Annotated in this window: 120 protein-coding genes and 3 pseudogenes (1 of these 123 running past the window's edge); 53 read left to right on the top strand and 70 right to left on the bottom strand. The window is 70.1% G+C overall.

From position 1 onward, the window contains the following. Nucleotides 1-125 precede the first annotated feature (125 nt). The 4 genes from GEV28_RS00480 to GEV28_RS00495 form a co-directional block, all read right to left on the bottom strand. Nucleotides 126-293: a hypothetical protein gene (locus tag GEV28_RS00480; RefSeq protein WP_291407353.1), complete on the bottom strand. Its 168-nt coding sequence runs from the start codon at nt 291-293 to the stop codon at nt 126-128. 177 nt (nt 294-470) lie between these two features. Further along, a complete protein-coding gene (locus GEV28_RS00485) occupies nt 471-2711 on the bottom strand; it encodes a heavy metal translocating P-type ATPase (RefSeq protein WP_367114996.1) in 2241 nt (746 codons plus the stop codon). 13 nt (nt 2712-2724) lie between these two features. Continuing rightward, entirely contained in the window at nt 2725-3501 is a 777-nt protein-coding gene (locus GEV28_RS00490) for a universal stress protein (protein ID WP_291407355.1), read from the bottom strand. A gap of 35 nt (nt 3502-3536) precedes the next feature. Then, on the bottom strand, nt 3537-4424 hold the full coding sequence (locus tag GEV28_RS00495; RefSeq protein WP_291407358.1) for a universal stress protein: 888 nt from the start codon (nt 4422-4424) through the stop codon (nt 3537-3539). Between the two features lie 224 nt (nt 4425-4648). Between GEV28_RS00495 and GEV28_RS00500 the strand changes: the two genes are divergently transcribed. Both GEV28_RS00500 and GEV28_RS00505 read left to right on the top strand, forming a co-directional pair. Then, a complete protein-coding gene (locus GEV28_RS00500) occupies nt 4649-4882 on the top strand; it encodes a hypothetical protein (RefSeq protein WP_291407359.1) in 234 nt (77 codons plus the stop codon). A 5-nt stretch (nt 4883-4887) separates the two neighbouring features. Next, on the top strand, nt 4888-5328 hold the full coding sequence (locus tag GEV28_RS00505) for a universal stress protein (protein WP_291407361.1): 441 nt from the start codon (nt 4888-4890) through the stop codon (nt 5326-5328). A 72-nt stretch (nt 5329-5400) separates the two neighbouring features. Here the strand turns inward: GEV28_RS00505 and GEV28_RS00510 are convergent, their stop codons facing one another. The 8 genes from GEV28_RS00510 to GEV28_RS00545 all read right to left on the bottom strand — a co-directional run bounded on the left by GEV28_RS00510 (nt 5401) and on the right by GEV28_RS00545 (nt 11598). Further along, entirely contained in the window at nt 5401-5982 is a 582-nt protein-coding gene (locus tag GEV28_RS00510; RefSeq protein ID WP_291407362.1) for a CBS domain-containing protein, read from the bottom strand. Nucleotides 5983-5997: 15 nt separating this feature from the next. Continuing rightward, on the bottom strand, nt 5998-6900 hold the full coding sequence (locus tag GEV28_RS00515) for a universal stress protein (RefSeq protein WP_291407364.1): 903 nt from the start codon (nt 6898-6900) through the stop codon (nt 5998-6000). A gap of 9 nt (nt 6901-6909) precedes the next feature. Further along, nucleotides 6910-7770, bottom strand: coding sequence for a universal stress protein (locus GEV28_RS00520; protein WP_291407366.1), 861 nt, complete (start codon nt 7768-7770; stop codon nt 6910-6912). Further along, nucleotides 7767-8699 carry a universal stress protein gene (locus GEV28_RS00525; protein ID WP_291407368.1) on the bottom strand — a complete coding sequence of 311 codons (933 nt, stop codon included), beginning with the start codon at nt 8697-8699 and terminating at the stop codon, nt 7767-7769. Before GEV28_RS00525 ends, GEV28_RS00520 begins: the two co-directional genes overlap by 4 nt. A 10-nt stretch (nt 8700-8709) precedes the next feature. Beyond that, nucleotides 8710-9624: a hypothetical protein gene (locus GEV28_RS00530; RefSeq protein ID WP_291407370.1), complete on the bottom strand. Its 915-nt coding sequence runs from the start codon at nt 9622-9624 to the stop codon at nt 8710-8712. After that, nucleotides 9621-10589 (bottom strand): nitroreductase family protein, encoded by a 969-nt coding sequence (locus GEV28_RS00535; RefSeq protein WP_291407372.1) that lies wholly within the window; start codon nt 10587-10589, stop codon nt 9621-9623. The genes GEV28_RS00530 and GEV28_RS00535 overlap by 4 nt, the downstream gene beginning before the upstream one ends. 137 nt (nt 10590-10726) lie before the next feature. Then, nucleotides 10727-11335 carry a hypothetical protein gene (locus GEV28_RS00540; protein WP_291407374.1) on the bottom strand — a complete coding sequence of 203 codons (609 nt, stop codon included), beginning with the start codon at nt 11333-11335 and terminating at the stop codon, nt 10727-10729. Beyond that, nucleotides 11332-11598, bottom strand: a complete 267-nt coding sequence (locus GEV28_RS00545; protein ID WP_291407377.1) for a DUF1918 domain-containing protein — start codon at nt 11596-11598, stop codon at nt 11332-11334. Before GEV28_RS00545 ends, GEV28_RS00540 begins: the two co-directional genes overlap by 4 nt. A gap of 190 nt (nt 11599-11788) precedes the next feature. On the opposite strand from GEV28_RS00545, the gene gap reads away from it, so the two are divergent. Beyond that, entirely contained in the window at nt 11789-12808 is a 1020-nt protein-coding gene (gene gap, locus GEV28_RS00550; protein WP_291407379.1) for a type I glyceraldehyde-3-phosphate dehydrogenase, read from the top strand. 54 nt (nt 12809-12862) lie between these two features. Here the strand turns inward: gap and GEV28_RS00555 are convergent, their stop codons facing one another. Then, the gene (locus GEV28_RS00555) at nt 12863-13531 is read right to left on the bottom strand and encodes a CBS domain-containing protein (protein WP_291407381.1); all 669 of its coding nucleotides are present in this window, start codon (nt 13529-13531) and stop codon (nt 12863-12865) included. A 14-nt stretch (nt 13532-13545) separates the two neighbouring features. After that, nucleotides 13546-14217 carry a CBS domain-containing protein gene (locus GEV28_RS00560; protein ID WP_291407384.1) on the bottom strand — a complete coding sequence of 224 codons (672 nt, stop codon included), beginning with the start codon at nt 14215-14217 and terminating at the stop codon, nt 13546-13548. A gap of 199 nt (nt 14218-14416) precedes the next feature. Here GEV28_RS00560 and GEV28_RS00565 point away from each other — a divergent pair, with 199 nt between their 5' ends. Continuing rightward, nucleotides 14417-14686 (top strand): DUF1876 domain-containing protein, encoded by a 270-nt coding sequence (locus tag GEV28_RS00565; protein ID WP_291407386.1) that lies wholly within the window; start codon nt 14417-14419, stop codon nt 14684-14686. A gap of 80 nt (nt 14687-14766) precedes the next feature. Here the strand turns inward: GEV28_RS00565 and GEV28_RS00570 are convergent, their stop codons facing one another. Both GEV28_RS00570 and GEV28_RS00575 read right to left on the bottom strand, forming a co-directional pair. Continuing rightward, the gene (locus GEV28_RS00570) at nt 14767-15093 is read right to left on the bottom strand and encodes a hypothetical protein (RefSeq protein ID WP_291407388.1); all 327 of its coding nucleotides are present in this window, start codon (nt 15091-15093) and stop codon (nt 14767-14769) included. Between the two features lie 28 nt (nt 15094-15121). Further along, nucleotides 15122-15259 carry a hypothetical protein gene (locus GEV28_RS00575; RefSeq protein WP_291407390.1) on the bottom strand — a complete coding sequence of 46 codons (138 nt, stop codon included), beginning with the start codon at nt 15257-15259 and terminating at the stop codon, nt 15122-15124. A 106-nt stretch (nt 15260-15365) separates the two neighbouring features. Between GEV28_RS00575 and GEV28_RS00580 the strand changes: the two genes are divergently transcribed. Beyond that, nucleotides 15366-15650, top strand: a complete 285-nt coding sequence (locus GEV28_RS00580; protein WP_291407392.1) for a hypothetical protein — start codon at nt 15366-15368, stop codon at nt 15648-15650. Here GEV28_RS00580 and GEV28_RS00585 read toward each other — a convergent pair. Then, nucleotides 15616-17070 carry a bifunctional aminoglycoside phosphotransferase/ATP-binding protein gene (locus GEV28_RS00585; RefSeq protein ID WP_291407394.1) on the bottom strand — a complete coding sequence of 485 codons (1455 nt, stop codon included), beginning with the start codon at nt 17068-17070 and terminating at the stop codon, nt 15616-15618. The genes GEV28_RS00580 and GEV28_RS00585 overlap by 35 nt on opposite strands. A 133-nt stretch (nt 17071-17203) precedes the next feature. Between GEV28_RS00585 and GEV28_RS00590 the strand changes: the two genes are divergently transcribed. The 4 genes from GEV28_RS00590 to GEV28_RS00605 all read left to right on the top strand — a co-directional run bounded on the left by GEV28_RS00590 (nt 17204) and on the right by GEV28_RS00605 (nt 22134). Then, nucleotides 17204-17806, top strand: a complete 603-nt coding sequence (locus GEV28_RS00590; protein WP_291407396.1) for a hypothetical protein — start codon at nt 17204-17206, stop codon at nt 17804-17806. Between the two features lie 135 nt (nt 17807-17941). Next, nucleotides 17942-20311: a phosphoketolase gene (locus GEV28_RS00595; RefSeq protein WP_291407599.1), complete on the top strand. Its 2370-nt coding sequence runs from the start codon at nt 17942-17944 to the stop codon at nt 20309-20311. Further along, complete coding sequence (locus GEV28_RS00600) at nt 20311-21387, top strand: acetate/propionate family kinase (protein ID WP_291407397.1); 1077 nt, start codon at nt 20311-20313, stop codon at nt 21385-21387. The genes GEV28_RS00595 and GEV28_RS00600 overlap by 1 nt, the downstream gene beginning before the upstream one ends. A gap of 105 nt (nt 21388-21492) precedes the next feature. After that, a complete protein-coding gene (locus GEV28_RS00605) occupies nt 21493-22134 on the top strand; it encodes a response regulator transcription factor (RefSeq protein WP_291407601.1) in 642 nt (213 codons plus the stop codon). Here the strand turns inward: GEV28_RS00605 and GEV28_RS00610 are convergent. The 7 genes and pseudogenes from GEV28_RS00610 to GEV28_RS00640 form a co-directional block, all read right to left on the bottom strand. Next, entirely contained in the window at nt 22125-23828 is a 1704-nt protein-coding gene (locus tag GEV28_RS00610; protein WP_291407400.1) for a GAF domain-containing protein, read from the bottom strand. The genes GEV28_RS00605 and GEV28_RS00610 overlap by 10 nt on opposite strands. Nucleotides 23829-23908: 80 nt before the next feature. Further along, nucleotides 23909-24817 carry a universal stress protein gene (locus GEV28_RS00615; RefSeq protein ID WP_291407402.1) on the bottom strand — a complete coding sequence of 303 codons (909 nt, stop codon included), beginning with the start codon at nt 24815-24817 and terminating at the stop codon, nt 23909-23911. Continuing rightward, on the bottom strand, nt 24814-25449 hold the full coding sequence (locus GEV28_RS00620; protein ID WP_291407404.1) for a CBS domain-containing protein: 636 nt from the start codon (nt 25447-25449) through the stop codon (nt 24814-24816). Before GEV28_RS00620 ends, GEV28_RS00615 begins: the two co-directional genes overlap by 4 nt. A gap of 24 nt (nt 25450-25473) precedes the next feature. Then, complete coding sequence (locus GEV28_RS00625) at nt 25474-28140, bottom strand: bifunctional GNAT family N-acetyltransferase/acetate--CoA ligase family protein (protein WP_291407406.1); 2667 nt, start codon at nt 28138-28140, stop codon at nt 25474-25476. Continuing rightward, complete coding sequence (locus GEV28_RS00630; RefSeq protein ID WP_291407408.1) at nt 28137-28745, bottom strand: CBS domain-containing protein; 609 nt, start codon at nt 28743-28745, stop codon at nt 28137-28139. Before GEV28_RS00630 ends, GEV28_RS00625 begins: the two co-directional genes overlap by 4 nt. Beyond that, nucleotides 28742-29359, bottom strand: coding sequence for an alcohol dehydrogenase catalytic domain-containing protein (locus GEV28_RS00635; RefSeq protein WP_367115006.1), 618 nt, complete (start codon nt 29357-29359; stop codon nt 28742-28744). Before GEV28_RS00635 ends, GEV28_RS00630 begins: the two co-directional genes overlap by 4 nt. 57 nt (nt 29360-29416) lie before the next feature. Next, nucleotides 29417-29751: pseudogene (locus tag GEV28_RS00640) on the bottom strand (alcohol dehydrogenase catalytic domain-containing protein); the annotation flags it as partial. A gap of 405 nt (nt 29752-30156) precedes the next feature. Between GEV28_RS00640 and GEV28_RS00645 the strand changes: the two are divergent. After that, a complete protein-coding gene (locus GEV28_RS00645) occupies nt 30157-30879 on the top strand; it encodes a CBS domain-containing protein (RefSeq protein WP_291407414.1) in 723 nt (240 codons plus the stop codon). On the opposite strand, the gene GEV28_RS00650 is transcribed toward GEV28_RS00645, so the two are convergent. Next, nucleotides 30854-31165, bottom strand: coding sequence for a hypothetical protein (locus tag GEV28_RS00650; protein ID WP_291407416.1), 312 nt, complete (start codon nt 31163-31165; stop codon nt 30854-30856). The genes GEV28_RS00645 and GEV28_RS00650 overlap by 26 nt on opposite strands. A 156-nt stretch (nt 31166-31321) precedes the next feature. Between GEV28_RS00650 and GEV28_RS00655 the strand changes: the two genes are divergently transcribed. Beyond that, nucleotides 31322-31909, top strand: coding sequence for a GNAT family N-acetyltransferase (locus tag GEV28_RS00655; RefSeq protein WP_291407418.1), 588 nt, complete (start codon nt 31322-31324; stop codon nt 31907-31909). On the opposite strand, the gene GEV28_RS00660 is transcribed toward GEV28_RS00655, so the two are convergent. After that, on the bottom strand, nt 31900-33060 hold the full coding sequence (locus GEV28_RS00660; RefSeq protein ID WP_291407420.1) for a site-2 protease family protein: 1161 nt from the start codon (nt 33058-33060) through the stop codon (nt 31900-31902). The genes GEV28_RS00655 and GEV28_RS00660 overlap by 10 nt on opposite strands. Before the next feature lie 187 nt (nt 33061-33247). On the opposite strand from GEV28_RS00660, the gene GEV28_RS00665 reads away from it, so the two are divergent. From GEV28_RS00665 to GEV28_RS00720, 12 genes are read left to right on the top strand one after another with little or no spacing between them, the layout of a single operon-like run. Beyond that, nucleotides 33248-33694 carry a hypothetical protein gene (locus tag GEV28_RS00665; protein ID WP_291407422.1) on the top strand — a complete coding sequence of 149 codons (447 nt, stop codon included), beginning with the start codon at nt 33248-33250 and terminating at the stop codon, nt 33692-33694. Continuing rightward, on the top strand, nt 33691-34617 hold the full coding sequence (locus tag GEV28_RS00670) for a hypothetical protein (RefSeq protein ID WP_291407424.1): 927 nt from the start codon (nt 33691-33693) through the stop codon (nt 34615-34617). Before GEV28_RS00665 ends, GEV28_RS00670 begins: the two co-directional genes overlap by 4 nt. A 10-nt stretch (nt 34618-34627) precedes the next feature. After that, a complete protein-coding gene (locus GEV28_RS00675; protein ID WP_291407426.1) occupies nt 34628-35989 on the top strand; it encodes a V-type ATPase 116kDa subunit family protein in 1362 nt (453 codons plus the stop codon). Further along, complete coding sequence (locus tag GEV28_RS00680) at nt 35986-36405, top strand: ATP synthase subunit C (RefSeq protein ID WP_291407428.1); 420 nt, start codon at nt 35986-35988, stop codon at nt 36403-36405. The genes GEV28_RS00675 and GEV28_RS00680 overlap by 4 nt, the downstream gene beginning before the upstream one ends. Then, nucleotides 36405-36623: a V-type ATP synthase subunit F gene (locus GEV28_RS00685; RefSeq protein WP_291407430.1), complete on the top strand. Its 219-nt coding sequence runs from the start codon at nt 36405-36407 to the stop codon at nt 36621-36623. Before GEV28_RS00680 ends, GEV28_RS00685 begins: the two co-directional genes overlap by 1 nt. After that, nucleotides 36620-37132 (top strand): hypothetical protein, encoded by a 513-nt coding sequence (locus GEV28_RS00690; protein WP_291407432.1) that lies wholly within the window; start codon nt 36620-36622, stop codon nt 37130-37132. Before GEV28_RS00685 ends, GEV28_RS00690 begins: the two co-directional genes overlap by 4 nt. Further along, complete coding sequence (locus GEV28_RS00695; protein WP_291407434.1) at nt 37129-37446, top strand: hypothetical protein; 318 nt, start codon at nt 37129-37131, stop codon at nt 37444-37446. Before GEV28_RS00690 ends, GEV28_RS00695 begins: the two co-directional genes overlap by 4 nt. A 28-nt stretch (nt 37447-37474) precedes the next feature. After that, nucleotides 37475-38482 (top strand): hypothetical protein, encoded by a 1008-nt coding sequence (locus GEV28_RS00700; RefSeq protein ID WP_291407435.1) that lies wholly within the window; start codon nt 37475-37477, stop codon nt 38480-38482. Next, a complete protein-coding gene (locus GEV28_RS00705) occupies nt 38466-38834 on the top strand; it encodes a hypothetical protein (protein ID WP_291407437.1) in 369 nt (122 codons plus the stop codon). The genes GEV28_RS00700 and GEV28_RS00705 overlap by 17 nt, the downstream gene beginning before the upstream one ends. Then, the gene (locus GEV28_RS00710; protein ID WP_291407439.1) at nt 38831-40195 is read left to right on the top strand and encodes a V-type ATP synthase subunit B; all 1365 of its coding nucleotides are present in this window, start codon (nt 38831-38833) and stop codon (nt 40193-40195) included. The genes GEV28_RS00705 and GEV28_RS00710 overlap by 4 nt, the downstream gene beginning before the upstream one ends. Then, nucleotides 40192-40809, top strand: a complete 618-nt coding sequence (locus GEV28_RS00715) for a V-type ATP synthase subunit D (protein WP_291407442.1) — start codon at nt 40192-40194, stop codon at nt 40807-40809. Before GEV28_RS00710 ends, GEV28_RS00715 begins: the two co-directional genes overlap by 4 nt. An 11-nt stretch (nt 40810-40820) precedes the next feature. Then, nucleotides 40821-41276: a universal stress protein gene (locus GEV28_RS00720; protein ID WP_291407603.1), complete on the top strand. Its 456-nt coding sequence runs from the start codon at nt 40821-40823 to the stop codon at nt 41274-41276. 203 nt (nt 41277-41479) lie between these two features. Here GEV28_RS00720 and GEV28_RS00725 read toward each other — a convergent pair whose 3' ends face one another. Beyond that, complete coding sequence (locus GEV28_RS00725) at nt 41480-42373, bottom strand: prolyl oligopeptidase family serine peptidase (protein ID WP_291407605.1); 894 nt, start codon at nt 42371-42373, stop codon at nt 41480-41482. Nucleotides 42374-42696: 323 nt separating this feature from the next. On the opposite strand from GEV28_RS00725, the gene GEV28_RS00730 reads away from it, so the two are divergent. Continuing rightward, nucleotides 42697-43794 carry a glutamate--cysteine ligase gene (locus GEV28_RS00730; protein ID WP_291407444.1) on the top strand — a complete coding sequence of 366 codons (1098 nt, stop codon included), beginning with the start codon at nt 42697-42699 and terminating at the stop codon, nt 43792-43794. Here GEV28_RS00730 and GEV28_RS00735 read toward each other — a convergent pair. From GEV28_RS00735 to GEV28_RS00745, 4 genes are read right to left on the bottom strand one after another with little or no spacing between them, the layout of a single operon-like run. Further along, nucleotides 43784-44014 carry a PLD nuclease N-terminal domain-containing protein gene (locus GEV28_RS00735; RefSeq protein WP_291407446.1) on the bottom strand — a complete coding sequence of 77 codons (231 nt, stop codon included), beginning with the start codon at nt 44012-44014 and terminating at the stop codon, nt 43784-43786. The genes GEV28_RS00730 and GEV28_RS00735 overlap by 11 nt on opposite strands. A 42-nt stretch (nt 44015-44056) precedes the next feature. Further along, nucleotides 44057-44662, bottom strand: coding sequence for a hypothetical protein (locus tag GEV28_RS00740; protein WP_291407449.1), 606 nt, complete (start codon nt 44660-44662; stop codon nt 44057-44059). Further along, a complete protein-coding gene (locus tag GEV28_RS42045) occupies nt 44659-44928 on the bottom strand; it encodes a DUF1918 domain-containing protein (protein WP_367114998.1) in 270 nt (89 codons plus the stop codon). The genes GEV28_RS00740 and GEV28_RS42045 overlap by 4 nt, the downstream gene beginning before the upstream one ends. 41 nt (nt 44929-44969) lie before the next feature. Further along, complete coding sequence (locus GEV28_RS00745) at nt 44970-45851, bottom strand: hypothetical protein (RefSeq protein WP_291407450.1); 882 nt, start codon at nt 45849-45851, stop codon at nt 44970-44972. A 220-nt stretch (nt 45852-46071) separates the two neighbouring features. Here GEV28_RS00745 and GEV28_RS00750 point away from each other — a divergent pair, with 220 nt between their 5' ends. Next, nucleotides 46072-46701, top strand: a complete 630-nt coding sequence (locus GEV28_RS00750) for a TetR family transcriptional regulator (protein ID WP_291407453.1) — start codon at nt 46072-46074, stop codon at nt 46699-46701. Nucleotides 46702-46721: 20 nt separating this feature from the next. Here the strand turns inward: GEV28_RS00750 and GEV28_RS00755 are convergent, their stop codons facing one another. Continuing rightward, nucleotides 46722-48017 (bottom strand): phosphoribosyltransferase family protein, encoded by a 1296-nt coding sequence (locus tag GEV28_RS00755; RefSeq protein ID WP_291407455.1) that lies wholly within the window; start codon nt 48015-48017, stop codon nt 46722-46724. Between the two features lie 606 nt (nt 48018-48623). On the opposite strand from GEV28_RS00755, the gene GEV28_RS00760 reads away from it, so the two are divergent. Together GEV28_RS00760 and GEV28_RS00765 are read left to right on the top strand one after the other, a co-directional pair. After that, the gene (locus GEV28_RS00760; protein ID WP_291407457.1) at nt 48624-49382 is read left to right on the top strand and encodes a thioredoxin domain-containing protein; all 759 of its coding nucleotides are present in this window, start codon (nt 48624-48626) and stop codon (nt 49380-49382) included. 32 nt (nt 49383-49414) lie between these two features. After that, the gene (locus tag GEV28_RS00765; RefSeq protein ID WP_291407459.1) at nt 49415-50140 is read left to right on the top strand and encodes a site-2 protease family protein; all 726 of its coding nucleotides are present in this window, start codon (nt 49415-49417) and stop codon (nt 50138-50140) included. A 21-nt stretch (nt 50141-50161) separates the two neighbouring features. Here GEV28_RS00765 and GEV28_RS00770 read toward each other — a convergent pair whose 3' ends face one another. The 3 genes from GEV28_RS00770 to GEV28_RS00780 all read right to left on the bottom strand — a co-directional run bounded on the left by GEV28_RS00770 (nt 50162) and on the right by GEV28_RS00780 (nt 52492). Further along, nucleotides 50162-51064 carry a sigma-70 family RNA polymerase sigma factor gene (locus GEV28_RS00770; RefSeq protein WP_291407461.1) on the bottom strand — a complete coding sequence of 301 codons (903 nt, stop codon included), beginning with the start codon at nt 51062-51064 and terminating at the stop codon, nt 50162-50164. Between the two features lie 109 nt (nt 51065-51173). Beyond that, nucleotides 51174-52001: a nitroreductase gene (locus GEV28_RS00775; RefSeq protein WP_291407462.1), complete on the bottom strand. Its 828-nt coding sequence runs from the start codon at nt 51999-52001 to the stop codon at nt 51174-51176. A 143-nt stretch (nt 52002-52144) separates the two neighbouring features. Beyond that, the gene (locus GEV28_RS00780; RefSeq protein ID WP_291407464.1) at nt 52145-52492 is read right to left on the bottom strand and encodes a hypothetical protein; all 348 of its coding nucleotides are present in this window, start codon (nt 52490-52492) and stop codon (nt 52145-52147) included. Between the two features lie 620 nt (nt 52493-53112). Here GEV28_RS00780 and GEV28_RS00785 point away from each other — a divergent pair. Beyond that, complete coding sequence (locus GEV28_RS00785) at nt 53113-53826, top strand: response regulator transcription factor (RefSeq protein ID WP_291407466.1); 714 nt, start codon at nt 53113-53115, stop codon at nt 53824-53826. Further along, complete coding sequence (locus GEV28_RS00790) at nt 53768-54469, top strand: response regulator transcription factor (RefSeq protein ID WP_291407468.1); 702 nt, start codon at nt 53768-53770, stop codon at nt 54467-54469. Before GEV28_RS00785 ends, GEV28_RS00790 begins: the two co-directional genes overlap by 59 nt. Here GEV28_RS00790 and GEV28_RS00795 read toward each other — a convergent pair. Beyond that, entirely contained in the window at nt 54451-56265 is a 1815-nt protein-coding gene (locus GEV28_RS00795; RefSeq protein ID WP_291407470.1) for a long-chain fatty acid--CoA ligase, read from the bottom strand. The two genes, GEV28_RS00790 and GEV28_RS00795, sit on opposite strands and share 19 nt — an antisense overlap. 152 nt (nt 56266-56417) lie before the next feature. On the opposite strand from GEV28_RS00795, the pseudogene GEV28_RS42050 reads away from it, so the two are divergent. After that, nucleotides 56418-56579, top strand: a pseudogene (locus GEV28_RS42050) (hypothetical protein); the annotation flags it as partial. 163 nt (nt 56580-56742) lie between these two features. Here the strand turns inward: GEV28_RS42050 and GEV28_RS42055 are convergent. The 10 genes from GEV28_RS42055 to GEV28_RS00840 form a co-directional block, all read right to left on the bottom strand. Then, nucleotides 56743-57072, bottom strand: coding sequence for a universal stress protein (locus GEV28_RS42055; protein WP_367114999.1), 330 nt, complete (start codon nt 57070-57072; stop codon nt 56743-56745). Continuing rightward, the gene (locus GEV28_RS42060; RefSeq protein WP_367115007.1) at nt 57021-57593 is read right to left on the bottom strand and encodes a universal stress protein; all 573 of its coding nucleotides are present in this window, start codon (nt 57591-57593) and stop codon (nt 57021-57023) included. Before GEV28_RS42060 ends, GEV28_RS42055 begins: the two co-directional genes overlap by 52 nt. 312 nt (nt 57594-57905) lie before the next feature. Then, the gene (locus GEV28_RS00805) at nt 57906-58463 is read right to left on the bottom strand and encodes an NAD(P)-binding protein (protein WP_291407472.1); all 558 of its coding nucleotides are present in this window, start codon (nt 58461-58463) and stop codon (nt 57906-57908) included. A 2-nt stretch (nt 58464-58465) separates the two neighbouring features. Then, on the bottom strand, nt 58466-59581 hold the full coding sequence (locus GEV28_RS00810; protein ID WP_291407474.1) for a cation:proton antiporter: 1116 nt from the start codon (nt 59579-59581) through the stop codon (nt 58466-58468). A gap of 2 nt (nt 59582-59583) precedes the next feature. Next, a complete protein-coding gene (locus GEV28_RS00815; protein WP_291407476.1) occupies nt 59584-59886 on the bottom strand; it encodes a universal stress protein in 303 nt (100 codons plus the stop codon). Further along, the gene (locus GEV28_RS00820) at nt 59846-60406 is read right to left on the bottom strand and encodes a universal stress protein (RefSeq protein WP_291407478.1); all 561 of its coding nucleotides are present in this window, start codon (nt 60404-60406) and stop codon (nt 59846-59848) included. The genes GEV28_RS00815 and GEV28_RS00820 overlap by 41 nt, the downstream gene beginning before the upstream one ends. Before the next feature lie 5 nt (nt 60407-60411). Then, nucleotides 60412-62910: a glycosyl hydrolase family 65 protein gene (locus GEV28_RS00825; RefSeq protein WP_291407480.1), complete on the bottom strand. Its 2499-nt coding sequence runs from the start codon at nt 62908-62910 to the stop codon at nt 60412-60414. Beyond that, entirely contained in the window at nt 62907-65651 is a 2745-nt protein-coding gene (locus GEV28_RS00830; RefSeq protein ID WP_291407482.1) for a cation-transporting P-type ATPase, read from the bottom strand. Before GEV28_RS00830 ends, GEV28_RS00825 begins: the two co-directional genes overlap by 4 nt. Then, nucleotides 65651-66514 carry a universal stress protein gene (locus tag GEV28_RS00835; RefSeq protein ID WP_291407484.1) on the bottom strand — a complete coding sequence of 288 codons (864 nt, stop codon included), beginning with the start codon at nt 66512-66514 and terminating at the stop codon, nt 65651-65653. Before GEV28_RS00835 ends, GEV28_RS00830 begins: the two co-directional genes overlap by 1 nt. Before the next feature lie 123 nt (nt 66515-66637). Continuing rightward, nucleotides 66638-66985 carry a hypothetical protein gene (locus GEV28_RS00840; RefSeq protein WP_291407618.1) on the bottom strand — a complete coding sequence of 116 codons (348 nt, stop codon included), beginning with the start codon at nt 66983-66985 and terminating at the stop codon, nt 66638-66640. Between GEV28_RS00840 and GEV28_RS00845 the strand changes: the two genes are divergently transcribed. Further along, a complete protein-coding gene (locus GEV28_RS00845; RefSeq protein WP_291407607.1) occupies nt 66893-67489 on the top strand; it encodes a CBS domain-containing protein in 597 nt (198 codons plus the stop codon). The genes GEV28_RS00840 and GEV28_RS00845 overlap by 93 nt on opposite strands. On the opposite strand, the gene GEV28_RS00850 is transcribed toward GEV28_RS00845, so the two are convergent. From GEV28_RS00850 to GEV28_RS00875, 6 genes are all read right to left on the bottom strand, one after another. Further along, entirely contained in the window at nt 67417-68121 is a 705-nt protein-coding gene (locus GEV28_RS00850; protein ID WP_291407486.1) for a CBS domain-containing protein, read from the bottom strand. The genes GEV28_RS00845 and GEV28_RS00850 overlap by 73 nt on opposite strands. A gap of 178 nt (nt 68122-68299) precedes the next feature. Continuing rightward, on the bottom strand, nt 68300-68590 hold the full coding sequence (locus GEV28_RS00855) for a hypothetical protein (protein WP_291407488.1): 291 nt from the start codon (nt 68588-68590) through the stop codon (nt 68300-68302). Between the two features lie 7 nt (nt 68591-68597). After that, the gene (locus GEV28_RS00860; protein WP_291407491.1) at nt 68598-69089 is read right to left on the bottom strand and encodes a ferritin-like domain-containing protein; all 492 of its coding nucleotides are present in this window, start codon (nt 69087-69089) and stop codon (nt 68598-68600) included. Between the two features lie 17 nt (nt 69090-69106). Continuing rightward, the gene (locus tag GEV28_RS00865; RefSeq protein ID WP_367115000.1) at nt 69107-69685 is read right to left on the bottom strand and encodes a Fur family transcriptional regulator; all 579 of its coding nucleotides are present in this window, start codon (nt 69683-69685) and stop codon (nt 69107-69109) included. Between the two features lie 69 nt (nt 69686-69754). Then, complete coding sequence (gene nagA / locus GEV28_RS00870; protein WP_291407493.1) at nt 69755-70876, bottom strand: N-acetylglucosamine-6-phosphate deacetylase; 1122 nt, start codon at nt 70874-70876, stop codon at nt 69755-69757. Continuing rightward, nucleotides 70873-71238 carry a carboxymuconolactone decarboxylase family protein gene (locus tag GEV28_RS00875; RefSeq protein WP_291407495.1) on the bottom strand — a complete coding sequence of 122 codons (366 nt, stop codon included), beginning with the start codon at nt 71236-71238 and terminating at the stop codon, nt 70873-70875. The genes nagA and GEV28_RS00875 overlap by 4 nt, the downstream gene beginning before the upstream one ends. 262 nt (nt 71239-71500) lie before the next feature. On the opposite strand from GEV28_RS00875, the gene GEV28_RS42065 reads away from it, so the two are divergent. The 3 genes from GEV28_RS42065 to GEV28_RS42070 all read left to right on the top strand — a co-directional run bounded on the left by GEV28_RS42065 (nt 71501) and on the right by GEV28_RS42070 (nt 74267). Continuing rightward, complete coding sequence (locus GEV28_RS42065; protein ID WP_367115001.1) at nt 71501-71728, top strand: ferrous iron transport protein A; 228 nt, start codon at nt 71501-71503, stop codon at nt 71726-71728. A gap of 71 nt (nt 71729-71799) precedes the next feature. Beyond that, entirely contained in the window at nt 71800-73866 is a 2067-nt protein-coding gene (gene feoB, locus GEV28_RS00880) for a ferrous iron transport protein B (protein WP_291407497.1), read from the top strand. Between the two features lie 14 nt (nt 73867-73880). Next, complete coding sequence (locus GEV28_RS42070; RefSeq protein WP_367115008.1) at nt 73881-74267, top strand: FeoC-like transcriptional regulator; 387 nt, start codon at nt 73881-73883, stop codon at nt 74265-74267. Between the two features lie 386 nt (nt 74268-74653). Here GEV28_RS42070 and GEV28_RS00885 read toward each other — a convergent pair whose 3' ends face one another. Further along, the gene (locus GEV28_RS00885; RefSeq protein WP_291407499.1) at nt 74654-75778 is read right to left on the bottom strand and encodes an acyltransferase; all 1125 of its coding nucleotides are present in this window, start codon (nt 75776-75778) and stop codon (nt 74654-74656) included. Nucleotides 75779-75930: 152 nt separating this feature from the next. Between GEV28_RS00885 and GEV28_RS00890 the strand changes: the two genes are divergently transcribed. Continuing rightward, a complete protein-coding gene (locus GEV28_RS00890) occupies nt 75931-76239 on the top strand; it encodes a hypothetical protein (protein WP_291407500.1) in 309 nt (102 codons plus the stop codon). A 7-nt stretch (nt 76240-76246) separates the two neighbouring features. On the opposite strand, the gene GEV28_RS00895 is transcribed toward GEV28_RS00890, so the two are convergent. The 4 genes and pseudogenes from GEV28_RS00895 to GEV28_RS00910 form a co-directional block, all read right to left on the bottom strand. Further along, on the bottom strand, nt 76247-76978 hold the full coding sequence (locus GEV28_RS00895; protein WP_291407502.1) for an ABC transporter permease: 732 nt from the start codon (nt 76976-76978) through the stop codon (nt 76247-76249). Then, nucleotides 76975-77637: an ABC transporter ATP-binding protein gene (locus GEV28_RS00900; RefSeq protein WP_291407504.1), complete on the bottom strand. Its 663-nt coding sequence runs from the start codon at nt 77635-77637 to the stop codon at nt 76975-76977. Before GEV28_RS00900 ends, GEV28_RS00895 begins: the two co-directional genes overlap by 4 nt. Before the next feature lie 205 nt (nt 77638-77842). Next, nucleotides 77843-77962: pseudogene (locus GEV28_RS00905) on the bottom strand (sigma 54 modulation/S30EA ribosomal C-terminal domain-containing protein); the annotation flags it as partial. Between the two features lie 543 nt (nt 77963-78505). Next, nucleotides 78506-78715 carry a hypothetical protein gene (locus GEV28_RS00910; protein ID WP_291407506.1) on the bottom strand — a complete coding sequence of 70 codons (210 nt, stop codon included), beginning with the start codon at nt 78713-78715 and terminating at the stop codon, nt 78506-78508. Between the two features lie 306 nt (nt 78716-79021). Between GEV28_RS00910 and GEV28_RS00915 the strand changes: the two genes are divergently transcribed. After that, a complete protein-coding gene (locus tag GEV28_RS00915; RefSeq protein WP_291407508.1) occupies nt 79022-80179 on the top strand; it encodes an NADH:flavin oxidoreductase in 1158 nt (385 codons plus the stop codon). A gap of 109 nt (nt 80180-80288) precedes the next feature. Further along, nucleotides 80289-81848, top strand: a complete 1560-nt coding sequence (locus GEV28_RS00920; protein ID WP_291407509.1) for a radical SAM protein — start codon at nt 80289-80291, stop codon at nt 81846-81848. Nucleotides 81849-82338: 490 nt separating this feature from the next. Here the strand turns inward: GEV28_RS00920 and GEV28_RS00925 are convergent, their stop codons facing one another. Continuing rightward, nucleotides 82339-83304, bottom strand: a complete 966-nt coding sequence (locus GEV28_RS00925; protein ID WP_291407511.1) for a nitroreductase — start codon at nt 83302-83304, stop codon at nt 82339-82341. Nucleotides 83305-83530: 226 nt separating this feature from the next. On the opposite strand from GEV28_RS00925, the gene GEV28_RS00930 reads away from it, so the two are divergent. The 10 genes from GEV28_RS00930 to GEV28_RS00975 all read left to right on the top strand — a co-directional run bounded on the left by GEV28_RS00930 (nt 83531) and on the right by GEV28_RS00975 (nt 92808). Beyond that, nucleotides 83531-84175, top strand: coding sequence for a response regulator transcription factor (locus tag GEV28_RS00930; protein WP_291407513.1), 645 nt, complete (start codon nt 83531-83533; stop codon nt 84173-84175). 116 nt (nt 84176-84291) lie between these two features. Beyond that, nucleotides 84292-84624, top strand: a complete 333-nt coding sequence (locus GEV28_RS00935) for a hypothetical protein (protein ID WP_291407515.1) — start codon at nt 84292-84294, stop codon at nt 84622-84624. After that, nucleotides 84621-85637 carry an NAD(P)H nitroreductase gene (locus tag GEV28_RS00940; protein WP_291407517.1) on the top strand — a complete coding sequence of 339 codons (1017 nt, stop codon included), beginning with the start codon at nt 84621-84623 and terminating at the stop codon, nt 85635-85637. Before GEV28_RS00935 ends, GEV28_RS00940 begins: the two co-directional genes overlap by 4 nt. Before the next feature lie 293 nt (nt 85638-85930). Then, nucleotides 85931-86863 carry a galactose-1-phosphate uridylyltransferase gene (locus GEV28_RS00945; protein WP_291407519.1) on the top strand — a complete coding sequence of 311 codons (933 nt, stop codon included), beginning with the start codon at nt 85931-85933 and terminating at the stop codon, nt 86861-86863. A gap of 16 nt (nt 86864-86879) precedes the next feature. Beyond that, nucleotides 86880-87116 (top strand): SHOCT domain-containing protein, encoded by a 237-nt coding sequence (locus GEV28_RS00950; RefSeq protein WP_291407522.1) that lies wholly within the window; start codon nt 86880-86882, stop codon nt 87114-87116. Nucleotides 87117-87234: 118 nt separating this feature from the next. Further along, nucleotides 87235-87660, top strand: a complete 426-nt coding sequence (locus tag GEV28_RS00955) for a hypothetical protein (RefSeq protein WP_291407524.1) — start codon at nt 87235-87237, stop codon at nt 87658-87660. Nucleotides 87661-87723: 63 nt separating this feature from the next. After that, on the top strand, nt 87724-88680 hold the full coding sequence (locus GEV28_RS00960) for a sigma-70 family RNA polymerase sigma factor (RefSeq protein WP_291407609.1): 957 nt from the start codon (nt 87724-87726) through the stop codon (nt 88678-88680). 50 nt (nt 88681-88730) lie between these two features. Further along, on the top strand, nt 88731-91499 hold the full coding sequence (locus GEV28_RS00965; RefSeq protein WP_291407526.1) for a cation-transporting P-type ATPase: 2769 nt from the start codon (nt 88731-88733) through the stop codon (nt 91497-91499). Continuing rightward, the gene (locus tag GEV28_RS00970) at nt 91496-92155 is read left to right on the top strand and encodes a TrkA family potassium uptake protein (RefSeq protein WP_291407528.1); all 660 of its coding nucleotides are present in this window, start codon (nt 91496-91498) and stop codon (nt 92153-92155) included. The genes GEV28_RS00965 and GEV28_RS00970 overlap by 4 nt, the downstream gene beginning before the upstream one ends. Continuing rightward, entirely contained in the window at nt 92152-92808 is a 657-nt protein-coding gene (locus tag GEV28_RS00975) for a TrkA family potassium uptake protein (RefSeq protein ID WP_291407530.1), read from the top strand. The genes GEV28_RS00970 and GEV28_RS00975 overlap by 4 nt, the downstream gene beginning before the upstream one ends. A gap of 8 nt (nt 92809-92816) precedes the next feature. Here the strand turns inward: GEV28_RS00975 and GEV28_RS00980 are convergent, their stop codons facing one another. From GEV28_RS00980 to GEV28_RS01020, 9 genes are all read right to left on the bottom strand, one after another. Next, the gene (locus GEV28_RS00980; RefSeq protein ID WP_291407532.1) at nt 92817-93716 is read right to left on the bottom strand and encodes a sigma-70 family RNA polymerase sigma factor; all 900 of its coding nucleotides are present in this window, start codon (nt 93714-93716) and stop codon (nt 92817-92819) included. A 580-nt stretch (nt 93717-94296) separates the two neighbouring features. After that, on the bottom strand, nt 94297-94944 hold the full coding sequence (locus tag GEV28_RS00985) for a DUF4232 domain-containing protein (RefSeq protein WP_291407534.1): 648 nt from the start codon (nt 94942-94944) through the stop codon (nt 94297-94299). A 5-nt stretch (nt 94945-94949) separates the two neighbouring features. Further along, nucleotides 94950-96566: an NAD(P)-binding protein gene (locus GEV28_RS00990; RefSeq protein ID WP_291407537.1), complete on the bottom strand. Its 1617-nt coding sequence runs from the start codon at nt 96564-96566 to the stop codon at nt 94950-94952. Next, nucleotides 96563-97558 (bottom strand): thiamine pyrophosphate-dependent enzyme, encoded by a 996-nt coding sequence (locus tag GEV28_RS00995; protein WP_291407539.1) that lies wholly within the window; start codon nt 97556-97558, stop codon nt 96563-96565. Before GEV28_RS00995 ends, GEV28_RS00990 begins: the two co-directional genes overlap by 4 nt. An 8-nt stretch (nt 97559-97566) precedes the next feature. Further along, nucleotides 97567-98799 carry a transketolase C-terminal domain-containing protein gene (locus GEV28_RS01000; RefSeq protein WP_291407541.1) on the bottom strand — a complete coding sequence of 411 codons (1233 nt, stop codon included), beginning with the start codon at nt 98797-98799 and terminating at the stop codon, nt 97567-97569. Beyond that, a complete protein-coding gene (locus GEV28_RS01005; RefSeq protein ID WP_291407610.1) occupies nt 98792-99343 on the bottom strand; it encodes a 2-oxoacid:acceptor oxidoreductase family protein in 552 nt (183 codons plus the stop codon). The genes GEV28_RS01000 and GEV28_RS01005 overlap by 8 nt, the downstream gene beginning before the upstream one ends. 106 nt (nt 99344-99449) lie before the next feature. Continuing rightward, nucleotides 99450-100346 (bottom strand): fructose-bisphosphate aldolase, encoded by an 897-nt coding sequence (locus GEV28_RS01010; RefSeq protein WP_291407544.1) that lies wholly within the window; start codon nt 100344-100346, stop codon nt 99450-99452. A gap of 74 nt (nt 100347-100420) precedes the next feature. Next, a complete protein-coding gene (locus GEV28_RS01015) occupies nt 100421-101737 on the bottom strand; it encodes a HAMP domain-containing sensor histidine kinase (protein ID WP_291407546.1) in 1317 nt (438 codons plus the stop codon). A gap of 10 nt (nt 101738-101747) precedes the next feature. After that, nucleotides 101748-102428: a response regulator transcription factor gene (locus GEV28_RS01020; protein WP_291407547.1), complete on the bottom strand. Its 681-nt coding sequence runs from the start codon at nt 102426-102428 to the stop codon at nt 101748-101750. Between the two features lie 140 nt (nt 102429-102568). Between GEV28_RS01020 and GEV28_RS01025 the strand changes: the two genes are divergently transcribed. From GEV28_RS01025 to GEV28_RS01040, 4 genes are all read left to right on the top strand, one after another. Continuing rightward, the gene (locus tag GEV28_RS01025) at nt 102569-103213 is read left to right on the top strand and encodes a DUF2202 domain-containing protein (protein ID WP_291407549.1); all 645 of its coding nucleotides are present in this window, start codon (nt 102569-102571) and stop codon (nt 103211-103213) included. Between the two features lie 88 nt (nt 103214-103301). Beyond that, nucleotides 103302-104675 carry an MBL fold metallo-hydrolase gene (locus GEV28_RS01030; protein WP_291407551.1) on the top strand — a complete coding sequence of 458 codons (1374 nt, stop codon included), beginning with the start codon at nt 103302-103304 and terminating at the stop codon, nt 104673-104675. After that, a complete protein-coding gene (locus tag GEV28_RS01035; protein ID WP_291407553.1) occupies nt 104672-105238 on the top strand; it encodes a rhodanese-like domain-containing protein in 567 nt (188 codons plus the stop codon). Before GEV28_RS01030 ends, GEV28_RS01035 begins: the two co-directional genes overlap by 4 nt. A gap of 5 nt (nt 105239-105243) precedes the next feature. Then, complete coding sequence (locus GEV28_RS01040) at nt 105244-106065, top strand: sulfite exporter TauE/SafE family protein (protein ID WP_291407555.1); 822 nt, start codon at nt 105244-105246, stop codon at nt 106063-106065. Here the strand turns inward: GEV28_RS01040 and GEV28_RS01045 are convergent. The 3 genes from GEV28_RS01045 to trxA are packed head-to-tail and all read right to left on the bottom strand — an operon-like array spanning nt 106040 to nt 107792. Further along, a complete protein-coding gene (locus GEV28_RS01045) occupies nt 106040-107137 on the bottom strand; it encodes a cysteine--tRNA ligase (RefSeq protein WP_291407557.1) in 1098 nt (365 codons plus the stop codon). The two genes, GEV28_RS01040 and GEV28_RS01045, sit on opposite strands and share 26 nt — an antisense overlap. Beyond that, a complete protein-coding gene (locus GEV28_RS01050) occupies nt 107134-107397 on the bottom strand; it encodes a metal-sensitive transcriptional regulator (RefSeq protein ID WP_291407612.1) in 264 nt (87 codons plus the stop codon). The genes GEV28_RS01045 and GEV28_RS01050 overlap by 4 nt, the downstream gene beginning before the upstream one ends. Before the next feature lie 35 nt (nt 107398-107432). After that, complete coding sequence (gene trxA, locus GEV28_RS01055) at nt 107433-107792, bottom strand: thioredoxin (RefSeq protein ID WP_291407559.1); 360 nt, start codon at nt 107790-107792, stop codon at nt 107433-107435. 215 nt (nt 107793-108007) lie between these two features. On the opposite strand from trxA, the gene GEV28_RS01060 reads away from it, so the two are divergent. Together GEV28_RS01060 and hypF are read left to right on the top strand one after the other, a co-directional pair. After that, complete coding sequence (locus tag GEV28_RS01060; protein ID WP_291407614.1) at nt 108008-108280, top strand: acylphosphatase; 273 nt, start codon at nt 108008-108010, stop codon at nt 108278-108280. Then, nucleotides 108189-109562: the 5' portion of a carbamoyltransferase HypF gene (gene hypF / locus GEV28_RS01065; RefSeq protein ID WP_291407616.1), read on the top strand. 687 nt of this gene lie beyond the right edge of the window; 1374 of the gene's 2061 nt are visible here — the first part of the coding sequence; the start codon lies at nt 108189-108191; the stop codon falls past the right edge of the window. Before GEV28_RS01060 ends, hypF begins: the two co-directional genes overlap by 92 nt.

The raw sequence follows: 109562 nt of genomic DNA on the forward strand, positions 1-109562 counted from the left end.
CAACCCGCGACACGATAACCACAGCCACGCCAGCCTGACCACCAACAGCCCCGCCCGGCCAGGCCGAGCGGGGCTACTTCACACCCAAACCAACCTCATCGGGAACGTCGCAACCATGTGCAAGATCAACGACGCGCAATATCCGGGTCCATGCCGGGCAGTTCGGCACGCAGGACGTACTTCCCGTCCTCGCGGTAGTCCTCGATCCGCACCGCGTGGTGGTCACCGAACGGCCAACCCTCCAGCAGCCGGACGACGTCCGGGAAGAACGAACGCGGCATCAGACTTGTCATCTGTGCTCCTTTCCCTCGGGTACCACACTTCCAGCGAACCCCCGGGCAACCACCGCGCACAGAGCGACTGGTCCCTACCGAGCGGGACTTTCGACACTGCCCACACCGGACATCGGGCAGTCATGCCGCGAAGGGCACCGCCGGCAACTCGTGGTCTCTCATGGAACCGGATACGGCTCAGCGTTCGCGGTCGGCGAGCGCGAAGTAGTCCTGTTCCTCCTGTGCGAAGTGCAGCGTCAGCACGGCGTCGAGGCCGTAAAGGGTTGCCCGGAGGTCGTCGACCTGGTCGGGTGCCAGGGCGCCGGTGACGTGCCGCCCGAGCCGTGCGACCAGTAGCTCGATTTCAGCGTGGCCACGGCTCATCGGCGCGATTCCGTCCCGCCCGCCGACCATCGGCGCCACCGCCGGGTACAACTCGTGCTCCTCCGCGCGCTCGTGCGGCAGGATCCGGTCCACGAGCACCCGGTGCGCCACCCGGACCCGCGCGTCTGCCTCCGCGGTGAGCCCCGAGGACAGCGCGTCGGCGGCGCCACGCACCGCGGCACGCGCGTCGGCGAGGTCGGCATGCTCGGCGCGGAACCGGGTGATGAGCCGGCGGGCCGTCAGCGGCACGTCCGCGCGGGCGTTGCCCCGCAGCGCACGGAGGGCATTGCCGACAGCGAGCACGTCGATCAGCTCCTGCACCAGTGCCCCGGCGGCGGGCATGAGTAACCCGCCGGCCGCCGCGATCATGGCCACGACCGACAACCCGACCCCCAGCGCGGCGCTCTGCACGGCGATCCCACGCGCCCGACGCGCGGTCTCGACGGCGTCCGCGAGGCGGTCGATGCCCTCGTCGGTGAGCACCGCGTCCGCGACCTGCGAAGTCGCCGTGGCGCCCCAAGCGGCGACCGCCACACCGACATCCGCTGCCGCGAGTGCGGGCGCGTCGTTGACGCCGTCGCCGACCGCCATCGTCGGCGCTCGGCGCTGCTCGGCCCGCACCCACTCGACCTTGGTCTCCGGCCGGGCGTCCGCGACCACCTCGTCGAGGCCGAGCACGCGGGCCACGTCCTCGGCAACCTCGCGGCGGTCGCCGGTCACCAGGACGAGGCGGTCGACGCCGGCCGCACGCAGGCGGCTGAGCGTGCGCGCGGCCTCCGGCCGCAGGTCGTCGCGCACCAGCAGGGCCGCCACCGGCCGCCCGTCGACGCGCACCCACACCACGCCGGCTCCGTCGAGCCGGGCTCGACGGAGCGCCGAGCGTGCCCAGGCGGGCAGGTTGTCTGCGGCGAGTCGGCCGACGGTGACCTCCAGGCCGTCGACTACGCCCCGGGCGCCGAGCCCCGGCTCGTCACGCACTGCCGTGGCGGCGGCAACCGGCACGTGTGCGCGGCGGGCCGCGGTCACCACCGCCGTGGCGAGGACGTGCGGGGATTCGCGCTCGACGGCGGCGGCCAGTTCGAGCGCCCGGTCCGCGGTCATGCCGGGCGCGACGAGGACCTCGGTGACCGCCGGCGTGCCGAGGGTGACTGTCCCGGTCTTGTCCAGGATCGCCGTCCGCACCCGGCCGAGCCGCTCGAGCACCGCGCCGTCCTTGACCACGACACCACGCCGGGACGCCGCGGACATGCCGCTCACGATCGCGACCGGCACGGCGAGCAGCAGCGGGCACGGAGTCGCGGTCACCAGCACGGCCACCGCACGCACCGGATCCCCCGCCCACCACCAAGCGACGCCGGCCACCGCGAGCGCGACCGGCACCAGCACCACCGCGAACCGGTCGGCGAGCCGCGCCACCGGCGCGGCGCCGGCCACCGCCTGCTCCGCCAACCGCACGACACCCGCATAGGCGCTCCGCTCCGCCGTGCGCACGGCCCGCATCATCACGACCGCGCCCGCATTGCACACACCGCCGCGCACGACCGCATCCACCTCCCTGGCCACGGGCAGCGGCTCGCCCGTCAGCGTGGACTCGTCAAAGGAGCCAGGCTCGAGCAGCCGGCCGTCGACCGGCACGACCTCGCCGGAACGCACCACCACGACGTCCCCGACGGCGACCTCGCCGACAGGCACCGCGATCACCGAGCCGGCACGGCGCACCCGGGCGGTACGCGGCGCACGGGCAAGCAACGCATCCAGGTCGCGGTGCGCGCGCCGCTGCGCATAGCCCTCCAACGCCTGACCGGTCCCCAGCATCAACGCGATCAACGCCCCGGCAAGATACTCCCCCACCACGAGTGTGCCGGCCAGGCTGACGGTGGCCAGCACGTCGGTGCCGAACCGGCGCGCCCGCAGATCGGCCACCACCATCGACACCGAGTAGCCGAGCCCGGCGACAGTGGCGGCGAGCCAAGCCCACGGTGCGACGGGACCCACCAGCGTCGCGACCGCCAGCGCGGCCACGACCGCCACCCGCCACGGCAACTTTCTGTCCACAGTAGATTCCCGGCTAGTCGCCGTGGTCACTACGCACCACGGCGACCGGGCACGGCGCCCGGTCGAGCAGGTACTGACCCGTGGAACGCAGGACGAGACCGCGATACCCGACGCGTCGACGGCTGCCCACAACGACCAGTTGGGCGCCCGACGCGCGATCCAGCAGCACCCTGCCGGGGGTGTCCGGCACGACTTCGCGGGTCACGGGAACCTCTGGGTAACGCTCACGCCAGCCCGTGAGCCTCGCGGCAACGACCTCCGCCACGTCGTCTGCCCGGTCGTAGCCGAGCGCGGCGGTGCCGTAGGAAACGGGTGGCGTCCAGCCATGCACGGCGAGCAGGTCCGTCCCGCGGAGCGCAGCCTCACGGAAGGCGAAGGCGACCGCCGCGTCACTGGTCTGCGTGCCGTCGACCCCAACGACCACCGGCCCCGCCGCGGGCTCGTCAGTGCCGCCCAGGACCACCATCGGGCACCGGCCCCGGGCAGCGAGCGTGGTCACGGTGGCGCCAATCATCCGGCCGGAGAAGCCACCATGCCCGCGCGTGCCCAGCACCACCAGCGACGCACCGGCCGACTCGCGCACCAGCAACTCGGCAGCGGAGACCACATCCGTCGCCACCGTCACGGGCATACCGGCGACGGCCTCGGCCGCCCGCAAAGCCTCTGCCTCCCCATCCCCATCTGTCCCGACGGCATGCACCAGCCGCAGGCCGGTGCCGCGACGGCCGGCCTGCGTGGCCGCCCACCGGACGGCCCTGAGCGCGGCGGCCGTCTCGTCGACGCCCACCACGACAGGCCTGGTCTGTGTCCCGGACATCGCGTGTCCTACATGTCCGGCTCGGTCCGCACGATGGCGACGGGGCACGGCGCGTGGTGCAGGAGGTGCTGGCCGGTCGAGCCGAGCACCAGTCCACGGAACCCGCCGCGGCCGCGGGTGCCGACGACCACGAGCCGCGCACCTTCGGCGTACCGCAGCAGCGCCCGGGACGGGTGGTCCCGCACGACCTCGCGGGTGACGTGCACGTCGGGGTACTTCTCCCGCCAGCCGGCCAGCCGCTCAGCAAGGGTCTGGTAGGCGTGTTGCTGGGCGGGCTCGAAGTCGGGTGGCTCGGGGTGCCCGAGCAGCAGCGTGTCGGCCACCGGTTCGGCCCAGGTGTGCACGGCGACGAGGTCCGCGCCGTGCAGGGATGCCTCGGCGAACGCGAACTCGACAGCGGCCTCGCTGTTCGGCAGCCCGTCCACACCGACCACCACGGGACCGTGCGACCGATCGTCCTCGCCGCGGACGACGACCAGCGGGCAGTGTGCCCGCCCGGCCAGCGTCACCGCGGTCGAGCCGATCAGCAGCCCGGCGAACCCGCCGAGACCCCGGGTGCCGAGCACCAGGAGCGAGGCGGCCAGCGACTCCTTGACCAGCACCGGCACGATGTCCGCGGCCTCCAGCACGATGCCAGGACGCAGGTCGGCCGACACCTCGGCGGCAACCGCCCGCGCCTCGCTCAGCCAGCGTCGCCCCTGGGTACGCAACGCGTCGCGGACAGCGGCCGGCTCGATGATCCCCCCGGGCAGCCCGACCGGCGTGGAGTACACGTGGACCAGCTTGAGCTCCAGTCCTCGCCGCTCGGCCTCCTCTGCGGCCCAGCGGACCGCGCGGAGCGCGGACGGCGACCCGTCCACCCCGACCACGACCGGATGTCCCGTGGTGCGCGTCATGACCGATCCCCTCTCGATGTCCTTGTCCTTCAACGAAACTAGTCACAGATCGGTCGGGTGGCCGCTGGCGTAGGTCCCGTGCGCGAGGGACTTTGGTCGCTCTCGGAGACCACAGTGGACACACCGGGCCGAAGGTCCCGGACATCGGCGGCCAACGACCGTATGCGAGACACCCCTCCGCGCCGGAGAGTGATGACAGAAGCTTCCCGACAGGAGGGGCCGCCATGACCGCCACCGAGGTACGCACCGTCGCGCTGTTCACCGCGACCGACCGCTGCGACCGCTGCCCGGCCCGAGCCACCGCGCTCGTCGTCCTGCGCAGTGGTGGCGAGCTGGCGTTCTGCGACCACCACCTCCGCCGGTACCGCGCCGCGCTCGCCCCGCTGGCACTGCGGTTCGAACGGCACGTCGAACTGGACGAAGCACTCGCCTTCGTGCCGGCGCCCGCCAGGAGGTGACCGACATGACCGGCACCATCGTCGTCGGGGTCGACGGTTCCGCGGCCAGCATCACCGCGCTGCGCTGGGCGGTCGGCCGCGCCGCGGTTGAGCACCGCACGGTGACCGCGGTCGAGGTACGGCCGCAGGCCCACCTCGTCCCCGGCACGTCCTACGCGCCGGCACCGTACGGCATGACACCGCCGGAGCGGACCGGCAGCCGACTGCACGAGGCTGTGGCCGCGGTGCGGACGGCGGTGCCGAACGCACCCAAGATCGCCGAGTTGCAACGGCGGGGTGAGCCGGGTGTCGAGCTGGCTAGGGTGGCGAGAGATGCCGCCATGCTCGTGCTCGGGCACAACCCGCACGGCCGGACGACCGAGTTCCTGTTCGGCCGCGTCACGGCCGCGTGCCTGCGACATGCCCGCGTACCGGTCATCCTCGTGCCGGCGACCGCCCGCACCTGACTGACCGCGCTTCCCCACCCGTTCGGGAGCGACTGCTGGTAGGCAATGAAATCGTGCCGAGACGTGCCACTGTCAGTCGTCCCAGCCGATGCGGGCCGGCACGTCCACCCCGAGGGTGACCGCAGAGACTCCCCCGACCGTTCGGACGAGCGCGGCGACGAGCGACCTCTCGGCGGTGTCGGCGAAATCTCCCGTGACGGTCACCTGGCCGTCGGCCACGGTCACCTCCCAGTGCCTACGGCTTCCGGCGTACTGGTCGAGCAGGCCGCGGACGTTCGCGGTGATCACGTCGTCCGCGCGGATCATGGTGCGCAGCAGGTCGCGGCGGGCGACGATGCCGACCAGCAACCCCTCCTCGACGACCGGCAGTGACCGCAAGCGCTGGGCGAGCATGCGTTCGGCGATCGTCGCGATGTCCGTGTCCGGGGCGGCCACCTCGACAGAGCTGGTCATGGCGCTCGTCACCGGATCCTCGCGGCGGTGCCCCGCCCGCAGGCCGTCGGACTCGCTGAAGATCCCGACGACCCGGTCACCCTCGTCGACCACGGGCACGGCCGCGAAGCCATGCTCGGTGAGGACCGTGACGGCGTCCCGGACAGTGCTCCGTGTGTCGACGCTGACCACCGGCCGGCTCATGATGTCTCTCGCTCGCATGGCCGATTCTCCTTGCTACTCGGTGACTTCCGTGCGCACCACAGCGACGGGGCAGGTGGCGTAGTGCAGCAGTTGCTGGCTCGTGGAGCCGAGAACGAGATCGCGGAACCCGCCACGACCCCGTCGGCCGACGACCACGAGGCGTGCCGTCTGCGCACAGCGGCGCAGCGCCCGGGTCGGCCGGTCGTGCACTACCTCCCGCTCGACCCGGACCTGCGGGTACTTCTCCTGCCAGCCGGCGAGTCTTTCCCCGAGTGCCGCCTCGGCGGCCGCGCGCTGCCGTTGCCAGTCCAGCACCGCGTCGTCGCCGACGAGCGAGGTCTCGAACACCGACTCGGCATAGGCGTGCAGTGCGACCAGCGTGACGTCTTCGGCCGACGCCTCGGCAAACGCGAATGCGACGGCCGCCTCGCTGGCCTGTGTGCCGTCCACCCCGACCACGACCGGTCCGGTGCGGGGAGACCCGTCGGAGCCATTGTCAGAGCCGTTGCGTATCAGCACCACCGGGCAGTTCGCGTGGCTGGCCAGCGCGAGCGCGGTGGAGCCCACCAGGAGACCGGTGAGGGCGGTGTGCCCTCGGTTGCCGAGGAAGAGCGCCGACGCGTTCTCGGACTCGCGCAGCAACCCGGTCGTCGCGGGCATGGCAGCCAGTTCGGTGTCCACCTCGAGTCCGGGCACGACCGTGGTCGCCACGTCACGTGCCTCGCCCAGCCAGCGCCTGCCCTCGCGGCGCAGGACGTTCAGGACCGATTCCTCCTCCGTCACCCCGGACGGGAACCCGAGCGGGAGTTCGTAGGCGTGGACGATCCGCAGCGGCAGGTCGTCGCGGCTCGCGCGTCCTGCGGCCCGGTGGACCGCGTGGAGCGCGGTGGCCGAGCCGTCGACGCCGACGACGACGGGTTTGCGGTGCGATGACATGGTTTCTCCTTATGAGCACAGGGCGACAGGGGCGGGCTGGGTGCGGGCGATCACGACCGGGCAGCCGCTACGCCGAATGAGGTCGCGGCTCACCGAACCGAACAGGCTGGACGCGAGACGGCCGCGGCCTCGCGAGCCGAGCACCAGCAGCGCCGCCCGGCGGGACGCGGCGACGAGCACGTGCCGCGGGTCGCCCGGCTCGACCTCGGTCGAGACCGCGACGTCCGGGTACAGCTCGCCGAACGCGATGAGCAGCCGGGCCTGCGCGGTCGCGGCGGCCTGGTCGAAACTCCCAGCGGTGACGCAGCGCACGACGGTCAGCGGCCGGCCGGTCCTGGCCGCTGCGGCGTACCCGTAGGCGAGTGCGGCGTGCGAGATCGTGGACTCGTCGAGTGCCACCACGACGGGGGCGGACGCTGGCAGTGCCGTTGATGCTGTCCACTCCCGCCGCGGCACCACCGCGAGCGGGCAGGGCGACGTCGTCAACAGGTCACCCGGCACCGACCCGCTGATGGCTTCGGTGAAGGGGCTGGCGTCGTCCGCACCGACGACCAGCAGGTCCGCTTCCTCCGCCGCGGCACGCAGGACCGCGGCGGGCGGGCCGGTAGCCAGGTCGGTAGTGACGATGACGCCGGGCCAGCCGGTCGCCATCTCGCCCGCCAGGTCCGCGAGCAACCGCACGGCGGCGGCCCGGTGCGCGGTCGCGACGTCGTTCGGGAGGTAGCGGTCGGGGACGGCCGCCGCCGGCTGGGCGGTCACGAGCCGCAGTTCGGCGTGCCGGGCGTGTGCCTCGGCGGCCGCCCAGCGGACCACGGCCCGACCGTAAATGGTCGACACGCCAGCGACGACGATGCCTAACTCCGTGTTCATGTCTGTTCCGTTCGTGCCACGACTACGGGGCATTCGGCGTGGTGCAGCAGGGTCTGGCTGACCGAGCCGAGCCCCATGCCGGTGAAGGCGCCGCGCCCGCGGGAGCCGACGACGATCAGTTGTGCGCCGGCAGCGTGCTCGAGCAGTGCGCGCTGGGGCCGGTCCCGTTTCACTACCGCCCGGACCTCGACTTGGGGGAACTTGTCCCGCCACAGGGAGATCCGCTCGGCGAGCCGGTCCTCTTCCTGGTCCTGGAGCCAGTCCCAGTCGACTGTGCCGGGCAGCATCGTCCAGGCGCCGGCCATGTTCACGTCCTGCCAGGTGTGCACGGCGACAAGCGGGACACCTCGTGCGGCCGCGGCCTCGAACGCGAACAGGAGTGCGGCGTCGCTCAGTTCGGAACCGTCGACGCCGACCACGACCGGGCCGTCCGCGGGCGGCGCACCGTCGCGTGTGGACGAGTGCATGACCACGACCGGGCAGTGCCCGTGCGCGGACAGCGCCACCGCGACGGAACCGACGAGCAGAGATGTGAACCCTCCCAGGCCTCGGGAGCCGAGCACCATCAGCTGCGCGGTCCGCGACTCGGCGATCAACACGTCGGCGGCGATGCCGGCGTGCAGGTCGGTGATCACCGGCAGGCCGGGCACGATACGGCGCGCGGTCTCGCTCGCCTCGGTCAGCCAGTGCCGGCCCTGATCGAGGACCGCGGTCCGGTACTCCGGCGGCGGCGCGATCTGGCGTGGATGCCGGACCGGGGCCAGATGGCAGACGTGCACGAGCCGCAGCGGTGTGTTGCGGCGCTCGGCCTCGTGTGCGGCCCAGCGGACCGCGTGCAGCGCGGACTCCGAACCGTCCGCACCGACCACGACCGGATGTTCGCTCCGCAAGCTCCACTCAGAAGGTTGCATGTCTTCGTTGATGTTCATGGTCATCTCCTCATGGGTGGCCGAAGCGGAGCAGGAGCTGTGGGAACCCGCCGAGTGTCAGGGCTTCCATGAGTCCGGCGCGGACCTCGTGCAGTTGGAAGGGTTGGGTGAGCAGCGAGCCGGCGAGACCGGCGGCCACGGTGGTCAGCCACGTCTGCTCGGCGGCCATGCCGGCCCGGACGTGGTCGAGCCGGCCGTCGTCCGGGGTCTCGACCAGCAGGAGGAACTCGCGACTCAGCCGGTCGGCGAGGAACCCGATGTCGGGTATCGCCGTCGTGCGCCGGACCAGGCCGGCCCACGGCAGCGTCGAGACACGACGCGTCGCCGACGACACCCCGGCACCCGGCAGCGGTTGCCGGACCGGCGCGGTCCACGCGGCCAGCTCACGCTGATAGGCGCAGTCGGCACGCAGCACGAGCGCACTGTGGTTCAGCAGCCGGGCCAGCGCCGCGATCTCCGCCGGCTCGGACACGACACGCAGTCCGACACCGTCGATCCCGCGCACGCCGAGGAGTACTCGCCGCATGTCGCCGTCGAGGCGACGGGCCGCGAACGGCTTGCGGTGGCTGCGCCGCGCGGTGATCGCACGGTGACGATCTAACTCCACATCGGACGGTTCAGCGCGGCCCACGGCAGAGATTCGAGCGACTTCGTCCGGGTGTGTGCGGTCGTGCCGCAGCTCGACGTCCGGCACCCAGCCGAGCACCCGCATCGCGAGAAGCACGTGCTCGAGCGCGGCGCCGCAGGAGATGAGCCGGTCACGACCGAGCGGATCGTGGCGCGGCAGTGCCCGGTCCAGCCGCTCGTACAGCGACACGTACTCGTCGTGGAACTCCAGCATCCACGGCTGCGTGTTGTGCACCGACGGCGCCGCCGCCGCGGCCGCGGCGATCAGGTGCTTCTCTCCTTGCGTCCACCCGGTCATGACGGTGCTCCTGTCCGGTTCGTGGTGACGGCGCTGACCGGCCGGCGGGGTGTCTGCGACACCGGGTGGCCGTAGCCGATGCGCAGTACTGTCTGCGGCTGTCCCGGCGCGTCCAGCAACGTGCGCAGTGCTGCACGCGTGGGCGGCACCTCGACCGGCTGGGACAGGAACGACGCGCTCAACCCGATGACGGTCGCGGTCAGCAGCACCCGCTGCAATGCGAGCCCGGCACGCAGGTGGTCGCTCGGGGTGTCGCCCTGCGTCGTCAGCATGGCGACGAGGGGATCCTGCTCGAACGGACGCTCCATAGTGGACTCTGGTGGGTACTGGCGCGGGGTGAGGAGTGTTCCGCCGGTAGGCCGTGGGCCGCCCGCGGAGCGCGGCACCCCGTCCTCGCCGGGGTTGCGGTCGGTCCACTCCCGCAGCTCACGCTGGAAGTCCGGGTCCTCCTCCTGGACGTGGTCGGCGCGACGCAGCAACGTGGCGAACGTGTCGAGCATCTTGGGCGTGTCCAGCAGGACCAGGTGTGCTCTCTCGCCCTCGGCGGCACGCACCAGCGCGTTGCGGTGGGCAGGCGGGACGGCCCGGTCGGAGAACGGCCGGCGGTTGCTCGCCCAGTGCGCGATGGCGTGCACGAGCGTCGTCTGCTCCGGGGTCGCCGTCCAGGCGCCGGTCACGCGCAGCACGGCAAGGAAGTCGGGGCGGTGCGGGTCGGGTAGGAGATCGAACACCACCCCGCGACCGGAGGCCTGGATCGCGAGCCGCAGGTTGAACAGTGCGGCGCCGCAGGACATCCTGGCCTCTCGCGCCGCCGGGTCGGCCACCGGCAGCACCCGGTCCCGGTCGAGGTGCAGCTCGACGAACGGCGGTGCGACCACGAACTGCCACGGCTGCGTGTTGTGCACCGAGGGCGCCCGGATCGCCGCCCGCAACGCCTGGTCGATGACCGCATCGGTGGTGCTCATGAGATGTCTCCTGAAGGTGCGGACCCGATTCGTGGGCCAGGGATCCAGCGTGACCCGCCGGGTGCCGGTGTCGGGAGCGTCGTCGCTCCCTTGCTGGCAGGGCATTTGGTCCCGCTCTGAAGCGATGCTCGCTCCGCTCAGCGGCTCTGGTTGTGCCAGTCCTGCTCGACCCGGGCCCATTCGGTCGCCCAGGCGCTGTACCGGCGCCGGTCAAGTAGGCGGTGCAGGCCCCAGCAGCCGAGTGCGAGCAGCCCGACGGACGCGAGCCAGCCGAGCGTGGCCACCAGCACACCCGCCCCCACAACATCCATAGTGGACATAGGCGGATCCACGGGCTTGCCGGACTCGTCGAGCCAGACTGGGACCTCGGCGCCGGCCTTCAGACCGTCGTCGGCTTCGACCGGGCCGGTGTGGGTGGTCCCGTCGGGCAGCTGCCACCGGGCCGCCACCTTCGAGCTCCCGCCGACGACCTCACCGCGGCTACCGACGGTCGTCTTCGGCGCGTCCTTGGCGAGGACCGCGACTGTCTCGTGTCGTGTCTGGGCCTGCTGCTCGCCCTGTTCGGCGAGGCTCGCGTAGGTCAGCGAGCCGAGCGTCAGCATGACCGGCACCAGCAGGAGCGCGAGCATGACGAACAGGATCACGGCCGTGCTCTCGAACCGGTCGACGCCGCGAGCCAGCGGGTTCCTGCCGGGCCGCAGCAGCCGGTCCAGCCGCAGGGCCCGTGATGGGGGTGAGGTGGTCATGGCGTCCCCCGCGTGTGCGTGCGTGGCCGGAAGCCGGCAGACCGGCTGGCCATCCGCGCGTCGAGTTCGTCTAGCTCGTCCTGAGTCACGACACGGGCGTCCGGGCCGGGGAACACCAGCCCCTCACGGTCGGTGTCCAGCCACCGCACCTTGAACGGCGGCGCGCCGTCAGGAGCGTTGACCTCCTCGATCATCGCGCGCCTGGCAGCATGGTCGGTTCCGGCGATCTCGACGATCAGCCAGTCACCCGGTTTGGCATACATCGCTCGTCCTTTCCCGAAATCCGAGTGGGCAGTAACCATGCTCCGGCGCGAACGGTGGGCTCCGGGAGAGACCGAGGTCCCCGTCTGGCAGGCCCAACGTCGCTCACGGAAAGGAACTTGAGCCCTGCCGCGGCGGTGCGGAACGAACGACCGTGAGGGCATCCGCCAGGCACGGACAAGAGGTGAGATCATGACAATCCGCGTCGGCATCAACGGTTTCGGCCGCATCGGTCGGGACCTGACGCGTGCCGCCATCGACCGGCTCGACCACGGCGAGCTGGGCATCGAGATCGTCGCCGTCAACGACATCACCGATGCCGCGACGCTCGCGAACCTCCTGAAGCACGACTCCACCTACGGGACATGGCACGTCCCGGTGTACGCCGGCGACAACGCCATCTCCGTGAACGGGCAGAGCGTCCTGGTCACCAGCGAGCGTGACCCGGCCGCGCTACCGTGGCGGGACCTTGGCGTGGATCTCGTGTTCGAGTCGACCGGCAAGTTCCGTACCCGCGAGGCCGCGGGCGCCCACCTGACCGCGGGCGCCCGCAAGGTCATCATCACCGCGCCCGGCAAGAAGGTGGACGCGACCATCGTCCTGGGCGTCAACGAGGAGGCCTACGACCCGGCCACCCATCACGTGGTGTCGAACGCGTCGTGCACCACGAACTGCCTCGCCCCGATGCTCTGGGTCCTTCACCACGCGTTCGGTGTGGTGAACGGTGTCATGACCACGATCCACAGCTACACCAACGACCAGAACCTGCTCGACGGACCGCACAAGGATCCGCGCCGGGCCCGTTCCGCCGCGGTGAACCTGATCCCGACCAGCACGGGCGCGGCAGCCGCGGTCGGCGAGGTGCTGCCGGAACTGGCGGGCCGGCTCGACGGCATCGCCGTGCGGGTGCCGGTGGAGAACGGCTCACTCACCGACCTCACCGTGCAGATCGCCACCGAGGGCGTCACCCCGGACCAGGTCAACCGCGCGTTCGCCGACGCGGCGAACGGCCGGCTCAAGTCGATCCTGCGCTACACCGAGGACCCGATCGTGTCCCGCGACATCATCGGCGACCCGGCCTCGTGCATCCTCGACGCGCCTCTCACCAAGGTGGAAGGCGATGTCGTCAAGGTGTTCGGCTGGTACGACAACGAATGGGGCTACGCCAACCGCACGCTCGACCTCGCCCACCTGATGGCACGGACCATGTGACCGTCGTAACCGAAGATGCCCCGAACCCGCGGGTCCGGGGCATCTTCGTGTGCGTCACAGTGGACTGGTGACCGTGTCGTCCATCTGGTAGCGCACGTTGTTGCGCACGGCGACGACGCCCGGGATCGCCTGCGTGAGCTTGCCGGCGATCTGCGCGGTCGTCCGGCGCTCCACTGAACCGTCCACAGTGGCCACACCGTCGACGACCTCGACGGTCAGGCTGCCCGGGAACAACCACATGCCCTTCTTGAACACCCGCTCCTCGATGTCCGCCCGGATCTCAGCGTCGTCGCGGAGGAACATGCCGATCACGTCGCGGCGGGCGATGACACCGGCCAGCATGCCGTCGGCGTCGACCACGCAGAGCCGGCGGATGTTCTTCTCCGCCAGCACCCGCGCGGCCGCGGTCACGGTGGCGTCCGTGCCGATGGTGACGGCCGGGGCGGTCATCAGGTCACCGGCGGTGCGGCCTGTTGCCTTGCGCCACCGCGCACGCCGCTGGCGGCCGAACCACGGCCGGGTCTCCCCGCCGCCGCGGTGCTCCTGCTTGACGAGCGTGTCGGCCTCCGACACCACACCGACCGGCCGGCCCGCCTCGTCCACCACAGGCAGCCCGCTCACGCGGTGCTCACTCATCAGCGCGACCAACTCCTTGAACGTCGTCCCCGGTCGCGCGGTGACGACCTCCTTGGTCATCACGGACTCAACGGTGGGTTCCCACATCACGCTCTCCTTTCTCAAGGCTTGAACCCGGTCCACACCGCCTCGCCGACCGGGCGGCGGACGTTGTCGCGGACACCGACCACACCGGGCAGCGCCCGCACCAGCCGAACGGCCGCGTCGGCCAAGCCCGGCCTGACGACCTCACCGTCCACAGTGACCACCCCCGCATCGACCCGGACATCCACGGCACCAGGTGCGATACCGGCCAACAGAAGCAGCTCCGCGGTCCGGGCACGCAACTCCTCGTCGCCGCACAGGTACACCCCCAGCAGGTCGCGCCGCGACACCACGCCGATGAGCCGGCCGTCCCGGTCGGTGACGAACAGCCTCCGGATGCCGGCCTTCGCCAGCTGCCGTGCCGCGTCGCTCACCGGCTCGTCAGCGTGTACCGCCCGCACCGGGGTGGTCATCACCTCGGCCGCGTTGTGCCCCAGGGCCCGGTACCACCGATCGCGGCCGGCACGGTCGCCGTGGGGCAACTCGTCCTGGCCACCGCGGAACTCCTGTTTGGCGAGCAGATCCGCCTCGGACACCACGCCGATCGGCCGGCCATCGCCGTCGATCACCGGTAGCGCACTGACCTCGTTGTCCGCCATCGCCAAGACGAGTTCCCGGAACGGCGTGTCCGGCAAGGCGGTCACCACGTTCGTCGTCATCACCGACGCGACGGTCATCTTGTCCACCACGGCCTCCTCCTTCGGCTTCGATTCAAGGAAAGCCGGTCCGGCGGTGCCGGCACAGAGCACCAACGCCCGCGCGGGAGGGACCAAAGGCCCCCGACGTGGCCGCCGAACGTCATGGTGAGAAAGGGAAACTCGCCGGTGCCGGACAGCCACCCACTGCTTCGACGATCAGAACATCGGAGACCCGACCGAGGAGGACGACGTGACGGAAGCCAAGCACTGGACGATCGACATCCACATCGACGAGCACGAGGAACGGACCCGCGCCAGGGCCCGGCTGCACAACCGCGACGAGACCGGCCTGGTCGGCGTCGGCATCGCACGGCTGAACCCGGCGGACACAGGCGTCCCCGAGATCGGCGACGAGCTCGCCGTCGCCCGCGCACTGGCCGACCTGGCACACCAACTGCTGGAGGCAACGGCCGCCGACATCGAAGCGATCACGCACCAGCCGACCCACCTCGCCGTCTGATCCCGAGAAAGGGTGCCGCCGGACACGGATCCGGCGGCACCTCGCATGCACCATCCACACCGGACAGGGAACGGCCGTGGTCACCGGTGCCGGCGTCTCCCCCGGCGCCAGCGCCGCACGTGCGGCCGGTCGTCCATCTGCCGGATCACCCGGTCGACCGTCTCGGCCACGGCGTCGCGCGCGGTTCGGCGCGTCGCGGCCGCGTGCACCTGCCTGCCGTTGAAGTCGACGTTCACCCGCGCGGCCACCGGGCGGGTGACCGCTGGATCGGCATGCCGGTCCAGTTCGACACGAATCGCGAGCACGGGCTCGTGCGCGTGCCTTGCGATGGCCACCAGCTTATTGGCGACCAGCTCCGCCAGCCCCTCACCGAAGTCGCCCCGCACGGTCAGGATCGGTTCCGGCAACTCGACAGCCTGCTTCGCACGCATGGCGTCACGCCGTCGTGGTCTGCGCGGCCGGGTCGAGCACGTCCCTGCCCGCGAGATAGGTGACGTAGCGGCCCAGGGCCACCGCGTGGTCGGCGTACCGCTCGTAGTACCGCTCCTGGAAGAGTTCTCGCATGATCGTCATGCCGCCATGGTGCGCGCTCGGCACGCCCGCCGAAGCGGTCGAAAGGCCATGCCGGCAAGGACTTTCGTCGCTGTCCAACCCAGCCCCACCGGTCGATCGTGGAGGCATGGCAGCCGACTACGACATCACGTCGACATCGCCCGCGTGGCAGCGGCACCATGCCGCACGCACGGTCGCCGGCCACGCCCGTGACGCGAAGGATCTGGCGGAACTCCTCGACATGCTCGGTCTGACCGCGGCCGAAGGGCGCGAGCCACCCGGTGAGCCACCGGTCACCGCGGGGCCGAAGAAGCCCCCGCCGAGGCTGGACCCGCCGACCGTGTGCCGGCTCGACAACCTGCTGCGAAACGGCCGGGCTAACGCGGCCGGACCATCCGCAACGCCTCGGTGAGCGCTGCCGCCGGCGTGCCCGAGGTGTCGATGTCGACGGCCTGGGGCCAGGACGCCGCGTCTGCCGCCATGGCGTGCGCGATCGTCGGGTCGGCGTCCGACAGCGATCCGGTTCGTGTGCGCAGCCGGGTCTCGGTGACCGCAGCGGGTGCGGTGCAGCGCAGGGACACGAACGTGCTGTACGTCCGCTCCGCCACTTTCCTGGCCAGCTCGCGTTCCCCGGCACCCGACCATGACGCGTCCAGCACGACCGACTCGCCCCGCTCCAGCAGTTCACCCGCTCGCCGGAGCAGCTCGGTGTACGTGCGCTCGGTGTGCTCCCGCGCGTAAATCCCGGACCGGTAGGGGGCGGTTGCGTGCCGCTCGGGGTCGAGGCCGGCGAGTTCCTTGCGCAGCCGGTCACTGGACAGCAGCACCGCGCCGAGCTCGTCGGCGACCAGCCCGGCGATCGTGGTCTTGCCGCTGCCCGGCAGCCCGCCGACCAGCACGAGCCGGACCTCGCCACGCCGCAAGTGCCGTACCGCGATGTCGGCGTACACGCAGGCTTCCTCGGCGGCCGAGGCGTCGCCCTGGGCGTGGCGCAGGCAGGCGACCTTCACCCGGACGAACGCCCGGTAGGCGACGTAGTGCGCACGCAGTGCCGCGGGCGCCGGATCCCCGGAGTATTCCGCGTACCGGTCGAGTAGCAGCTCGCCGAGCTCCGGGGCGCCGAGCCGTTCCAGGTCCATCGCAAGAAAGGCGATGTCGTCGAGGCCGTCGAGCCGGCGCAGGCGGTCGTCGAACTCGATGCAGTCCAGCACCCTGGGCCCGTCGTCGAGCACGAAGATGTCGTCGGCGAGCAGGTCGCCGTGCCCGTCGACGATCCGGCCCTCGGCGATCCGCGACGCGAACAGCGCCTCCCGGCCGGCGAGGAACTCCCTTGTCCGCCGGACGATCTCGGCCCGCGACTCGTCGGAGACGACGCCGGCGCCCACCTCGTAGACCTGGGCGAAGCTCGCTTCCCAGCGATCGGACAGGGCCTCGCAGGTGCCTTCGGCGTCGATGTGCGGCCCGCGTTCGGCGCCGGCGTGGAACGCCGCGAGCACGCGTGCCAGCCGGATGATCTCGTCGGACAGCGGGACACCGGCCCGGACCAGCGTACTGAGCCTGCGGTCGTCGGGCATGCGCCGCATCACGACCAGCGGCTCACCGGGCGCGTCGTCCACATCGGACACAGTGGCGACGCCGAGGTAGACGTCGGGCGTGAGCCGCCGGTTCAGCTCGACCTCACGGTGGCACGCGGCGCGGCGCAGCTCCGGCGTGCTGAAGTCCAGGAATCCCAGGTTCACCGGCTTCTTCAGCTTGTACACCCGGTCCCCGACGAGGAACACCACGCCGATATGGGTTTCGCGCACAGCGGCGAACGGCCTGTTCTCGGTCACCACACCAGCGTCGCGGCGGAGCGGGCCATCAACCAGGGACCAACGCTGCTGGCACGAAGGACCTTGGACTCCAGACCGCGCGGCCACGCGCGCCGAGACTGAGACCGAACCCAAGCGGAAAAGGAGGTAAGTGATGTCCATCAAGGACCACTCGCAGGAGCACGAGAACATTCCGGTGCAACGTGACACCGGCGGGACACCGGCCACCGCGACCAGGCCGGGCGCCGCGGCACCGTTCGCGGCCGTAGTGCGGATCGTCATGGGGCTGGTGTTCGCGTGGGCGTTCCTCGACAAGACCTTCGGTTGGGGCTACGCCACCACCGCCGAGCGGGCGTGGGTCAACGGCGGCTCGCCGACCAAGGGTTTCCTCGGCAACCTCGACCACGGCCCGTTCGCCGCGATGTTCCGCGGCTGGGCCGGTGACGGCTGGGCAGACTGGCTGTTCATGCTCGGCCTGGCCGGCGTGGGCATCGCGTTGCTGTTCGGCGTCGGCCTGCGCATCGCCGCGGTGTCCGGCACGCTGATGATGCTCCTCATGTGGGCGGCCGAGTGGCCGCTGGCCCGGTTCACCGACGCCGGCGAGCCCACCATGTCCACCAACCCCATCCTCGACTACCACATCGTCTACGCCCTCGTGCTGATCTGGCTGGCCATCATCGCCGCCGGCAACATCTGGGGCTTCGGCAAAATCTGGGCGAACCTCGGCTTCGTCAAGAAGAACCCGTGGCTGCGCTGAGCACACGACCGACCCGACAAAGGTTCTGCTGGCCACCCGACAGTGGCCAGCAGAACCACGCGTAAGAACCGCCCGATCGGGCACCCCGAACCACGTGGCGAGAAAGAACTAGGGAGAAGACCAGTGACGGAAACCATGGCGGCAGCACTCGACCACCAGGAGCTGCGGGCACTGGACGCGTACTGGCGGGCGGCGAACTACCTGTCCGTCGGCCAGATCTACCTGCTGGACAACCCTCTGCTGACCGAGCCGCTGCGCCGTGAGCACATCAAGCCACGCCTGCTCGGCCACTGGGGCACCACCCCGGGCCTGAACTTCCTCTACACCCACCTCAACCGGGTGATCCGGGCCCGCGAGCTGAACATGATGTACGTGATCGGGCCCGGACACGGCGGCCCGGCCATGCTCGCGAACACCTGGCTGGAGGGCAGCTACTCGCAGGCCTACCCAGGCGTGCCCCGCGACGAGAAAGGGATGCGGGAACTGTTCCGCCAGTTCTCCTTCCCCGGCGGCGTGCCCAGCCACGTGGCCCCCGAGATCCCCGGCTCCATCCATGAAGGCGGCGAGCTGGGCTACTCCCTCGCCCACGCCTACGGCGCCGCATTCGATAATCCCGACCTCATCGTGGCCTGCGTCGTGGGCGACGGCGAAGCGGAGACCGGACCGCTCGCGACCAGCTGGCACGCCAACAAGTTCCTCAACCCCGCCACGGATGGGGCGGTGCTGCCGATCCTACATCTCAACGGCTACAAGATCGCCAACCCGGCCGTGCTGGCCCGCATCCCCCACGACGAGCTGGACGCGTTGCTGCGTGGCTACGGCTATGCGCCCCGGTATGTCACCGGCGATGACCCCGAGCAGATGCACCAGGACATGGCCGCCACGCTCGACGGCGCATTCGACGAGATCGCCGCCATCCAGCACCAGGCCAGGGCCGGTGAGCGAAAGCGGCCCCGCTGGCCGATGATCGTCCTGCGTTCCCCCAAAGGCTGGACCGGTCCGTCCTTTGTGGACGGTGTGCCCGTGACGGGCACGTGGCGCGCCCACCAGGTGCCCCTCGCCGGTGTGCGGGACAACCCGGAGCACCTCGCCCAGCTCGAGGAGTGGCTGCGCTCGTACCGGCCCGAGAAGCTGTTCGACTCCCACGGCCGGCCTGTGCCCGAACTGCTGGGTCAGGTCCCGGACGATGACCGCAGGATGGGCGCCAACCCGCACGCCAACGGCGGCCTGCTGCTGCGCCCACTCGACCTGCCCGACTTCCGCCGCCACGCCGTCGAGGTCGGCAAGCACGGCAACAGCACATCCGAACCGACCCGCGTGCTCGGCCGGTTCCTCCGGGACGTCATGCGGGAGAACGCGCAAGCGCGGAACTTCCGAATCTTCGGCCCGGACGAGACCGCCTCCAACCGGCTCGACGCCGTCTACGAGACGACCGGCAAGCAGTGGCAAGCCGAGATCCTGCCGGTCGACGAACACCTCACGAGCGACGGTCGTGTGATGGAGGTGCTGTCCGAGCACCTGTGCCAGGGCTGGCTGGAGGGCTACCTGCTCACCGGCCGGCACGGCCTGTTCTCCTGCTACGAGGCGTTCATCCACATCGTCGACTCGATGTTCAACCAGCACGCCAAATGGCTCAAGACCAGCCAGAAGCTGCCCTGGCGGCGCCCAGTCGCTTCTTTGAACTACCTGCTCACCTCACACGTGTGGCGCCAGGACCACAACGGCTTCTCCCACCAGGACCCCGGCTTCATCGACCACGTCATGAACAAGAAAGCCGAGGTCATCCGCGTCTACCTGCCACCGGACACCAACACCCTCCTGTCCGTGGCCGACCACTGCCTACGCAGCCGCGACTACGTCAACGTCATCGTCGCTGGCAAGAACGAGAGCCCGGACTGGCTGCCGATGGACGAGGCGATCCTGCACTGCACCCGCGGTGCAGGTATCTGGGACTGGGCCGGCAATGAGGACAGCGGCTCGAACACGGGCGAGCCGGACGTCGTGCTGGCCTGCGCCGGGGACGCGCCGACACTGGAGGTCATGGCCGCCGCGGCGATCCTGCGTGAGCAACTGCCCGAGCTGACGGTGCGGGTGGTGAACGTGGTCGACCTGATGCGTCTACAGCCGCACACCGAGCACCCGCACGGCATGACGGACCCCGAGTTCGACGCGATGTTCACCCCGGACCGGCCAGTGATCTTCGCCTACCACGGCTACCCCTGGCTCATCCACCGCCTCACCTACCGCCGCCGCAACCACCACAACATCCACGTCCGCGGCTACAAAGAAGAAGGCACCACCACCACACCGTTCGACATGCTGGTACTCAACGACATGGACCGGTACCGCCTCGTCATCGACGTGCTCGACCGGGTGCCAACGCTCGGCGCGCGTGCCGCGCTGGTCCGCCAGCGGATGATGGACCTGCGGACCCGCCACCACCAGTGGACCCGCACCCACGGCGAGGACCTGCCCGAGGTCCTTGACTGGGTGTGGCCGTACTGATGACCCACGTGCTGGTGGTCAACACCGGGTCGTCCAGCCTCAAGCTCGCGTTGCTGGACGGCGCCGACGAGGTGGTCGACTCGGTCATGCTCGACCGGTGGACCGGCGGGGACGAGACCGAGGACATCAAGGCGTTCGTCAACGGTCTTCCCCGTGTCGACGCCGTCGGCCACCGCATCGTGCACGGCGGTGGCACGTTCACCGGCCCGGTCCGGCTGGACGACGACGTCCGGGACCAGATCGCGAGCCTGGCCGAGCTGGCGCCACTGCACCAGCCACGCGGCGTGGCCGGCATCGACGCGGTGGGCACCGTCCTGCCGGACGTGCCGGCCGTCGCGTGTTTCGACACCGCCTTCCACCACGACCTGCCGGCCGCCGCGGCGACCTACGCGCTGCCCCGCGCGTGGAACGAGCGGTGGTCGTTGCGCCGCTACGGCTTCCACGGGCTGTCGCACGCGCACGTTGCCCGGCGGGTGGCCGAGCTGGTCGGTCCCGGCCTTCGGATCGTCAGCTGTCACCTCGGCTCCGGCGCCTCCCTCACGGCAATCCACAATGGACACTCAGTGGACACGACGATGGGCTTCACCCCGCTGGCCGGGCTGGTGATGGCCACCCGGTCCGGCGACGTCGACCCAGGGCTCCTGTTGTGGCTGCTGAACCGTGTCGACTCCAAGGAACTGTCCGACGCGCTCGAACACCGCAGCGGCCTGGCCGGACTCAGTGACGGCAGCGGAGATCTGCGTGACATCGTCGGCAGTGACGACCCGACCGCGATCCTCGCGCTGGACGTCTATCTGCACCGGCTGCGACGGGAGATCGCTGCGATGGCCGCCGCGATGAACGGGCTCGACGTGCTCGTCTTCACCGGCGGCGTCGGCGAGCACCAGCCTCCGGTGCGAGCCGCGGCCGCTGATGGCCTCGCGTTCCTCGGCGTCCGGATCTCCGCCAGCGCCAACGAAACAGCCACCAAGGCCGGCGACAGCGACATCACCGCAGCCGGCGCTCCGGTTCGGACGCTCGTCGTACCCGCCCGCGAGGACGTGGAAATTGCCCGACAAGTTCGGTCCGTCGCGTGAGGACTTTCGTCCCTGTTGATTGATGCCCAACGGGCCACGGCAGGGCGTTGCCAGAGGGCATACCGTTGGTCGTGACATGTCGAGGAGGCACCGGTGATTCGAGTTATGTTGGTCGATGACCACGAGATCGTGCGCCGGGGTATCGGCGACCTGATCGGCACCGCCGAGGACCTCGAAGTCGTCGGCGAGGCGTCCGGCGTCGCCGAGGCGCTGGCTCGCGCGCCCCAGGTCAACCCCGATGTCGCCGTGCTGGACGTGCGGATGCCCGACGGCAACGGCATCGAACTCTGCCGTGACCTCAAGTCCGCGATACCAGACCTGAACTGCCTCATGCTCACCTCCTACGCCGACGACGACGCCCTGTTCGACGCCATCATGGCCGGCGCCTCCGGCTTCGTCCTCAAACAAGTCCTCGGCCTCGACCTCCTCAACGCCATCCGCACCGTCGGCGCCGGCGGCTCCCTCCTCGACCCCAGGACCACCGCAGCGCTGATGAACCGCATCCGGCGTGAACGCGAGGACCAGAACCCGCTCAACAAGCTCACCGAGCAGGAACACCAGGTATTCGACCTCATCGGCGAAGGACTCACCAACCGCCAGATCGGCGAACGCATGTTCCTCGCCGAGAAAACCATCAAGAACTACGTCTCCCACCTACTCAACAAACTCGGCATGCAACGCAGAACCCAGGCAGCAGCACTCGCCGCCGAGTTACGGGCCCGCAAGTCGAACAACGATCAGGGCTGAGGCAACGGAACCCGCCAGACCAGGTGGGTACCGGCTTCCGGACCCGGAGCCACCGTGGTCACGCCGGCACACTCCTGAGCGCGCCGCTCGAGGTTGAGCAGCCCGCTGCGGGCGACGTCCGCGGGCATGCCGACGCCGTTGTCGGTCACGCCGATGACCAGATCTATGCCGGCCTCAACGGTGACCACGATGTCGGTGGCGCGGGCATGCCGGACGGCGTTGCTCACCCCCTCGCGGAGCACGGCCAGCGCGTGCTCGGCGATCGCGGGCGGTACCAGCGTGTCCACCGCCCCGGAGATCCGCACTGCGGGTGACATGTCCGTGTTCGCGCTGGCCTCGGCCACCAGGTCCAGCATCCGGCGCCGCAGGCTGGCCGGATTCTCCTCCCCCGCGGTGTGCAGGTCGAAGATCGACGTCCGGATGTCCCGCATCGTCTCGTCCAACTGCCCGACCACACCGGTGACCCGGTTACGCGCTTCGGTGTCCCTGATCCGGCCCACGATGGCCTGCAGGCTCATCCCGGCCGCGAACAAGCGCTGGATCACGTGGTCGTGCAGGTCACCGGCGATCCGGTCCCGATCGGCCAGCACGTCCAGCATGCGTTGCTGCCGCTGCTTGTCCGCCAACTCCAGCGCCAGCGCCACCTGCGCCGCGAACGAGGCCAGCAGCGGCAACTGCTCCTGCCCGAACAGGTGGCCACCCTTGTTCCGCAACGCCAGCAGCACCCCGCTCACCCCGGTCACCGACCCGAACGGCACCGCATCCGCAGGCCCGAACTCGCCGAACAGGTCCGCCTCGGTCCCCAACGCCTCCGCGAAGTCCACGTACACGGTGGGCTCGCGGTCACCGATGACCGTCGCGATCGCCGGCGCGGTGGCCGACAGGTGCCGGCCCACCATCTCCTCACTGCGGGTCCCGGCCCCGGCCTCCACCGTGAGCATCTGTCCCGTCTCGTCGGTGAGCAGGATCAACGCGCAGTCCGAGCCGGACAACTCACGGGTCCGCTCCGCGATCAGCGCCAACGCCTCCTCCCCGGACGCCCCGCCGAGCAGCAGCGCGTTCACCTCGCCCGATGCCTTCTGCCACCGCTCCCGCAGTCGAGCCTGCTCGAACAACCGCGCGTTCTCGATGGCCACGCCGGCGGCTGCGGCGAGAGCCTCGAGTACGACGACGTCGTCGTCGTTGAACTCGGCCTCACCCTTCTTCTCGGTGAGGTAAAGGTTGCCGAACACCTCGTCCCGCACCCGCACCGGCGTACCGAGAAAACTCCGCATCGGCGGATGGTTGGCCGGGAACCCCACCGACGACGGGTGCTCGGCCAGATCCGCGAGCCGGATCGGGAACGGGTGGGAGATCAGGTGCCCGAGCAGCCCCTTGCCCTCCGGCAGGTGCCCCATCTTCGCCCGCGTCTCCGGGTCGATGCCGACATAGACGAACTCCGAGAGCCCTTCCTGGTCACCGAGCACACCCAGCGCGCCGTACCGGGCGTCCACCAACTCGACCGCGGTCTGCACGATCCGCTGCAACGTACCGGCCAACTCCAGCCCAGTGCCGACCGCGACGACGGCGTCCAGCAGACCCTGCAGCCGATCCCGCGTCTTCCCGATCTCCGCGAGCAGCTCGTCCAACCGAAGACCGGTCAACGACACGCCAACCGACGACCGCGACCTGGCTTCGCCAGGGACGTCCGACATCTCCTGACCCCGCTTTCGAAACCGACCCCGGTGACGTACGGGTGAACCGGTCCTCAGCGTATCCGGCGCGGCAACCGGTGCTAACGCTCGGCTTCCGGAGTGGTGCGGACCACGGCCACCGGGCACGGCGCGTGGTGGAGCAGGTGCTGGCTGATCGAACCGAGCAGCAGGCCACGGAATCCGCCGCGTCCCCGGCTGCCGACCACCACGAGCTGAGCGCCCTCGGCGTGCCGCAACAGCGCGCGGCCTGCCCGTTCCCGGCTCACGTGCCTGGTGACCGGCACGTCGGGGTACTTCTCCTGCCAGCCGGCCAGCCGCTCCCCGAGCATCTCCTCGGCCTGCTGCGCCAGCACCGAGAAGTCCAGCTGCGCCGCCGCCCCGGCGAACGCGGTCTCCAGCAGCAGGTCGGTCCAGGTGTGCACGGCGACCAGGCCGGTCCCGCGTGTTGAGGCCTCGGCGAAGGCGAACGCGATCGCCGCCTCACCGACCGGCGTGCCATCCACGCCCACGACCACCGGGCCCGTGCCGAGTCGATGTTCGCTCCGCAAGCTGCGCTCAGCATCCGATCCCCGGACGACCACGATCGGGCAGTGCGCGTGTGCCGCCAACTCCACGGCCGTCGAACCAATGAGCAGTCCGGTGAAGCCACCGAGGCCACGGGTGCCGAGCACCAGCAGAGCCGCGCCCGCCGACTGCTTCACCAGCGTCGGCACGGCCCCGGCCTTCACCTCGACCGTCTGAACAGCCAGCCCTGGCACGGCCTCCTCGGCCATCTCGCGGGCCTGGCCGAGCCACGACTTCCCCTGCGCCACGAGCGCCTCGTGCAGGGCGTGCCAGTCGACGAACCCGGGCGGGTAGCTTACGGGAATCTCGTAGGCATGCACCAGGTGTAGTGGCGCTTGCCGGCGCCGGGCCTCGTCGGCGGCCCAGCGGACCGCGTGCAGCGCGGACTCCGACCCGTCCACCCCGACCACCACCGGCTTGTTCATCGATCGTCCTCCGCACGTGCGGCGAACGCGGTGGCACGGACGACGCCGGGCACCGCCTCGGCGAGCACCGTGGCGACATGCCGGTCGGTCTCAGCGTTGGGTTGGTGGCTGTCGAACTGGTCGGCGATGGACACCACACCGTCCTGCACCTCGACCTGCCAGCGCCGGTCGCTGCCGTAGATCTCCAGCCGGTGCCGGACGTCGGCCGCGATCGTGTCGTCATCCCGAGCGATGGCGCGCACGATGTCACGCCGCGTCACGATCCCCACCACAGTCGAGCCCTCGACGATCGGCATGCTGCGGTGCCCGGCGTCGAGTAGTGCCTTGGCGAGGACAGCGACGTCGGTGCCCGGTCCCATCGCGACCGCGGGCGTGGTCATCACCTCGCCGACCGTGGTCGTGACCGGTCCGGGAACGGGCCTGTGGCCGGGGTGGATGAGGGCGCGGGGGTCGCGCGGGACGCGGTCACGCACGAGGTCGGCCTCGGTGACGATGCCGATCAGCCGGTGGTCGTCGTCCAGCACCGGCAGGGCGGTGAAGCCGTGCCCGGCGAGCAGCGCAGCGGCCTCTTTGATGGTGGTCGCGGGCCGCACCGTGATCACCGGCGCGGTCATGATGTCGCGTGCACGCATGGTTTCCTCGTCTCCTTCTGGGATTCAGGCGCGCAGCCGGCGCAGGAACGGGTCAGCCGGTTCGCGGGGCACGAGCCGCACCCGCGCGTCCAGCACCTGGCAACCGTGCTGGCGGACGATGACCGGGTTGAGGTCCAACTCGGCGACCTCGGGGATGGTCTCGGCGAGCCGGCTGATCCGGGTGAGGACGTCCACGATGCCTTCGGTGGGCAGCGGGTGGTCGCCGCCGAACAGCGCGGTGGACGAGCGCAGGCCGTGCACCATCCGCTCGGCGTCCACATCGCACAGTGGGGTGAGGCGGGCAACGCGGTCGGCGATCAGGTCGGTGTCGGTGCCGCCGAGGCCGAACAGGACCAGCGGGCCGAACGTGTCGTCGGAGTCGACGCCGACGATCAGCTCTCGACCGGGCATCGCCATCGGCTGGAGCAGCACGCCTTGCACGGCGTCGCCGAAACGGTCACGGAACGCGGCGACCGTGGCTCGCAGTTCCTCCTCGGTCGCCACGTTCAGCGTGACGCCGCCGGCTCTGGCCTTGTGCAGCACGCCCGCCGCGACCACCTTGACCGCCACCGGTCCGCCCAGTTCGCGCAGAGCGGTGACGGCCGAGTCGGCATCCGCGGCCATGATCGACCGCACTGCCGGGATGCCGAACAGGTCGAGCAGCCGCATGGCCGTGTCCGGCGCCAGCCAGCCCCCATCGGGCTCGGCGCGCAGGAAGTCCCGCACGAGCGTCCACGCCTCACCGAGTTGGATGTCCACCGGTTCGGTGGCCGTGCCCACGGGCTGCCGGCGCCAGCGCGCGTAGGCGGCGACGCGGCCCAGCGCGGCCGCGGCAGCAGCGGGGTCGGCGAAGCTGGCCGTGGCGGGGCCGGTGCCGTCGCCGAATCCGGTCACCGAGGCGAGTTGCCCAGGGCGGGCCATCAACACGGTCTTCCGCCGCTTCATCGCGAGCGTCGCCGTCGCCGTGACGGGGTCGGCGAGCGCGGTCGGGACGCCGGCGGCGAGTACCGCGTCGATGTCGTCATCGGCGAGCAGGACCTCCAGGCAGGCGCCGAACGTGGCAGCATCGACACCCGCAGTGGTGTCGATCGGGTTGCCGAGGCTGGCCTGTGCCGGCAGCAGCTCCGCGAGCGCCACCTGAGTCATCTGGCTCAGCCGCGGCACGACGAGTCCGTTGTGGACACACGCATCGGCGGCCAGCACACCGGCGCCACCCGCATTCGACAGGATCGCGACCCGGTTGCCGGCGGGCAACGGCTGCCACGCCAGGGCGGCGAGCACGTCGGTCACCTCGCTGACCGTGTCGACCGCGATGACACCGGCCTGCTCGAACAACGCGTCCCTCGTGACAGCCGGGGTCGCGGCCGCAGCGGTGTGCGAGGCGGCGGCCCGCTGGACGACATCGCTCTCGGCAGAGCGGACGGCGATGATCGGCTTGGTCCGCGCGAGACCGCGGGCGAGGCGGCTGAACTTGCGTGGGTTGCCGAACGACTCCAGGTACAGCACGACTGCGGCGGTGTTCGGGTCCTGCCGCCACCACAGCAGCATGTCGTTGCCACTCACGTCGTACTTGTCGCCCGTCGACACCATCGTCGAGACACCAAGACCGAGCTGGCGCAACAACTCGACGAGCGCGATGCCGACACCGCCGGACTGGGTCACGATCCCCACGCCGCCCTCGGGCACGTCTCCCCGGGTGAAGGTGGCGTTCATGTGGGCCGCCGGGTCGGTGTTGACCACGCCGACACAGTTCGGGCCGACGAGTCGCATGCCGTGTCTCCGAACGGAGGCCAGCACATGCGTGGCGAGGTTGGTGCCGGACAGCCCGGCAGAGATCACCACCACCGCTGGAATACCTTCCCGGCCACATTCCTCGACCGCGTCCGGCACCGACGCCGCCGGCACGCAGACCACGGCCAGGTCAGGGATCTCGGTCAGCTCGGCCACCGACGGCCGGCACGGTACACCCGCGATCTCGTCCGCGTGCGGGTTCACCGCGGTGAGCCGGCCGGTGAACCCGCCGTCGATCAGGTTGCGCAGCACCGCGTGGCCCACCGAGCCGGGCCGCCGTCCCGCCCCGACCACGACGATGCCCTTAGGGCGCAGGATGTTCGCCAGGCTGGCGACGTCGGCAACCCGGTCCCGCTCGTCGACGGCGGCGGCGAACCGCTCGTCCGCGGTCAGCGAGATCTCGACGTGCCGTTCCGGTTCCAGCGTGGACATCCGGTACGGCAGGCCGGTGTCGGCGAAGACCTGGATCATCCGCCGGTTCTCGGCGAGAACCTCGGCCACGAACCGGGTGATGCCGTGGTGGCGCGCCATGGACGCGAGGTGCTCGAGCAGCAGCGTGCCCAGCCCGCGTGCCTGCACCGTGCCGTCGACGACCAGCGCGACCTCGGCGGTCGTGGCGCCCAGCATCGCCTCGTAGTTCGCCACTCCCACGAGCTGCTCGCCGAGCCAGGCGCCGACGGCCGCGTGCGTGCCGTTCGCCGTACGGGCGATCCGGCGCGTGATGGCGTCCAGCACCCGCGTGCCGGTGCCGAAGAAGCGCAGGTATCTGTCGTGTTCTGACAGTCTCATATGGAGTGACAGAACGGCGTCCGCATCGGCGGACGTGATGGTCCGAACCATGACGACGCGGCCGTCGGCCAGCAGCGCCCGCACCCCGTTCGGGCTGATCGCGGCGCTCATCGGACGTTCTCCGCGACTCGTGGCCGGGCGCCGTCGTCGACGATGTAGCCGAGCCGGTCGAGCACCTCGACCACGCCCGGCACCGCCCGCACACGTTCGTCGATCACGGCGCGGGTGCTGTGCCATTCGACGCGGCCGAGCAGGAGGACGACTCCGTCCCGCACACTCACCCCCACCGGCCGCTGCGCGGGCAACAGATCTGCCAGCACGCGCTCGACGTCCTCGCGGATCGCGTCGTCGTCGCGGAGGTAGGTCGTGAGCAGGTCCCGGCGCGACACCACACCAGCCAGCCTGCCGTGCTCGGTCACGTACAGTCGCCGCACCCCGGCGTCGGCCAGCAGCCGGGCCGCCGCCGGCAACGTCGTATCTCCGGTAACCGTGCGCGGCTGCCGGCTCATCAGCTCCCGCGCGGTCACCCCGGCGCCGTCCCGGCCACCGAGCAGGTCGGCCTCGGACACGACGCCGATCAACACGTCTTCGCGGTCGACGACCGGGACCGCGCTGATCCGGTTACGCGACAGGATCGCCGCGACGGTGGCGAACGGGACACCGGGCCGAATCGAGATCGGGCAGCGGGTCATCACGCTCCTCACGGTGGCGGTCACGGCTCGAACACCACCCGGGCGGTGACGCGGCCGGCGAGGACGTCGGAGATGGCGTCGTTGATCTCGTCGAGCTTGCGGACCTCGACGTCGACCTTCGTGCGGCCGGCGGCGTGCAGGTGGAAGACCTCGGCAAGGTCCACGCGGGTGCCGACGATCGACCCGATGACGGAGATGCCGCCAAGGACGGTCTCGAACACGGGCAGCCGCATGATGTTGTCCTTGGGCAGCGACACCAGCACCAGCCGGCCACCGCGCCGCAGCGCGGCATGCGCCTGCTCGAGCACCACCGGCGTCGCGGCGAGCACCACGGCCACGTCCGCGCCACCCAACTCACGGATCGCGGTGACCGGGTCGGTCTCCGCCGCGTTCACGGTGTGGTCGGCCCCGAGTTCGGTGGCGAGCGCGAGCTTGGCCTCGGTCACGTCGACGGCGACGGTCACGGCACCGAAGATCCGCGCGTACTGCAACGCGAGGTGACCGAGCCCGCCGATACCGAAGATGGCCGCCCGCTCGGTGGGCCGCAGCCCGGACACCTTGATGGCCTTGTAGGTGGTGACACCGGCACAGGTCAGCGGTGCGGCGTCCCGCGAGCTGACGCCCTCGGGCACGCACACGACGTGACTGGCGTACGCGACGGCGTACTCGGCGTGTGCGCCGTCGATGCCATAGCCGGTGTTGACCTGCGACTCGCAGAGCGCCTCCCGACCGTCCACACAGTACCCACAGCCTCCGCAGGCGTAGCCGAGCCACGGAACGGCGACGCGATCCCCCACTGCGACCCCGGTCACCCGGCTACCGATCCGCTCGACCACGCCGACGCCCTCGTGCCCGGCACGAACGGCGGCGTCGGTTTGAGCGGCCAGTCTCCACGTGCCGCATGGATGTCGGTGTGGCACAACCCGCTCGCCACAACGCGCACCAGCACCTGGTCGTCAGCCGGCTCGGGCACGGCCCGGTCCAGGATCTCCAGCGGTCGGTCGAACGCCGTCACGACTGCTGCCTTCATCACGCCTCCTCCTTCGTCTGACACAAGCTTTGCCGCACAAGGAGTTCCTGATCAGAGGCGGAGGCAACGCCTGCGCTGGCGAAGGTCCCGCGAGGAGTCCCCGCCGAACCGGGACCTTCGGCCGTGTCTCATCGCACGGCGGCGAGCCATGGTCGGCCATGACCACGTGCGGGCGACTCCACGGCCGTCCGGCCTATGGCGCGTAGTGCCTTGTCCGCCTCGACGAGCACGAAACCGACCGCGCCCGATCCCAGGCACAGCGTTCCTCCTCCGTTGTCCCTCCAGCCTCACCGGCCGGGGCCGCGCCTGACAGGGACGGAAGTCCCCGCCACCCCGGGCCAACAGACCGCAGCGAGGACGGCCCGCCCGGCCGCACGCTGAGGGCAGGAAGTGGAGGAGGTCGCGATGAGCCACCGGAAAGTCAAGAACGTGATGAGCACGGACGTCGCCACAGTGCGGGAGGGCACGCCGTTCAAGGACGTCGCCCGCGCACTCGCCCGGCGGGATGTGAGCGCCCTGCCCGTTGTCGACCAGGACGGCCGTGTGCTGGGCGTGGTGTCCGAGGCAGACCTGCTGATCAAGCAGGGCACACAGGAGATCGAGTTCTCCCGCTCGCTGCTGAGCTGGTGGCGGGACCGGCGCCACGCGCGCCGCGCCGCCGCGACCACGGCCGGTCAGCTGATGAGCAAGCCTGCGATCACCGTCAACGCTGCCTCGACCGTCGCCGGCGCGGCACGGCTACTGACCGAGCACAACATCAAGCGCCTGCCGGTCGTCGACGAGACCGGCACGCTGGTCGGCATCGTCAGCCGCAAGGACCTGCTGACCGTGTTCCTCCGCAAGGACGAGAACATCCGCGACGAGATCGTCGAGCATGTCTTCGAGCACGGCATCGGCATGGCCGTCAACCCGGCCACGGTCACCGTCGACGTCCACAACGGCGAGGTCACCCTCACCGGCCAACTGGACCTGAAGAGCCAACTCTCCCTGGTCGAGGACATGACCCACCACATCGACGGCGTGGTCGACGTGACCGTCTCGATGACCTACCGCCACGACGACACCCGCGACCACCGCATCCCCGGTGACATGACGATCGACATCACCCAGCCACCACGCGTCCGGTAGGACATACGCTGGCCACGTCACAGCGTGCCCACGTCAGTGTGGTGATCGTGTCGGCGGCGATGGCCGCAGTGATCGCGAGGTCCTCCGCGGCGGCGGCCGCCTGCTCGACGATCGCGGTGATGTGACGGTCCTCCGCGAGCGGCAGCGTCGCTGTCGCGAGACGGCTATGGAGGTCGTCGAGCACCGTCGTGAAGTTCTCGGCCTGAGCGGCGATGTAGCGGAGGCGAACGGTGTCAACCGAGTGGTCGGTTCGGATTCTGGTGGATAGGGCGGTTCGGTCGGTCATGGTGATCCTCCCGTGGCCGAACCACATCGTTATCAAGCCGACCGGTGTCGGGTAGGGACCGAAAGTCACCGGCAGGCCGGGTCGAAAGATCTACCGGGGCGGTTCAGACGAAGGAGGAAGGCGACGAACATGTGCCCCCACGGAAGCCTGTGTGAGATGACCACACGACCACTGCGGAATGGCGAGCCGCCGGAGGGCTACCCGGTGGCCTTCGAACGATGGCTGCGGTTGCGGGACGGGCGGTACGTGTGGGTGCGACCGATCCTGCCGTCCGACGCACCGGAACTGGCCGAGGCGATCCGCACCGCCGACCCTGACACGTTGCGCCGCCGGTTCCTCGGCTCGCCACCGCGACTCACACCCAAGCTGCTGAGGTGGCTGACCACCGTCGACTACGAGCGCCGCCTCGCCCTTGTCGCACTCGACCCGGCGACCGGGCGCGGGATCGCGATCGCCCGTTTCGAGCCGCTGCAGGAGGAAGGGGTCGCGGAGATCGCCGTCGCGGTCGACCCGGCGTGGCGGCGCGTCGGGTTGGCCACCATGCTCGTCGAACTGCTGGCCGAGGCCGCGCTGGAGCGGGGCTTTCACTCCTTCGGCGCCTCGTACCTGGCCCAGAACCGCCCGATCGAGGCGATGCTCACGCATGCCGGAGGCGGCGCCAAACTCCTGATCTCGCACGGCGTCGCCGAACTCGCCGTCGATCTCGACCACGAGAGGACCATCCGGGCCGGCGGTCACCACTGAGTGGGGCCGGTCGGCTGGACCGGCCGGTGGCCGAGCCGGGCGAGCTCCACCGCACGCATGATGTCGGCGGTGGTGAGGATGCCGACCAGGACGTGGTTCTCCACGACCACGAACGCACTGTTCGTGCGCGGGGCGGCCCGGCGCAGCACGTCGGCGAGTGGTTCGCCGGCCCGTACCGTCGTGTCCGGGTCGAGCGGGCGGGCCGCGTCGTGCAGCCGGGTCTGCCGCTGGCTCTGGGCACGTGTGCTTGCCAGGTCGGCCAGGCTGACCAGACCGGTGGGCTTGCCGTCGAAGCTCTGCACTGGGAAGACGCGGTGCCGTATGCCGGCGGTGGCCACGTGGTCGGCGAACGCGTCGATGGTCCACCAGCCGGGCGCGACGACCGGGTCAGGTGTCATCACGTCACGGACGCGGACGCCCTCGAGTCCGGCGAGGACCTGTGCCTGCTGACCTTCGGTGGACGCGGCGCTCGCGACGAACCAGCCGATGAGGGCGAGCCACACGCCGCCGAGTGTGTCGCCGGCGAACAGTTCGGCGACGCCGAGCCCGACGAGCAGGTAGCCGAACAGTTGGCCAACCGCGGTGGCACGAACCGTGGCGCGTTCCTTGTCGCCGGACCGGTGCCACAGCCATGCGTGCAGCAGGCGGCCGCCATCCAGCGGGGCAGCGGGTAGCAGGTTGAACACACCGAGCACGAGGTTGGCCACGGCCAGCCAGGCGAAGCCGGTGACCGGCAACCCGCCCAACCAGGCCGGGCTCATGATCATCGTGACGAGCATGAACAGTCCACTGAGGACGATGCTAACGGCGGGCCCGGCAACCGCGACGAGCGCGCTGGCTTTCGGGGTGCACGGCTCGTCGGTGAAGGTGGTGGCGCCGCCGAGCGCCCACAACGTGATGCTCTTGACCCGAACGCCGAACCGGTGGGCCAGCACGGCGTGGGCAAGCTCGTGTCCCAGCAGGCAGGCGATCAGTGACATCGCGGCGGCGAGAGCGGTGAGCCAGTACGCCACCGCCGTGGCACCAGGCGCGGCCGCTGGCAGGATGTCTTGTGCCATCAGCACGGTCAGCAACGCCACGGTCAGCATGACCGACCAGTGCGCGCGGATCGGGATGCCGGCGTAGCGGCCCAGCGGGATGGTGCCGTTCATGGTTCGGCCTCCGTTCCGCACTCGTGTCCTACCAGCCACGGTCGCTCCCGTAGCAAGTGCGGGGGAGGGCTGAAGGTCCCTACACCGCGGGGACTTCGTCTCTGGCCGGTCCTCCACTCACGGGCAGAGCATCGGAGCAGATGCTCCACCTCTTGGCGAGCAGACACCCCTCGGCGAAGGGCTGGCGATGGCAGGCCTGCGTGACACCCTGAACCGGTTTCGGCCGGCGGCCGCTCCCGGTGCGCCTGGGCGACGTGGGGTGCCTGCTGACCGAGCCGCTGAGCGGGAATCGGAACTCACTTCACTGTTCGCCGCCCTTGCCGAGACCGAACAGAAAGCCGAGGAGATCCGGCAGCGAGCCACGGTCGAGGCCGACCGCGTGCGAAAGGACGCGAGACTGCAGGCCGAGGCGGTGGTGGCCGAGGCGCGGCTGCGGGCCGAGGCATTGCGGTCCGCAGCCGCCGCACACACCAGGGCTTCGGCCGAGCGGGAGCGTGTGCGGGCACGGCAGGCCACGCTGAACATGACCGAGCAGCAGGGACACCGCACCGCCGAACGGTTGCCGGGTCTCGTCGCCCGTGCCGTTTCACTGGCGGTGGACGAACTCAGTACCACCCGGGCAGGGTCGCCATGACCGGGGGCGCCGGCTGGGTGGCCGGAGATGTGCGGGGTAGGGCGTTGTTGAGCCGCCGGCTCGGGGCGGATGGTGCGCGCCGGCTCGCGGCGAGCCCGTCGCTGGCGACCGCGGTTGCCACGCTGGCCGCTGGGCCGTACGGACGGACGGTGCACACCCGCCAGCAGCTGGCCGAAGTGGAGTACGCGGTGGGCGCCGCCGCGCTCTGGCACCTGCGGGTGCTCGCCGGCTGGCAGCCGCGTGCCGGTGCCGAAATCGTCCGGCAGTTGGCTGGCTGGTTCGAGCTCGCGAACGTCGTGGAGCACACCCGCGAGCTCGCGGGGCTGCCGGCCGGTCCGCGGTACACGCTCGGCCGGCTCACCACCGCATGGTCGCGGCTGATGGCCACGGGAACCGGCACGGAACTGCGCGAGGTGCTCGCGACCACCTCATGGGACGACCCCGGAGCGGCCACCCCCGCGGCCGTCGCGGCGTCGATGGAACTGTCCTGGGCCGCTCGGGTCGCGGCGGCCGTGCCGGAGGCACGTGCGTGGGCGGAGGGTGGCGCGGCGCTGGTGATCGCACGAACCCGGTTCGCCATGTTCGAGGAGCTGCCCGAGCCCGTGGCGGTCCGGGCGAACGTCCTGCTCGGTCCGGCGGCCACCGCGAGCACCTGGGAGGACTACGTCGACGGCCTGCACACCGACGCGCGCTGGCCGTTCGCCGGCAGCACCGGGCCGGACGACCTGTGGCATGCCGAGCTGGGCTGGTGGGCGCGGGTCGAGCGGGACGCCGCCGCATTGCTGTCCGCGCCAAGAGCCGGGCGCGGCCCGGTCGTCGGCATCGTCGCGTACCTCGCCCTTGACGCGTGGCGGGCGCGAGCCGCGCTCCAGGTCGCCGCACGTGGTGGCCAGCCGGAGGAGGCGTTCGATGCGTTTGCCTGACACAGTCCGGATGCGGCGCGTTGCACTCGCCGCTCCGCGGGACGACCTGCGTGCTGCTTTGGTCACCGTCGCGGTCGCGGGCACGGTCCAGCTCGACCGGCCCGCCGAGAATCCGGCCGCGCCGGGCCCGGCCGGTGCGTTGCTGCGCCGGCTGCACACCAACCCGACGGAGCCAGCGCTCACGGCCGAGCCGCCGGACCTGGCGGAACTGGAGCGCTCCGACCGGGCCGACCTGGTCGCCGGCGAGGCACAGGTCGAGGAGTACGCCGAAATCGCAGTGCGGCACGGGGAAGTCGCCGCCCTAACCGGGTGGTCGCCGGAGCCCGACCTGCCGGCGTTGTCCGAGCGACTGGCCGGGCACGGCGCCGCGCTGGTTCCACTGCCGACGCCGCGTGGCGTCGACCCGCCGACCCTGCTGCGGTCCGGCGGCGAGGTGCGTGGTGCGTTCTCGTCCCTGGTCAGCACGTACGGCACCGTGCCGTACCCGGACATCGACCCGACCCCGCTTGCTGGCGTCGCCTACGTGCTGATGTTCGGGATGATGTTCGGCGACGCAGGCCACGGTCTGCTGCTGCTCGTCGCAGCAGTGTTGCTACGTGCCGGGCTGCCGAGGCGCTCCCACACGTTGCGCCAGGCGTGGCCGTTCGTCGGTGCGGCCGGGCTCGCCGCCATCGTGTTCGGCGCGCTGTACGGGGAGTTCTTCGGCCCGACCGGGGTGCTGCCGGTGCTGTGGGTGGCGCCGCTGGACGACCCGGTCCGGCTGCTCACCGCCGCCGTCGCGGTCGGTGCCGTGCTGCTCGCCGCCGCATACGGGGTCGCGGTGGTCAACCGGTGGCGCGAGGGCGGGCCCCGGCTCGCGATGTACGCATCGTCGGGGGTCGCCGGCTTGGCCGTGTTCCTGGGGCTCGGTGCCGTGGCCGGTGGGCTGTACCTACGCTCTGGACTCCTTGCCGGGGCCGGTGGTGTGGTCGCCGCAGCTGGGCTCTTTCTTGCCGCGGTGGGGTTCCACGCCGAGGCCGGTGGTGGTGCCAGTGGCGCGGTGCAGGCGGGTGTCGAGCTGTTCGACACGGTGATCCGGCTCGGTTCCAACCTGTTCTCGTTCGCGCGGCTGGCCGCGTTCGGGCTCACCCACGCCGCCCTGGGCTGGCTCGTGTGGAGCGGCACCACCGGGTTGCTCGGGTCTGGGTGGCTCGCCGCTGTCGCAGGGGTGGCCGTATTCGTCGCCGGCAACGTCCTCGCGTTCGCGCTCGAGGCCTTGGTGGCCGGGATCCAGGCGTTGCGGTTGGAGTTCTACGAGCTGTTCTCCCGGATCTTCACCGGCGAGGGCGAGCCGTTCCGGCCGTGGCACCTGCCATTGGAGGAGGAAACATGAGTGTCTGGCTCATCGGGCTACCCGTGCTGGTCGCGGCCGCACTGCTGGTCGTCCGCCTGTTGCGCGGGCGGCGCCGCTCCGGGATCGCGATCCTGCTCGGCCTGAACGCCGTGTTGCTGGCCGGCGCCCTGGTTGTGCTGCTGCTGGCCCTGTCCGGCGGGCCGGCTGTGGCGGAGACGGTGGCCGCCCAGGCCGATCAGTCCGGCAACTGGGCGGCGCTGATCGGCGCCGCGATCTCGGTGGCGGGTTCGTCGATCGGCGCGGCCATCGCCGTGGCCTACACCGGCAGCGCCGCGCTCGCCGCGATGAGCGAGCGACCGGAGATCTTCGGCCGGGCCATGGTGATCGTCGGGCTCGCCGAGGGCATCGCGATCTACGGCCTGATCGTGGCCATCATTCTCATCGGGAGGGCCTGATGGCGACCGTCGCGGTGATTGGCGAGCGGGCCCTGGTTCGCGGCTGGTCGCTGGCCGGCGCGGTCGTGGCCGGCACCGACGACGCCGACCAGGTGCGCTCGGCGTGGCGGTCGCTCGACCGCGACGTGGCGGTTGTCGTGCTCACCCCGGCCGCGGCGGAGATCCTTGCGGACGAGCTGACACACGACTGGCCGCTGACGGTGGTGATGCCGTCATGACGGAGCTGACCACAGCCCTGCAGCCGTTGCGGGACGCACTGCTGCGGCGCGCGGAAGCCGACGCCGAACGGACGCTGACGCGGGCTCGCCAGGAGGCAGCCGAGGTCGTCGGTACCGCGGAGCGGGAGGCAGCGGAGCTGGCGGAACGGGCACGGTCGCAGGGCGAGGCGGAGGCCAAGGAGGTCCTCGCCACCATGCGGGCCAGGGCCCGTCGCGCTGTGCGGTCCGCCGACCTGACCGCCCGTGCCGCTGCCTACGAGAGATTGCGCACCGAGGTGGTCGCGGCCGTGCGACGGCTACGTGACGAGCCGGGCTACCCGCGCCTGCGGGAGCAGCTGGTAGCCGAGGTCCGGCGGCTCCTCGGCCCGGACGCCGAGATTACCGATGCGCTGGGTGGCGGGGTGTACGGCCGGACCGCCGGCGCACGGGTGGACTGCTCGCTGGACGCCTTCGCCGAACGGGCTGTCGCCGCGCTCGGCCCGGAGCTGGACGGGTTGTGGGAACCATGACCGCGTTGGTTCGGCGCGTGTCCGGTCCACTGGTCGAGCTGGACGTGGACACCGATCTGGCCATGCACGAGATGGTCACGCTCGGGCCGGCCCGGATTCCGGGTGAGGTAGTGGCCATCCGGGACCGTGTGGTGACGGTGCAGGCGTACGAGTACACGGGCGGGCTCATACCGGGGGCGCCGGCCGAGCCGGGCGGTCATCCGCTGTCCGCGCGGCTCGGGCCGGGCCTGCTCGGCCAGGTTTTCGACGGGCTGCTCCGCCCGCTGTCCATCGCACCGACGTTTCCTCCGACCCGGCGCCGGCACGACCACTGACAGCCGGACGTGGACCTTCGAGCTATGCGTGGCAACCGGCGACGAGGTCGACCCCGGCACAACGCTGGGAGAGGTGACCGGCGCCGGCCCGGTGCCCCATCGCGTCCTAGCGCCCGTCGCCGGCCCGGTCGAACTCCTTGCGAGCACAGGGAACTCGGACACCGTCGTCGCCCGAGTGGCCGGCGCGGACGTGCGGCTGGTCGAGGAGTGGCCGGTGCGCCGGCCCCGGCCCTACCGGCGTCGCCTCGACGAGGTCGAGCCCCTGCACACCGGGCAGCGGGCACTGGACCTGCTCTTCCCGGTCACGCGCGGCGGCTCAGCGGCTGTTCCCGGCGGTTTCGGCACCGGCAAAACGGTACTGCTGCAACAACTCGCGAAGTGGTGCGCCGCCGACGTGATCGTCTACGTCGGCTGCGGTGAGCGGGGCAACGAGCTGGCCGACGTGATGGCCGACCTGTTCGCGCTGACCGACCCGCGCACCGGCGGCACACTCGCCGACCGCACGGTGGTCATCGCCAACACCTCGAACATGCCGATGATGGCCCGGGAAGCGAGTGTCCACACGGGAATGACCGTGGCGGAGTACTTCCGCGACATGGGGCATCACGTGGTGCTGATCGCCGACTCGACGTCCCGGTGGGCGGAGGCGTTGCGGGAGTTCGGTTCTCGCACCGGCGCGCTGCCCGCCGAGGAGGGTTATCCTCCCGAGTTGGCCTCCGCGCTGGCGGCGTTCTACGAGCGTGCCGGCGCGGTCGAGACGCTCGGTGGGCGGCACGGGTCGGTGACCGTGGTTGGCGCGGTGTCGCCGCCGGGCGGGGACATGACCGAGCCGGTGACCGCGCTGACCGAGCGGTTCGTCCGCTGCCGCTGGACGCTCGACCGCGAGCTGGCCTACGCCCGCCACTACCCGGCGGGTGTCCTGGTCCGGCTCGTTCTCCCGGGACGTCACCGCGATCGGCGCCCACCACACCCGCCACGGCGATCCCGACTGGGCGACCCGGCGCGGCCGCGTGGTGGGGTTGCTCGCCGACGCTGACCGGCTCGCCGCGATCGCCGACCTCGTCGGGGTCGCCGCCCTGCCCGGGCACGAGCGCATGGTGCTGCTGGGCGCCCGCCTGATGCGCGAGGCCGTGCTGCAGCAGAGCGCGCTGTCCACACAGGATGCGTTCTCGTCAGCGGCGAAGACGGCCGCGCTCGTCGACGCGGTCCTGGCCGTCGTTGACGCCGCGCAGGAGGCGGTGGCCGCCGGGACGCCGGCCGGGGAGCTGGAGGAGGTCGACTTCTCGCCGCTAGTGCGGGCCAGGGAGGAGACCGCACCGGACGATGTCGAGGCCGTGTGGGCCCATCGTGTCAGTGTTCTGGCGAACGTACGGGAGGTAGGTACATGATCGAGTACACCTCGGTGCGGGAGCTGCGTGGCCCGCTGCTCGTGCTGGACCGGCTCTCCGGGGTCGGCTGGGACGAGTTCGCCCGCATCCGCCTGGCCGGCGGGGAATGGCGGCACGGCCAGGTCCTCGAGGTCGACCGCGACCTCGCCGTGGTCGAGGTGCTGGAGGGCACCAGCGGCATGACCACCGGCGGCACCGGAGTCGAGTTCGCCGGCGAGCCACTGCACATCCCCGTCGGCACCGGCTGGCTCGGTCGGGTGTGCAACGGCCGTGGCGAGCCGATCGACGGCGGCCCACCGATCCTGGGCGCCGAACGGGCGCCAGTGACCGGTTACCCGCTCAACCCGATCCGCCGTGAGCCGCCGGCCGACCCGGTGAGCACCGGGGTGTCGGTGATCGACGGCCTCACCACGCTCGTGCGCGGACAGAAACTGCCGGTGTTCTCCGTGCCCGGCCTGCCACACCTCGAACTCGCCACCCAGATCGCCGCACAGGCGAACGTCGGCGGCGAACCGTTCTCCGTCGTGTTCGCCGGCATGGGCCTCACCCGCGCCGACGCCGCACTGGTCCGGGACGGCCTCGAAGAACGGTCGGCGGCCGGCGAGCTGGTGCTGCTGCTCAACACCGCCGACGACCCCGTCATCGAGCGCATCATCACCCCGAGGGTCGCGCTGACCGTCGCCGAACACCTCGCATTTCACGGCGGACGGCACGTGCTGGTCGTGCTCACCGACATGACCAGCTACGCCGAAGCACTGCGCGAGGTCTCCGCCGCCCGCGACGAGATCCCCGCCAGGCGCGGCTACCCCGGCTACCTCTACAGCGACCTCGCCTCGCTGTACGAGCGCTGCGGCCGCATCCAAGGCGTGCCCGGCTCGGTGACCATCGTCCCGGTCCTCACCATGCCGGCCGGCGACCTCACCCACCCCGTCCCGGACCTCACCGGCTACATCACCGAAGGACAGATCGTGCTGTCCGAGCAGGTCCACGCGACCGGCACCTACCCGCCCGTCGAGCCGCTGTCGTCACTGTCCCGGCTGATGCGGCACGGCGCCGGCCCCGGCCGCACCCGAGAGGACCACCTCGACATCGCCGCGCAACTGCTCGCCGCGCTGGCCAGAGCCCGCCAGGTACGGGAACTCGCCGACCTCGTCGGGGAGAGCGCGCTCAGCCGCACCGACCGGTGCTACCTGGACCTCGAAGAGGCTTTCCGCACCGAACTCGTCGACCAGCGACACGACGAGGCACGCAAGATCGACGACACCCTCGACCGCGCATGGCAGGTGTTGCTGCGGCTACCCCACCGCGAACTGACGATGCTCCCGGCAGAACTCGTTGCCACACACGGTGATCCACCATGATCAGGGTCCCACCCGGACGGTCCGGACGGCTCTGGCTGCGTCGGCGCCTCGCCGCCGCCACCCGCGCGACGACATTGCTGGAGCAGAAACTGCGCACGCTGCGTGAGGAACACCGCCGGCTCTCCTTGCGTGCCCAACACACCGGCGCACAGTGGGCGGAGCACGTCGCCGACGCCGAGACCTGGGGACTGCGGGCGGCCCTCGCCGGCGGCGAACGCGGGCTACGGCTCGCCACCACCACCGACCTCGCGACCGTCACGATCACCTGGACCACCTCGATGGGCGTGACCTACCCCGTCGAGGCGACCTACGAGCCGCCCCATCGCCCGCCCGGGATCACCGTCATCGGTGGTGGGGCGCTGGTGCGGGCCGAGCAGGTGTACCGCACAGCGCTCGAGTCGGCGGTGCGGCACGCGACCGTGCTCGAGGCACTGCGAGTGGTCGAGCACGAGATCACCACCACCCGGCAGCGGGTGCGGGCGCTCAACCGCCGCTGGATCCCCCAACTACGCCAGGCGACCACGGACCTGGAACTGGCACTGGAGGAACAGGAACGCGCCGAGGGACTGACCCGCCGCCGAGCCCAGCGCCGAACCAAGGAGGTGACACCATAATCCGCCGAATTCTGCTCGCGGTCGACGACTCGGAAGCCGCACTCGCCGCCGCCCACACCGCCATCGAGATCGCCGCCGCGACCGGAGCGGAACTCCAGGTGCTGCACGTGCTGGTCAACAGCGAGATCACCGCTGCGCTGCGAGCCGCCGCCTGCACCGGTATACCCCGGCCCACCGCCGCGGAGTCGCTGCTCACCCATGTCGCCCGCCTGGCGTCCGACGCCGGCGTGCCAGTGCGGACCGAACACGTGACCGGCGAGCCCGCCCGGTGCGTGCTCGACCACGCCCGGTCCTGGCCGGCCGACCTCGTCGTCCTCGGCCGCACCAGCCATCTCGGTCCCGGCGAGCCCTACATCGGCCACCACAGCCAGCGCATTCTGGAGTTCGCCGAGATACCGGTGCTCACCGTGCCACCACCGGCCGCTAGCACCGCAGCCGAGAGTTCGCGCCACCGGGTTACTCCGTAGCGCTTGGTAACAGCGTGGCGCGCGAACACATGACGAGGTGGTCATGTCATCCCTTTGCCCGGCTGGAGACGGATAGGTCGGTTGACGCGAATGCCTCGTCCAGCCAGTCGAACACGAGGCGGCTCATCAGGCTGAGGTTGGTGACCAAGGCATGTCCCCAGCCGCCGTCGGCGTACGAGCAGACGATCAGGCCCTTGCGGGAGCTACGCGCCTGGTCGAGGCAGCGGTGCTGCTGCGCCCGGCTGACCGGGGCCGTGCCGTACTCGGACTCCCCGATGCGCTGCAGCAGCGGGCAGCTGATCTGTCCCGGGTCGAACGTGAACGCCCGCAACGTCTCCAGCCATTCGGTTGCGGTGTCCACCCCCCCACCGCCACTGGTAGGTCTCGACCAGGATGAGCCGCGCACGCAGGCGCCGGCCCATCAGCGCGAGGATCGACTGGTAGAGCGAGGAACCGAGCCGGCGGGCGTAGCGCTCGGCCCTTGGATCGCCCTGCGTCGTGTACTCGCGGAAGTCGGGGATCGCGCTGGCGGCGACACACGCCTTGATACGGGGATCGCGGGTGGCGGCGCGGGGGACGAAGTATCCACCGCCGCTGACGCCGAACGCGGCCAATGTGTCCGGGTCGACGTCGGGCCGGTCGAGCAGGTAGTCGACGACCGCGCCCATGGGCGCCTCGGCGTCGGCGCGCATCGGCAGGCCGGCGAACGGCAGCTCGCCCTGACCGGGCAGGTCGACGATCAGCACCTGGTAACCGCGTTTGACCGCGGCCGGACCGATGTAGAAGTACAGGTCCTCGACGAAGGTGTCGCCGCCGCCAACCATGATGAGCGTCCGGTGCCGGCCGGGTGAGTCGTCAGACTTCAGAAAGTACCCGGGCAGCACGGTGCCGTCGAAGGGAATGGTGACCGGGTCGACGGGGGTGTCCAGCAGGGCCGCACCGTCCCGGAAGCAGCGGACCGCCTGCTGCCACCACGACTGGTAGCTGGAGTCGGTGACAGGCAGGTACAGCAGCGCGAGCCGCTGGTAGGTGTAGGCCCGCAGGTATGCCCTCGCGGGCGCTGACGACGTGCCCGCGGTCCAGCGCCAACACCGCATGCTCCTCAAGCCTCTCCCCCATCGCCGACCAGGCCCGCACCCAACTGTCCGGGTCACCGTCCCGGATCCGCGACGCCACGGAGAAGCATTCCCCTGCCTCGCTGCCACCGTGCGTCTGACAGGCCAGCGCCCACTGCAGCCAGAAGTCGAAGCCGCCACGCCGAAATCGGTACCGGATGTCAGCCCCACGTACGAAGTTCTTCCTGTTCCTTGCCATGACAGAAGGTTCCGTCCCGCTCTGGTGCCACAGCAGTGACCTCCGGTCCCCTCGCAAGGGCCGAAGGTCCGCATCCTGCCCCCACGATGCAGACGACAATGGCGACATGGCCCCGACGCTCGGTGTGGAGGAGGAGTACCTCCTCGTCGACAAGACCACAGGGCGTCCGGTGCCGGCAGGGGCCACGACAGTCACCGAACTGTCCGATGCCGACTTCCAACGGGAGCTCTCGCCGGCGCAGGCGGAGTTCGCGACACCCGTGTGCACCGGCCTCGACCAACTGCGGCAACAGTTGCTGCGGGGACGCCACACACTCGCACAGGCCGCCCGGCGCCATGGGGCCCTGCTCATCGCGACCGGCACCCCACCGCTCGGCCGGCCCGGACCACCACCGGTCACCCACACGCCACGCTACCGGCAGATGGTCGAGACCTACGGCGCGCTCACCGACGACCAAGGCGTGTGCGGCTGTCACGTGCATGTCGGCGTGCCGGATCTCGAGCATGCCGTGCAAGCGAGCAACCAGCTGCGGCCGTGGCTGCCCGCACTGCTCCTCCTCGGTGCGAACTCACCGTTCTTCGACGGTCACGACACCGGACACGCCAGCTGGCGCACGACCATGTGGGCCCGCTGGCCAGCCACCGGCATCCCACCCCACTTCCGCTCCACCAGCGAGTACGAAGCGCACGTGTCCCGGCTCGTGGAGACCGGGGTGATCCTCGACGCCGGCATGGTCTACTGGTACGTCCGGCCGTCCACGCACGCACCGACCGTCGAGGTCCGCGTCGCCGACGTACCGGCCACCGTCGAAGAGACCGTCCTCCAAGCCGCACTGACCCGCGCCCTCGTCACCACCGCACTGGAGTTAGGGCGACCAACGCCATGCGTTCCCAACGCGGTACTGCTCTCGGCGTGCCAGCAGGCCGCGCTGGCCGGCCTGGAAGGGCAGTGCCTCGACCCGTTCACCGGAAGTCCCGCGCCGGGCTGGGCTCTGGTGGACACGTTGTTGGCTCATGTCCGCCCGGCGCTGACGGTGCTCGGCGATCTGGACGTGGTGCTGAGGTGCCTGGCCTGGTTACGAGCACATGGCGGCGGCGCGGCCCGGCAACGCGCGGCGCTGCGCGCGCACGGAAACCTGCGTGCGGTCGTGGACTTCCTCGCGGCCGCGACCACCGGCGACCGGGCAAGCCCGGTCAGGACGTGAGCCGAGTTCTCACCCTGCCGAAGCACAGGTAGGCGATCGGGCCGACGAAGTTCACCGCGATGGCGAGTGCCCACAACGGTTTGCGCCCGTTGACCGCCTCCTGGGGCCGGCACGCCAGGTCGGTCCACGCTGCCGTGGCCAGCCCGATCTGAAGAGCGCTCGCGGCCACGAACACCCCACGCTGGTGCGGGCTCAAGTCGCGCCAATGCTTACGTGTCATGGTGTTCTCCCTTCATTCCCACCAATGCCGGCTGCGGCTGGTTCACCGTCGCCTGTCGTGCCAGTCCGGCTCCACCTTGGCCCATTCCGCTGTCCACGCCCGGTGCCGGCGCCGGTCGAGTGTGTGGTGCAGGCCCCAGCAGGCGAGCGCGAGCAGTCCGGCGACGGCGGCCCAGCCGCCCACGGCCACCAGCACACCCACCGCCGCCGCGTCGGCGGTGGACATCGGTGGATCCACGGAACTACCCGACTCGTCGAGCCAGACCGGAACCTCGGTGCCCGCCTTCATACCGTCCTCGGCGGGCACGAGGCCGGTCCGGACGGTCCCGTCCGGCAGCCGCCACCGGGCTCGCACGTCCGACTTGCCGCTGACGATCTCGCCGCCCGCGCCGAAGGTGACCGCCGGCGCGTCGTGGGTCAGGATCGCGACGGTCTCGTGCCGGGTGCTGGCCTGGTGTGCGCTGTCCTCGGCGAGGTCCGCATGGGTCACCGACCCCAGTGTCAGCATGACCGGCACCAGCATCAGCGCGAGCAGCACGGACAGCAGCATCGCTGTGCCCTCCACGCGGTCGACGCCGCGCGCGAGCGGGTTCCCGCCCGGTCGCAGCAGTCGAACCAACCGCACGGCACGCGCCGGTGGCGGGGTCATGGTCGCCCCCGTTGGGGTGCGGCTCGATGCCCGGGACCGGCGGCTCGGTCGGCCATCCGGGCGTCCAGTTCGTCGAGCTCCTCTTGTGTCATGACATGAGCGTCCGGCCCTGGAAACACCAGCCCTTTCCGGCCGGTGTCCAGCCACCGCACGGTGAACGGCGGCGCACCGTCCGGAGAGCTGACCTCCTCGATCCGGGCGCGACGAGCTGACTGATCGGTCCCGGCGATCTCCACGATCAACCAGTCACCCGGTTTTGCATGCATGGCCTGGCCCCTTTCCGAGAACCTCGCGAAGCATCAGCCGATCACGGCTCGAGTTGTTCAGGGATGGAGTCCTCCGGCCCGTCGGGTTGTTCGGTCTTGCCGTCCTCGTCGTAGACCTTGACCCAGTCGACGGTCGGGAACTGCTTGAGAGTCGGCATGATCTCCGAGGCGATCGTGATCACCGCCGACCCGTCGCTGCTGATCGGCCCGAGCAGCCGGACGTGCGCGACCTTCCACTCACTGACACGCAGGTCGGTGAACCCGGTGGCGTGGCTGTCGACGAACACCAGACCACGTCCCCGTTCGGCCTCGTTCGGCCCCTTGAACAGTTCCTGGAGCGCCGCACCGGCCACCGTCGGCTTGGTGAGGCGCCGTTCGACCGCGGTTACCGGTGGGTCGATCCCGGCCGCGATCTTGTGGCGGTCACCGAAGAAGACCTCACCGCAATACCACGGGTTCCTGCCGGCGTGCGCTACGTCGACCACCAACCGGTTGCCGGACAACGCGAAAGCCCGGAACGGCGCCGGGTCGTCCGCGGGGTCGACGGCGATCCCGAACGACAGCACTCCCTCGAAGTCGCCGGCCAGCTTCACGTGCTTGATCCGGCCCAGGCCCGGGCGCAGGTCGAGATCGCCGGGCAGCACGGTGGTGTCACCGTTCTCGTGCGCCGCCGCCCACCGCATCGCGACCAGCAACTTCGCACCGAGCAACATCGGCAACGGCTCACCGGACGGGTCCTGGACGATCCGCTCGACGTAACCGACTGAGAACCCCGGCGTCGAGGTGCTGTCCCGGAAGTCGAAGACGACCCGGTCGTACCCCTCGTCCGGGTGGCCGCCTGCCCGGACGTCAGCGAGGATCGCCGTAGGAATGTTCTCCGGCGGCAGTCCCTCGATCACCGGTGATGTGCACTGCTGTGTCATCGCTCCTCCAACTCCTTCCGCACCTCCACCATCACGCGGGCCACTCCGGGTGGTGAGAGTCGAACGCACCTCGTGCCGTGCCGAAGTACCCGACGCACGGGGGGCGTTAGGGCCGCACACACGGAGGCCCAACGATCGTGCGTGTCAGGACCAAAGCACTTGTCGGACCGCGACTTCGGCACGGCAGGCTTGTTGTCGCAGGAGGAAAGGGGGCCGCACGATGACACGCAGGGGGCGGCGTCCGGCCAACTCCCAGACCCGGGCGGCGGTGATGGGGGCCGCGCGGGAGACTTTCGCGGCGCGGGGCTATCTCGGCGCGACGATCCGGCAGATCGCCGCGACGGCCGGGGTGGATCCGTCCCTGGTGCTCTACTTCTTCGGCTCGAAGGACCAGCTGTTCCGTACTGTGCTGACCAGCTCGGTGGACGGGCGGCAGCTGCTGTCGCAACTGTTCGATGGGCCGGCGGACGAACTCGGGCAGCGGCTGGTGACGCGGTTCCTGCGGTTGTGGGAAGGCGATGCCGGCGCGACCGCGAGCGCGTTGCTGCGCACAGCGGTCACCGAGCAGCGGTTCGGGACGTTGGTGCGTGAACACATCGCACCGGCGGTGACCACCACGCTGGTGGAGCGGGTAGGCGTGGATCCAGCACAGGCATCGGTGCGGGCAGCCCTCCTGGCCTCACAGCTGTCTGGCCTGGTCCTCGCCCGGTACCTGTTGCGCATCGAGCCGATCGCCAGCGCGACCATCGACTGGGTGGCGGCGGCCATCGGACCAACCATCCAGCGCTACCTCACCGGTGCACTACCCACACCACCCGCCACGGCACCACCCGTCCTGAACACTGGTTAGCTCTCAGACGGCGAACCAGCTCAGCCGGCAGCGGCGGTCAGCGGACGCAGGTAGTCGACGAACCACGTGGCGGCGAGGTCACCCACTCGCTGGCGGGTGGCTGGCCCGCCGATGGGATAGGTGGCTCCGGGCACCGTCTCCAGTTCGGCCACGCCCCGCAACGCGCACTGGGCCCGGATGTTCGCGGCCCGGATCGCGGTGTCGCGGGTGCCGATGATGAGCAGTGTCGGCGTGGCCACCTGGGGCAGCCAGCCGGTCGCCGGGTCGGGGTAGCCACCGCAGGAGACGATCGCGTCGGCCAGCTTCGTTTCCGCGGCGGCCACGAACGCCGCGGCGACTCCGGTTCCGACACCGAAGTAGCCGATCGGGAGGTGGCCCAGTTCCGGTCTCTTGGCGACCCACCGGGTCACCGTGATGAGCCGGTCGGCGAGCAACCGAACGTCTCGGGCCGCGCGCGGCCGTGTCGCTTCGCGTTCGGTGAGCAGGTCCACGAGCAGTGTGCCGAGCCCTGCCTCCCCCAGACGTGTGGCGAGGGTCCTGCGCTCGGGGCTGCGCCGGCCGTCACTTGGACCGTGCGCGAAGATGATCAGGCCCATCGCGCCCACCGGCACCGCGAGGTTACCCATCAGCGGCCCTTCATCGCCGTCGCGCACGGCGATCTCGCAGGCCAGGTCGGGCTGCAGGCCCGCAGCCACGGACAGCAGCCGGCGTACCTTGTTGTCGCTGACCGGGCGGAAGTCACGGTAGCCGCGCCCGACAGCTTGCCGTGTCGACACCTGCTCGAGGCGGGCCACGTCCTCGACATGGCGGCGCAGGGCCGGCAGCGCGTTCACGGCCACGACCGGGGAGGCCAGCACGACACGCGCCGCACCGCGCCGGCGCAGGACGTCGACCGCCGCGTGCACGGTCAATGCGTTGGCCGTCCCGTCGTCGACGAGAACCACCACGCGGCCGAGCACCGGCGGGGAGGGCAGGCCGTTGCGCAACCGTCCGACCTGCCCGGTCATTGCCGCCGTGGCACGATTCGCCTCGGCGTTCAACCAGGATTTCGCGATGCTGAGCTGCTTCACCAGGCGCTGGTTCAGCACCACAACGCGGCATTCGCCGACCGCGCCGACGATGACTCCCGGCTGTAACGGCGCACCCAGTGTGCGCACCCCTACGACATCGAGCGGCGCCCCGAGCCGCTGCGCGACCTCGAACGCCACCGGAACACCGCCCGGCGGAACAGCGGCCACCACGGGTCGTGGCAGACGCAGGAACCCCACCCGGTCGGCCAACTGGCGACCGGCGTCACCTCGGTCAGTGAACCGCACGAAGGATCACCGCCTTCCCGTCTTCCTCCAGCCTTACCCGGCGTAACTCCCGGCTCCAGAGGCACAAGGACCCTGTCCACCACGACGAAAGTCTCCGTAACGTCGCTGAACGGAGCTTGCGGAGCAAATCTGTCGCGGTCAGAGCAGGGCTCGCAGGTTCAGACCGGTCCGAAGGTCCGATCCGGACCAGGCCCTTGGGCTCTGGTCCGGATTTGGCGCGCAGGACAAGGTCGTGCTGCCGGCCCGGAGGCGAGCGCGATCCGGAAGATCCAGGGTCCTCGGGGAATGCTCTCTGGTGCGGCGAGCTCTCGCCTCCGGGGACGGTCCACACCGCACGCCCGGTCGGACCGGAGTCCTACGCCCCGCCACTCGGAGACCAAATGCTCTGCTAGTAGCCGGTGTGGGAGGCAGATCCTCGGTCGTGCCAGGGGAAACCTGGTGACCCGCCCGGGGGCGCGGAGTTCGGTTTCGGTGGCTCGCGTGCCAAGGTTTGACCTACCGTCACAAGACGGGAAACCCGTCGCCCTCGGGCGAGCCGCGACCGTCCACTAAGGAGGGTTTCGGATGGGTAGGCGCACTCATCGCCGGCAGAGAGGTGCGAGGGCCGTGGCGGCTGCTCGGGCCGGCCGGCCCGGCCGTACCGGTATCGTGCTGGGGCTCGTGATCGTGCTGGTGCTGGCCGTGGTGGTGATCGGCGGCGCCCTGTGGGTGACCGCACATAAGACGGCGGAGTCGTCCGGGCCCATCCCGGCGGTCACGTCCGCGCCGGACGGTCTGGCGGTGTCGCTGGACCGGGACACCGCCACCGCAGTCGTCGGCCGGGCGTCGGCCGTGACGATGGACGTCTACGAGGACTTCCTGTGCCCGGCGTGCCAGCAGTTCGAGCAGTCCTACGGCAAGCAGATGGCGGCGAAGCTGACCTCGGGTGCGATCCAGGTCCGCTACCACCTGGTCAACCTGCTGGACGACCGCTCCGACCCACCCGGCTACTCGCTGCGGGCCGCGAACGCCGCGCTCGTTGCGGCCGATGTCGCGCCAGAGAAGTTCCTGAACTTCTACCGCAGCCTGCTCACGGCACAACCCAAGGAAGGCGCTCAGGGCTACGACACCGGACAACTGGTGGAGCTTGGCCGGCGGTTAGGGATCAACGACGCACGGTTCGCCGAGAAGATCGCGTCCGGCGCCTACGACCGGGCGATTCACGACAGTTTGGCCACCGCGATGGCCGACCCCGCCTTGCAGCGCCCCGCCGTTGGCGGGATGTCGTTCGGCACGCCCACGGTCGCCGTCAACGGCACAGTGGTCGACATCGGTGCTCCCGACTGGCTGGACCAACTGACTATCGACAGCCAACCCGTCCAGTAGTGCACGAGCCGGATCACTGGGAGGACAGGGTTGTGACAGTAAACATCCTGATCGGCAGAACCGTGCACGTTCCCGTCCGGCTGCACTGGTCGGTGCTGGGGACCGGCGCGCTGGTGGTGGTCATCGCGGTCGTGGCCGTACCGACGACCGCTGATGGCTACCCAGTCGTGGCTTACTGGGTAGCCGGGGTCGTGATGGCGGTGTTGTTCGCGGCTTCCATGCTGGCGCACGAGTTGGCGCACGTCGCCGTTGCGCGGCACTGGGACGTTCGGACCAGGCGGGTCACCCTGTGGTTCGGCGGCGGGATCACCGACCTCGCGGCCACCCCGCGCAGCGCGAAGGCGGAGTTCCTCATCTCCGCGGCCGGGCCCGCGGCAACTCTGGGAATCGGCACGCTGTTGCTCACGATCGCTGGTGTCGCCGCCGAGTTCGGGCTCGCGCCGATCGTGGTGGCCGCGCTGGCGTGGCTGGCCGTGATCCACGGCCTGGTCGTGCTGGAGAACTTGCTGCCCGGTGTGTCGGCGGACGGCGGGCAGATGCTCTACGCGGCACCGCGGCACCGCCTCGACGCCGAACGTGCCACGACCATCGTGGTTCGGGTGTGCCGGGTGCTCGGCGGCCTCGTGGTCGGCGCGGGCATCGTCGTGGGGTTCACCGCCGACGTCGTGGGCGGGCTGATCGTGGCCGCGATCGGCGTGTTCCTGATCAGCGACAGCAACCGCGCGCGACTGGCGGACGACTCGATCGTGCGTAGGTGACACGAACGGTTCTCAACAGCGTCAACCCACCCAGTCCAGGAGCCGGTCCCGCTCGGACTCCCGCAACCGTGTGAGCCCCGTGCGCTCGAGCCGACGCACCCGCTCTCGGCTGACGCGCAGTTCGGCGGACACGTCCTCCAGCGTGTGGTAGTGACCGTCCCGCAAGCCGTAGCGCCGGGCGATCACCCGAGCCTGCTCAGGCGGCAGGTGCGCGACGGCGGTACGCACGTCCTCGGCGAGTGCCTGCCGTTCGGCGGCCTCAGGGGCCGACGGTGCCGTGATGTCCTCGAAGAGGTCCCCGATGCGCGTGTCCGCGTCGTCCCCAACGAGCCTGTCCAGGCTCATCGCGTCTCGGCCGGCCCGCCGCAACTCGATGACCCGCGGCACGGACATGCCGGCCTCCGCGGCGAGTTCCTCGATCTCCGATGCCCGTCCCAGGCGCACGGTCAGCTGCCGATCGGCACTGCGCAGCCGGTCCAGTTCCGCCACGATATGGACCGGGAGCCGGACTACCCGCGCCTGGTTGGCGGCGCCCCGTTGCAGAGCCTGCCGGATCCACCACGCCGCGTAGGTGGAGAACTTGCATCCCTTGGTGTAGTCGAACTTCTCCACCGCCCGCATCAGCCCGATGTTGCCTTCCTGGACCGCGTCCATCAGCGGCATCCCCCGGCGGACGCACCTCCTGGCGACGGTCACCACCAGCCGCAGGTTGGCCCGGATCAGGTGTTCCCTGGCCCGGTGACCGTCGTGGGCGAGCACCTCCAGGTCTCGCCGCCGGCCCTCCTCCAGACACCGCTCTCCGGCGTCCGCGGCGCGCAGCAGTTCCTCCGCGTAGACCCCGGCCTCGATGCGCTTGGCCAGTTCCACCTCCTCCGCCGCCGTGAGCAACGGAACCGCCCCGATCTGGCGCAGGTAGAGCCGCACCAGATCGAGACCACTGCCGCGGACACCTCGGTCGGGCCCTCTCGGCCCACGATCCGCTTGAGGGCAAGGGAGCCGCGTCACCGAACTGGTAACCACCTCGACCACCGGTCTACAGGTATCGCGATACGGCGGACACGGGGCGTCGTGGCGTGGGTAGCGCCACGCTGCTGTAGCCGAACCGCAGCACCACCTGAGGCTGACCGGTCGCGGCCACCAGATTCCGGAGGGCACGCCCGGTCTCGGCCACCTCGACGGGCTGGGACAAGAACGCGGCACGCACGTCCCACGACGTGGCCGTCAGCAGGACGCACTGCAGGGCCTGGCCGGCCCGAAGCAGGTCCTCGTCACTGTTGGTGTGCGTGGTCAGCACACCGACCAGCGGGAGCGGCCGGCGGGTTCGGCCGGCGTCGCCGTTCGTCCTCAATGGACCGACCGCGAACAGGCCGTCGGTCGACGGTCGTGGGCCGCCCACTTCGATCGGCACACCCTCGTCGCGTTCACCGAGACGTGTCGTCCAGCGCGCGAGTTCGGTACGGAACCCGGCATTCCGCCGCTGGGCTTCGTCCGCCCCGCTGACCAGGCCGGCGAGGGCATCCAGTTGGGCGGGCTCGTCCAGCGTCACGAGCTGTCCGCCTTCTTCCCGCGCCGCGTACACCAGTTCGTTCCGGATCTCGTCGGACACGGGTCGGTCGGTGAAGGTGTATCGGTTGGTGTGCCGGAACTCCACCGCCGCGGCCAGCAAGAGGTCCTCCGCGGTGGGTTCATACGGTTGACCGGTGACCCGTACCGTGGCCTGCAGGTCGGGATTCTCCGTGGCCGGCTTCAGCTCCGTTGTCGTTGTCAGTCGAGCCGAACGCAGGGCCGCGCGGATGTTGAACAGCGCCGCGCCGCACGCGATCCGGGCTTCCTTGCCGTCCGGGTCAACGACCTGTAGCACGCGGGACCGGTCAAGTAGAACATCGATCCGACCGGGACACACCTCGAACCGCCACGGCTGGCTGTTGTGCGGAGATGGTGCTCGGATGGCCGCGGCCAGTGCCGTGTCAGTCGCTTCCCTGAGGAGTTCACTGTGTCCGGTGGTCATGGTGTGCTGCCGTACTTCGCGAGGAGTGTCTGGATCTCGGTCCTGCCGTTCAGCTTCAGCACCAGCGGGACCTCGCCGGCGAAGTCCCAGTAGAACTTCTCCGCGAGTCCGGCGTGCAGCACGATTCCGTTGAATCCCTCGTCCACCGCGAACTTGATGACGTACCTGGGATCGGCTGCGGCGGGACTGACGAAGAAGTCCCTCGGCCCGTGCTCGAGACCCTGGTCGTACTGGAGCAGAAGAGCGGTCCCGTTACGCTGCCCGTGCTCGTGAAGAAGCCGGTGCAGCCTGCCTCTCTTTCCCGTGTCGAGCCCGCGTTCGCCGAGCGTCGCCCGTACCGGCATCGCATGTCCCTTCTTGCTTCGATCTGCCCGACTCCACCCTCTCTCGGGAGAACCAGATCGCCAAGATCGGCAGGTCTCCATTTCCCGAGACCTTCATCCTCGTCGTGTTCGGCACAGTGCGGACCAAAGGCACTGACAGATCGGGACGAACGCCTTCCCTCTGTGCGCGGCCCCACCGTCACGGCACATCTCCCCGACCAAGATTGGACAATCCCGAGTTCCACCGCAGATATGCCAGCCAATCCAGATAGATCACCACGACGATCGAAGTCCACAAAGGCCGGTATGCTCGCGCCTCCTCCGGTGGACGACGCGCCAGGTCGATCACGGCGACAGCGGCCAACGCGGTCGGCATCCAGCCGGCCCTCACGAAAGCCGCATCCCGGACAGCCATCACGTTCCCCTGCTGTGCTCGAGACTCCTGTTCTACATCTCCACTATCACGCGGATCGACTCCGGCGGTGAGAGTCGAACGCAGGCTTGTCTCATGCTCGATGCTCCCGACAGCCACTGACTTTCGTCCCATGCACAACGGTCTTTGGACCCTGTGCGGACGGACCTCTCGACCACGGCACCACGGGCCACACCGCGAATAGCGTCAATACTGACGAGGAGGTGTGATGGGACTGCAGGTGTTCCTGGTCCACGGCGACGAACTGGTGCGACGCGGAGTGGCCCAACTTCTTGACGACGAACCGAGCTTGGCGGTCGTCGGCCAGACCGCGTCCGTCGCCGACGCCCTGGAACGGGTGTCGGCGAGCGCCGCCGACGTGGCCGTGCTCGGCACCAGGCTGCCCGACGGCGACGGGATCGAGCTGTGCCGTGTCCTGTGCACGAAACTGCCTGGCCTGCGCTGCCTCATGCTGACCCCGAACGGCGACGGCTCGGCCCTGTTCGACGCGATCATGGCCGGAGCGTCGGCGTTCCTGCCCCAGCAGACCAGCGGCGCGGACCTGATCGAGGCGATCCGCACGATCGGCCCGGGCGGGTCGCTGCTCGACGCCCGCACCGCCACCGCGTTCTGTGCGCGCATCCGGGAAGAACGCCAACACACCGACCCCCTCGCGGCACTGTCCGAACAGGAACGGGCCGTGTTCGAGCTGATCGGCGAAGGACTGACCAACCGGCAGATCGGCGAGCAGATGTCCCGCGCCGAGAAGACCGTGAAGAACTACGTGTCACACGTCCTGGCCAAGCTCGGCCTGCAACGGCGGACCCAGGCCGCTCTCCTCGCCGCGCACCTGCACTCATCGGATCGTGTCGAGGAGGCGACCAATGCCCATCCGAGTGTTCGTGGTCGACGACCACGAGATCGTCCGGCGCGGTGTCGCTGACCTCATCGCGCACGAGCCGGACCTGGAGTTCGTCGGGGAGGCGTCCTCGGCGGACGAGGCGCTGGCCCGTGTCCCGCACGGCGACGTCGACGTCGTCGTGCTCGACGTGCGGATGTCCGGCGGCGATGGCGTGACACTCTGCCGGCAGTTGCGGTCACGGCTGCCCGAGGTGCGCTGTCTGGTACTGACCTTCTACCCCGACGAGGAGGCGCTGCTGGCCGCGATCACGGCGGGTGCGTCAGGGTTCGTGCTCAAGAGCGCACGTGGCAGCGAGTTGCTCGACGCGGTGCGCACGGTCGCCCGTGGCCGGTCTCTGATCGACCGCCGAACCGCGGTGGCACTGCTACAGCGGCTCGACCAGGAGCGTGAAACCAAGGAGCCCCTGGCCGTGCTGACCGAACACGAACGCGATGTGTTCGGTCTGATCGGCGAGGGACTGACCAACCGGGAGATCGGCGACAGGCTGTGCCTCACCGAGAAGACCGTGAAGAACTACGTGTCGCACCTGCTGGCCAAGCTGGGGATGCGACGGCGGACACAGGTAGCGGTGCTGTCGGCTCGGCTGCATGCCCAGGACGAGCGCCGGGCCGAGCTCTCACATCGACTCGACGCTTCCGACATGCCTCATGCCGGGTCTGTGTAGAGCGCGTCGATCTCGTGCGCGAAGGTCGTGACGACGTAGTCACGGCGCACTTTCTCGGTGGGGGTCAGTTCGGCGCCGACCAGGAAGTCCACCGGCACGATGCGGAACCGTTTGATGGCTTCGGCGTGCGACACGGCACGGTTGGCGTCGTCGACAGCGGCCTGGATAGCCGTCAACAGCTCGGGGTGGCCGCGGAGTTCCGCGATGGTGGCGTCGGGATCGATGTGGTGCTCACGCTTCCACTCAGCCAAGGCGTCCCGATCCAGAGTGACAAGTGCGCCGATGTACGGCCGCCGGTCGCCGACGACGACGCACTGGTCGACCAGCCAGTGCTGGCGCACCGTGTCCTCAAGGACCGCCGGGGCGACGTTCTTGCCGGACGCGGTGACGATCACGTCCTTCTTGCGGCCGGTGATGGTCAGGAACCCGTCGATGTCCAACTCGCCGAGGTCACCGGTGCGCAGCCACCCGTCGTCGAGAGCGACCCGGGTTTCCTGGACGTTGTGCCAGTAGCCGCCGAAGACAGAGCTGCCGGACACGAGAACCTCACCGTCGGTGGAGATCCGCACCGTGCAGCCCGGGACGGGACGCCCCACCGAACCGATCCGCTGTGCGGCCGGCAGGTTCAACGTGACCCCCGCCGTCGCCTCCGTCAACCCGTAACCCTCCAACACCGGCACCCCGATGCCACGCAGGAAGTGACCGAGCCGCGCGGACAGCGGCGCTCCCCCACACACCGCACAGGCGAGCCGACCACCGAACGCGGCACGCAGCCTGCGGTAGACGAGCCGGTCCCACAGCCGTCGTCTGGCTCTCAGCCAGCGTGAGGGCCGGCCGTGGTCGAGGGCGCGGCTGTACTCGACGGCCGTGTTCTCGGCGGCCCGGAACAGGCGAGCACGTCCGCTGGCCGCCGCCGTGCGCCGGGCGGCGTTGGTGAACTTCTCGAACACCCGCGGCACTGCCAGCACCAGCGTCGGCCGGAACGACTCAAGCTCCGCGGCCACGGTCTTCACGTCACTCGTGTGCGCGGTCATGGCACCGTTGTGGATCGCGGTGAGCTGCACCATCCTGGCGAAGATGTGTGCCAGCGGCAGGAACAGCAGTAGCGAGGTGTGCTCGCCGAGCACGTGCTCCCTGATGCCGTCGGCGAGCGCGAGGTTGCGTACCTCGGCGAGCAGGTTGCCGTGGCGCAGCAGGCAACCCTTGGGCCGCCCGGTCGTGCCGGAGGTGTAGACGATCGTCGCAGGCGACTCGGCGGTCACACCACGCCGCCGCCGCTCGATGGCATCGGTTGAGACCCGTTCGCCGTTGTGCGCCAGCGTGTCCAGGTCACCGCCCTCGATCTGCCACACCTGGCGAAGAGGCTCAGGGGCCGCTTGTTCGACCAGTGCTCGGCAGCGCTCGTTCTCCACGATCGCCGCAACCGCCTCCGAGTCGGAGAGGATCCAGGACACCTGAGCCGCCGACGAGGTCTCATAGACAGGCACACTGACCGCGCCCGCGGTCCAGATCGCCAGGTCGCACAACACCCACTCGTAGCTGGTGCCCGACATCACCGCGACCCGATCACCCGGCTCCACCCCGGCAGCGATCAGGCCCCCGGCCAGCGCGGTGACCTGCCCGGCGAACTCCGCCCAGGTCACCGTGCGCCACTCGCCATCGACCTCGCGGGCGAACGCCGGCCGGTCCGGTGACAGCGTGGCGCGAGCGACGACGTCATCGGTCGCGTTCGCCGCCGGATCGATCACATACCTCGACGGGGTGGACGACTCACACACCCCGAACGGACTGGTCATACACCTCAGCAAAGACCCCGGTCCCGGAACCGGCCACCACCCTCCTTCCTCAACAGCAAGAGCCCTTCGTCCCTACCGTCCCCACTCGGCGGGAGCGGACGTTCGAGGTGAAAAGGGAGGAGGTGCTCAGGACGGCGCACGACTACTACGAGGTGCTGGGCATCCCCCACGACGCCGACACCACGACGATCAAACTGCCTTCCGCGACCTGGCCAGGAAACACCACCCCGACCGAAGCCGTGGACGTGCCGCCGAGCAACGGCTTCAAGCAGATCGCCGAGGCATACGCGGTGCTGTCGCACCCGACCAAACGCGCGGACTACGACTACGGCGGGCTGCCCGGCCGGTCCTGGGAAGACCTCTTCGGCCGGATTGAGTTCGGCAGGTCGAGGTTCGACATCGCCGACAACCTGAGGGCTCACACAGTCCGGCACGCCGCGCTGCCCCGCCGCGTGTGCGCGGTGGTTGTCGGGGCGGTCATGGTCGGGGTGGTGGGACAACGGCCACGGGGCAGGCGGCGTGGTGGATCAGGGCCTGGCTGGTGGCTCCCAGCAGCAGACCGCGGAACCCGCCGCGACCGCGGGACCCGACCACGACCAACTGGGCCCTCTTGGCGTGGTCAAGCAGAATGTGGGCCGGACGGTCACGGGCCACGACCTGCTCGACCGGCACGTCCGGATACCGTGCCCGGTACTCGGCCAGCCGCTGGCTCAGCACCGTCGACTCCTGGTCCTGAATCGACCGCCAGTCCGCCGTCAGCTCCCAGACGGTCGCGAGGGGCAGGTCGCTCCAGGCGTGCACAGCCACCAGAGGCACATTCCGGCTGACGCGGCCTGGAAAGCGAAAAGAATCGCCGCCTGACTGGTCGGTGACCCGTCCACGCCGACCACCACCGGACCGTCCTGCCGAGGTTCGGCATGTGGGTCTGCTCCTCGCACGACCACGACCGGGCAGTGCCCGTGGGTGGCGACCGCCACCGCGATCGACCCGACCACCAAGCCGCTGAACCCACCCAACCCTCGCGAACCGAGCACCACCAACTCGGCCGAGGCCGACCGCCCGATCAACTGCGCTGCTGCCCAGCCGCTGCTCAGCTCAGCGCTCACCACCACATCGGGTGCGGTTTCCTTGGCTGCCGCAGCAGCCTCCACGAGCCACTCGCGGCCCTGCTCGGCCAGCGCGTCCTGATAGGGGCGCAGCGTCGCCGCGTGCGGCACGGCAACGGGAACCAGTGGCCACGCGTGCACGATCACCAGCGGCGCATCACGGCGGGTCGCCTCACGTGCGGCCCAACGCACGGCCTGTGTTGCCGAGGTCGACCCGTCCATGCCGACCACGACCGGCCGAGTCGCAACATTCGCCATCAGACCTCTCCTCACGTCTGTCCGGCAACAACGGCTCCATCACGGAATGTCGGCGGTGCTCGTCGCGGACACCGTCCACCGATTTGCCCGACTTGTCCTGATCGTGCATGTCTGGTGTCAGCTCGGAGAAGGGACCGATGTCCCTCAACCGGTGGGTCTTTCGGCTCCCACCTCATGACGTGCCGCCTGCTCGACGACGACTCATGACGGGAGTACTCCCGGAGTGCTCCGTGGATCGGTGGGAGCCCTGCCCGATCTTCTGCTCGTCGCGGCTGATCAACGCGGTGCGTCATGATCGAGGTCCATCCCGTGACCGGGGTCGTGATCTGTGCTGAGCAGGTCGCGTAGTGCATCCGAGGTCGCGGTTGCGGCGGTGGCGAAGGGTTCGAGGACGGTGTCGGCGCCGGCGGCGCGGAGTTGGTCGGCGTCGTGGCGGGTGTGCGCGGTGAGCGCGACTGTGCCGTCGTAGTGGTGGTGGCGCAGGTTGTGCAGCAGTGTCAGGTTGGTCTCTCGCGTGGGAATCGTGCTGATCACGTACCGGGCGTGGGTCAGGGGTAGGGCTTCCAGGAGGTGGATGTCCTCGGCGCTGCCGAACACGGTGTTCATCCCCTCGCGGGCGGCGGTCGCGACGGTGTGGGGGTCGAAGTCCACCGCGAGGACGCCGTGCCTGGTCTGGGTGAGCCGGTCGGCCAGGTGGCTGCCGAAACGGCCGAGCCCGTAAAGGATCACATCGACATCCGCGTTCTGGCCGGGAGGTTCTTCGGGCTTGGGTCGGGCGCGCTCGAACACGGTGAGCCAGCGGTGGATGCGCTGGTAGATCTGGTGGGAGTACATGATCAGGTAGGTCGAGCCGCGATGGTGATCAGGCCGACGACGGTGATCAGGCTGACGGTGGCGTTGGTGATGTGGCCGAGGCTGAGTCCGAGCGCGGCGAGGATGAGGGAGAACTCGGAGATCTGGGCGACGGTGAGTCCGGCGAGGAAGCCCACACGGACCGGGTAGCGCAGGGCGGCCATGATGAGGATGACGATGAGCGGGTTGCCGACGAGCACGAAGGCGGAGAAGACGGCGCCTTCGGTGATCTGCTGGGCGGCGTTGGTGAACTCCAGTTTGGCGCCCAGGTCGAGGAAGAAGAACAGCAGCAGGAAATCGCGCAGGCTGACCAGCCGGGCGCCCAACGCGTCGCGGTAGGCGGTGGGTGCGAGGGACACGCCGGCCAGGAACGCGCCGACCTCGGAGCTGAAACCGAGCCATTCGCTGAACGCGGCGATCGAGACGGCGTAGGTGACGCCGAACAGGACGAGGAGTTCCTGGGATCGGGCGATGTGGTGCAGCAGCCACGGCAGGACGTAGCGCATGAGCAGACCGATACCGGCGAGCAGGCCGAGTCCTTTGCCGAGCATCAGGGTGATGCTGAGGGTGAGGTTGTCGCTGGTGGGTTGCCCGAACGCGGTGAGCGCGATCATCACCAGGACCACGACGATGTCCTGGACGATCAGGAAGCCGACGGCGATGCGTCCGTGGAGCTGGTCGAGTTCGCGTTTGTCGGACAGCAGTTTGACGATGATGATCGTGGAGGAGAAGGTGAGGGCGACCGCGACGTAGAGCGCGGTGACGCTGTCCATGCCGAACGCGATCGCGATCAGGTAGCCGAACACCGAGGTGAACACGACCTGGCCGAGGCCGGTGGCCAGCGCGACGGGCCCGGTGCTGCGGATCAGGTGCAGGTCCAGGCGCAGTCCGACGAGGAACAGCAGGATCGCGATGCCCATCCGGGCCAGCAGTTCGATGGTGCTGTCGGCGTCGACCCAGCCGATGCCGACCGGGCCGACCAGGATGCCGACGCCGATGAACGCGACGATCAGCGGCTGCCGCAGCCGCACGGCCAGCAGCCCGGCCGCGGCGGCGATGGCCAGGATGACCGCGACGAGCGGGAACGCGTGCAGCTCCACGGTCAGCCCTCCCCGGCGACCGGTACGACGAGCACATCCGGTGCAGCGTCCCGAAGCACATGTTGGGCAACGCTGCCGAGCAGGGCGTAACCCAGCGAAGAGCGGCCTCCGGTGCCGAGGGCGACCAGATCGGCGGCATGGTGGCGGCTCAGCTCCGGCAGCCGCGTCTGCGGACGCCCGAACTCGATCACCACCCGTGCCGCCGCTGGTGTCAGCTCGCTGGCCACGTTCTCGATGTCGCCCCGGACCTGCTCGATGCTGGCCTCACGCAGCTGGGCCAGGAGTTCCTCGCTGGCACCGTGCATGCGCATCAGCGTCTCGCCGACCACGACAGCGACGTGTACGACGATGTGGTTCGCGTATGGCCTCGGCCGAGACGGGGGTGCTGTCGACGGCGAGCACGACCGTGCGGTACGCCCCCTCGGGTGGATTCTTGACCACCAGGACCGGTACCTGGCTCGCCCGCGCCAGGTTGTCGGGGGTGCTGGCCAGCAGCGGGTTGGTCAGCCGGTGGCCGCCGTGCGGGCCGACGATGAGCAGGTCCGCGCCACGATCAGTCATCTCCGCGAGGATCTCGTGGACCACGGTCCCGTGGCGGACGACGGCCTCCGCGACCGCGAGATGGGCGAACCGGTCGAGACGAGAGAGTAGGCACGCGTGGGCGAACTCGGTCAGCTCCGTGGCCAGCCCGGCGGGTAGCACGTGCAGGGCGGTCAGGTGAGCGTTGTGCTGTGCGGCGAGTTGCGCGGCCCTGTGCTCGGCCAGGCCCGTCTGCTCGGAGAGATCGGTCGCGACCAGCATCCGGCGCGGTGGTGCGATGGCCATCGGCGTCACGCTCCTTTCCCGTCGGCGGGGGCCCGGTCTCCCTGTCCGGTGTTCTCGGCCGGGGGTCGGGTCTGCCGCACTCGCAGGTGGGTGCCGCTGTGCAGGGTGTGTGTCTCGTCGTCGACGGTGATGATGATCGGTGCGGCGGCGCCGGGCCGGGCGTGGATGTCGACGAGATCGTGGGTGAGGTGGAACCGGAGCCAGTGGCCGCGGTAGCGCAGGTCGAAGTCGAGCTGGGTGAGTGCGTCGGGGAGCCGGGGGTGTAGGCGGAGGGTGTCGCCTCGGGTTTCCAGGCCGGTGTAGCAGCGCTGGAGGATGTCGGCGGTGGCGGCCATGGCGCCGAGGTGGATGCCCTCGCGGGTGGTGCCGTTCTGGGTGTCGGCCAGGTCGGCGTCGAGTGCTTCGCGCAGCAGCCGCCAGGACGCGGGGCGGTCGCGGCGGGACAGCACCCAGGCATGCACGACGCGGCTGAGCGTCGAGCCATGGGTGGTGCGGGCGAGGTAGTGGGCCACGGTGTCCGGGATGGTGGCCGGGTCGAAGTCGTGGCCGAGGCGGTGCAGGATCTCGGTGAGTTCGTCGGCGCTGAGCAGGTAGAACAGCATGAGCACGTCGGCCTGTTTGGACGCCTGGTAGCGGTTGGTGGTGTCGTTCTCCGCCTCCAGGACCAGGTCGAGGCGGCCGATGTCGCCGTAGCGGGCGCGGTAGGCGTCCCAGTCCAGTTCGTCCAGGTCGCCGTAGCCGTCGAACTGGGCGAGCAGCCCGCTGGACAGGAACGGCACGTGCAACCTGCGGCTGAGGTGGTCCCAGTGCCGCAGTTCGGTGTCGGTGACGCCCAGGCGTAGCCACAGGTCTTCGGTGTGGTGCCCGCCCAGCACCTCGTGGGCGTCGAGGACTCGGGCCAGTACCCAGGAGGTCATGACCGCGATGTAGGCGTTGTCGTCCACTCCGGCGCCAGGCCGGTCGGGGTAGCCGTCGTGGAACTCGTCGGGCCCCATCACCCCGCGCAGGTGGTAGCGGTCGGCCACCGGGTCGTGCTCGGCGATCGCGGCCCAGAACCGGGCGATCTCGACCAGCAGCTCCGCGCCGTAGGCGGCCAGGAAATCGATGTCGCCGGTGACCTGGTAGTAGTGCCAGACGTTGTAGGCAACCGCCAGGTTGACGTGGTACTGCCGCCGTGAGTTGTCGGCCATCCAACGCCGCGAGCGGGGGTTGTAGAAATACTCGGGGGTTTCCTCCCGGCCGTCGCTGCCGCTCTGCCACGGGAACAACGCACCCGCCGCACCAGCGAGGCGGGCCAGCCGGCGGGCCTGCGGCAGCCGTCGGTACCGGTACAGCAGCAGCGCACGGGTCAGTTCCGGGACACGCAGGTTCAGCAGCGGGAAAATGAACAGCTCGTCCCAGAAGACGTGTCCGCGGTAGCCCTCGCCGTGCAGGCCCCGCGCGGGCACGCCGGCATCCAGGTCGGCGGTGTGCCGGGACAGCGTCTGCGCGACGTGGAACAGGTGGACGTTGACCGCGCGCCGCGCGCCGATCTCCTCTCCGCTGCGGAGGTCGGCGTCGAAGGACAGGGGCAGCAGCTGCCACAGGTGTTCCCACGCCAGCATGTGCGCCGCGCGCAGCGCGGGGACATCGGGAGCGTCGGCCAGCTCCTTCCTGGCGGCGTCCACCGGTTCGGAGATCGCGTTGTCGCGGGAGGTGAAGACGGCGGCGGTCTTGTCCACCGTCATCGGAACACCGGCCTCGACCAGCACCGTCCACTGGTGACCGACGCGTCCGGGGCTGTCGACCTCGCAGCGGCCCGGGTTGTCGTCGCTCACCGTCGTACGCGCGGCGACCGCGACACGTATCCTCGACTGCCTTGTCTCGGTGACCAGCCAGCACGTGTCGCCGTGATGTCCGGTCAACGGCTCGGCGAGGTGGTCTTTCGCCAGGGCGGCGAACTCGGCGACGTTGTCGTTGCGGACCCGCCCGTCCAGCAGGCTGCGGACCCGCAGCGTGCCGGACCAGTTCTGAGGGGTGACAGCGGTCCGCAGGCACGCCAGGTGCGGGCGGTCCATCGACACGAGCCGCTCCTGGCGGATACGGGTGCGACGGCACTGTGGGTCCTCGACCACCAGCTCCCGCAAGTGCAGCCCTCGGCGCAGGTCGAGCGCCACGTGGTGGTGCACGACTTTCCAGGTGTCCGGTGCCAACCACGGGCCCTCGTCGCCCGCGCGCAACGTGATCGGCAGCCAGTTCGGCAGGTTGACCAGGCTCTCGTCACTTCGCACTCGACCGTCCACACCGGAGTCCAGCCGGTTGTAGACACCCGCCGCGTAGGTGGCCGGGTAGTGGATGCCGTCGGCAGTCGCCTCCGGCGCCGCGCCCCTGGTCGCCAGATAGCCGTTGCCGACCGTCAGCAACGCCTCCCTCGTGCCCTCCGCGGCGGGATCGATGCCGGTGTAGGTGAGCAGCCATTCGCTGTCGGCCACGGCGCACAGCGAGCAGTCGTCCGCGATCGTCATGCGCGTCCTCGCCGTAGCCGCTTGTCGACCGCGACGACCAGGCTTGCCGCCACGGCGATGGCCAGGATCCGCAGCCACACGTCCCCGCCGATGGGGGCGGTGCCGAAGATCGTGTTCATGGCGGGCAGGTAGGTGATGGCGAGCTGGCCGACCGCCTGGACGGTGACACCGACAATGAGCCACCGGTTGGAGAACATGCCGATCCGCCACGCCGAGCGGGTCAGGGAACGGCAGCTGAACAGGTAGAACGCCTCGACCACGACGAACACGTTCAACGCCGCGGTCCGCGCCTCGGCCAGGCTTGCACCGCCTGCGAGTTCCCACTGGAACAGCCACCACGACCCGGCGACCAGCAGCGTGGACACCAGCAGGATCCGCACCATCAGCGTGCGGGTGAGCAGCGGCTGGTCCGGGTCGCGGGGCGGGCGGGTCATGATCCCGGCTTCCTTGGGCTCGAACGCGAGCATCAGCCCGAGCGCGACCGCGGTGGTCATGTTGATCCACAGGATCTGGGTGGGCAGGATCGGCAGTGCGGCACCGACCATGATCGCGGCGAGGATGACCAGGCCCTCACCGATGTTCGTGGGCAGAGTCCAGGTGATGAACTTGGTGAGGTTGTCGAACACGCCGCGACCCTCCTCGACGGCGGCCTCGATGGTGGCGAAGTCGTCGTCGGTGAGCACCATGTCCGCGGCGTCCTTGGCCACCTCGGTGCCGCTCTCCCCCATCGCCACGCCGATGCCGGCCTGCCGCAGCGCGGGGGCGTCGTTGACCCCGTCGCCGGTCATCGCGACCACGTGCCCGCGGGCCTGCAGCGCCTCGACCAGCCGCAGCTTCTGCTCTGGCGAGACTCTGGCGAACACGACCGCGTGCTCCACCGCCTCGGGGAACTCCTCACCCGGCAGCGCCGCCAGGTCGGCGCCGGTCAGCACCGCGCCCCGGTCGCCGGCCTGGCCGTCGTGGTCGAACAGGCCGACCTGGCCGGCGATCGCCGTGGCGGTCGCGGCGTGGTCACCGGTGATCATCTTCACCGCGATGCCCGCCGTGTGGCAGGCGGCCACCGCGGTGGTCGCGGCGGCACGGGGCGGGTCGAGCATGGCCTGCAACCCGGTCAGCACCATGCTGCCGGACAGCGTCTCCTCGCCGAACTCCTCCGGATCGGACTCGTCCGGGCCAGTGGCCGGATGTATGGCCGTCGCCAGTACCCGCAGTCCCCGGCCAGCCAGGTCGTCGGCGGTGTGGAGCACGGCGGCCCGGTCCACGGGCCCGAGTGTGCCGTCGGTGTTCATCTGCGCGCCACACAGGTCCAGCACTCGCTCCACCGCGCCCTTGACCAGCACCACCTGGCTTGTCGGGTGGGTGGTCGTGGTGTCGCGGTGCAGGGTGGCCATGTACTGGCGTTCGGAGCTGAACGGGATCGTCGCCAGACGGGGAAGCAGGTCCGCGACCCGGCCGGCGTCCAGTCCCGCTTTGGCGGCGATCACCAGCATCGCGCCCTCGGTGGGGTCACCGACGACGTCCCACCGCCCCTCGTGCTCGGTGAGGGCGGCGTCGTTGCAGGCGGCACCGGCCAGCAGCGACCAACGCAGCGCCGGGTAGGAGTCCAGCACCGGCGGCGTGCCGTGGCTGTCGTGCAGGGTCCCGTCCGGGGCGTAGCCCGAGCCGGTGACCTCGAACTCGCCGCCGGGGGTCCACACGGTGCGCACGGTCATCTGGTTCTCGGTGAGCGTGCCGGTCTTGTCCGAACAGATCACCGTGGTGCTGCCCAGCGTCTCCACCGCCGGCAGCCGCCGAATCACCGCGCGCCGCCGAGCCATCCGGGCCACCCCGATGGCTAGGGTGATGGTGACCGCCGCCGGCAGCCCTTCTGGGATCGCGCCGACCGCGAGCGCGATCGCGGCGGTGAACGTCTCCACCGCGTCCTGCCCCCGCAGCAGACCCACCCCGAAGGTGACCGCGGCCAGGGCAAGGATGCCCACGGTGAGGATCTTGCTGAACCCGGCGAGCTTCCGCGTCAGCGGTGTCGCCAGGGTCTCCGCGGCGCCGACCAGCCGGTGGATCTCCCCCAGCTCGGTCTCCGCGGCGGTCGCGACCACGATCCCGGCCCCGCCGCCGGTGGTGACCAGGGTGCCCGAGTAGGCCATGTTGTGCCGGTCGGCCACCGGAACCGCCTCGGGCAGCACCACCTCGTCCTTGGTCACCGGAACGGACTCGCCGGTCAGCGCCGACTCGTTCACCCGCAGCTCCGCCAACCGGATCAACCGCAGGTCGGCGGGCACCTTGTCGCCCGCGTCGAGCAGAACCAGATCACCGGGCACCAGTTCGTCGGACAGCACGGTCCGCTCGTGGCCGTCCCGCACCACCCTGGCTTCCGTGCGCACCATCGACCGCAAGCCCTCCAGGGCAGCCTCGGCCTTCGACTCCTGGATGAACCCGATGATCGCGTTGATCACCACCACACCGAAGATCACCGCCGAGTCGACGTACTCACCCAAACCGGCGGTGATCGCCCCCGCGGCGATCAGCACGTAGATCAAAGGGTGGTGGAACTGGCGCAGAATCCGCACCAGCAGACCGGCACCCTTGGCGGCGGGGAGTGTATTCGGCCCGAACCGCGCCAACCGCTCGACGACCACCTGACCGGCCAGGCCGCGATGCGGGTCGCTCTCCAGCAACAGCACAACCTCGTGAGCGGCCAGCCCGTGGTGCGCGGTCGCAGACGGAGACACCGACGTGCTCATCACTTCACCTCTCCCTGCATGAAAGCCTGCGCCCGGCCGGCGGCCGGCCGTTTTCCGGTGGCGTGGGTGACCATGACCGGGCAGTGCGCGTACCGGGCGCAGTGCTCGCTGGTGGAGCCCAGCAGCAGACCGGCGACGGGGTTGTGTCCGCGGGAGCCCAGCACGAGCAGGTCGGCATCGGCGCTGTGCCGCACCAGCACCTCGGTGGCGTGGCCATGCTCGACGACGGGTGTGCCCGTGACTCCGGTCGCGGCAAGTTCCACGGCGACGAGCTTGTGGCCCCACTCGACGAGCTGCTCGACTGTGGGAGTCAGCAGTTCGGTGCCGATGTTGTCCCAGTACACGGCATGCACCACGGCCAGGGGTGCGTCGCGCAACCCGGCCTCCTCGGCCGCGACGCGCAGCGCCTGGCGGGCATGGCCGGAGCCGTCGACGCCCACGATCACCCGCCGGTGGGACGGCGGCTGCTCGGGCTGCGGGCGGACCACTACCACCGGGCACGGTGCGTGCGCCAGACAGGTCCGGCTGACCGATCCCAGCACCAGCCCCGCCAGCGGACCACGACCACGCGACCCGACCACGAACAAATCCGCGTCCGCGTCCGCGCACGCAGCGACCAACTCGGCGCCTGCGTCCCCATGGGATTGGCGGATGGCTACCGGGTAGCCACCAGCGGACTCCCCGGACGACGGACGAGACGTCTGCCCCCCGACCGTGTCGGCCGCGAGCCGCGACTCCGGTCGGTCCAGGACCGTCCAGGCGACCAGTTCCGCGCCGCGCAGCCCCGCTTCCTCGGTCGCCCAGGAAAGCGCCGCCGCCGAGGCGGGTGAGCCGTCGACGCCGACGACGACGCGATACGTCATGACCCGACGCCCCTTCCCCGTTCTCCGCCAATACCTGCCGAGCACGTCGGTGCCGGTAGGTCGGCAGGATTCGTGGTGTCTCCAGGCTCCCTGCGGCCGTGCGGTGCCGGTAAGGGCCCGATGTCACTCCCGGCCCAGGACTTCTGCCCCGAGCGACAACGCCGCGAACACCCGCCATCCGGTGGAACAGGGCTGCGCCTCGGCACAATGTTCTGTGAGAGTCCACGCGAACGAATGGATCGCCATCGCGAACGACATGGCGGTCGTGGACACCGGGAAAGGCTGACAGGGGATCGTGGCTGGCCCGACCAAAGGGTGACGGCCGTGGCCGTCTCGCCGCTGCGCGCGTTCGTGCACGCCGAAAGCGCAGGCGGGATCGTGCCGGTCGCCCGCCAGCTGCGCGACCGCCGGTGCCGCGACCCTCCCCGCGCTGGCCGCCGTCAGCGGCGCCGTACTCGCCATCGGCGTCATCACGGTCCTCTACACCGACCGCATCAACCCCTGCCTGCGCACACCATCGGTTCGGACGCGACCGTCGTGGACGCCGCCAAGCTGCTGAACCGCTCCGGCATCAAACGGTTGCCCGTCATCGACGAGTCCGGCGGACTGGTCGGCATCGTCAGCCGCAAGGGCCTGCTCAGCGTCTTCCTCCGCAAGAACGAGGACATCGACGAGGAGATCGCCCACGAGGTGTTCGAACTCAACCTCGGTATCGCGGTCGATCCGGCCACGATCACCGTGAGGTCCGCGACGGCGTGGTGGCCCTCCGAGGTGAACTGGCACGCAGAAGCATGGTTCCCATCGCGAAGTCGCTGGTCCGCCGGGTCGACGGTGTCGTGGACGTGGACACCCAACTCACCTTCACCCACGACGACACCCATACGGCACAACCGCCAGACCGGTCATGACGACTCGTGCCGGGGCCAGAAGCTCGGCGGGACGCCCGGCCGAGCCGTGGTGTCATCGCGGGCGTAGGTCAGGTCGTTGACCAGGTCGACGACCCCGTCGACGGCACGGGTCAACTCCTCGGCGCATGCCACCATGCCCTTGTGCTCGAGCTGGCCGCTCAGGGTCACCACGCCGTCGCGGACCTGGACCCAGACGGAGGCCGGGTCGACGCACATGGCCTCTTTGAGCACGTCGCGCTCGATTTCCAGGGCAATGCCGGAGTCCGCGCGGAGGAAGGCACGCAACGCGTCGCGGCGGCTGAGCACACCGACCAGGCGGCCGGCGGCGTCCACCACCGGCAGCCGTCTGACCCCGTACCGGGCGAGCGTCACCGCGGCGTCCGACAGTGGGGTGTCCGGTGTGACGGTCACCGCGGGCGCACTCATCAGTTCACCGGTCACAAGGCCGCACGCCTTCCTGGCCCGCAGGCGGCGGGCTCGGGAGGAGAACGGCCACCGTACGACGCGGCGCTCGCGGGTCTGCTTGGGCAGCAGGTCGGCCTCGGTCACGACCCCGACGACCACACGGTCGGCGTCGAGCACCGGCGCCCCACTGACCTGGCGGGTCGCCAAGGCCCACACGACGCTCTTGAACGGCGTGTCCGCACGAACCGAGGCGACGTCGTCGGTCATGACATCACGTACGGTCAAGGTGCTCATCGGCTCCTCCCCACGATGACGTGGACTCCTCTCGCGTGGTCGTTACCACGCTCCATCTCTGGAGTTCTCATACTCGACGGTAGGCCGGCATTCGGACCCGTGGCAGAGTCGTACGGCGACCCTGGCAAGGACTTCCGGCCCGGCCACCACAGGAGACCGGGCCGAGTCGCCTGAGACGTCAGTTCTGGTTGGCGATGGCGATGAGCAGCCAGGTTCCGTAGACCACGGTGGCGATGCCGAGGGCGTTCAGCACCCGGTCGGGTAGCCGGACGAAGCGTTCGCTCGGACCGAAGTCCAACTGTCGGCCCCTATCCGGCCCCAGCCCCGGCCCGCGCCACGCGGCGAGCGCGACCAGGGGTAGCACGATCTTGTTGAAGATCCGGTCGGGCAGGAGCAGGGCGATGCTGCCCGACAGCGCCAGCACGGTCATCGCCACGCCGGCCACGATGACCCAGCCCAGGGTCGACATGGCGGGGTCAGCGGTCCGGCCGGCCGGTCTGGAGGCGTTCCAGGTCGTCCTCGTCGCCGATCTCGTCGGCAAGGGCCCGCCGGGCGATCTCGGCGGTGATGGGGTCGATGTCGCGGGTCTTTTCGAACAGGGTGCGGTAGAAGCGGATCGCGGCTCGTTCTCCGGCCAGGCTGTCGGCGAGCATGGCCGGCACGTCGGTGGGGTCGGCCGGCGGGGGCCGGTAGTCGACGTAGGAGCGGCCGGCCGCGTCGGCGGGACCGGTCATCGGCTCGCCGCCCAGCTGGACGACGCGATCCATCAGCATCCCGACATGGTGCCATTCGTCGGCGGCAGTCCGCGCGAACAGGTCAGCGACTGGTCCACTGTGGATTCCCGAGGCGAGCTTGGACAGCAGCAGGTACCGGTAGGCGTCGTTGAGTTCGGCCGCGATCCCCTGGTTGAGCAGGTCAATGATCTCCTCGGCGTGGATACCGACGATCTCCTGTCCCACCGTTCCCATCGCAGAACACCTCCACGCTAGTCCTTTTTGGGTATCCCCTGCTTAACGCGATCCGGAGGGGATACCGAGTGCCGATGGTCCCTCGGTTGCGGGTCGTCAGGCCCTAAGGCGGGCCGATGCCACCGGCACGACCAGGTAGCCGACACGGGGTCGCAGCCCGGGCAGGTACCGGTGATCTCGAGCTCGTGCTCGACGTCCCGGTAGCCGTGCTCGGCAGCGACCTGGGCGATCCACCGCATCACAGCCGGGCTGGTGATCTCGACCGTGCGCCGGCAATGCCTGCACACGAGATGGTGGTGGTGGACCGCGCTGCACCGCCGGTAGAGCACCTCACCTCGCCCAGTGCGAATTGTGTCCAGCACACCGGCATCGGTGAGCGCGTGCAAGGTTCGGTACACCGTTGTCAGACCGACATTCTCGGCACGTGCGCGGAGCAGGTCATGAAGAGCTTGCGCGCTGCGGAACTCGCCGATGTCCGCCAGCAGCGCCAGGATCGCCGACTGCTGCCGCGTACCCCGACGCTTGACGCTCGAAGCGGACGGGCTTGGTCGCACTTCCCAGGCTTCCGTCTGGACACCCGACGACGAGGGGCTCATGATCCATCCACTCCCGGGAGATCCTGCTGTATGAACGGGCGGAGATACCGAAGCGACCCTCAGCCTCTGCTACGGCTCCGTGTCGAGCGGAGCGCCGTGGTGGAGGACGGTGCGTACGGTCAGGCTGTCGTCGAGTACGAGTACGTCCGCGGGGTCGCCGGGCCGCAGCAGGCCGACGCCCTGGCCGGGGAACAGGGCGGCGGGGGTGTGGGTCGCGGCGGTGACGGCCGACTCCAAGGGCACCCCGGCGTCGCAGGCGTGCCGGACCGCGTCGAGGAGTGTGATGGTCGAGCCGACCAGTGTGCCGTCCGCGCGTCGGGCCACACCCTCGGCGACGTCAAACTCGACCTCACCCAACCGGTAGTGCCCGTCCGGGCATCCGCTCGCGGCCAGCGCGTCGGTGACCAGCACGACCCGGCCGGGCGCGGCACGGAACGCCAACTGGATCGTCTCCGCGGCGAGATGGTTCGGATCGGCGATCAGCCCGAGCAGAATGTCGCCGCGGGTCAGCGCGGCGCCAACGATGCCGGGATCGCGGTGGGTGAACGGGCGCATCGCGTCGAACAAGTGCGTGACCATCCGCGCCCCGTGGTCGAACGCCGCATGGGCCTGGGCGGCAGTGGCGTAGCTGTGCCCACACGAGATGAGCACCTCGGCCCGCACACACGCGGTGATCACGTCCAGGGCACCGGGCAGTTCGGGCGCGAGCGTCATCTGGGTGACCGGCCCCGCGGTCAGCAGTTGGCGTGCGAGCGTGGTGTCGGGAGCCCGGAGCAACTCCGTCGGGTGGGTGCCGGGTCGCTCCGGGGAGAGGAACGGGCCTTCCAGATGGACACCGAGGATCCGGGCGCCCACGGCCCCACCCTGTGTCGTCTCCGCCTCTGCCTTGCCAGCGATGGTGAGCGCTGCGATGGTCTGCTCGGGCGCGCTGGTGATCAGGGTGGGCTGGTAGGCCAGCACTCCGGTGCGAGCGAGCGCGGCCCCGGCACCGACATAACCCTCGACGTCCGCGGTCAAGAAGTCCACGCCGGCGAACCCGTTGACCTGCAGGTCGACCAACCCCGGCACTGCCAGACCGCGACCGCGCCCCGGCACCCCGACCGCGGCGACCCGGCCGGTGTCGTCGATCTCGACGTCACCACGCCGGTACACGCCGTCCACCAGCGCCGCGGCAACCCCTAAGCGCATCATCCGCCACCGTCCTGCTCGGCGCGTTGCGCTTGGAACTCGGTGAACGCGGCGAACGCGCGAGCCCCGTAGACAGTGGCCGGACCACCGTTCATCAGGAACGCGACACCGATCGCCTCAGCCGCCTCCTGCGGGCTCGCGCCGTGCCGGACAGCCGCGTGCGCGTGCGCGGCGATACACCCGTCACACTCCTTGCTCACCGCGATCGCCAACGCGATCAACTCCTTGGTCCTCACATCCAACGCACCCGGCGCCAACGCGGCGTCATGCAACTCCCGATACCCCTGGTACACACTGGGAATCGCCTGCCGCAACGCGCGAGTAGGCGCCCGCAGTACCTCCCGCACCGCCTCGCCGTAGCTCACGACCTCACCTGCTTCCGAGAAACCGTCTGAACCTGTCTACGTCGACGATGCCCCTCCCACCTGAGCTGGCGCCGCAGCCGTTGGGCCCGCCACCGCAGGGCATTGGTCCCTGTCTGCTCGCCGCCTTCCTGGCCCGAGTGCGAAGGCCGAGCCGATGGTCCCTGCCGGGACAGGGCCAAGGCCCCTGGCTCGTGGCGATGAGTGAGCAAGGCTTGGTTGAGGGAAGCCTTACCTCATCTGTGGGTATGTCGGGGAGGCGATCATGGTGGTGCTCCGAGACTGCCCGCCGGGCGCGGACATGACGCTGCGGGCAGTAGTGGCCGGTGGTCGCGAACGACTGCGTCTTGTCGAGCTGGGATTCGTGCCAGGCGCGCGCATCCGGGTCGTCGGCCGTCATGGTGCGAGCGGGCTCGTGGTAGCTGTCGAGGACACACGGGTCGCGCTCAATGCTCGTACAGGTGCGGCGTTGGTGGTCGAGCCCAGGCCATGACGGTGAACCGAGCGCCGTGGTGCTCGCACACGCCGCGCGACCGGAGGCTTCCCCGGCACGGAGTCGTACCCGTGGCGAGGGTAGCGTTGGTGGGCAACCCGAACGTCGGCAAGTCGACGGTGTTCAACGCGCTGACCGGGTCGCACCGACACGTGGGCAACTGGCCGGGCACGACCGTCCACATCGGAACCGGCTGCTGGGTCACCCCGGCCGGACCGGTCGAGGTGGTGGACCTGCCGGGCACCTACAGCCTGCAACCCCGTTCACCCGACCAGCAGCTCGTTCGGGACCTGCTGGTCGACCGGACCCAACCCGGGCACCCCGACGTCGTGGTGGTGATCGTCGACGCGGCGAACCTGTCCCGAAACCTCTACCTGCTCGCCCAAGTGCTCGACGTGGGCATCCCGGTCGTCGTAGCGCTCACCATGGCGGACATCGCCGCCGGCCGGGGCATCCGGGTCGACGACACGGCACTGTCCCAGCAACTCGAGTTGCCTGTGGCCCCGCTGGGCCCCCGCGCTCGCGACGGACGTAACAGGCTGGCGGAGACGGTCGTCGCCACGCTCGGCGGCCCGGCACCGGCGACGCCGGTCCTCGGCGTGCCGATCGAGGCCGCGGTCGGCGAGCTCATCGCACGGATCGTGACAACGCCCGGGATGACGGATCGGTTCAGTTCCCGCTGGCTCGCCCTCGGCCTGTTGACCGGGGATGTGTGTGGAGACGCGTGCGCGGAGTTGCGGCTGGAGGCGGAACGCTTGCGCACCAGGCTGCGGGCGGACAACGGAGTCGAGGACGACGTGGAGACCGCGATCGCCGAGCAGCGGTACGCGTGGGTGCACCGGGTGGTCGCCGCCTGTCTGCGCCGTGACGACCGGGCCGGGCAGGCCGTCTCCGACCGGCTCGACCGGGTGCTCACCTCGCGGTGGCTGGGACCGCCGATCTTCCTGCTCGTCATGTGGGGCGTGTTCGTCGCGGCCACCATGGTGGCCGCCCCACTGCGGGGCGGTCTCACGTCTGTTGTGGACGGTCCGGTGCGCGACGCCGTGCGGTGGCTGCTCGGGGTGACGCACCTGGCCGGAACATGGGTGGCCGGACTGGTCCTCGACGGCATGGTGTCCGACGTCGGCCAGTTGCTGAGCTTCGTCCCGCTCGTGGTGATCATGTTCGTGCTCCTGGCGGTGCTCGAGGACTCGGGCTATCTGGCCCGCGCGGCTTTCCTTGCCGACCGGTTCCTGCGCCCGCTCGGTCTGCCAGGCCGCGCGTTCCTGCCGCTGATCGTCGGGTTCGGCTGCAACGTGCCGTCCGTCGTCGGAACCCGGATCCTCGACGACGCCCGGCACCGGCTGCTGACCTGCCTGCTGGTGCCCTACGTGACCTGCAGTGCCCGGCTGACCGTCTACCTGCTGGTGGCCACGGTGTTCTTCGGTGACCGCGCGGGCAGCGTGGTGTTCGCCATGTACGTACTGTCCGTCGCGCTGGTCGCGCTGGTCGTGCTGGTGGGGCTGGCATTGCGGCACACCGTGTTCCGCCACCACGTCCCCGAACCGCTGCTGCTGGAGCTGCCGCCCTACCGGCTGCCCACCGCACGCCTGGTCGCCACGCAGACCTGGCAGCAACTCGTCGCCTTCCTGCGCAAGGCCGGCGGCCTCGTCCTGACCACCGTCACCGCGGTCTGGCTTCTGACGGCGATCCCCCTCTGCGGCGGTGGTTTCGGCACTGTCGATGTGTCCGGCAGCCTCTACGGCGGCATCAGCGCGGTGGTGGCCCCGGTGTTCGCCCCCGCGGGGTTCGGTGACTGGCACGCCACCGGCGCCCTGGTGACCGGGTTCGTCGCCAAGGAGGCCGTGGTCTCCACCTTCGCGCAGACCTACGGCGCCTCAGCGCCCTCCGGGGCGGACACCGGCGACCTCGACACGCGGCTCCGCACGACCTTCGACCAGTCCTCCGGCGGCCACATCGGCGCCGCAGCCCTCGCCTTCCTGGTGTTCCTGCTGGCTTACACCCCGTGCATGGCCACCGTCGCCGCGCAACGAGCGGAGATCGGCGCACGCTGGACCTGCATCGGCATCGGCATGCAACTCGCGGTCGCCTGGGTGCTGGCCACCCTCGTGTTCCAGATCGGGAGGTTGATCACTTGACCGTGCTGCGCCAGGTGCTCGCCGAGATCCGCGCCGCCCGTCCCGGCACCCGTCTCGACGACATCGCCCGCCACCTCGACCTGACCCGCGACGAGCTCGACGCGATGATCGGCTACTGGGTCCACCGCGGGCAGTTGACCGTCGCTGAGATCGGCGGCTGCCCGCCGGTCGGTTGTGCCGGATGTTTCCTCGCCCACGCCGGACGCCCCGGATGCGGGCGGTCCCGGCCGGGTCGCTCACTCGTCGCCATCGCAGCCCCGGCCGGAGACCTCTTGGTCCCATCCAACCCTGATCTCCACGGCGCCAGCAGCGGCGGATCCGGTTCATCGGACCGCCTCCCTGCTGGCGGCACTGTCCTGAACGGGAGTACGGACCGGACGTCACGTGCCGAAAGTCCATAGTGGCTTGAAGACCTGTGTCCCTTGAACTGAGGCCTTTCGTCTCCTGACACCTGCCCGGCCCGCGACGATCCTGGCGACTGCCGGCCGATGCGGAGCGGCACTTGGGCCCTTGACCACCGGCCTGGTCTCCGCCAGCGCCGGCACCCGGGGTGGTTCAGGATCCGCATTCCGCCACCGTCCTGAACCACCCCCTCATCGGTCACATCCCCACGCATCGGGACATGGCACGCACCGGGCCAAGGTGGCGGTCCTAGACATCCGATTGACCGACGGCGACGGGATCGACAGGTGCACGGAGCCGAGCTGATCGAGGCGATCCGCACGGTGGCCACCGGCGGATCGCAGCTCGACACCCACCCCGCCACCATCTTCCCGACCGCATCCGGTCAGCTGAGCCGTACGGTGAGGCCCCGTACCCTGCTCCTGGCCAGCAACCAGGCCAGCGAGAAGCACCCGGTGATCGCACCGGCCACGAGCAGGACGGCCTTCACCTCGGCCGGCGCCGCGAGCGGTCGCAGCGCGACGGCGAGCAGCACCAGCACCGGACCCTGCAGCACGAACGCGGTGAACGCGACCCGGGCACAGCCCGTCGCCAACGAACCGGCCCACACCCACGACCGCTGCGCCAGCCCGAGCAGGAACACCGAACCGAACACCACCAGGACACCCTCGACAGACGCCGCGAGCAGCGCCTGCCAGTGCCACCCACCCAGGAACGGGCCCACCCCGTCGACAGCGTCGGTCATCCCCAGCCGGAGCGCGAGCAGCGGCAGCAACACCATCGTGCCCACGGCGATCCCACCGCTCACGCGGTACTGCCGGTCCGGCACGCGCCGCCCCCACCCATGCCGCGACACGGCGATCCCAAGCGCGAACAACCCCAGGCACTGGGGCCACTGCCACAGGTGGAGATCACCCGGCTGGCCGCTCCTGGCCGGAAACCACAGACGAACCAGGAAGGAAGCCATCGCGACACCGGCGGCCACCAGGAGCAGATAACCGGTGGTGGGACGCCTGGCCCGGCTCAGTCCACGCCCCGGCCACATCACGTACCCGACCGAGAACACCAGCAGCACCAGGGCGAACCACAACGCGCCGGAGTCCAGGAACGGGCGCCGGTGCGTGAGCACCCACCACGGCGTCACGTCGTGACCGGCGGCGCGGTAGGCGACCCACAACGACAACGGCCACAGGACCAAGGCCGACACCACCCACGGCAGCCCCAACCGGACCACGCGATCACGCAGAAATTCCGGCCTTCCCTTGCGTCGCAGCGATTCCGGTGTGAACAGTCCGGCTACGAAGAAGAACGCACCGATGACGAACAGCCCCGACTGGCCGACCACGACCGTGAGCGCCACCTCCACACCCGGTGCGACGGTGACCTCGTTGACCTCGTCGTAGGGCCAGCCACCGACCACCGTGTAGCCGGCCAACGAGTGCGCACCGATCACCCACGCCACCATCAGCGTGCGCAAATTGTCCACCGAGGACAACCGATCACCAGCCATGACAACGATCCTTCCCCCGCATCCTCGCCGCCAAGGGAGACGAAAGTCCTGCCGCCACACGGACCTTCCGCGGCCGCGGAGTCACAGGTCCTTGGGGAACCGGGACCAACTGCCCTGGTTGCCGGCGGCCTGTCCCACGATCATCGCTACCCGTGACACAAGTGACGGCCGACCCGATTCCCTCCGTACAGGTCCAGACCGGCACCGGAGTGGACCCGGCGGCGATCGACTACGCGCTGGACCGGCTGCGGGCCGCGTGCGCCGGCTACCCGGTGGAGTCGTTGCGGGCTCGACTCATTCGCACCCCGGACATGCCCGCCGCGGTCCTCGCCGACGCGACCGCGGTGGTGCACGGCCGCTCGATCCGGGTCGGTAGCACCGGACACTTCCCCCGGGCGTCGATCGACCAGCTCTGTGACCGGCTGGCCGCGAAACTCCAGCAGGCCTCGACGACGCGCTGAGGTTCTGTCAGCGGGTCCGGCGGCGCAGGGTGGCGGCGCCTAGGACGAGGGCGAGTGCCGCGGCGCCGGTGATCACGAGGAGGTCGCGGGCGAGGGCGCCGGTGAACTCGGCGGAGCGGGTCACATCGTTGGTGGCGTCGACGGCGTGGGACAGTGGCAGCACGTCGGAGAGCCATTCCAGTGGTCGGGCCATTTCCTCGCGGGGCACGAACAGGCCGGAGAGCAGTATCTGGGGCATGACGATGGCGGGCATGAACTGGACGACCTGGAACTCGGTTCGGGCGAAGGCGCTGACGAACAGGCCGAGCGCGGTGCCAAGAAGGGCGTCGAGCACGGCGATCGCCAGCAGCAGCGACAGCGAGCCGGCGATGGAAAGGCCCAGCCACAGGGTGACCGCGACGACGACCACGACCTGGACGACGGCGAGCAGTCCGAACGCGATGGCGTAGCCGAGTAGCAGATCCAGCTTGGCCATGGGCATGGTCATCAGGCGTTCGAGGGTGCCGGTGGTCCGTTCGCGGAGTGTGGCGACCGAGGTGACCAGGAACATCACGGTGAACGGGAAGATGCCCAGCAGGGACGGGGCGATGTGGTTGAACACTAGCGTCTCGTTGAACACGTACCGCAGCAACACCATGAGCAGGACCGGGACGCCGAACAGCAGCGCGACGGTGCGGTGGTCGTGCCGCAGTTGCGTGAGCAACCGGAGCGCGGTGGCCCGTGTGATGGCGGGGTTCATGACAGCTTCCGCTTCTCGACCAGGTGGAGGAACACGTCCTCCAAGTCGTGGATGCCGGTCCGGTCACGCAGTTCGTCCGGGGAGCCGTCGGCGAGCAGCAGGCCCTCCCGCAACAGCAGCAGGCGCTCGCACCGACCGGCCTCGTCCATGACATGGCTGGACACCAGCACCGTGACCCCGCCTGCGGCGAGGCGGTAGAACAGCTCCCACAGGTCCCTGCGGACCAGCGGGTCGAACCCGACGGTCGGCTCGTCGAGGACCAGCAACTCCGGCGTACCGAGCAGGGCGACCGCGAGCGAGAGCCGGCTCTGCTGTCCACCGGACAGCTCACCACCCAACCGCCGCACACTGTCGGACAACCCGACATCGACGACCACCCGGTCCACATCGGACGGAGAGATGCGCAGCACAGAGGCGAAGTAGCGGAGATTCTCCACCACGGTGAGGTCCGCGTAGATCGCCGGGTTCTGCGTGGAGTAACCGATCCGGCGGCGCAGCGGCGCCGCCCCGGCCGGATGGTCGAGTATGTCGAGCGAACCGGAGTCGATCACTTGTGCCCCGACGATCGCACGCATCAGGGTCGTCTTACCCGAACCGTTCGGCCCGAGCAGCCCGGTGACACTGCCCCGGTCCACGGCGAACGTCAGTCCGTGGAGCACCTCGCGACGGCCGCGGCTCCCCGCAGACCATCGGCAGAAACCGCGACGGTGGGCACAGCTCGTTGTCGCCTCATCCAGTCACCTCTCCCGGTCGCCGTCAAGAGCGTTCGCCTCACGCTGACACCAACACCCCTGGCGGAGCAGGGACGAAAGTCCTTCATGCACACCGCAACAGACCCGTCAACCGGGTGTGCCGTGTCCCCGATCAGGTCGCCGGCGTGAGCAGTCCGTAGTGGCCGTCGTAGCGGTGGTACAGCACGCACGCCTGACCGGAGTCTGCATCGTGGAAGAACGCGAACGGCTGCCCGGTCAGATTGAGCCGGTCGACGGCCTGCCGGGTCGTCTACCGCCCCGTGACGACTCCCGCCGCCCAGATCTCGATGCTGATCACTGGCGAGTACTACCTGGCCAGTACTCGCCGAGCAGATCATCGACCAGTTCACGGGTGCCTGGTACGAGCTTGCCGTCCGGTCCGCGCTCGACGCACGTGCCGAACCGGCCGCTGGTCCGAGCGAGCATGTCGGCCGGTCAGTCGATGTCCTTGGTGGACGCCTGCCGCAGCCGCTCCGCACGCGTGAGCAGCATCCGTAGGCCGGCCAGGGTGCCCGTGCACGATGTCCACGCCGCCCGCGACGAGCCGAAGAGCGAAGCGGACCTGCGCGTCCACCACCCGCGCTACGATCGCTGCCGCGTCCCAAGTGTCTCGAGGAGACCACACCGGCCGAAGTTGAGTACGTGGTTGTTCGCCAGCACATAGACATACGACCAGCCGACACCGAGCGCCGGCAGGTTGCCCGGGCTCAAGGATGCGCCAACACCTGATCGACGCCACGGCCCGTCATGACGTCCCCGCAGAGGAATAACGTCGTCATGCGCTGCCAGGACCGTCCGGGAGGTGCTCGAACAGGACCGTGATCGGTTTCAGTGCGTCCCGGTACTGCCGCGCGTGATGCTCACAGAACACCAGATCACCGCCGTTGGTCAGGATCACCAGCACCCGCGCCGGAGCACCACACGCGTCGCAGCGATGGGATGCCTGGCGAAGATCGACGGTTCGGGTGTGCGCTGAGGCGGTCATGGCATCTCCTCCTCCAGGACCGTGAACGCGGCCTGGCGACCACCATTCACGCTGCCCGACATAGGAGGGCGACTCAACGGTCCTTCGTCCCCGGTACGCGAGACCTCTGGCACCGCCCGGTCACCAGCTTCCCGCGTACCGTCGGATCATCGGATCATGGTTGGAGAGCGTCATGACGCAGCACAGCGGTGGCCGTTTACGCCTTGACGGACAAGCGTGTCCGCGGCCGAGTGCCGCCGGCTTGAAGCGCCTGTTGCGCATGTGCTGTGCTGAGCCGGTGAACCAGACGTCCCGAGACGGCAACCGATGACCGGCGCGTTCACCTCCGCGTCCCTAGGGCCGGTCACCCTGCGCAACCGCATCATCAAGGCCGCGACCTTCGAAGGCCGCACCCCCGACGCACTGGTCACCGACGCGCTGATCGACTTCCACCGCCAGCCGGCCCGTGGTGGCGTCGGGATGACCACCGTCGCCTACTGCGCCGTCTCCCCCGAGGGGCGCACGCACCGCCAGCAAATCTGGCTGCGCCCGGAGGCCGTGCCAGGCCTACGGAAACTGACCGACGCGATCCACGCCGAGGGTGCGGCGGTGGCCGCGCAGATCGGCCACGCCGGCCCGGTGGCCAACGCCGCGTCCAACCGCCTCCCAGCGCTCGGGCCCGGCACGAGCCTGTCCCCACTGAGCTTCCGGATCACCAAGGCGGCCACCCAGGCCGACCTCGACCGGATCGTCCACGCACACGCCGAGGCTGCCCGCCTCGCTGCCGAGTCCGGCTTCGACGCCATCGAAATCCACTGTGGACACAACTACCTACTGAGCGCGTTCCTCAGCCCCCGGCTCAACAAGCGCGACGATCGCCACGGCGGCAGTCTCGCCAACCGCGCCCGTCTCACACTCGATGTCGCACGTGCGGTACGCGACGCCGTCGGGTCCCGCGTGGCCATCACCGCCAAACTCAACATGGACGACGGCGTGCGCGGCGGCCTCCACCCGGACGAGAGCGTCGAGGTCGCCCGCTGGCTCGAACAGGACGGCACGGTCGACGCCCTCGAACTCACCGCGGGCAGCTCCCTGCTCAACCCGATGTACCTGTTCCACGGCGACGTGCCGATCCGCGAGTTCGCCAACGCGTTCCCCCCGCCCCTGCGCTGGGGCCTGCGGATCGGCGGACGGGCGTTCCTGCGCGAATACCCCTACCGGGAGGCCTACCTCCTCCAGCACGCCAGGCAGTACCGCCGCGAACTGACACTGCCGCTGATCCTGCTCGGCGGCATCACCCGCCGGGAGACCATGGACGCCGCCATCGCCGAAGGATTCGCCTTCGTCGCCATAGCCAGAGCACTGCTGCGCGAACCAGACCTCCCGAACCGCCTCCGGTCCACACCGGACACCTCATCGCTGTGCACCCACTGCAACAAGTGCATGCCCACGATCTACCGCGGCACACACTGTGTGCTCATCTGAGGAAGATCCCTTGGTCCCACCGGGTCGGGACCAACGACCCTGAACACCGTGGCGCCACCAGCGGCAGGCTCGGACGCATCAGTCTCACGCCAGTGGAGGTGAGCACCGAATGCGGATCCGGTTCATCGAACCCCGTCCACCAGGCCACCACGTGTACGACCGAGCACTGCTACCGCGGTTGGGTTGCCCGCTGATGGCCACTATGCTGCGCGACCAGGGGCACGACGTGTTCAGCTACTGCGAGGTGCTGGCGCCGGTGGACGTGACGGACTGCCTGCGGGCGGACCTGATCGGGATCTCCAGCACCACTTCGACCCAACCCCACGCCTACCACCTCGCCGAGGAGTTCGAGGCCGCCGGCGTCCCGGTCGTCCTCGGCGGCTCGCACGTGACCTTCCTGCCTAATGAAGCACTCGAACACGCCAGCTACGTCGTACGCGGCGAAGGCGAGCAGACCATCCGTGAACTCGTGGCCGCGCTGAAACGGGAGGCGCCCCTTACCGACATCGGCGGTCTGTCGTGGCGCGACAGCGACGGGCGGGCCCACCACAATCCACCCCGCCCACGCTGCTCGCAGGCCCAGTTCGAGGCGCTGCCGATCCCCGACCTGTCCCTCATCGCCGGCTACGAGCGCATGACGACCAAGCCGCTGATGACCCAGTGGGGCTGCCCGTTCGACTGCGAGTTCTGCGCCGTGACCGCCATGTTCTCCCGGCACGTGCGCTACCGGCGCACCGACCAGATCCTCGCCGAACTGGCCGGACTGAACAGCGAGAGCGTCTTCTTCCACGACGACCTGTTCGTGGTCAACAAGGACCGCACCCGCGACCTGCTACGCGGCATGATCGACGACGACCTCACTCCGCAGTGGCTCGCACAGGTCCGTGCCGCCGAGACGGTGTTCGCGTCGAAGAAGACCCGCGAGCCCGACCACGAGTTGCTGCGGCTGATGCACGACGCCGGGTGCGCGATGGCGATGGTCGGCTTCGAAAGCGTCTCCGAGGAGTCACTGCGGCAGCTGAACAAGAAACAGACCGTCCGCGACATCGTCGACGCCGTCGACCTGTTCCACGCCCACGGGATCATGGTGCACGGCATGTTCGTCACCGGAATCGACACCGACACCGTCGAACAGATCGACCGCACCGTGACCTTCGCCGAACACGTCGGGATCGACACCATCCAACTCATGATCGAAACACCGCTACCTGGCACCCGCCTCTACCAGCGAGCACAGGCCGAGGGCCGGATCTTCACCGACGACTGGGCGTACTTCGACGGGCACCACGCCGTGATGCGACCCGCCCAGATGCACCCACGCGACCTGCAACTCACCACACTGCACGCGATGCAACGCTTCTACTCACTGCCCAACATCGTGCTCCCGACGGTGCGCACCCTGCTGCGGCGCGCCCCCGAACTCGTCAGGATCGCGCTGCGCAACCACCTGCCCGCCCGGTTCCCCGCACTCGCATCCCTCGCCTGGAACCACCGCTGGCAACAACTACTCACCGAACTCGAACTGCACCTCCCGGAACCGGACTGGCGCACCATCCAGGACGCCTTCGCCGTGCCGCTCCTGCGCGCGTACGGACGCAGCCAACTCACCGCCTGGCAAGCGCAGCCACATTCGCGCGCACACCTCGACCGCCTGGCCGCACTCCCCTGATCCAGGCCGGCCGCCACGGGCCGAAAGTCCATAGTGGCTTGATGACCTGTTTCCCATGAACTGAGGCCTTTCGGCTCCTGACACCGCCCACGGCCCGGGCGATCCTGGCGACTGCCAGCCCGGTACGGCGCGACACCTTCGGTCCTTGACCACCGGCCTGGTTCCCGCCAGGGCCGGCACCCGGGTGGTTCAGGACGCGCATTCCCCCACCGTCCTGAACCACCCCCATTCCCTCCTGTCCTGCCGGAACCGGTTGCCGACGCCGACCACGCCTGGCAGGGCGTGCACCGTCCGTACGGCACGTACAGCTGCGGCTCGGGATGCCGGTCGCTCGTTGTCCTCGACCAGCAACCGGCGCGCACGCGTTCGGCCAGCCGCCGGACGACTTCGGTGATCGGTGCGCGAGCCTCGATCGTGACCACGGCTTTCGCGCCGGCCATGCCGGTCTCCGGCCGGCTCGGCCACACCGCGATCACTTGCCCGTGATCGGTTACGCCCCCGTATACCGGCAGACCGCACGCACCGGGCGTCGTGGTGTGGGCGCTGTCTCCTGGCCGTACCCGAACCGCAGCACCGCCTGTGGCTGGCCGATCCGGGTCGCCTGGGCCCGAAGAGCGCGCCTCGCCCAGGCGACCTCGACCAACGGGGAGAGGAACGACGCACTCACACCAGAAGACGTACCGGTGAGCAGGACGCGCTGCAACGCCTGTCCAGCTCGCACCACGTCCTGGCTGATGTCGCTCGGCGACACCAGAACGCCGACCAGCGGAAGCGGCCGGAGCGCGACCGCGTCCAGCTTGAACGGCCCCGCGTCGGCCAGACCGTCGGCCCTGGGGCGCGGACCACCCAACGCCACCGGCACACCCTCGTCACGGCCCGCGAAGCTGGTGGCCCAGTAGGACAGCTCCACACAGAACTCGGCGTCCCGACGCTGGCGGTCCTCCGCCTCCGCCAGCAGGGCCACGACGGCGTCGAGCCGGGCCGGGTCGTCCACGACCAGCAACCGCGCGCCTTCGAGGGCCGCCGCACGGGCCAGGGCACCGCGGATCTCGTCGGACACCGGTCGTTCGGTGAAGACCCGCCGGTTGGTGTGCCGCTGGTCCACCGCTGCGGCCAGCATGTGGTCCTCCGTAGTCGGCACGCATGCTCCGGTGAGCCACACCGTGGCCAGTTGGTCGGGTTTCCCGATCGGGCGCAGGTCCACCGCGGTCGCCTGTCCAGCCGCTTGCAGGGCGACACGAAGGTTGAACAGCGCCGCGCCGCACGCCAGCCGGGCCTCCCTGCCTTCGGGGTCCGCGGCGCGGAGGATCCGGCTCCGGTCCAGCAGCACGTCGATCCGGCCGGCGCGCACCTCGAACCGCCAGGGTTGGGTGTTGTGCGGGGACGGCGCGCGGACGGCCGACGCCAGAGCCGTGTCGATCACGTCCGTCAACTGCCCGGCGTGTCCGGTAGTCATGGTGACACCTCGTACTTCGTGCGGGACCCTCCCACACATCCACCGTTCTCGAGATGGGAACTCGCCGCCAAGGTCGGGAAGTCTCTTTCCCCAGGGGCCCTTCGACCTCACGGGCCTTTGTACCCTGGTCTGACGGGTCTCATGACCACCACACCGGCGGATGGCCGCGCATAACCTCGGCATCGGACAAGGTGACCACACCGTCCGAGCTGTCGAGGAGGTGGCGATGGGAGTCCAGGTGTTCCTGGTCGACGACTGCGAGCTGGTACGGCGCGGCGTCGCCGATCTCCTGGCTGAGGAGCCGGATCTGCGGGTCGTGGGAGGGGCGGCCTCGGTTGCCGAGGCGCTGGAGCGGGTGCCGATGAGCGGCGCCGACGTGGCGGTGCTGGATGTCCGGTTGGCTGACGGCGACGGGATCGAACTGTGCCAGGAACTTCGTGCGCGGTTGCCCGGTCTGCGGTGCCTCGTGCTGACCGCGGACGATGACGACACGACGCTGTTCAACGCGATCATGGCGGGGGCTGCCGGCGTGGTGCTCAAAGGGGTGCACGGGGCTGAGCTGATCGAGGCGATCCGCACGGTGGGCGCCGGCGGGTCGCTGCTCGACACCCACCTTGCCACCGTCTTTCTCGATCGCGTCCGGTCAGAACGGGAGCGCACGGATCAACTGGCCACACTGTCGAGCCAGGAACGGATCGTGTTCGACCTCATCGGCGAGGGTCTGACCAATCGGCAGATCGGCGACCGGATGTCACTGACCGAGAAGACGGTCAAGAACTACGTGTCGCGGGTCCTGGCGAAGCTCGGCCTGCGGCGCAGGGCCCAGGTGGCCGCACTGGTAGCCCGGCTGCGCGTGTCCGGGCGGCACTGACTGCTCCGAAGGTAGTTCCGAATCACCGTCCGGGTATTCCGACAGTGACCAACGCCCCGCACCTTGAGGCACAACAGCCCTGTCCGGACCGGCCGCCGGCGGCGGAGTGTGGTCGTGTGAGACGAGTGCTGGTGGTGTGCGCCGGCGGAACGGAACCGGCCAGGAGCGCGGCCCGGGCTATCGACGAGGAAATGTCCGGCCGGGGATTGGCCGTGGATGTTCACGATGAACGCGATCTGCCTCTGCTCGATATCTACGACGCCGTCGTGCGTGTGACGGCCGGCGTCGCGGCTGGCACCGCGGCGGACGGTTGCTGCCCCCGCTGCGGCTGCCCGCACCCAGTACTGGCGGCGCTGCTGCCCGGCGACACCGAGATCCGCCTCTGGGCGGCCGAACTCGCCGACGCCCTGGTAGCCAGCACAGCCCACCCGGCGAAAGGACGCAGATGACCGCGACCCGCCCGGATCATCAGACCGTGCACAGGGCGATCGCCCTGGCCTCCCGTGCACCCTCGGTGCACAACACCCAGCCCTGGCGGTGGCTGCTCGGCAACCACACGCTGCACCTGATGGCCGACCGTACCCGCCACCTGCCGGCCACCGACCCGGACGGCCGAGATCTGCTGATCAGCTGTGGCGCGATGCTGCACCATCTGTGTGTCGCGCTGGCCGCGCTCGGCTGGGGCAGCAAGGTGCACCACATCCCCAACGGCGGCGACCCCGCCCATCTCGCCGCCGTCGAACCACACCTGCGACCACCTGCCGAACAGGACATCGCGCTCGCCGCGGCCATTCCCCGCAGGCGGACAGACCGCAGGCGTTTCTCCTCCTGGCCGGTCCCGCCCGGCCATCTCGAGCTGATGGCCCAGCGCGCCCGCCAGGCCGGCGCGCTGCTCGTCCCGGTCACCACGGACCTGCGGTGCCAGCTCACCGACGCGATCGCCGAAGCCACCACCCGGCAGGAGAGCAGCCCCGAGTACAGCTCGGAACTGGCGCTGTGGAGCGGCCGCGGCTCGCTCGCCGCGGACGGTGTGCTGGCCGGCAGCACCCCGGGACGGTCCAGCATCCACGGGGACACCCGGATGCGCACATTCCCGGGCGGGATCCTCGCGGAACCTCCCGGCGAGGATCAGGAAGACGACGCGGGAGAGTTGCTCGTGCTGGCCACCCGGACCGACGACCCGAAATCCCGGCTACGGGCCGGAGAAGCGGCCAGCGCCGTGCTACTGACCGCAACCGACCTGATGCTGGCCACCTGTCCGCTGTCGCAGGCCCTCGAGGTCGCCGACACGCGTGCGAAGATCCAGGAGCACGTGCTCGGCGGCGCGGCCGTGCCGCAACTGATCCTGCGGGTGGGCTGGGCACCCGTCGCCGCGGAACCCCTCCCGCGAACTCCGCGCAGGCCGATGGAGGAGATCACCGGCCTCCTGCCCGGCACAGGTTCGCAACACCTCGGGAACTGACCTCACGACACCGCTGGCCCAACCGGGGCGCGGACGACCTGCGCCCAGCCATGACCGTCGACTCGCCGGGCTCATGTACCCCCGCACCACCGACGGCTGCCGGTACCCGTTTCAGGGCCAGAAGTACCGGGAGGTCACGGCCCTCGGTCCCTATCCGCCACTCGCCGCCGGGGGTTGCCTGGGTGATGGGTTTCCCCACTGACACAGGAGTTGGCCATGACCACCTTGAACGTCATCAAGGCCGGCACGGGCGGGTGTGTCGGCCGTGTCGGCCCCGGGAAGCGGGTGCCGTGATGTCGATCCGGCAATGGACCGGCGGGGAGTTGCGCCTTGCCCCGTGGACGAACGAGTGGGTCATTGTGGCGCCGGCACGAGCGTCGGGAACCCGTGAGACCACCGGCGCGTGCCCGTTCTGCCCTGGCCCCGGCGAGGACACCCCACCCGAACGCTGGCGACTGTCCACTCCAGACGGTTCGGGGTGGCGCGTTCGGGCGGTCACCAACCGGTACGCGCTGTCCGACCACCACGAGGTCGTGATCGAGTCCCCTCAGCACGGCTGGGACCTCACCACGGCGACCACGGCGGAAGTCGTGGACGTGCTGACCGCGTGGCAGGTGCGCCACCGCGCACTGCGTGCCGGTGCCGCCGAGGTCGTGGTCTTCCGCAACAGGGGCGAGGCGGCCGGCAGCTCCCTGGCCCACCCGCACTCGCAGGTGCTCGGGCTGCCCGTGCTGTCCGGGGTCACCGCACGGAACGTCGCGGTCGCACGCGATCACCACCACCGGACGGGACGGCGACTCGTCGAGGACATCGTCGAAGCCGAGCTGGCACACGGCGAACGCGTCGTGCACACCGATGCCGGAGCGACGGCCTTCGTGCCGATCGCGCCCGCCACCGAGTTCGAGACGCGGATCGTGCCGAGCACCTACCGGGCGGACTTCGGCGCCGCGACGCTGGACGAGTTGGCCACTGCGGCCGACAGCCTGCGCACGGTCCTCGCCGCCCTGCGCGCCGTGCTCGTCGACCCCGCCTACAACCTCGTCCTGCACACCGCACCGACGACATGGACGTCGGCGCCGTTCCTGGCATGGCACCTACAGGTCCTGCCCCGGCTGACCACACCGGCCGGCCTCGAGGTGGCGACCGGCATCCCGGTCCTCACCACCCGACCAGAAGACTGCGCGGCCCGCCTGCGTACCGCGCTACCGGTCGACGCCGCGCGCTGAGATAGGAGGGTTCGACATGTGGTACTGGCACCACGACTACGGCTGGGGCTGGCTCGGCGCTGTCACGATGATCGTGACGATGGTGCTCCTCTGGGGCGGCCTCATCACGGTCGTCATCATTCTCCTACGCCGCTTCAACCACCCAGCTGGCGGACCGGACGCCGACAAGATCCTCGACGAACGGTTCGCCCGCGGCGAGATCGACGAGGAAGAACTGACGAAACGCCGCGCCGCACTGCACAACAGGACCTGAGCACGAGCAGCAGGGATGGGGACCTTGTGCCCTGTCAAGCCGGGTCGGGAGTCGGTGGGCGATGGCTGGCTCACGAATGACGCTGGAGGCAGGAACGCCAACAGGGACAGGTGAACGCATGGCATCCGCACGGTCGAGAGACCTGACCCGAAGAGAATGTTTGGAGCTCATCCGCGGCCGCCGGCCCGTCCGGATGGCCGCGGTGTCCGTCGGCGGGCGGGCACCGGTGCGGGTGGCCTGCTTCCCGTTGCCCGACGGGGACATCGCGATCCCCACCGGTACCGACCAATCCCTCGCACGCGCGGCGGCGGGGCGACCGGTCACCGTCCAGTTCGAACAGGACAACCCCGCCGAACAGGAGCGCTGGGTGGTCCGCGGTGCCGGGAAGGCGAGGCCACTCGGGCAGCGAGACCGGCCACGAACCGCGGTCGACACCGGCATCGCGCTCGCGATGACCTACGCATTCGAGAACGGCATCCGGATCGACGTCGACGAGTTGGTCGGTGAGCGGGTGAGCGGCTGCCGCGAGCCCACTTCCTGGTGAAAGCACAGCGGGACAAGGGTTGCGGCGTAACGACATCGGGAGACGCGGAGATCGGGGGTGATTATGGAAGCGTCGGGGCGAGCCGAGCGCGACGATGGTCGGGAGCCCGACCTGGTCCGGCGCTACCTGGACGAGATAGGTGCGGTGCCGTTGCTCACCGCGGCACAGGAGGTTGACCTGGCCAAGCGGATCGAGGCCGGGGTGTACGCGGCTGAGCTGCTCCGGCAGGCGGACGCGGGCCGGCGGAGTCTGGCGACGGGGCGCCAGGCGGAGCTGGCGGCGGTGGCCGAGGACGGGCGGCGGGCCAAGGACCGGATGATCAGCGCGAACCTACGGCTGGTCGTGGCGGTCGTCGCGCGGCACCCACGCCGTGTGCTGCCGCTGCCGGACGCGATCCAGGAGGGCAACCTCGGGCTGATCCGAGCGGTGGAGAAGTTCGACTACGCCAAGGGCTACAAGTTCTCCACGTACGCGACCTGGTGGATCCGGCAGGCGCTCGGGCGCGGCAGTGCGCAGTCCCGCATGCTCCGGCTGCCGGTGCACGTCATGGAGGAGTTGGACAAGCTCGAGCGGGTCGACCGCGAGCTCGGCGGGCGGCTGGGCCGCGAACCGAACGTCGAGGAGCTGGCCGCGGCGACCGGTATCCCGGCGATGCGGGTCGCGGAGCTGCGCCGTGTCGGGCGGGACACGCTCAGCCTCGACGCCCCGCTCGATGACAGGAACGGCGAGTTGCGGTTGGCCGACGTGGTCACCGACACCGAGACACCGGGAGTCGAGGAGGTCGCGGAACGCCGTGCACTCGTCACCGACGTGCGCGCCATGGTGGCGACCCTGCCCGCCCGAGAGGCGCTGGTGATCACGCGGCGGTACGGGCTGGACGGCGACCGGCCGCGGACACTGCGCGAGATCGGCGACGAGATCGGTCTCGGCCGGGAACGAGTACGCCAGCTCGAACGGGGCGGGCTCGCGTCGTTGCGGGAGTCCGCACGGAGCCAGGTCCTGCTGCCCTGGACTGCGTAGCCGTCCGAAGAGTCCGTTGTGGACGGAAGGAAGCCCGACCGGTGGCACACATGATCACCACGTCGCCCGGGGCCGGCGAGCGCGGCGCGGTCGCGGTTCAGGAGGTCGAGCCGGATGCGGTTTTCGGGGTGGTGGGGTCCTCGCCGCGCGGGCTCTCGTCCGCGGAGGCGGCCGCACGGCTCACCGCGCACGGCCGGAACGCGCTGCCCCAGCTGGTCGGGCGGCCGCTTTTCTCCCGGTTCCTCGCGCAGTTCACGGACTTGTTCGCCGTGGTGCTGCTCGTCGCCGCGGTGTTCACGTTGTCGGCGTACCTGCTGGGTGACCCGCCGGATATCGGCAACCTCCAGCTGACGGTCGCGATTCTCGCCGTGGTGGTGCTGAACGCGGTCATCGGGTTCGGGCAGGAGTACATGGCCGAGCGGACCGCCGATGCGTTGCGGGAGATGGTGCCGCACCGGGCGCGGGTGGTGCGGAACGGTGAGCGGGTCGAGGTGCCTGCCGAGGAGTTGGTCGTCGGGGACGTGGTGGTGCTCGAGGCCGGGGACGCGGTGCCGACGGACTGCCGGGTGGTCGAGGCGCACGAACTCGCGGTCAACAACGTGGTGCTGACCGGGGAGGCCGACCCGTCCGGGCGCACCGCCGAGCCGGTTTCGCCCCGGGTGGCGCGGCTGGAGGCACGCAACCTGGTGTGGATGGGGACGGCGGTTGCCGCTGGCACGGGTAAGGCGGTGGTGACCGGCACCGGCGAGGGCACGGAGTTCGGCCGGATCTACCGGTTGACTGCCCACACCACATCGGACCGCAGCCCGCTCCAGTTGCAGATCTCCAGCATGGCGCGACGCGTGGCCGGTGCGGCGTTCGCGCTGGGGGTGCTGCTGTTCGCGGTGCGGCTGCCGGCCGGCGGTTCGCTGGTGGAGACGTTCGTGTTCGCGCTCGGGGTGATGGTCGCCTGCGTGCCGGAGGGACTTCCGGCCACGCTGTCGGTGGCGATGGCCATCGGGGTGCGACGGATGGCGCGGCGACAAGCGCTGGTCAAGAAACTGGTCGCGGTGGAGACTCTCGGCTCCACGACGGTCATCTGCACCGACAAGACCGGCACCCTCACCAAAGCCGAAATGACCGTGCAACAGGTCTGGGCGGCAGGCCGCACTCACCACGTCACCGGTGTCGGTTACGTGCCCGACGGCGTGGTGTCCGACCCCGAACCGGTGCGGGAACTCTTGCGGGTGGCGGCACTGTGCAGTGACGCTCGGCTGATGGCGCCGGACGATGGGCACGGTTGGCGCGTGCTCGGTGACACTACCGAGGGGGCGCTGCTGGTCGTCGCGACGAAGGCCGGGCTGGACGTGGACGCCGAGCGGGACGCGGCGCCCAGAGTCGGCGAGTTCCCGTTCGACTCAAGCCGCAAGCTCATGACCACCCTGCACACCCGCACCGGACGAACGTGGGCGTACGTCAAGGGCGCGCCGGGCGAACTGCTGGCCCACTGCACCCACCTCCGCACCGAATCCGGTGCCGTGGCCATGGACCACGAAACACGCGGCCAGGTTCTGGCAGCCAACGACGCCATGGCCGGCTCGGCGCTGCGGGTGCTGGCCATCGCCTTCCGTGAAGTCCACAGTAGACAGATCGACCAGAACGACGCGGAGAGCGGGCTGACGTTGCTCGGCCTGGTCGGCATGCTCGACCCGCCGCGGCCGGAGGTCGTCAAGGCGGTCGCCGCATGCCGTCGCGCGGGGATCCGGGTGATCATGGTGACCGGCGACTACGCACTCACCGCCGAGGCGATAGCCCGGCGGGTCGGGATCCTGACCTCTCCTGGCCCGCCGCGCACGGTCACCGGCACCGACCTGGACGCCGCCGACGACGCCGGCCTGCGGGAACTGCTGGCTGAGCGCGGCGATCTGCTGTTCGCCCGGGTCAAGCCAGAGCACAAGATGCGGGTGGTCGCAGCACTGAAAGGTCTCGGCGAGGTGGTCGCGGTCACCGGGGACGGTGCCAACGACGCTCCGGCGCTCAAGCGTGCCGACATCGGTGTCGCGATGGGCGCCTCCGGCACGGATGTCGCCCGCGAGGCGGCGGTCATGGTGTTGCTCGACGACTCCTTCGCGTCGATCGCGGCCGCCGTCGAACTCGGCCGCTCGGTGTACGCGAACATCCGCAAGTTCCTGATCTACCTGTTCAGCCACAACATCGGTGAACTGGTGCCGATCCTGGTCGCGACGCTCGCCGGGTTCCCGCTCGTGCCGATCAACGCGATGCAGGTGCTGGCCATCGACCTCGGCTCCGACGTGCTGCCGGCACTCGCGCTCGGCGCTGAGCCGCCAGAGCCCGGTGCCATGGATGTACCCCCACGCAAGCGGCGGCAGCGACTGTTCTCCTGGGCCCTGGTGCGCCGGTTCCTGTTCCTCGGCAGCATTCAGGCGGCCGGCGCGACCGCGTTGTTCTTCTGGCACATCCACACCGCCGGAATCCCGTTCGACCAGTTCACCTCGGGCAATCCCGTCTATCGGGAGGCGCTGACCATGGCACAGGCCGTGATCGTGTTCAGCCAGTTCTTCAACGCCCTCACCGTGCGCAGCGACCGGCACAGCGTCTTCCGGCTCGGCCTGCTGTCCAACCGCGCACTCGTCGGCGCCGGGCTGATCGGCATCGGGATCATGTGCGCGATCAGCTACGTCCCGATCCTGCAGGCGGTCTTCCACACTGCCCCACTGTCCATCATGGACTGGACCCTCGTCGCCGCCTGCGGCGCGCTCGTCCTCGTCGCCGACGAGATCCGTAAGATTCTCCTGCGCCACAAGGAGGCCACCACATGAAAACGATCATCATGGGCTGCGGCCGAGTCGGCGCCGCACTCGCCCACCAGCTGTCCGCCGACCGGCACGAGGTGGTTGTGCTCGATCGCGACCCAGAGTCCCGCGAGCTGCTGCCGAAGGCATTCCCCGGCGAGTTCCTGGTCGGCAACGGCTACAACCGCGCCCTGCTCGAACGGGCCGGCATCAGCACGGCGGACGCGTTCGTCGCGGTGACATCCGGGGACAACACCAACATCGTCGGCGCACGCATCGCCAAGGAGGACTACCGCGTCCCCCACGTGATCGCCCGCATCTACGACCCACGCCGCGCCGACATCTACCAGCAGCTCGGCATCCCGACCGTCGCGAGCGTCCGCTGGACGGTCAACAGGATAAGCCAACTGCTCCGGCACCGCTACCTCGACCCGGACGTCACCTTCGGCAACGGCGAAACCCTGCTGGTACGGGAAACCCTGCCGGCCTGGTTCACCGGCCGGCAGCTGCACGACCTCGAGGTAAGCGGCCAGATCCGGGTCGTCGCAGTCACCCGCGGCGGCCACTCGTTTCTTCCGACCGTAGACAGCCTCGCCAAGGCGGGCGACACCGTGAGCCTCGCCGTCGCCGCGACCGCACTGGACCGGCTGCGTTCCTTCCTCGACAAGGAGTTGGGGTCATGAAGGTCCTTATCGCCGGCGCGGGCCGGCTCGGCGAGCAGGCCGCGCACCTGCTGTCCGCCACCGGCCACCAGGTCACCGTGATCGAGCAGGACAAGACCCGCCTCACCGAGTTGAAGAACCATCGCTCGATCAGGCTCGTGCACGGCGACGCCTGTGAGCCGAACATCCTCGAGAACGCCGGCGTGCTCAACGCCGACCTGCTGCTCGCCGCCACCGGCGAGGACGAGGACAACCTGGTGATCGCCCTGCTCGCCAAACGCCAGTTCGCTGTCCCCCGCACCCTCGCCCGCGTCAACGACCCGGACAACACCTGGCTGTTCGACACCCGCTGGGGCGTCGACGTCGCGCTGCCGGGCGCCGCACCCCTGGTGTCACTCATCGAGGAGGCCAGCGGCGCCGCCGACACCGTCGGACTCGTCCGGCTCGCCGACGCCGGCGTCACCCTGATCGAAACCCACATCGGCGACCACTCGAAAGCCGCAGGCCGCGTACTCGCCGACATCGACCTACCTGCGGGAACCGTGGTGGCCGCTGTCGTCCACGACGCCCACCCGGTAGTACCCGCAGGCGACTACCGATTCCACACCGGCGACACCGTCCTGGTGGTCGCCACGACCGCCACCGAACACGACATCCACGACGCCTTCCAGTGAGCAGAGCCTCAGCCCGCCCAGTGGAGCAGGAGCAGGTCCCGCGCGTCCTCGCGAAGCCGTTTGACCGCCTTGTTCTCGAGCTGACGCACCCGCTCCCGGCTGATCCCCAACTCGCCGGCGACGTCCACCAGCGTGCGCGGCCGGCCGCTGGTCAGGCCGTACCGCTCGGTTATCACCCGTGCCTGCCGCGGCGGCAGCGCGGCGACCGCGGCATGCACGTCCGCTACGAGTGCCAGGTGTTCAGCGGCGTCCGGACCTGACTCCGCATCGGCGTCCTCGATCACGTCACCCAGCCGCAGTTCCTCGTCCGCACGGAACGGGGCGTCCAGACTCACCGCACGCCGCCCGGCGCGACGGAGGTCGGCGACCCGGTGGGCCGGTATCCCGGTCTTGGCGGCCAGCTCGGCCACGCTCGGCTCGTGTCGGAGGCGCACCGTCAACGCCCGGTCGGCGATGCCGATCCGGTCCAGCGCCTCCATGACGTGAACCGGCAGCCGGATCGTGCGCGACTGCTCCATGACGCCGATCTCCATGGCCTGTCGGATCCACCATGCCGCATAGGTGGAGAACTTGTACCCCTTGGTGTAGTCGAACTTCTCCACCGCACGGATGAGACCGAAGTTGCCCTCCTGGATCGCGTCCAGCAATGGCATGCGGCGCCGGTAGTTCCGCCGGACAACAGTGACCACGAGCCGCAGGTTGGCCACGATCATCTTCTCCTTCGCCGCGCGCCCATCCCGGACGACCAAGTCGAGCTCACGACGCCGCGCTAAGGACAACCGGCGTTCCCCGGCATCCGCCGCACGTAACAGCTCCGCCGCGTACACCCCGGCCTCGACACGCTTGGCCAGCAGGATCTCCTCCTCGGCCGACAGCAACGGAACCGACCCGACCTCGTTCAGGTACAACCGGACAAGGTCGAGGTCACCGTCATGATCACGGTGCTGACCGCGTACACCATCACCGTTGTCGAACGACATCGAAGTCCCGCCCCTGACCGTCAACGCGACCGGCAACGAACCGGGCACGACGAACGCATCCGGCCGAACGTCCACGGCCCACCCCCTCCGCGAGGCTGGCCCCACCTAGCACCACAACCATTGCTCGCGTGACGACCGACGCCAGATGCCGAACGGCCCCAACCACGCACCAATCGGCCCACTACGACGAGGCCGAAGGTCCCAGGATGAACGTCGCGACCGCAGCCACACGTAGTGACCGGCCAGAGATGCCGCACGCCGAGACGGGTGTCGTTGCCAATTGCCTCAGCTGGGCTCTCACCAGTCAGGCTGGACCAAAGGCCCTGGAAACGATCCCGCAAACCCACCAGGCTGGTGACATATGGGGAGTCGCGGCGAGTGTTCCGGGCCGGCGGGGTACCGCACCGGAACACTCGCTTCGTAAGCAGCATGAACCCTTCCCATTTCGGCAGTACCCGTACTTCGGACCAAGGAACCGCGCCGGGTGATCTAGCCGCTTCGGCATCAGTTATCGGAGAGGCTGCCCTTCGCCGAGTTCGTCCACTCCGGCCAAGCCGGAGCCCTCATGCACGGTCCGCACGGTCAGATGGCTGCCGGGAAGGTCGCCGGCGCACGCGGTTGTCTCGAAGGGCACGAACTCCGCTCTCCGCTCGTGCGGCGGGTACGCCCGCAGCCCGCGCACGGCTGTCGGCCGGCAGGTCGCCTCGTCGAAGTTACCGATGTTGACGAAACCGACCGGTGCGGTGGCGGTCCCACCTGGCTTCAGGGTTACCGGTGGGCCTTTCGGCCCGACCTGTTCCGCCGCCTCGCCGATCTGGTGCCCATCGTCGCCGGTCACGAACGACATGCCGGGGAAGCCCTGGATCACGCGGGTTCGGCCACCCGTGTTCGTGAACACCAGTGCTCGGTAGACCGTACCCGCGGTGCCCTCTTCGGCGCCGAGGGACATGTCGACGTCACGCACGGTGCATACCGCGATCGTCGCTGGCTCGGACGTGGTGTCCGACGGGGGCGAGGTGGCCGTCGCCGGGGGCTGCGCCGAAGTCGTCGGTGCCGTTGGACCGCCGCCAGCCATCGGCGTGCCCGCGATCTCACTCGTGCACCCGGCGGCGAGTAGGAGCAGCAGCACACCGCAGCCCAGGATGGTTGGGCGCATGGTTGTCACGTCCTCTCGGGGAGCATGGTGATGGCACCGCTGGGACATTCGGCGACGCACAGGCCGCAGCCTTTGCAGTAGTCATAGTCGATCTCGTAGTGGTCGCCGACCTTGCGGATGGCGTTGTCGGGGCAGATGCCGTAGCAGTTGTCGCAGTTGAAGCAGTTGCCGCAGGACAGGCAGCGGCGGGCTTCGAACAGTGCGGTGGACTCGTCCAAACCGCCGACGACCTCGTCGAAAGTGGATGTTCGGCGAGCCGACTCCAACGCCGGCCGGACGGTGGCGGGTGCGTCGGAGTAGTACCACGTGTTGAGTCCGTCGTAGGTGGCGAGCGGCGCGGTGAGTGGCTCTTCGTGCACACTGCCACGAAGCCAGGCGTCGATGGCGCGGGCGGCTTTCTTGCCGTGGCCGACGGCGACGGTGACCGTGCGTTCGGCGGGGACCATGTCGCCGCCGGCGAAGATGCCGGGATGGCCGGTCATGAAATCCGGGCCGACCTTGACGACGCCGTCCTGTTCCTCGATGCCTGGCAGCCCGGCCAGGAGCGACAGGTCAGCGTTCTGGCCGATCGCGAGGACCAGCGAGTCGGCGCCCAGGTCCTCGAACTCGCCCGTGGGCCGGGGTTTCCCGGCGTCGTCGAGGCGCATCTTCTCGATCGTGATGCGGCCGGTGTCGACGTGGTGAACTGTGGATAGCCACCTCATCGTCACGCCTTCCTCGAGTGCCTCTTCGACCTCGATGTCGTGGGCGGGCATGCGGTCGCGGGTGCGGCGGTAGACGACGACTGCGTCGGTGGCGCCGAGGCGGCGTGCCGTGCGGGCGGCGTCCATCGCAGTGTTCCCGCCGCCGTAGACGGCGACGCGACGGCCGAGCATGGGCCGTTCCTCACCAGTCATAGACCGCAGCAGCGTGGTGGCGTCGAGGATCCGTGCGCCGTCGCCGGCCGGGATGTCCACTCGCTTGGCGATGTGCGCGCCGACGGCCAGGAACACCGCGTCGAACTCCCGCAGCGCCCCCAGTACATCGGTCACCGGATGCGACATCTCCATGGTCACGCCAAGATCCGCGACACGGGTGACCTCGGCGTCGAGCACATCGCGCGGCAGCCGGTAGGCGGGAATGCCGTACCGCATCATCCCGCCCGGGGCGCTGCCGGCGTCGCGAACGGTCACGTCATGGCCGAGCAGGGTGAGGTGGTAGGCGGCCGACAGACCCGACGGGCCTGCTCCCACCACGAGCACCCGCTTGCCGGACGACTCGACATCCACCGTAACCGTCCATTTGCGACGAATAGCCTCGTCGCCGAGGAACCGTTCGACGGAGTTGATGCCGACGGTCTCGTCGAGTTGTCCTCGGTTGCACGCGGTCTCACACGGCCGGTAGCAGACGCGACCCATGATCGCGGGGAACGGGTTGTCGGCGACCAGTGCCCGCCAGGCGTCCTCGTAGCGGCCTTCTTCCGCGTCGTACAGCCACTGCCGCACGTTCTCGCCGGCAGGGCAGGCGTTGTTGCACGGCGGCAGCAGGTTGACGTACTCGGGGCGTTCGGTGCGCCAGGTACCGGTCTTGTTGGCCAGGCTGGTGCCGGGTCCGAGTGTGATCGCGAACGGCTTGTCCATCATGACTCCTCGAGCAGCCCGAACTTGCGGATGTTGCGGTCGGCGGTGGCCTGGATGCGGGCGATGACGTCGGTGCGGGGCGGGTCGCCGAACAGGTGCGCGTAGCGGCGCTGGGGGCGCAGGTAGTCCTCGACCGGCACTCGCCGGCGGATCTTCGACGTGTCGACGATCTCGCCGTGCTCGGCCTCGAACACCGGGAACAGCCCGCTTTCCTTGGCGAGCCGGGCGATGCGGATGGTGTCGGCCGCCGGAGTACCCCAGCCCAGCGGGCACGGCACGAGCACGTGCAGGTAGCGGGCGCCGCGGAACTCCATCGCCCTGGCGACCTTGTACTCCAGGTCCCGCAGCTCGGCCACCGTCGCCGTTGCCACATAAGGGATTTCGTGCGCCATCGCGATCATCGGGACGTTCTTGCCCTGCCCGAACACGTTCCCGGGTTCCGGGCCGACCGCTTGGGTGGTGGCGGTTCGGGCGGCCGGCGGGGTCGCGCCGGAGCGCTGCACGCCGGTGTTCATGTAGGCCTGGTTGTCGTAGCAGATGTAGAGCACGTCGTCGTTCCGCTCGAACATGCCGGACAGGCAGGCGAACCCGATGTCGACGGTGCCGCCGTCCCCGCCCTGGGCAACGACGCGAACATCCTTGTTTCCCTTGGCCTTCATCGCGGCGGTCACCCCGGTGGCGACGGCGGGCGCGTTGCCGAACAGCGAGTGGATCCACGGCACCTGCCACGACGTCTCTGGGTACGGTGTGGAGAACACCTCCAGGCAACCGGTGGCGTTGACTGCCACCATCTGCCGGTTCGTGGCGCGCATGGCGGCGTCGATCGCGTAGCGGGCGCCGAGCGCCTCGCCACAGCCCTGGCAGGCGCGATGCCCGCAGGTCAGCGAGTTCGCGCGGGCGGGATCGGCCTGCACCGAACGGTCCTCGATGGGCAGCAGCCGGTTGCCGACGACGAAGCTGCCGGTCTGGTAGAACTTGACGGTCTTCGCGGGCATGGCTGGCCTCAGCTTTCTGCGACGCGATCGAGGTCACGCAGTAGGTTCTCGGCGGTGGGCCCGGAACGCGGGCTCTCCCGCCTGCGCCGTAGCTCGCGCTCGACGAGGTCGGTGTTCAGGTCGAGGAAGGTCAGCGGGGCGGGGTCGCCCCAGAGCAGGAAGTCACGGAGCGAGGCCTCGGTGACGGGCCGGCCGCCGAGTCCGGCGACGACGGTGTGCAGTGGCCGGTCGGTGATCGCGGCACGCACGTCCGCGGTCACGATCCCGCCGGTGCCCACGGAGAACGCCCGCTCCAGCACGATCACCCGCGACGCGTCGCGGACGGCGGCCCGCAGCGCGTCGTACGGGAACGGCCGGAACGTCGTGATACCAACAACACCGACACGGACGCCTTCATCACGCAGTTCGTCCACGGTGTCCTTGAGGGTGCCCAGCACGGAGCCGAGCGCGATCACGACCGTCTCCGCGTCCTCGGTCCGGTACGGGCGCACGAGGCCACCGGAGGGCCGGCCGAACCGGTCCGCGAACTCGGCGGCCACAGCCGGCACGACCGTCAACGCGTCCAGCTGCCGCATGTGCGCCAGGTAACGGACTTCAGTGAACGCCTCCGGGCCCACCATCGCGCCCATCGACACCGGGTCGGCGGGGTCGAGAACGTGCCGCGGCTCGTACGGTGGCAGGAACGCGTCCACCTCGTCCTGGGCCGGCACGTCGACCCGCTCGAACGCGTGCGTGAGGACGAAACCGTCCATGCACACCATGACCGGGGTGGACAGTTCCTCCGCGATACGGAACGCCTGGATGTGCAGGTCGAGTGCTTCCTGGTTGGTCTCCGCGTAAAGCTGGAGCCAACCACTGTCCCGCTGGGACATCGAGTCGCTGTGGTCGTTCCAGATGTTGATCGGCGCGCCGATCGCCCGGTTCGCCACGGTTATCACGATCGGCAGCCCAAGCCCGGACGCGTTGTACACCGCCTCCACCATGTACAGCAGCCCCTGGCTCGCGGTCGCCGTGTACGCCCGCGCACCAGCCGCCGACGCCCCGATCGCCGCCGACATCGCCGCGAACTCCGACTCCACGTTCACGTACTCACACGGCTGCAGCTCGCCGGACTTCACCATCGCGGACAACGCCTCGACGATGTGCGTCTGCGGCGAGATCGGATAAGCGCTGATGACCTCGGGCCGGCACAGCGCGACACCCTCTGCGACGCCGCGGGAGCCTTCGATCTGTCTAAGCATGCTGGCGCTCCTCCACCTTGGCACGGACGATCTCGAAGGCCCGGGTGGCCGCGGCGACGTTTGCCTCGGCGATCTTGCCGGCGAACCGCTCCCGGATGGCCGTGCTCACCGAGGCCAGCGAAACGAGGCCGCTCGCGGCGGAGAAACCGCCCAGCAGTGCGGCGTTGGGCACCGGGCGACCGACCAGCTCCTGTGCGATCTCGGTGGCCGGCACGACGAACACGTTGCTGACCTCGAGGGCGATGTCCTTTGTGGAGTTCACGAGGACGAGGCCGTCCTGGCGCAGTCCGTCCAGTACCGGCAACCGGCCCAACAACGTTGGATCCTGGACGATCACCGCGTCCGGCAGGACGATGGGCGCGTGTGTGCGGATCTCGCGATCGGCGATCCGGCAGTACGCCACGACCGGCGCGCCGGTCCGCTCGGACCCAAAGCTGGGGAACGCCTGCGCGTGCCGCCCTTCCAGGAACGCGGCCACCGACAGCAGTTCCGCCGCGGTGACCACGCCCTGTCCACCGCGGCCATGTACCCGTACCTCGAACATCGTGGTCACGTCCCCACGACCGGTGCACGCGAAGCGGCCAGCTCACGCATCCGCTGCTCGGTCGTCACCACGGGGTGCATACGTGTTGCCACCATGACGTTCCTCCTCACCATGTGCTGCCGTACTTGGCGAGCACCTCACGGAGCCGCTCGACGAACCGCAGCGAGTCGTCGTGGTCGCGTTGCCAGACGTTGCGGCCGAAGATGAGCCCGGTCGCGCCGGCGGCCATCGACTGCCGGGCCTTCTCGATCATGGCTTCGTCGCCGGCCTTCGTGCCGCCGGAGACCAGCACCATGGTGCGGTTGGCCGAGCGGACGACGGCGTCGATGGCCTGCTGTGTCGAGAAGGTCGCGCCGTACTGCTCGGGGGTGCCGGTTTGCTTGTCGGGGTGCGGGAAGTTCACCTTCACCATGTCAGCACCCAACTCGCTCGCGACGCGGACTGCGTAGTCGACCGCGTAGAAGGAGTCCTTGCCGCCCTTGGCCTCGACGGCCGCGCCACGCGGGTAGGCCCACACGATCAGCGGTATCCCGAGGCGTTCGGCGTCGGCCCGGATCTGGCGGTACTGGGCGAAGTCCTGTTGCTGCGCGGGTGTGCCGACGTAGAGGGTGTAGCCGATGGCGTCCGCGCCGAGCCGGACCGCGTCCGAAACGCTGGCGTGTACCGGGGAGAGTGCCGCGTCGTCGGCGGGGATGTCGGTTTTGCCGTTCAGCTTCAGTACCAGGGGCAGCTCACCGGCGAAGTCCCAGTAGAACTTCTCCGCGAGACCGACCTGCAGGACGATGCCGTTGAACCCGCCTTCGAGGGCCAGCCGGATCACGTATTTCGGGTCACTGGCGGCGGGGTTGGCGAAGAAGTCACGCGGCCCGTGCTCGAATCCCTGGTCGTACGGGAGGAACAGCGCCGTGCCGTTGCGCAGGCCGTGCTGGTGCAGGATGCGGTGCAGCCGGGCCTTCTTACCGGTGTCGAGTCCCAGCCGCGCCAGCGATGGACGTGTGGTCATCGCACACTTCCTTTCCTTGTGCCTCACCACCACCCTCTCGCCGGCGAAGGCGGCCACCCAGATCCTTTCGTCGGTCACCGCCGGGACTTTCGGCCCGGTAGGCGGATCGTGATGGTGGTTCCCCCGCCGGGGCCGGACTCGGCGGTGACGCTGCCGCGATGGGCGGTGACCAGCTCACGCACCACCGCCAGCCCGATGCCCGAGCCGGCGATCGTGGCGCTGCCCCGGCCACGCCACATGCGGTCGAACACGTGCGGCAGCTCGTCTTCCGGGATACCGGGCCCCGTGTCGCTGACCGACACCGTCGGTGTGCCGTCGACCATGCCGGCGCGCACGGTGAGCCGGTCGCCGGGCCGCCCGTAGCGTGCGGCGTTGGCGACGACGTTGCCGAGTGCCTGGTGCAGGCGATCCGGGTCGGCGTGGATGATCACGCCGTGGGCCAGCTCCGTGTGCACCTCCAGCCCAGTGGCACGGAGCTGTGCGGCATGCGCGCCGAGGACCGACTCGGCGACGACTGCCAGGTCGACGTCGGTCGGGTGCAGCGACAGCGCGGCGGCCTCGGCGGCGGCGAGCGCCGCGAGGTCGTCGACCACGCGGCCCAGGCGCAGTGCCTGGTCATGCAGGTCGGAGAGCCGGTGTGGGTCGGCTGGCGCGAGGCCGTCGCGGAGTTCCTCGAGACCGGCCCGCAGCGCGGCGAGTGGCGTGCGCAGTTCGTGGGCGACGTCCGCGGTGAGGTCACGCCGATTCCGTTCGGTGTTCGTCACCGCGTCGGCCATGGTGTCGAAGGCCGTGGCGAGCGTGCCCAGCTCACCGGGTGCACGCACCCGCGCCCGGGCAGACCGGTCCCCGATGGCGAACGCGCGGGCGGCGGCGGCCAGACGCGTGAGCGGGTCGGTGATACGCCGGCTGACGAACCAGCTCGCCGCGATGGCCACCGCGAGCGCCGTGGCCGCGGCGACGGCGATCCACAGCCAGGTGACGTCCCGGGCCGCCGAGCCCGCGGTGGCGCCGTAGGTGAGGCGGACCGAACCCACCGTCGTGCCGTCGACCATGACCGGCGCCTCCGCGTGGTCGGCGACCGACATGGTGCCCATGCCCGGACCGCCGTGTCCGTGTCCCGGGTTCGACACCACCCGTCCATGCTCGTCGAGCACGATCAGGTGTGCGCCGGCTGCGGCCGACGCGGCGGAGGTGAGGTCCAGGCCGGTCCACCCCCGGGCCCGGCGGTAGGCGGCGGCCACCTCGTCGGCGGCTCGCGTCGCGGCCCGGTCCCGTTCGGTGGACTCGGCGGCGGCGAGCCCGCGGCCGGTGCCGGCTAGGGCGGCGGCGGTGAGCACGGCGACCGACGACAGGGCGACCAGAAGGAAGGCGGCGAACAGCCGCCCTCGCAAGGTTGTCCGCTCACCGGTCACGGCGCAGCCCCAAGCGGTAACCGACGCCCTGCACGGTCTCCACGATGTCCTGGCCGTCAGGGCCCAGTTTGTGGCGCAGGTTCTTCACGTGTGAGTCGATCGTGCGCTCATAGCCGGCGAACTCGAAGCCACGCACGCGGTTGATCAGTTCGTAGCGGGAGTACACCCGCCCCGGCACGGCCGCCAGCGCGGCGAGCAGCCCCCATTCGGTGGGAGTCAGGTCCAGCACGGCACCGTCCACTGTGGCCTCGTGCCGCTCCTCGTCGATCCGGAGTCGACCATCCTCATAGGACAGAGCGGCAGACTGTTCCCGGCCGAGGACGCGACCCAGCACGGCCTGCACGCGCAGTACCAGCTCGGTCGGGCTGAACGGTTTCACCACATAGTCGTCGGCGCCGAGCCGCAGCCCGGCGATCCGGTCCGCGACCTCACCCCGCGCGGTGAGCACCACCACCGGCACGCCGTCGGCCGCCCGCAGCACCTCGAGCCCGTCGAGGTCCGGCAGGCCGAGGTCGAGCACCACCAGCTCGGCCGTGTGCCGCGCCAGCAGGTCCAACGCCTGCACACCCGACCCAGTCGCGAGCACGCCGAAGCTGGCGCGCTCCAGGTAGCGGCGCACCAACTCGCGAATCTCCCGATCGTCCTCGACGACCAGCACCGTGCTGCCCACGTTCCCGGTTCTACGTCGGTAGCACCGCGCGGCGCGAGGGACCAAAGACCTCCACACCATCTCCACACGTCCGGCATCGGCTCCGCACACCACCCGGCGACGCTGACGGTGCAGACCGAGGCAAGAAGAAAGGAGGAGCCATGAAGGCTCGAACCGCACTCATCGCGATCGCGGTAGGCGCCGCCGCGGTTCTGGGTGTCCTCGCCGCCGCGCCGGCACTGGCAGGGCCGGCGAACGGCACCGGACCAGGCTTCGACCCTGGACCGGGCATGAGCACCGGACCAGGACCGGGCGCCGGGACCATGCGCGGGACAGGCGGCTGCCTGTTGGGCACCGCGCTGAGCGGCACGCTGACCACCGAGCAGCAGACCACGCTCACGGCCAACGCCGACGAGGAGAAACTCGCACACGACCTGTACGCCGAGTTCGCCACCCGCTACGACGCCGTGGTCTTCGACCGGATCGCCGACGCCGAGACAGTGCACCTGTCGGCCGTCCGCACCCTGCTGGACCGCTACGGGATAACCGACCCCACGGCGGACCGGGCACCGGGCAACTTCGCCACCCCGGCCGTCCAGACCACCTACGACGACCTGCTCGCCACGGGGCTCACCGGTGAGCGCGCCGCGCTCGAGGTGGGCGTGACGGTCGAGACCGCGGACATCGACCAGCTGCGCACCGCGCTCGAAGGTCTCACCGCGCCCGACGTCCAGCGCGTCTACACCCACCTGCTCATGGCATCGGAGCACCACCTCGCCGCGTTCACCACGTGGCTGGGCCGCTGAACAGGCCGTTCGACATACCCCCGGGGGTATCGCTATCGTTGATGGCGAGATACCCCTGGGGGTATTTGCTTCGAGAGGAGAAACGCAGATGTCGATCGATGTCGAGGTGGTGGCGACCACGTCACTGGGTGACCGGAGCTATTTGGCGCACGACGGCAGAGTGGCGGTGGTGGTCGACCCACAGCGGGACATCGACCGGGTGGTGCTGCTGGCCGGACGGTTCGGCGTGCGGATCACCCATGTCGTGGAAACCCACCTGCACAACGACTACGTGTCCGGCGGGCTGGCGCTGGCGAAGCTGACCGGCGCGGCGTATCTGGTGGCCGCGGCCGAGAAGGTGGCGTTCGACCGGGTGCCGGTGGCCGACGGCGACGAGGTCACGGTGTCCGAGGGCATGCGGCTGTCGGTGGCCGCGACACCGGGGCACACGTTCCACCACGTGTCGTATGTGCTGCATGGCCCCGATGGCCCGGAAGGGGTGTTCACCGGCGGGTCGTTGTTGTTCGGCACCACCGGGCGCACCGACTTGCTGGGTCAGGAGCACGCCCACGACCTCGCGCACCACCAGCACACTTCTGCACGCCGGCTGGCCGACCTGCTCCCTGACGGCACGCGGGTGTGGCCGACGCACGGGTTCGGCAGCTTCTGTTCCGCCACCCAGGCCGACGGTGAGGCGTCGACCATCGGGCGGGAGAAGGTCGCGAACCCGGCGTTGCGCCTGGAGGCCGATGACTTCGTCGAGCAGACGCTCGCCGGCCTGGATGCCTATCCGGCCTACTACGCGCACATGGGTGTGCGTAACGCCGAGGGCGCCGACCTGGTCGACCTGACCCCGATCACGCTCGTCGACCCGGCTGGGCTGCGCACACGGCTCGAGGCCGGGGAGTGGGTGGTGGACCTGCGTTCCCGCAAAGCGTTCGCCTACCGGCACCTCGCCGGCACGGTCAGCATCGGGCTCGACGGCGCGATGTCGACCTGGGTGGGCTGGCTCGTGCCGTGGGACGCGCCGGTCACCCTGCTCGGCGAGTCCGCCGCGCAGGTCGCCGAGGCCCAGCGCGAGTTGACGCGGATCGGCATCGACCGCCCCGCCGCCGCGGCCACCGGACAACCGGAGGGCTGGGCCGGCGGGCAGGAGGATCGGCTGGCGGAGCTGGACATGGCCACGTTCGCCGACCTCGCCGCCGCCCGCGCGGGCCGGCTGCCGCGCGGTCTGCCCGCGCCCGAGGTCGTGCTCGACGTGCGGCTGGCCGGTGAGTGGCAGCAGGACCACCTGGACGGCGCGGTGCACGTCCCGCTCCCGGAACTGGCCGACCGGGTCGGCGAGTTGGGCGACGGGGTGGTGTGGGTGCACTGCCAGTCGGGTTACCGGGCCGCAATCGCGGCGAGCCTGCTCACCCGGGCCGGCCGGCGGGTGGTCTGCGTCGATGATGACTTCACCACCGCGGCGAGGGAACTCGCATGATCAAGTCCACAGTAGATACTCAGGCTCTGCTGGAGATGCTCGAGTCCGGGCACGGGCCACGGCTCATCGATGTGCGCACGCCGGGTGAGTTCGCCGCCGGGCACATCGAGGGCGCCTACAACGTGCCGCTGGACCTGCTGCGCGAGCACCGCGCCGAACTGCGCGAGCACCTCGACGAGACGGTGGTGCTGATCTGCCGGTCCGGGCAGCGCGCCGCAAAGGCCGAGCAGGCACTGGCCGGCGTGGGCCTGCCCAACCTGCGCCTGCTCGACGGCGGCATCACCGCATGGGAGGCGGCCGGCGCGCCGGTGCGGCGGGCCCGGCCGCGCTGGGACCTGGAGCGTCAGGTCCGATTGGTTGCCGGAAGCCTGGTGCTGGCGGCGGTTCTGGTGGGTCTGGTGTTCTCGCCGGTGACGTGGCTGGCCGCGCTCGTCGGCGCCGGCCTCGCCGTGGCCGCGGTCACCAACACCTGCCTGCTGGGCAAGCTGCTCACCAAACTGCCCTACAACCGCGGCCCACGCACCACGGTCCAGTCAATCGTGACCGCACTCGGTCGGGGCTGACCGGCATGCTGGCACTCACCCTCGCCGCTGCCGTGCTTGTCGGGGTCACGCTCGGCGTCCTCGGCGGCGGCGGGTCGATCCTCACCGTGCCGATCCTGGTCTACCTCGCCGGGCTCGACGCCAAGCACGCCATCGCGATGTCGCTGTTCGTCGTCGGCGTCACCAGCGCGATCGGTGTCATCGCCCACGCGCGGGCCGGGCGGGTGCGCTGGCGCACCGGACTCGTGTTCGGCGCCGCCGCGATGGCCGGCGCATACGGCGGCGGCAGGCTCGCGGCGCTCATCCCCGGCGAATGGCTGCTCGCCGGGTTCGGGGTGATGATGCTGGCCACCGCAGTCGCGATGCTCCGCGAACCCCGCACCGCCACCTCGACACGCCACGAACTATCCGTGCCCCTCGCCGTCAGCGAAGGGGTCGTGGTCGGCGCGGTCACCGGTCTCGTCGGCGCGGGCGGCGGGTTCCTGGTGGTGCCGGCGCTGGTGCTGCTCGGCGGGTTGCCGATGGCCGTCGCGGTCGGCACGTCGCTAGTGGTGATCGCGATGAAGTCGTTCGCCGCGCTCGCCGGTTACCTCGCCACCGTTCACATCGACTGGACGCTGGCCCTGGCGGTCACAGCAGCCGCGGTGCTCGGCGGCGTTCTCGGTGGCCGGCTCGCCGGTCGCGTCCCGGACCGTTTGCTGCGCAAGGGTTTCGGCTGGTTCGTGGTCGTCATGGGCGTGTTCGTCCTCGCCCAGCAACTGCCACCGGTCTGGTGGCCGATCCTCGCGATCCTCGCGATCGGCGCGGTCGCAGTGATCGCAGTCAGGCGAGTCCCAGCACGGAGATGAGCAGGCGGGCAGCGTCTCCGCCCGCCTGCGCCGCGACGGCGATCGCGGCCGGCACGTCCAGGTCGCGTGCCAGTAGTTGGCACACCTCGTCAACCGCGCCGGAACCGGACCGCGCGGCGGCCTCGTGCAGCAGCCGCACCCGGTCTGCGGCGGTGTCCAGAAGTTCGGGCCGGTAGTCCCAGCTCTCCTGCCACGGCCGGTCGAGGATCATCATCCGCACCGCAGCCGCAGGATGCTCGGTGAGCAGGCCGGCGAGCAGCACGAGGTTCCCGCTTGATTTGGCCATCTTCGCGCCGTCAACGGTCACCGTGCCGACGTGGAACCATGCCCGCGTGTGCGGTGCGACGCCGGTGAACGCCTCAGCGATCGCAGCGTGGTAGGAGTGGTGCGGGAAACTCAGGTCCGCGCCACCGGCGTGCACGTCCATCCCGGCGCCGAACACGGACAGGGCCATCACCACACACTCGGCGTGCCAACCCGGCCGGCCCTGCCCCCACGGCGACAGCCACGTCTGGTGGTCGTGCTCGACGGCCTGCCACAGCGCAACGTCGAACGGATCGTCCTTGTCCGGATCGTCCGGCCGTCCGCCGAACTCGGCCGCGAGCCGCAACGCCGTCACCTGCTCCGCATCCGCGCGGACGGGGACGCCGGCACCGCGGAAGTACACCGATCCCGACCGCTCGTAGGCCGCGCCGGACTCAAGCAGCGCCGCGGCCAGTCGGACCACCGCGCCGACGTAACGGTGCGCCCAGGGCTCATGGTCCGGACGACGCACGTGCAGCGCCGACATGTCCCCCGCGAACAAGAACTCCTGGAACGCCGCGAAGTCATCGGCACGACTCCCGGCACGCATGGCTGCCGAGTCCAGCACGTCGTCCACATCGGTGACGTTGCGGCACACGACCGGCTCGACACGCAGACACCGGCGCAGCACCCGCGCGAGGGTGTCCACCCATACGAACGTCGCGGCGTGACCGAGATGCGTCACGTCATAGGGCGTGATGCCGCACGTGTAGATCCGCGCCCGGTCCAGCAACGCCAACCGCCAGCCCGCGATCGTCAGGGTGTTCATGCCAGTGTCAGAAACAGCTTCTCCAGCCGCGCACGGTCCACGGCCGCCTGCTCCGACCCATCAGCCACACAATGCTCCAGCCCACTGGCGATCAGCCGGAACCCAGCACGGTCCAACGCCCGCGACACCGCCGCCAGCTGGATGATCACGTCCTCGCAGTCCCGCCCGGACTCGATCATCTGGACAATGCCACCCACCTGCCCCTGTACCCGCCGCAACCGCTTCGTCACGTCGGACAGGACGTCCTCGCTCAGCTCCACCACGCCACCTCCAGTACCCCCGAGGGTATACGACGTCAGTCCGAGGTGGACAGCGATGTGCGCACCTCGACCATGTCGACCTCGCCGACCTTCTCGGTCAGCTGCTCAAGCGCGGCCGCCGGCAGGGCACCCGGCTGCGAGTAGAGCACCACACCGTCCCGAACCGCCATCAGCGTCGGGATCGACGAGACCCCGAACGCCTGCGCCAGCGCGACCTGCGCCTCGGTGTCGACCTTGCCGAAAACGATGTCCGGATGCCGCTCCGCCGCCTGCTCGAACACCGGCGCGAACATCCGGCACGGCCCGCACCACGCCGCCCAGAAGTCCACCAACACCGTGCCCGACCCACTCACCACGTCATTGAAATTCTGCTCGGTCAACTCGACCGTCGCCATCAGGTTCCTCCTCCTCAGATACCCCCTACCGTATAGGTAACTCGCCGGGTCGGCGCGATGTTCCCGACGTACACGCGGGCGGAACGTCGTGGTTCGGCGGGGACCAAGGACCCTGGCTGCGCCGGTTCCCCGCAGTCAGGCTCGAAGTCGTGAGGACCTGTCCCGAACCCAGTAGCGCCGCCGAGGTCGCGGTGCGGGTCGAGGTGTACGGCACCGTGCAGGGCGTCGGTTTCCGACCATTCGTCTACCGGCTCGCCACAGACCTTCGGCTACGTGGCGACGTCCGCAACGCGGGCGGACACGTAGTGGTCCGGCTCACGGGGCACCCCGACGCCGTCGACGAGTTCCTCACCCGCCTCACCAGCGAGCCCCCCCAGCCAGTCCCACATCGTCCGGATCGCCGTCACCAAGAACACCTGCCCACCCACGAACACGTTCACCATCCTCGCCAGCAGTGCCGATCCGGTCGACCTCGCCGGCCCTCGTGACCTGCCACCGGATCTGGCCACCTGCGACGCCTGCCTGCGCGAGCTGTTCGACCCGACCGACCGGCGGTTCCGCTACCCGTTCCTCAACTGCACCGACTGCGGGCCGAGAGCAACCATCGTCGGCGACCTGCCCTACGACCGCTCCCGCACAGCCATGCGGGCCTTCCCGATGTGTGACCCATGCGCGACCGAGTACCGGGACCCGGCGAACCGCCGGTTCCACGCCGAGCCAACGGCCTGCCCCGACTGCGGCCCGCGACTCCACTGGGACGGCGCGACGGATGTGGACGCACTCGCGGCCGCCGAAGCGGTGATCTCCGCCGGTGGCCTGGTCGCCGTCAAGGGCGTAGGCGGCTTCCAGCTGGTGTGCGCGGCGAACGCGCAACCGGCGGTGGCACGCCTACGTGCGGCGAAACACCGCCCGCACAAGCCGTTCGCGGTCATGACCAACGACGTCACCGCGCTGGTGGTGGTGGACCCGCCCGCCGAGGCAGCTCTCCGCTCCACGGCCCGGCCCATCGTGCTGCTGCCCAGACGGGCGGACGCGCCGGTCGCCGAAGCGGTCGCGCCAGGGCTCGCCGAACTGGGCGTCTTCCTGCCCTACAGCCCACTGCACCACCTGCTGCTGGCCGACCTGGACATGCCGCTGGTGGTGACGAGCGGCAACCGGTCCGACGAGCCGATCGCGATCGACGACGACCAGGCGGCGGCCGTGCTCGGCCCGTTCGTCGACGGCATCCTCGGCCACGACCGCCCGATCTGGTCGCGCTACGACGACTCCGTGGCGCGCGTGGTGTCCGGTCGCCAGCAGGTGATCCGGCGCGCCAGGGGCTACTCCCCCGCGCCGCTACCACTGCCGGCGGCCACACCCCAGCCGCTGCTCGCCGTCGGCGCACAACTGAAGAACACCGTGACCCTGGGCATCGACGTGCAAGCCGTCACCGGACCACACCTCGGCGATCTGTCCGATGTGGACACTCATGCCGCGTTCCTCGACTCGATCGCCGCGCTGTCCCGGCTGCACGCGCTCGATCCGAAGGTCGTGGCCCACGACCTGCACCCCGGTTACCTGTCCACCCAGCACGCGCGGAAGTGGTGGGCCGCGCGGAACCGGGTCGGGGTGCAGCACCACCACGCGCACGTCGCCGCCACCGCTGCCGAACACGGGGTCACCGGGCCGTTCCTGGGCCTGGCCTACGACGGTCTCGGTCTCGGCGACGACGGCACGCTGTGGGGCGGCGAGCTCCTGCTGTGCGACTACACGCGTTACCGCAGGCTCGCC

The organism is Actinophytocola sp. (assembly GCF_009379765.1).
Classification (GTDB): Bacteria; Actinomycetota; Actinomycetes; order Mycobacteriales; family Pseudonocardiaceae; genus Actinophytocola.

What these genes read in the sequence shown, in the direction of transcription:
- GEV28_RS00480 (WP_291407353.1), bottom strand. Translation starts at nt 293, where the DNA reads ATGACAAGTCTGATGCCGCGTTCGTTCTTCCCGGACGTCGTCCGGCTG.
- GEV28_RS00495 (WP_291407358.1), bottom strand. Translation starts at nt 4,424, where the DNA reads ATGACGCGCACCACGGGACATCCGGTCGTGGTCGGGGTGGACGGGTCG.
- GEV28_RS00500 (WP_291407359.1), top strand. Translation starts at nt 4,649, where the DNA reads ATGACCGCCACCGAGGTACGCACCGTCGCGCTGTTCACCGCGACCGAC.
- GEV28_RS00505 (WP_291407361.1), top strand. Translation starts at nt 4,888, where the DNA reads ATGACCGGCACCATCGTCGTCGGGGTCGACGGTTCCGCGGCCAGCATC.
- GEV28_RS00510 (WP_291407362.1), bottom strand. Translation starts at nt 5,982, where the DNA reads ATGCGAGCGAGAGACATCATGAGCCGGCCGGTGGTCAGCGTCGACACA.
- GEV28_RS00515 (WP_291407364.1), bottom strand. Translation starts at nt 6,900, where the DNA reads ATGTCATCGCACCGCAAACCCGTCGTCGTCGGCGTCGACGGCTCGGCC.
- GEV28_RS00520 (WP_291407366.1), bottom strand. Translation starts at nt 7,770, where the DNA reads ATGAACACGGAGTTAGGCATCGTCGTCGCTGGCGTGTCGACCATTTAC.
- GEV28_RS00525 (WP_291407368.1), bottom strand. Translation starts at nt 8,699, where the DNA reads ATGAACATCAACGAAGACATGCAACCTTCTGAGTGGAGCTTGCGGAGC.
- GEV28_RS00530 (WP_291407370.1), bottom strand. Translation starts at nt 9,624, where the DNA reads ATGACCGGGTGGACGCAAGGAGAGAAGCACCTGATCGCCGCGGCCGCG.
- GEV28_RS00535 (WP_291407372.1), bottom strand. Translation starts at nt 10,589, where the DNA reads ATGAGCACCACCGATGCGGTCATCGACCAGGCGTTGCGGGCGGCGATC.
- GEV28_RS00540 (WP_291407374.1), bottom strand. Translation starts at nt 11,335, where the DNA reads ATGACCACCTCACCCCCATCACGGGCCCTGCGGCTGGACCGGCTGCTG.
- GEV28_RS00545 (WP_291407377.1), bottom strand. Translation starts at nt 11,598, where the DNA reads ATGTATGCCAAACCGGGTGACTGGCTGATCGTCGAGATCGCCGGAACC.
- gap (WP_291407379.1), top strand. Translation starts at nt 11,789, where the DNA reads ATGACAATCCGCGTCGGCATCAACGGTTTCGGCCGCATCGGTCGGGAC.
- GEV28_RS00555 (WP_291407381.1), bottom strand. Translation starts at nt 13,531, where the DNA reads ATGTGGGAACCCACCGTTGAGTCCGTGATGACCAAGGAGGTCGTCACC.
- GEV28_RS00575 (WP_291407390.1), bottom strand. Translation starts at nt 15,259, where the DNA reads ATGACGATCATGCGAGAACTCTTCCAGGAGCGGTACTACGAGCGGTAC.
- GEV28_RS00580 (WP_291407392.1), top strand. Translation starts at nt 15,366, where the DNA reads ATGGCAGCCGACTACGACATCACGTCGACATCGCCCGCGTGGCAGCGG.
- GEV28_RS00590 (WP_291407396.1), top strand. Translation starts at nt 17,204, where the DNA reads ATGTCCATCAAGGACCACTCGCAGGAGCACGAGAACATTCCGGTGCAA.
- GEV28_RS00595 (WP_291407599.1), top strand. Translation starts at nt 17,942, where the DNA reads ATGGCGGCAGCACTCGACCACCAGGAGCTGCGGGCACTGGACGCGTAC.
- GEV28_RS00600 (WP_291407397.1), top strand. Translation starts at nt 20,311, where the DNA reads ATGACCCACGTGCTGGTGGTCAACACCGGGTCGTCCAGCCTCAAGCTC.
- GEV28_RS00605 (WP_291407601.1), top strand. Translation starts at nt 21,493, where the DNA reads ATGTTGGTCGATGACCACGAGATCGTGCGCCGGGGTATCGGCGACCTG.
- GEV28_RS00610 (WP_291407400.1), bottom strand. Translation starts at nt 23,828, where the DNA reads ATGTCGGACGTCCCTGGCGAAGCCAGGTCGCGGTCGTCGGTTGGCGTG.
- GEV28_RS00615 (WP_291407402.1), bottom strand. Translation starts at nt 24,817, where the DNA reads ATGAACAAGCCGGTGGTGGTCGGGGTGGACGGGTCGGAGTCCGCGCTG.
- GEV28_RS00620 (WP_291407404.1), bottom strand. Translation starts at nt 25,449, where the DNA reads ATGCGTGCACGCGACATCATGACCGCGCCGGTGATCACGGTGCGGCCC.
- GEV28_RS00625 (WP_291407406.1), bottom strand. Translation starts at nt 28,140, where the DNA reads ATGAGCGCCGCGATCAGCCCGAACGGGGTGCGGGCGCTGCTGGCCGAC.
- GEV28_RS00645 (WP_291407414.1), top strand. Translation starts at nt 30,157, where the DNA reads ATGAGCCACCGGAAAGTCAAGAACGTGATGAGCACGGACGTCGCCACA.
- GEV28_RS00650 (WP_291407416.1), bottom strand. Translation starts at nt 31,165, where the DNA reads ATGACCGACCGAACCGCCCTATCCACCAGAATCCGAACCGACCACTCG.
- GEV28_RS00655 (WP_291407418.1), top strand. Translation starts at nt 31,322, where the DNA reads ATGACCACACGACCACTGCGGAATGGCGAGCCGCCGGAGGGCTACCCG.
- GEV28_RS00660 (WP_291407420.1), bottom strand. Translation starts at nt 33,060, where the DNA reads ATGAACGGCACCATCCCGCTGGGCCGCTACGCCGGCATCCCGATCCGC.
- GEV28_RS00665 (WP_291407422.1), top strand. Translation starts at nt 33,248, where the DNA reads ATGGCAGGCCTGCGTGACACCCTGAACCGGTTTCGGCCGGCGGCCGCT.
- GEV28_RS00670 (WP_291407424.1), top strand. Translation starts at nt 33,691, where the DNA reads ATGACCGGGGGCGCCGGCTGGGTGGCCGGAGATGTGCGGGGTAGGGCG.
- GEV28_RS00675 (WP_291407426.1), top strand. Translation starts at nt 34,628, where the DNA reads ATGCGGCGCGTTGCACTCGCCGCTCCGCGGGACGACCTGCGTGCTGCT.
- GEV28_RS00680 (WP_291407428.1), top strand. Translation starts at nt 35,986, where the DNA reads ATGAGTGTCTGGCTCATCGGGCTACCCGTGCTGGTCGCGGCCGCACTG.
- GEV28_RS00685 (WP_291407430.1), top strand. Translation starts at nt 36,405, where the DNA reads ATGGCGACCGTCGCGGTGATTGGCGAGCGGGCCCTGGTTCGCGGCTGG.
- GEV28_RS00690 (WP_291407432.1), top strand. Translation starts at nt 36,620, where the DNA reads ATGACGGAGCTGACCACAGCCCTGCAGCCGTTGCGGGACGCACTGCTG.
- GEV28_RS00695 (WP_291407434.1), top strand. Translation starts at nt 37,129, where the DNA reads ATGACCGCGTTGGTTCGGCGCGTGTCCGGTCCACTGGTCGAGCTGGAC.
- GEV28_RS00710 (WP_291407439.1), top strand. Translation starts at nt 38,831, where the DNA reads ATGATCGAGTACACCTCGGTGCGGGAGCTGCGTGGCCCGCTGCTCGTG.
- GEV28_RS00715 (WP_291407442.1), top strand. Translation starts at nt 40,192, where the DNA reads ATGATCAGGGTCCCACCCGGACGGTCCGGACGGCTCTGGCTGCGTCGG.
- GEV28_RS00725 (WP_291407605.1), bottom strand. Translation starts at nt 42,373, where the DNA reads ATGCGGTGTTGGCGCTGGACCGCGGGCACGTCGTCAGCGCCCGCGAGG.
- GEV28_RS00730 (WP_291407444.1), top strand. Translation starts at nt 42,697, where the DNA reads ATGGCCCCGACGCTCGGTGTGGAGGAGGAGTACCTCCTCGTCGACAAG.
- GEV28_RS00735 (WP_291407446.1), bottom strand. Translation starts at nt 44,014, where the DNA reads ATGACACGTAAGCATTGGCGCGACTTGAGCCCGCACCAGCGTGGGGTG.
- GEV28_RS00740 (WP_291407449.1), bottom strand. Translation starts at nt 44,662, where the DNA reads ATGACCCCGCCACCGGCGCGTGCCGTGCGGTTGGTTCGACTGCTGCGA.
- GEV28_RS42045 (WP_367114998.1), bottom strand. Translation starts at nt 44,928, where the DNA reads ATGCATGCAAAACCGGGTGACTGGTTGATCGTGGAGATCGCCGGGACC.
- GEV28_RS00745 (WP_291407450.1), bottom strand. Translation starts at nt 45,851, where the DNA reads ATGACACAGCAGTGCACATCACCGGTGATCGAGGGACTGCCGCCGGAG.
- GEV28_RS00750 (WP_291407453.1), top strand. Translation starts at nt 46,072, where the DNA reads ATGACACGCAGGGGGCGGCGTCCGGCCAACTCCCAGACCCGGGCGGCG.
- GEV28_RS00780 (WP_291407464.1), bottom strand. Translation starts at nt 52,492, where the DNA reads ATGCCGGTACGGGCGACGCTCGGCGAACGCGGGCTCGACACGGGAAAG.
- GEV28_RS00785 (WP_291407466.1), top strand. Translation starts at nt 53,113, where the DNA reads ATGGGACTGCAGGTGTTCCTGGTCCACGGCGACGAACTGGTGCGACGC.
- GEV28_RS00790 (WP_291407468.1), top strand. Translation starts at nt 53,768, where the DNA reads ATGCCCATCCGAGTGTTCGTGGTCGACGACCACGAGATCGTCCGGCGC.
- GEV28_RS00795 (WP_291407470.1), bottom strand. Translation starts at nt 56,265, where the DNA reads ATGACCAGTCCGTTCGGGGTGTGTGAGTCGTCCACCCCGTCGAGGTAT.
- GEV28_RS42060 (WP_367115007.1), bottom strand. Translation starts at nt 57,593, where the DNA reads ATGGACGGGTCGACCTCGGCAACACAGGCCGTGCGTTGGGCCGCACGT.
- GEV28_RS00805 (WP_291407472.1), bottom strand. Translation starts at nt 58,463, where the DNA reads ATGTACTCCCACCAGATCTACCAGCGCATCCACCGCTGGCTCACCGTG.
- GEV28_RS00815 (WP_291407476.1), bottom strand. Translation starts at nt 59,886, where the DNA reads ATGCACGGTGCCAGCGAGGAACTCCTGGCCCAGCTGCGTGAGGCCAGC.
- GEV28_RS00820 (WP_291407478.1), bottom strand. Translation starts at nt 60,406, where the DNA reads ATGGCCATCGCACCACCGCGCCGGATGCTGGTCGCGACCGATCTCTCC.
- GEV28_RS00825 (WP_291407480.1), bottom strand. Translation starts at nt 62,910, where the DNA reads ATGACGATCGCGGACGACTGCTCGCTGTGCGCCGTGGCCGACAGCGAA.
- GEV28_RS00830 (WP_291407482.1), bottom strand. Translation starts at nt 65,651, where the DNA reads ATGAGCACGTCGGTGTCTCCGTCTGCGACCGCGCACCACGGGCTGGCC.
- GEV28_RS00835 (WP_291407484.1), bottom strand. Translation starts at nt 66,514, where the DNA reads ATGACGTATCGCGTCGTCGTCGGCGTCGACGGCTCACCCGCCTCGGCG.
- GEV28_RS00840 (WP_291407618.1), bottom strand. Translation starts at nt 66,985, where the DNA reads ATGACGCCGATGGCGAGTACGGCGCCGCTGACGGCGGCCAGCGCGGGG.
- GEV28_RS00850 (WP_291407486.1), bottom strand. Translation starts at nt 68,121, where the DNA reads ATGAGCACCTTGACCGTACGTGATGTCATGACCGACGACGTCGCCTCG.
- GEV28_RS00855 (WP_291407488.1), bottom strand. Translation starts at nt 68,590, where the DNA reads ATGTCGACCCTGGGCTGGGTCATCGTGGCCGGCGTGGCGATGACCGTG.
- GEV28_RS00860 (WP_291407491.1), bottom strand. Translation starts at nt 69,089, where the DNA reads ATGGGAACGGTGGGACAGGAGATCGTCGGTATCCACGCCGAGGAGATC.
- GEV28_RS00865 (WP_367115000.1), bottom strand. Translation starts at nt 69,685, where the DNA reads ATGAGCCCCTCGTCGTCGGGTGTCCAGACGGAAGCCTGGGAAGTGCGA.
- nagA (WP_291407493.1), bottom strand. Translation starts at nt 70,876, where the DNA reads ATGATGCGCTTAGGGGTTGCCGCGGCGCTGGTGGACGGCGTGTACCGG.
- GEV28_RS42065 (WP_367115001.1), top strand. Translation starts at nt 71,501, where the DNA reads ATGGTGGTGCTCCGAGACTGCCCGCCGGGCGCGGACATGACGCTGCGG.
- GEV28_RS00885 (WP_291407499.1), bottom strand. Translation starts at nt 75,778, where the DNA reads ATGGCTGGTGATCGGTTGTCCTCGGTGGACAATTTGCGCACGCTGATG.
- GEV28_RS00895 (WP_291407502.1), bottom strand. Translation starts at nt 76,978, where the DNA reads ATGAACCCCGCCATCACACGGGCCACCGCGCTCCGGTTGCTCACGCAA.
- GEV28_RS00910 (WP_291407506.1), bottom strand. Translation starts at nt 78,715, where the DNA reads ATGACCGCCTCAGCGCACACCCGAACCGTCGATCTTCGCCAGGCATCC.
- GEV28_RS00915 (WP_291407508.1), top strand. Translation starts at nt 79,022, where the DNA reads ATGACCGGCGCGTTCACCTCCGCGTCCCTAGGGCCGGTCACCCTGCGC.
- GEV28_RS00920 (WP_291407509.1), top strand. Translation starts at nt 80,289, where the DNA reads ATGCGGATCCGGTTCATCGAACCCCGTCCACCAGGCCACCACGTGTAC.
- GEV28_RS00925 (WP_291407511.1), bottom strand. Translation starts at nt 83,304, where the DNA reads ATGACTACCGGACACGCCGGGCAGTTGACGGACGTGATCGACACGGCT.
- GEV28_RS00930 (WP_291407513.1), top strand. Translation starts at nt 83,531, where the DNA reads ATGGGAGTCCAGGTGTTCCTGGTCGACGACTGCGAGCTGGTACGGCGC.
- GEV28_RS00940 (WP_291407517.1), top strand. Translation starts at nt 84,621, where the DNA reads ATGACCGCGACCCGCCCGGATCATCAGACCGTGCACAGGGCGATCGCC.
- GEV28_RS00945 (WP_291407519.1), top strand. Translation starts at nt 85,931, where the DNA reads ATGTCGATCCGGCAATGGACCGGCGGGGAGTTGCGCCTTGCCCCGTGG.
- GEV28_RS00950 (WP_291407522.1), top strand. Translation starts at nt 86,880, where the DNA reads ATGTGGTACTGGCACCACGACTACGGCTGGGGCTGGCTCGGCGCTGTC.
- GEV28_RS00955 (WP_291407524.1), top strand. Translation starts at nt 87,235, where the DNA reads ATGGCATCCGCACGGTCGAGAGACCTGACCCGAAGAGAATGTTTGGAG.
- GEV28_RS00960 (WP_291407609.1), top strand. Translation starts at nt 87,724, where the DNA reads ATGGAAGCGTCGGGGCGAGCCGAGCGCGACGATGGTCGGGAGCCCGAC.
- GEV28_RS00965 (WP_291407526.1), top strand. Translation starts at nt 88,731, where the DNA reads ATGATCACCACGTCGCCCGGGGCCGGCGAGCGCGGCGCGGTCGCGGTT.
- GEV28_RS00970 (WP_291407528.1), top strand. Translation starts at nt 91,496, where the DNA reads ATGAAAACGATCATCATGGGCTGCGGCCGAGTCGGCGCCGCACTCGCC.
- GEV28_RS00975 (WP_291407530.1), top strand. Translation starts at nt 92,152, where the DNA reads ATGAAGGTCCTTATCGCCGGCGCGGGCCGGCTCGGCGAGCAGGCCGCG.
- GEV28_RS00985 (WP_291407534.1), bottom strand. Translation starts at nt 94,944, where the DNA reads ATGCGCCCAACCATCCTGGGCTGCGGTGTGCTGCTGCTCCTACTCGCC.
- GEV28_RS00990 (WP_291407537.1), bottom strand. Translation starts at nt 96,566, where the DNA reads ATGATGGACAAGCCGTTCGCGATCACACTCGGACCCGGCACCAGCCTG.
- GEV28_RS00995 (WP_291407539.1), bottom strand. Translation starts at nt 97,558, where the DNA reads ATGCCCGCGAAGACCGTCAAGTTCTACCAGACCGGCAGCTTCGTCGTC.
- GEV28_RS01000 (WP_291407541.1), bottom strand. Translation starts at nt 98,799, where the DNA reads ATGCTTAGACAGATCGAAGGCTCCCGCGGCGTCGCAGAGGGTGTCGCG.
- GEV28_RS01005 (WP_291407610.1), bottom strand. Translation starts at nt 99,343, where the DNA reads ATGTTCGAGGTACGGGTACATGGCCGCGGTGGACAGGGCGTGGTCACC.
- GEV28_RS01010 (WP_291407544.1), bottom strand. Translation starts at nt 100,346, where the DNA reads ATGACCACACGTCCATCGCTGGCGCGGCTGGGACTCGACACCGGTAAG.
- GEV28_RS01025 (WP_291407549.1), top strand. Translation starts at nt 102,569, where the DNA reads ATGAAGGCTCGAACCGCACTCATCGCGATCGCGGTAGGCGCCGCCGCG.
- GEV28_RS01030 (WP_291407551.1), top strand. Translation starts at nt 103,302, where the DNA reads ATGTCGATCGATGTCGAGGTGGTGGCGACCACGTCACTGGGTGACCGG.
- GEV28_RS01035 (WP_291407553.1), top strand. Translation starts at nt 104,672, where the DNA reads ATGATCAAGTCCACAGTAGATACTCAGGCTCTGCTGGAGATGCTCGAG.
- GEV28_RS01040 (WP_291407555.1), top strand. Translation starts at nt 105,244, where the DNA reads ATGCTGGCACTCACCCTCGCCGCTGCCGTGCTTGTCGGGGTCACGCTC.
- GEV28_RS01045 (WP_291407557.1), bottom strand. Translation starts at nt 107,137, where the DNA reads ATGAACACCCTGACGATCGCGGGCTGGCGGTTGGCGTTGCTGGACCGG.
- trxA (WP_291407559.1), bottom strand. Translation starts at nt 107,792, where the DNA reads ATGGCGACGGTCGAGTTGACCGAGCAGAATTTCAATGACGTGGTGAGT.